Annotated in this window: 95 protein-coding genes and 1 pseudogene (2 of these 96 cut by a window edge); 59 read left to right on the top strand and 37 right to left on the bottom strand. The window is 68.8% G+C overall.

All coding sequences use genetic code 11. The features are described 5' to 3' along the window. The 6 genes and pseudogenes from BG90_RS20080 to BG90_RS20060 form a co-directional block, all read left to right on the top strand. Positions 1 to 1076, top strand: the 3' portion of a protein-coding gene (locus tag BG90_RS20080) for an ABC transporter ATP-binding protein (protein WP_045568371.1). 559 nt of this gene lie to the left of the window's left edge; only the last 1076 of its 1635 coding nucleotides appear in the window; its start codon lies beyond the left edge, outside the window; its stop codon occupies positions 1074 to 1076. Beyond that, positions 1069 to 2502 carry a TldD/PmbA family protein gene (locus tag BG90_RS20075; RefSeq protein ID WP_010121109.1) on the top strand — a complete coding sequence of 478 codons (1434 nt, stop codon included), beginning with the start codon at positions 1069 to 1071 and terminating at the stop codon, positions 2500 to 2502. The genes BG90_RS20080 and BG90_RS20075 overlap by 8 nt, the downstream gene beginning before the upstream one ends. Continuing rightward, positions 2502 to 3863: a metallopeptidase TldD-related protein gene (locus BG90_RS20070; RefSeq protein WP_010121107.1), complete on the top strand. Its 1362-nt coding sequence runs from the start codon at positions 2502 to 2504 to the stop codon at positions 3861 to 3863. Before BG90_RS20075 ends, BG90_RS20070 begins: the two co-directional genes overlap by 1 nt. 1 nt (position 3864) lies before the next feature. Then, a pseudogene (locus BG90_RS36815) lies at positions 3865 to 3942 on the top strand (GNAT family N-acetyltransferase); the annotation flags it as partial. A gap of 63 nt (positions 3943 to 4005) precedes the next feature. Continuing rightward, positions 4006 to 4266 (top strand): hypothetical protein, encoded by a 261-nt coding sequence (locus BG90_RS20065; RefSeq protein ID WP_025990432.1) that lies wholly within the window; start codon positions 4006 to 4008, stop codon positions 4264 to 4266. Positions 4267 to 4279: 13 nt separating this feature from the next. After that, positions 4280 to 7453 carry a multidrug efflux RND transporter permease subunit gene (locus BG90_RS20060; RefSeq protein WP_045568370.1) on the top strand — a complete coding sequence of 1058 codons (3174 nt, stop codon included), beginning with the start codon at positions 4280 to 4282 and terminating at the stop codon, positions 7451 to 7453. Positions 7454 to 7505: 52 nt separating this feature from the next. On the opposite strand, the gene BG90_RS36485 is transcribed toward BG90_RS20060, so the two are convergent. Both BG90_RS36485 and BG90_RS35395 read right to left on the bottom strand, forming a co-directional pair. Beyond that, entirely contained in the window at positions 7506 to 7829 is a 324-nt protein-coding gene (locus BG90_RS36485) for a hypothetical protein (protein WP_010121892.1), read from the bottom strand. Further along, entirely contained in the window at positions 7826 to 8071 is a 246-nt protein-coding gene (locus tag BG90_RS35395; protein ID WP_010121894.1) for a hypothetical protein, read from the bottom strand. The genes BG90_RS36485 and BG90_RS35395 overlap by 4 nt, the downstream gene beginning before the upstream one ends. A gap of 92 nt (positions 8072 to 8163) precedes the next feature. Here BG90_RS35395 and BG90_RS20050 point away from each other — a divergent pair, with 92 nt between their 5' ends. Further along, on the top strand, positions 8164 to 9750 hold the full coding sequence (locus tag BG90_RS20050) for an amidase (RefSeq protein WP_010121896.1): 1587 nt from the start codon (positions 8164 to 8166) through the stop codon (positions 9748 to 9750). Between the two features lie 323 nt (positions 9751 to 10073). Here the strand turns inward: BG90_RS20050 and BG90_RS20040 are convergent, their stop codons facing one another. From BG90_RS20040 to BG90_RS20010, 7 genes are all read right to left on the bottom strand, one after another. Further along, positions 10074 to 10370, bottom strand: a complete 297-nt coding sequence (locus BG90_RS20040; protein ID WP_010109145.1) for a hypothetical protein — start codon at positions 10368 to 10370, stop codon at positions 10074 to 10076. 35 nt (positions 10371 to 10405) lie between these two features. Beyond that, a complete protein-coding gene (locus BG90_RS20035) occupies positions 10406 to 10672 on the bottom strand; it encodes an IS3 family transposase (RefSeq protein WP_010109146.1) in 267 nt (88 codons plus the stop codon). Between the two features lie 235 nt (positions 10673 to 10907). Then, complete coding sequence (locus tag BG90_RS20030; RefSeq protein ID WP_010121901.1) at positions 10908 to 14120, bottom strand: non-ribosomal peptide synthetase; 3213 nt, start codon at positions 14118 to 14120, stop codon at positions 10908 to 10910. 106 nt (positions 14121 to 14226) lie between these two features. After that, positions 14227 to 14427, bottom strand: a complete 201-nt coding sequence (locus tag BG90_RS20025; RefSeq protein WP_010109149.1) for an MbtH family protein — start codon at positions 14425 to 14427, stop codon at positions 14227 to 14229. Further along, complete coding sequence (locus BG90_RS20020; protein ID WP_374189783.1) at positions 14420 to 15724, bottom strand: MFS transporter; 1305 nt, start codon at positions 15722 to 15724, stop codon at positions 14420 to 14422. Before BG90_RS20020 ends, BG90_RS20025 begins: the two co-directional genes overlap by 8 nt. Then, positions 15721 to 28332, bottom strand: coding sequence for a hybrid non-ribosomal peptide synthetase/type I polyketide synthase (locus tag BG90_RS20015; protein ID WP_045568368.1), 12612 nt, complete (start codon positions 28330 to 28332; stop codon positions 15721 to 15723). Before BG90_RS20015 ends, BG90_RS20020 begins: the two co-directional genes overlap by 4 nt. A gap of 13 nt (positions 28333 to 28345) precedes the next feature. Continuing rightward, positions 28346 to 29203: a 2OG-Fe dioxygenase family protein gene (locus BG90_RS20010; RefSeq protein ID WP_232239180.1), complete on the bottom strand. Its 858-nt coding sequence runs from the start codon at positions 29201 to 29203 to the stop codon at positions 28346 to 28348. A gap of 666 nt (positions 29204 to 29869) precedes the next feature. Between BG90_RS20010 and BG90_RS35390 the strand changes: the two genes are divergently transcribed. The 5 genes from BG90_RS35390 (at position 29870) to BG90_RS19990 (ending at position 37088) form a co-directional block, all read left to right on the top strand. Then, entirely contained in the window at positions 29870 to 30361 is a 492-nt protein-coding gene (locus BG90_RS35390; RefSeq protein ID WP_124072371.1) for a hypothetical protein, read from the top strand. Continuing rightward, positions 30358 to 31530 carry a porin gene (locus BG90_RS20005; RefSeq protein WP_010119006.1) on the top strand — a complete coding sequence of 391 codons (1173 nt, stop codon included), beginning with the start codon at positions 30358 to 30360 and terminating at the stop codon, positions 31528 to 31530. Before BG90_RS35390 ends, BG90_RS20005 begins: the two co-directional genes overlap by 4 nt. Positions 31531 to 32042: 512 nt before the next feature. Continuing rightward, positions 32043 to 33611 (top strand): thioredoxin family protein, encoded by a 1569-nt coding sequence (locus BG90_RS20000; RefSeq protein WP_010119009.1) that lies wholly within the window; start codon positions 32043 to 32045, stop codon positions 33609 to 33611. A gap of 315 nt (positions 33612 to 33926) precedes the next feature. Then, on the top strand, positions 33927 to 34343 hold the full coding sequence (locus BG90_RS19995) for a type III secretion system chaperone (protein ID WP_010119011.1): 417 nt from the start codon (positions 33927 to 33929) through the stop codon (positions 34341 to 34343). Between the two features lie 228 nt (positions 34344 to 34571). Further along, entirely contained in the window at positions 34572 to 37088 is a 2517-nt protein-coding gene (locus BG90_RS19990) for a penicillin-binding protein 1A (protein WP_010119013.1), read from the top strand. 49 nt (positions 37089 to 37137) lie between these two features. Here BG90_RS19990 and BG90_RS19985 read toward each other — a convergent pair whose 3' ends face one another. After that, positions 37138 to 38481, bottom strand: coding sequence for a putative glycoside hydrolase (locus BG90_RS19985; protein ID WP_045568367.1), 1344 nt, complete (start codon positions 38479 to 38481; stop codon positions 37138 to 37140). A 109-nt stretch (positions 38482 to 38590) separates the two neighbouring features. Beyond that, positions 38591 to 39745, bottom strand: a complete 1155-nt coding sequence (locus BG90_RS19980) for a polysaccharide deacetylase family protein (protein ID WP_010120980.1) — start codon at positions 39743 to 39745, stop codon at positions 38591 to 38593. A 14-nt stretch (positions 39746 to 39759) separates the two neighbouring features. Here BG90_RS19980 and BG90_RS19975 point away from each other — a divergent pair, with 14 nt between their 5' ends. Further along, positions 39760 to 40041 carry a hypothetical protein gene (locus BG90_RS19975; RefSeq protein WP_010120978.1) on the top strand — a complete coding sequence of 94 codons (282 nt, stop codon included), beginning with the start codon at positions 39760 to 39762 and terminating at the stop codon, positions 40039 to 40041. On the opposite strand, the gene BG90_RS36210 is transcribed toward BG90_RS19975, so the two are convergent. Genes BG90_RS36210 through BG90_RS19960 form a run of 4 tightly spaced genes read right to left on the bottom strand, consistent with a single transcriptional unit; the run spans position 40017 to position 44929 of the window. Then, positions 40017 to 40250 carry a hypothetical protein gene (locus BG90_RS36210; protein WP_041281820.1) on the bottom strand — a complete coding sequence of 78 codons (234 nt, stop codon included), beginning with the start codon at positions 40248 to 40250 and terminating at the stop codon, positions 40017 to 40019. The genes BG90_RS19975 and BG90_RS36210 overlap by 25 nt on opposite strands. After that, positions 40247 to 41197, bottom strand: coding sequence for a dimethyl sulfoxide reductase anchor subunit family protein (locus BG90_RS19970; RefSeq protein ID WP_010120974.1), 951 nt, complete (start codon positions 41195 to 41197; stop codon positions 40247 to 40249). Before BG90_RS19970 ends, BG90_RS36210 begins: the two co-directional genes overlap by 4 nt. 47 nt (positions 41198 to 41244) lie before the next feature. Continuing rightward, positions 41245 to 41991, bottom strand: coding sequence for a 4Fe-4S dicluster domain-containing protein (locus tag BG90_RS19965; protein ID WP_010120972.1), 747 nt, complete (start codon positions 41989 to 41991; stop codon positions 41245 to 41247). A 16-nt stretch (positions 41992 to 42007) separates the two neighbouring features. Further along, the gene (locus BG90_RS19960) at positions 42008 to 44929 is read right to left on the bottom strand and encodes a molybdopterin oxidoreductase family protein (RefSeq protein WP_010120970.1); all 2922 of its coding nucleotides are present in this window, start codon (positions 44927 to 44929) and stop codon (positions 42008 to 42010) included. Positions 44930 to 45607: 678 nt separating this feature from the next. Between BG90_RS19960 and BG90_RS19955 the strand changes: the two genes are divergently transcribed. Beyond that, positions 45608 to 46042 carry an Hsp20/alpha crystallin family protein gene (locus BG90_RS19955; protein WP_010110812.1) on the top strand — a complete coding sequence of 145 codons (435 nt, stop codon included), beginning with the start codon at positions 45608 to 45610 and terminating at the stop codon, positions 46040 to 46042. 233 nt (positions 46043 to 46275) lie between these two features. Here BG90_RS19955 and BG90_RS19950 read toward each other — a convergent pair whose 3' ends face one another. After that, positions 46276 to 46944 (bottom strand): nitroreductase family protein, encoded by a 669-nt coding sequence (locus BG90_RS19950; RefSeq protein WP_010120967.1) that lies wholly within the window; start codon positions 46942 to 46944, stop codon positions 46276 to 46278. A 289-nt stretch (positions 46945 to 47233) separates the two neighbouring features. Here BG90_RS19950 and BG90_RS19945 point away from each other — a divergent pair, with 289 nt between their 5' ends. After that, entirely contained in the window at positions 47234 to 47683 is a 450-nt protein-coding gene (locus tag BG90_RS19945) for a CBS domain-containing protein (protein ID WP_010110810.1), read from the top strand. 360 nt (positions 47684 to 48043) lie between these two features. On the opposite strand, the gene BG90_RS19935 is transcribed toward BG90_RS19945, so the two are convergent. Together BG90_RS19935 and BG90_RS19930 are read right to left on the bottom strand one after the other, a co-directional pair. After that, positions 48044 to 49837, bottom strand: a complete 1794-nt coding sequence (locus tag BG90_RS19935; protein ID WP_045568366.1) for a SulP family inorganic anion transporter — start codon at positions 49835 to 49837, stop codon at positions 48044 to 48046. Then, the gene (locus BG90_RS19930; RefSeq protein WP_010120957.1) at positions 49834 to 50865 is read right to left on the bottom strand and encodes an Acg family FMN-binding oxidoreductase; all 1032 of its coding nucleotides are present in this window, start codon (positions 50863 to 50865) and stop codon (positions 49834 to 49836) included. Before BG90_RS19930 ends, BG90_RS19935 begins: the two co-directional genes overlap by 4 nt. A gap of 529 nt (positions 50866 to 51394) precedes the next feature. Here BG90_RS19930 and BG90_RS33355 point away from each other — a divergent pair. Both BG90_RS33355 and BG90_RS37040 read left to right on the top strand, forming a co-directional pair. Next, the gene (locus tag BG90_RS33355; RefSeq protein ID WP_081469993.1) at positions 51395 to 52573 is read left to right on the top strand and encodes a lipid II-degrading bacteriocin; all 1179 of its coding nucleotides are present in this window, start codon (positions 51395 to 51397) and stop codon (positions 52571 to 52573) included. Between the two features lie 191 nt (positions 52574 to 52764). Further along, a complete protein-coding gene (locus tag BG90_RS37040; RefSeq protein ID WP_010110805.1) occupies positions 52765 to 53070 on the top strand; it encodes a hypothetical protein in 306 nt (101 codons plus the stop codon). Between the two features lie 197 nt (positions 53071 to 53267). Here the strand turns inward: BG90_RS37040 and BG90_RS19920 are convergent, their stop codons facing one another. From BG90_RS19920 to phaZ, 3 genes are all read right to left on the bottom strand, one after another. After that, the gene (locus BG90_RS19920; protein WP_010120954.1) at positions 53268 to 54977 is read right to left on the bottom strand and encodes a bifunctional aminoglycoside phosphotransferase/ATP-binding protein; all 1710 of its coding nucleotides are present in this window, start codon (positions 54975 to 54977) and stop codon (positions 53268 to 53270) included. Between the two features lie 173 nt (positions 54978 to 55150). Further along, positions 55151 to 56983 carry a ribonucleotide reductase N-terminal alpha domain-containing protein gene (locus tag BG90_RS19915; RefSeq protein ID WP_010120952.1) on the bottom strand — a complete coding sequence of 611 codons (1833 nt, stop codon included), beginning with the start codon at positions 56981 to 56983 and terminating at the stop codon, positions 55151 to 55153. A 30-nt stretch (positions 56984 to 57013) separates the two neighbouring features. After that, positions 57014 to 58249 (bottom strand): polyhydroxyalkanoate depolymerase, encoded by a 1236-nt coding sequence (gene phaZ / locus BG90_RS19910; RefSeq protein WP_041281825.1) that lies wholly within the window; start codon positions 58247 to 58249, stop codon positions 57014 to 57016. An 857-nt stretch (positions 58250 to 59106) separates the two neighbouring features. Here phaZ and BG90_RS19900 point away from each other — a divergent pair. Together BG90_RS19900 and BG90_RS19895 are read left to right on the top strand one after the other, a co-directional pair. Continuing rightward, positions 59107 to 59502, top strand: a complete 396-nt coding sequence (locus BG90_RS19900; RefSeq protein WP_010110796.1) for a TraR/DksA family transcriptional regulator — start codon at positions 59107 to 59109, stop codon at positions 59500 to 59502. 60 nt (positions 59503 to 59562) lie between these two features. Continuing rightward, positions 59563 to 61836, top strand: a complete 2274-nt coding sequence (locus BG90_RS19895; protein WP_010110795.1) for an FAD-dependent oxidoreductase — start codon at positions 59563 to 59565, stop codon at positions 61834 to 61836. Between the two features lie 106 nt (positions 61837 to 61942). On the opposite strand, the gene BG90_RS19890 is transcribed toward BG90_RS19895, so the two are convergent. Further along, positions 61943 to 63598, bottom strand: a complete 1656-nt coding sequence (locus tag BG90_RS19890) for a GMC oxidoreductase (protein WP_010120944.1) — start codon at positions 63596 to 63598, stop codon at positions 61943 to 61945. Positions 63599 to 64006: 408 nt separating this feature from the next. Here BG90_RS19890 and BG90_RS19885 point away from each other — a divergent pair, with 408 nt between their 5' ends. Continuing rightward, on the top strand, positions 64007 to 64435 hold the full coding sequence (locus tag BG90_RS19885) for a DUF2834 domain-containing protein (RefSeq protein WP_010120942.1): 429 nt from the start codon (positions 64007 to 64009) through the stop codon (positions 64433 to 64435). Positions 64436 to 64455: 20 nt separating this feature from the next. On the opposite strand, the gene bsrA is transcribed toward BG90_RS19885, so the two are convergent. Next, a complete protein-coding gene (gene bsrA / locus BG90_RS19880; protein WP_010120940.1) occupies positions 64456 to 65391 on the bottom strand; it encodes a LysR family transcriptional regulator BsrA in 936 nt (311 codons plus the stop codon). A 276-nt stretch (positions 65392 to 65667) separates the two neighbouring features. Between bsrA and BG90_RS19875 the strand changes: the two genes are divergently transcribed. Next, positions 65668 to 66789, top strand: a complete 1122-nt coding sequence (locus BG90_RS19875) for an SRPBCC family protein (protein ID WP_010120935.1) — start codon at positions 65668 to 65670, stop codon at positions 66787 to 66789. A gap of 116 nt (positions 66790 to 66905) precedes the next feature. Here BG90_RS19875 and BG90_RS19870 read toward each other — a convergent pair whose 3' ends face one another. The 3 genes from BG90_RS19870 to BG90_RS19860 all read right to left on the bottom strand — a co-directional run bounded on the left by BG90_RS19870 (position 66906) and on the right by BG90_RS19860 (position 69459). Further along, complete coding sequence (locus BG90_RS19870) at positions 66906 to 67346, bottom strand: SRPBCC family protein (RefSeq protein WP_010110786.1); 441 nt, start codon at positions 67344 to 67346, stop codon at positions 66906 to 66908. A 315-nt stretch (positions 67347 to 67661) separates the two neighbouring features. After that, a complete protein-coding gene (locus tag BG90_RS19865) occupies positions 67662 to 68270 on the bottom strand; it encodes a DUF2878 family protein (protein ID WP_010120933.1) in 609 nt (202 codons plus the stop codon). A 124-nt stretch (positions 68271 to 68394) separates the two neighbouring features. Then, the gene (locus BG90_RS19860; protein WP_010120931.1) at positions 68395 to 69459 is read right to left on the bottom strand and encodes a DUF6670 family protein; all 1065 of its coding nucleotides are present in this window, start codon (positions 69457 to 69459) and stop codon (positions 68395 to 68397) included. A gap of 417 nt (positions 69460 to 69876) precedes the next feature. Here BG90_RS19860 and BG90_RS36205 point away from each other — a divergent pair, with 417 nt between their 5' ends. From BG90_RS36205 to BG90_RS19790, 13 genes are all read left to right on the top strand, one after another. Continuing rightward, the gene (locus tag BG90_RS36205) at positions 69877 to 70173 is read left to right on the top strand and encodes a hypothetical protein (RefSeq protein WP_157135673.1); all 297 of its coding nucleotides are present in this window, start codon (positions 69877 to 69879) and stop codon (positions 70171 to 70173) included. After that, a complete protein-coding gene (locus BG90_RS19850; RefSeq protein WP_010120927.1) occupies positions 70174 to 71406 on the top strand; it encodes a 3-methyl-2-oxobutanoate dehydrogenase (2-methylpropanoyl-transferring) subunit alpha in 1233 nt (410 codons plus the stop codon). A 4-nt stretch (positions 71407 to 71410) separates the two neighbouring features. Continuing rightward, the gene (locus tag BG90_RS19845; protein WP_010120925.1) at positions 71411 to 72454 is read left to right on the top strand and encodes an alpha-ketoacid dehydrogenase subunit beta; all 1044 of its coding nucleotides are present in this window, start codon (positions 71411 to 71413) and stop codon (positions 72452 to 72454) included. 1 nt (position 72455) lies between these two features. Continuing rightward, the gene (locus BG90_RS19840) at positions 72456 to 73919 is read left to right on the top strand and encodes a dihydrolipoamide acetyltransferase family protein (RefSeq protein WP_045568365.1); all 1464 of its coding nucleotides are present in this window, start codon (positions 72456 to 72458) and stop codon (positions 73917 to 73919) included. Between the two features lie 4 nt (positions 73920 to 73923). Continuing rightward, positions 73924 to 75324, top strand: coding sequence for a dihydrolipoyl dehydrogenase (gene lpdA / locus BG90_RS19835; protein WP_010110774.1), 1401 nt, complete (start codon positions 73924 to 73926; stop codon positions 75322 to 75324). A gap of 650 nt (positions 75325 to 75974) precedes the next feature. Continuing rightward, positions 75975 to 77096 (top strand): helix-turn-helix transcriptional regulator, encoded by a 1122-nt coding sequence (locus BG90_RS19830; RefSeq protein ID WP_010120922.1) that lies wholly within the window; start codon positions 75975 to 75977, stop codon positions 77094 to 77096. 190 nt (positions 77097 to 77286) lie between these two features. Beyond that, positions 77287 to 77775 (top strand): hypothetical protein, encoded by a 489-nt coding sequence (locus BG90_RS37420; RefSeq protein ID WP_235363854.1) that lies wholly within the window; start codon positions 77287 to 77289, stop codon positions 77773 to 77775. Then, on the top strand, positions 77775 to 78446 hold the full coding sequence (locus BG90_RS19820; protein ID WP_010110770.1) for a flavin reductase family protein: 672 nt from the start codon (positions 77775 to 77777) through the stop codon (positions 78444 to 78446). Before BG90_RS37420 ends, BG90_RS19820 begins: the two co-directional genes overlap by 1 nt. A 354-nt stretch (positions 78447 to 78800) precedes the next feature. Then, positions 78801 to 80054 (top strand): MFS transporter, encoded by a 1254-nt coding sequence (locus tag BG90_RS19815; protein WP_025990412.1) that lies wholly within the window; start codon positions 78801 to 78803, stop codon positions 80052 to 80054. Between the two features lie 151 nt (positions 80055 to 80205). Continuing rightward, positions 80206 to 81021, top strand: coding sequence for a 4'-phosphopantetheinyl transferase family protein (locus tag BG90_RS19810; RefSeq protein WP_010120921.1), 816 nt, complete (start codon positions 80206 to 80208; stop codon positions 81019 to 81021). Between the two features lie 265 nt (positions 81022 to 81286). Beyond that, positions 81287 to 82636: an LLM class flavin-dependent oxidoreductase gene (locus BG90_RS19805; RefSeq protein ID WP_010120920.1), complete on the top strand. Its 1350-nt coding sequence runs from the start codon at positions 81287 to 81289 to the stop codon at positions 82634 to 82636. Between the two features lie 5 nt (positions 82637 to 82641). After that, positions 82642 to 83655, top strand: a complete 1014-nt coding sequence (locus BG90_RS19800) for an NAD(P)-dependent oxidoreductase (protein ID WP_232288974.1) — start codon at positions 82642 to 82644, stop codon at positions 83653 to 83655. Positions 83656 to 83963: 308 nt separating this feature from the next. Continuing rightward, the gene (locus tag BG90_RS19790) at positions 83964 to 84449 is read left to right on the top strand and encodes a GNAT family N-acetyltransferase (RefSeq protein WP_010120917.1); all 486 of its coding nucleotides are present in this window, start codon (positions 83964 to 83966) and stop codon (positions 84447 to 84449) included. Here BG90_RS19790 and BG90_RS35385 read toward each other — a convergent pair. Both BG90_RS35385 and BG90_RS19785 read right to left on the bottom strand, forming a co-directional pair. Continuing rightward, positions 84428 to 84613 carry a hypothetical protein gene (locus tag BG90_RS35385; protein ID WP_144411699.1) on the bottom strand — a complete coding sequence of 62 codons (186 nt, stop codon included), beginning with the start codon at positions 84611 to 84613 and terminating at the stop codon, positions 84428 to 84430. The genes BG90_RS19790 and BG90_RS35385 overlap by 22 nt on opposite strands. A gap of 18 nt (positions 84614 to 84631) precedes the next feature. After that, a complete protein-coding gene (locus BG90_RS19785; RefSeq protein WP_010110762.1) occupies positions 84632 to 85600 on the bottom strand; it encodes a sigma-54 interaction domain-containing protein in 969 nt (322 codons plus the stop codon). Positions 85601 to 85963: 363 nt separating this feature from the next. Here BG90_RS19785 and BG90_RS19780 point away from each other — a divergent pair, with 363 nt between their 5' ends. Next, positions 85964 to 87331 (top strand): sigma-54-dependent transcriptional regulator, encoded by a 1368-nt coding sequence (locus BG90_RS19780; protein ID WP_010120915.1) that lies wholly within the window; start codon positions 85964 to 85966, stop codon positions 87329 to 87331. A gap of 61 nt (positions 87332 to 87392) precedes the next feature. On the opposite strand, the gene BG90_RS36200 is transcribed toward BG90_RS19780, so the two are convergent. Beyond that, positions 87393 to 87953 (bottom strand): hypothetical protein, encoded by a 561-nt coding sequence (locus tag BG90_RS36200; RefSeq protein WP_162486580.1) that lies wholly within the window; start codon positions 87951 to 87953, stop codon positions 87393 to 87395. On the opposite strand from BG90_RS36200, the gene BG90_RS19770 reads away from it, so the two are divergent. From BG90_RS19770 to BG90_RS19745, 6 genes are all read left to right on the top strand, one after another. Further along, entirely contained in the window at positions 87861 to 90155 is a 2295-nt protein-coding gene (locus BG90_RS19770) for a hybrid sensor histidine kinase/response regulator (RefSeq protein WP_010120913.1), read from the top strand. The genes BG90_RS36200 and BG90_RS19770 overlap by 93 nt on opposite strands. A gap of 259 nt (positions 90156 to 90414) precedes the next feature. Further along, a complete protein-coding gene (locus BG90_RS19765) occupies positions 90415 to 90885 on the top strand; it encodes a BON domain-containing protein (RefSeq protein ID WP_025990410.1) in 471 nt (156 codons plus the stop codon). Between the two features lie 27 nt (positions 90886 to 90912). Next, the gene (locus BG90_RS19760) at positions 90913 to 91944 is read left to right on the top strand and encodes an SDR family oxidoreductase (RefSeq protein WP_010120911.1); all 1032 of its coding nucleotides are present in this window, start codon (positions 90913 to 90915) and stop codon (positions 91942 to 91944) included. Between the two features lie 144 nt (positions 91945 to 92088). Beyond that, positions 92089 to 92394 carry a DUF2795 domain-containing protein gene (locus tag BG90_RS19755; protein WP_010120910.1) on the top strand — a complete coding sequence of 102 codons (306 nt, stop codon included), beginning with the start codon at positions 92089 to 92091 and terminating at the stop codon, positions 92392 to 92394. Between the two features lie 177 nt (positions 92395 to 92571). Further along, positions 92572 to 93138 (top strand): hypothetical protein, encoded by a 567-nt coding sequence (locus BG90_RS19750; protein ID WP_025990409.1) that lies wholly within the window; start codon positions 92572 to 92574, stop codon positions 93136 to 93138. Positions 93139 to 93342: 204 nt separating this feature from the next. Beyond that, positions 93343 to 93948 (top strand): DUF4142 domain-containing protein, encoded by a 606-nt coding sequence (locus BG90_RS19745; RefSeq protein WP_010120908.1) that lies wholly within the window; start codon positions 93343 to 93345, stop codon positions 93946 to 93948. 11 nt (positions 93949 to 93959) lie between these two features. Here BG90_RS19745 and BG90_RS35380 read toward each other — a convergent pair whose 3' ends face one another. After that, complete coding sequence (locus tag BG90_RS35380) at positions 93960 to 94241, bottom strand: hypothetical protein (protein WP_124072373.1); 282 nt, start codon at positions 94239 to 94241, stop codon at positions 93960 to 93962. A gap of 70 nt (positions 94242 to 94311) precedes the next feature. Here BG90_RS35380 and BG90_RS19735 point away from each other — a divergent pair, with 70 nt between their 5' ends. Beyond that, positions 94312 to 94761, top strand: a complete 450-nt coding sequence (locus BG90_RS19735) for a response regulator (RefSeq protein WP_010120906.1) — start codon at positions 94312 to 94314, stop codon at positions 94759 to 94761. A 206-nt stretch (positions 94762 to 94967) separates the two neighbouring features. Here the strand turns inward: BG90_RS19735 and BG90_RS19730 are convergent, their stop codons facing one another. Continuing rightward, positions 94968 to 95462, bottom strand: coding sequence for a PRC-barrel domain-containing protein (locus BG90_RS19730; RefSeq protein WP_010120905.1), 495 nt, complete (start codon positions 95460 to 95462; stop codon positions 94968 to 94970). 143 nt (positions 95463 to 95605) lie between these two features. Next, entirely contained in the window at positions 95606 to 96037 is a 432-nt protein-coding gene (locus BG90_RS19725) for a CBS domain-containing protein (RefSeq protein ID WP_010110748.1), read from the bottom strand. Positions 96038 to 96524: 487 nt separating this feature from the next. Between BG90_RS19725 and BG90_RS19720 the strand changes: the two genes are divergently transcribed. Further along, complete coding sequence (locus BG90_RS19720) at positions 96525 to 97169, top strand: hypothetical protein (RefSeq protein WP_010120904.1); 645 nt, start codon at positions 96525 to 96527, stop codon at positions 97167 to 97169. A 398-nt stretch (positions 97170 to 97567) separates the two neighbouring features. Here BG90_RS19720 and BG90_RS37740 read toward each other — a convergent pair whose 3' ends face one another. Together BG90_RS37740 and BG90_RS19715 are read right to left on the bottom strand one after the other, a co-directional pair. Then, the gene (locus BG90_RS37740; protein WP_107951000.1) at positions 97568 to 97696 is read right to left on the bottom strand and encodes a hypothetical protein; all 129 of its coding nucleotides are present in this window, start codon (positions 97694 to 97696) and stop codon (positions 97568 to 97570) included. 176 nt (positions 97697 to 97872) lie between these two features. After that, positions 97873 to 98121 carry a hypothetical protein gene (locus BG90_RS19715; RefSeq protein WP_010120903.1) on the bottom strand — a complete coding sequence of 83 codons (249 nt, stop codon included), beginning with the start codon at positions 98119 to 98121 and terminating at the stop codon, positions 97873 to 97875. Between the two features lie 300 nt (positions 98122 to 98421). Here BG90_RS19715 and BG90_RS19710 point away from each other — a divergent pair, with 300 nt between their 5' ends. The 7 genes from BG90_RS19710 to BG90_RS19680 all read left to right on the top strand — a co-directional run bounded on the left by BG90_RS19710 (position 98422) and on the right by BG90_RS19680 (position 103375). After that, a complete protein-coding gene (locus BG90_RS19710) occupies positions 98422 to 98721 on the top strand; it encodes a hypothetical protein (RefSeq protein WP_010120902.1) in 300 nt (99 codons plus the stop codon). A 712-nt stretch (positions 98722 to 99433) separates the two neighbouring features. After that, a complete protein-coding gene (locus BG90_RS19700; RefSeq protein ID WP_010120900.1) occupies positions 99434 to 99613 on the top strand; it encodes a hypothetical protein in 180 nt (59 codons plus the stop codon). Positions 99614 to 99953: 340 nt separating this feature from the next. After that, positions 99954 to 100265 carry a hypothetical protein gene (locus BG90_RS38065; RefSeq protein WP_010120899.1) on the top strand — a complete coding sequence of 104 codons (312 nt, stop codon included), beginning with the start codon at positions 99954 to 99956 and terminating at the stop codon, positions 100263 to 100265. Positions 100266 to 100315: 50 nt separating this feature from the next. Continuing rightward, complete coding sequence (locus tag BG90_RS36195; protein WP_038802120.1) at positions 100316 to 100588, top strand: hypothetical protein; 273 nt, start codon at positions 100316 to 100318, stop codon at positions 100586 to 100588. Positions 100589 to 101011: 423 nt separating this feature from the next. Beyond that, positions 101012 to 101929 carry a MipA/OmpV family protein gene (locus tag BG90_RS19690; protein WP_010120897.1) on the top strand — a complete coding sequence of 306 codons (918 nt, stop codon included), beginning with the start codon at positions 101012 to 101014 and terminating at the stop codon, positions 101927 to 101929. Between the two features lie 155 nt (positions 101930 to 102084). Then, positions 102085 to 102642, top strand: coding sequence for a DUF3005 domain-containing protein (locus tag BG90_RS19685; RefSeq protein ID WP_010110736.1), 558 nt, complete (start codon positions 102085 to 102087; stop codon positions 102640 to 102642). 223 nt (positions 102643 to 102865) lie between these two features. Continuing rightward, positions 102866 to 103375, top strand: coding sequence for a ferritin-like domain-containing protein (locus BG90_RS19680; protein ID WP_025990408.1), 510 nt, complete (start codon positions 102866 to 102868; stop codon positions 103373 to 103375). Positions 103376 to 103580: 205 nt separating this feature from the next. Here the strand turns inward: BG90_RS19680 and BG90_RS19675 are convergent, their stop codons facing one another. Then, entirely contained in the window at positions 103581 to 104339 is a 759-nt protein-coding gene (locus BG90_RS19675; RefSeq protein WP_010110734.1) for a DUF4397 domain-containing protein, read from the bottom strand. Between the two features lie 576 nt (positions 104340 to 104915). Here BG90_RS19675 and BG90_RS19670 point away from each other — a divergent pair. The 6 genes from BG90_RS19670 (at position 104916) to BG90_RS19645 (ending at position 110115) form a co-directional block, all read left to right on the top strand. Beyond that, positions 104916 to 106409, top strand: coding sequence for an RNA polymerase factor sigma-54 (locus BG90_RS19670; RefSeq protein ID WP_010120896.1), 1494 nt, complete (start codon positions 104916 to 104918; stop codon positions 106407 to 106409). A 71-nt stretch (positions 106410 to 106480) separates the two neighbouring features. Next, a complete protein-coding gene (locus BG90_RS19665; protein ID WP_010110732.1) occupies positions 106481 to 106669 on the top strand; it encodes a DUF3008 family protein in 189 nt (62 codons plus the stop codon). Positions 106670 to 106713: 44 nt separating this feature from the next. After that, positions 106714 to 106875 carry a DUF1328 family protein gene (locus tag BG90_RS33320; RefSeq protein WP_010120894.1) on the top strand — a complete coding sequence of 54 codons (162 nt, stop codon included), beginning with the start codon at positions 106714 to 106716 and terminating at the stop codon, positions 106873 to 106875. Positions 106876 to 106954: 79 nt separating this feature from the next. Beyond that, positions 106955 to 107341, top strand: coding sequence for a DUF3022 domain-containing protein (locus BG90_RS19655; RefSeq protein WP_025990406.1), 387 nt, complete (start codon positions 106955 to 106957; stop codon positions 107339 to 107341). Between the two features lie 133 nt (positions 107342 to 107474). Beyond that, the gene (katE, locus tag BG90_RS19650) at positions 107475 to 109598 is read left to right on the top strand and encodes a catalase HPII (protein ID WP_025990405.1); all 2124 of its coding nucleotides are present in this window, start codon (positions 107475 to 107477) and stop codon (positions 109596 to 109598) included. Between the two features lie 22 nt (positions 109599 to 109620). Continuing rightward, entirely contained in the window at positions 109621 to 110115 is a 495-nt protein-coding gene (locus tag BG90_RS19645; RefSeq protein ID WP_010110727.1) for a DUF421 domain-containing protein, read from the top strand. A gap of 132 nt (positions 110116 to 110247) precedes the next feature. Here BG90_RS19645 and BG90_RS19640 read toward each other — a convergent pair whose 3' ends face one another. Then, a complete protein-coding gene (locus tag BG90_RS19640; protein WP_010110726.1) occupies positions 110248 to 110625 on the bottom strand; it encodes a DUF3175 domain-containing protein in 378 nt (125 codons plus the stop codon). A gap of 701 nt (positions 110626 to 111326) precedes the next feature. Between BG90_RS19640 and BG90_RS35370 the strand changes: the two genes are divergently transcribed. Then, complete coding sequence (locus BG90_RS35370) at positions 111327 to 111758, top strand: hypothetical protein (RefSeq protein WP_124072374.1); 432 nt, start codon at positions 111327 to 111329, stop codon at positions 111756 to 111758. Here the strand turns inward: BG90_RS35370 and BG90_RS19630 are convergent. Beyond that, positions 111677 to 112591: a LysR family transcriptional regulator gene (locus BG90_RS19630; RefSeq protein WP_010110720.1), complete on the bottom strand. Its 915-nt coding sequence runs from the start codon at positions 112589 to 112591 to the stop codon at positions 111677 to 111679. The two genes, BG90_RS35370 and BG90_RS19630, sit on opposite strands and share 82 nt — an antisense overlap. 126 nt (positions 112592 to 112717) lie before the next feature. On the opposite strand from BG90_RS19630, the gene BG90_RS19625 reads away from it, so the two are divergent. Then, positions 112718 to 114025 (top strand): MFS transporter, encoded by a 1308-nt coding sequence (locus tag BG90_RS19625; RefSeq protein ID WP_010110719.1) that lies wholly within the window; start codon positions 112718 to 112720, stop codon positions 114023 to 114025. After that, positions 114022 to 115343 carry the 5' portion of a M81 family metallopeptidase gene (locus tag BG90_RS19620; RefSeq protein ID WP_025990404.1) on the top strand. The gene runs 211 nt beyond the window's last position, so the window shows 1322 of its 1533 coding nt (coding positions 1–1322); its start codon is at positions 114022 to 114024; its stop codon lies beyond the right edge, outside the window. The genes BG90_RS19625 and BG90_RS19620 overlap by 4 nt, the downstream gene beginning before the upstream one ends.

Raw genomic sequence — 115343 nt, 5'->3', positions numbered from 1 at the left:
AGATCGTCGATCTGCTGATCGAGCTGCAGGAGCAGGAAGCGGCCGAGCGCGGGATGGCGGTGCTGCTGATCACGCACGACCTGAATCTCGTGCGGCGCTTCGCGCAGCGCGTCGCGGTGATGGAGCACGGCGTGCTCGTCGAGACGGGCGGCACCGACGCGCTGTTCGCGAATCCGCAGCATCCGTACACGCAGCGCCTGCTCGACAGCGAGCCGCAGCGCGCGATCGAGGCGGTCGCGCCGTCTGCGCGGACGATCCTCGATGTCAAGTCGCTCTCGGTCGATTACCGGATCGCGCCGAAAGGCTGGCGAGCGCTGTTCGGCAAGACGGCGTTTCGCGCGGTGCACGACGCGCAGTTCACGCTGCGCCGCGGCGAGACGATCGGCGTCGTCGGCGAATCGGGGTCGGGAAAGTCGACGCTCGCATCCGCCGTGCTCGGGCTGCAGCGGCCGGCGGCGGGCGGGATCGAGATCGACGGGCTGCCGCTCGATTCGTCGCGGTCGTCGCGCGGCCGTCGCGACCTGTACCGGCGGATGCAGGTCGTGTTCCAGGATCCGTTCGGCTCGCTGTCGCCGCGAATGACGGTCGAGCAGATCGTCGGCGAGGGGCTCGTCGTGCATCGGCCGGAGATCGTCGGCGACGCGAAGCGCGCCCGCGTCGCCGGGCTCCTGCAGGAAGTCGGCCTGCCGGCCGAGGCGATGCTGCGCTATCCGCACGAGTTTTCCGGCGGCCAGCGGCAGCGGATCGCGATCGCGCGCGCGCTCGCGGTCGAGCCCGAGCTGCTCGTGCTCGACGAGCCGACGAGCGCGCTCGACGTGTCGATCCAGAAGCAGGTGCTGAAGCTGCTGACGAATCTGCAAAAAAAGTACAAACTCAGCTACTTGTTCATCACGCACGACCTGGCGGTGATGCGGGCGATGGCCCATCGGGTGATCGTGATGAAGGAAGGGCGCGTGGTCGAGGCGGGCGACACGCTGGACGTGCTGGACGCGCCGTCGCACCCGTATACGCAATCGCTGCTGGCGTCGTCGATGCTGACGCCGCGGCGCAGTCTGCGAGAGAGGGCAGATGATTGACGAACGCTGGGCGCAGGCCGCCCGACAATTGCGCAGCGACGCCGGGTTCTGGTCGCTGCGCGTCGTCGACGAACGGATCGACGAACACGAGGTGCGCAACGACGTCGCGCAGCCGCTCTCGAGCGTGCGCGATCGCGGCGCGATGCTGATCGCGTGGTCCGGCGCGGGCGCGGGCTACGCGGCAACGGCCGATCTGTCGGTCGCCGGCCTGCAGGCGGCGCTCGATGCGGCCGCCGCGCGCGCGAAGGCGAGCGCCGCGCTGTCGCTGATCGACCATCGCGCGGTCGCGCGGCCGGACGCGAGCGGCGGCTACGTGTCGCCGCACGCGGACGACGCGCTGCCGGCCCGCGCCGAATGGATCGAGCGCCTCGCGCACGAATGCGCGGCGGCGGCCGTCGATGCGCGTATCGTCGAGCGCACCGCGGGCGTGATGCTCGTGCACACCGATCAGCTCTACGTGACGAGCGACGGCGTGCGGATCGACCAGCGCTTTCGCCACGTGATGCCGCAGTTGAGCGTCGTCGCGCATGCGGACGGCGACACGCAGGTGCGCACGCTCGGCAACGCCGGCACGCTCGCGCAGGGCGGCCTCGACGTGCTCGCGCGCTACGGCTTCGACGGCGCGGGCGCGCGGGTCGCGGACGAGGCGCTGCAATTGCTCGCCGCGCCAAACTGCCCGTCCGGCCGCCGCGACCTGCTGCTGATGCCGGACCAGATGATGCTGCAGATCCACGAATCGATCGGCCATCCGCTCGAACTCGACCGGATTCTCGGCGACGAGCGCAACTTCGCCGGCTGGAGCTTCGTGAAGCCGGAGATGTTCGGCTCGTATCAGTACGGCTCGCCGCTCTTGAACGTGACGTTCGATCCCGCGCTGCACGGCGAGGCGGCGTCGTACGCGTTCGACGACGACGGCAGCGCCGCGTGCAAGGCGTACCTGATCCGCGACGGCGTGCTCGAGCGGCCGCTCGGCGGCGCGCTGTCGCAGGCGCGCGCGGGCTTGCCGGGCGTCGCGAACGCGCGCGCGTCGAGCTGGAACCGGCCGCCGATCGACCGGATGGCGAACCTGAACGTCGAGCCCGGCTCGCAATCGTTCGGCGAGCTCGTCGCCGGCATCGAGCGCGGCATCCTGATGCGCACGAACACGTCGTGGTCGATCGACGATCATCGCAACAAATTCCAGTTCGGCTGCGAGTTCGGGCAACTGATCGAGAACGGCAAGCTGACACAGGTCGTCAAGCGGCCGAACTATCGCGGCATCTCCGCGAGCTTCTGGCGCAGCCTGCGCGCGGTCGGCGACGCGAGCACGTTCGGCGTGTACGGCACGCCTTACTGCGGCAAGGGCGAGCCCGCGCAGATCATCCGCGTCGGCCACGCGTCGCCCGCATGCGTGTTCGCCGACGTCGACGTGTTCGGAGGCGCGTGATGGCCGATTTCACGAAGCCGGGGCACGCCGCCCCGATCGATTGGCACGCGCATTTCGCGCGGCTCGCGGACGAAGCCGAGCGGCTGAAGCGGCCGGGCGAGACGGTGCTGCTGTGGTTCGCCGGCGAGACGTCCGATTTCATCCGTTTCAACGCGGGCAGGATCCGCCAGACGGGGCGCGTGCTGCAGGGCAAGCTCGGCGTGCGGCTCGTCGGCGGCGCGCGGCAGGCGTCCGTCACGCACACCGTGTGCGGCGATCCGGCCGCGGATCTGCCCGAGCTCGCGGAAGCGCTCGCGACGCTGCGCGACAGCCTGCGCGACGCGCCGGACGATCCGCATCTGTTGTTCGACACATCGTCGTGGCAGCAGTCGAGCCGCCGCACCGGCCGCCTGCCGGATCCGGACGCGCTCGCGCGAATCGTCGCGGACGCCGCGCGCGGGCTCGATTTCGTCGGCTTCCACGCGGGCGGCGCGCTCGTGCGCGGCTTCGCGTCGTCGACGGGCAGCCGCGGCTGGCACGAGGTCGAGAACTTCGACTTCAGCTGGTCGCTGTACGACCCGAGCGGCCGCGCGATCAAGACCGTCTATGCGGGCGACGCCTGGAGCGACGCGGTGCTCGCGCACAAGATCGAAGAGGCCGCCGCGCGGCTGCCGGTGCTCGGCCGCGCGCCGAAGGCGCTCGCGCCCGGGCGCTATCGCGCGTATCTCGCGCCCGCCGCGGTGCAGGAGATCGTGAGCCTGCTCGGCTGGGACGGCTTTTCCGCGCGCGCGAACGCGAGCGCGCGCAGCAGCCTGCATCGGCTGCACGCGGGCGAAGCGGCGCTCGATCCGCGCGTGACGATCGCCGAGGACTTCTCGCTCGGCGTCGCTCCGGCGTTCAACGCGGACGGCTATCGGCGCGACAGCGTGCCGCTCGTCGTCGCGGGGCGCAGCGCCGGGCAGCTCGTCAGCGCGCGCACCGCGCGCGAGCACGGCCTGAATCCGAACGGCGCGACCGCATATGAAGTGCCGGAGACGCTGTCGATCGCGGGCGGCACGCTCGCCGACGCCGACGTGCTCGCGGCGCTCGACACCGGTCTGTACGTCGGCAATCTCTGGTATCTGAATTTCTCGGACAAGATGAATTGCCGGATGACCGGCATGACGCGCTTCGCGACGTTCTGGGTCGAAGGCGGCAGGATCGTCGCGCCCGTCGACGCGATGCGCTTCGACGACAGCCTGTACCGGCTGCTCGGCGACGAGCTCGAGCAGCTCGGCGCCGCGCCGGAACTGCTGCTGAACGATCAGTCGTGGGGCGAGCGCGCGACGGGCGGCGCGAAGTTGCCGGGGCTGCTCGCGCGGTCGTTCGAGCTGACGCTGTAGCGCGATCCATGACGGCGAGCGGGCCGGCGTGCTGCACATGGCGCGGCTCGCCGGCGCGCCGCCGTTCGCGTCGCGCTGAAGGCGCGAGCGGATGCCGACGCGGCGAAATTCGAACGACGATTGCACGAACCCGGAGACATCGATGAAGCACGCCGACGCAGCGGCGCTCGACAAGCTCGAAAATCTGCCGAGCGAGCTCCGCAATCTGCCCGCTCGGAACGAACGGTCGCGCGGCGTCCTTGACCGGCGTGCGGAGTCGTTCCCGAATTTTGACGACGATCCGCAACGGCGCTTCGCGGATCTGCATCGCGGCGCCGGCTTCGAGCGCCTCGACGCGAGCCCGGCCGCCGATCGCCGCGCGTTCGTCGAGATCGTGCGCGCCGAACTGAACGCGTCAAGCTGACGAGGCGAAGCGGATGCCCTCGTTCTTCATCGATCGCCCCGTGTTCGCGTGGATCGTCGCGCTCGCGATCGTCGTCGCCGGCATGCTCGCGATCCCGCAGCTGCCGGTCGCGCAGTATCCGCGTCTCGCGCCGCCGCGGATCGTGATCAGCGCGACCTATCCGGGCGCGTCGACGGAGACGGTCGACGGCGACGTCGGCAGCATCATCGAAGAAAGCCTCGACGGCGCGGACGGCCTGCTCTATTACGAAACCAGCAGCGACGGCCACGGCAACCTCGAAATCGACGTCACGTTCGCGACCGGCGCCGACCCGGACCTCGCGCTCGTCGACGTGCAGAACCGGCTGAAGCAGATCGAGCCGCGCCTGCCGCAGCAGGTCGTCCAGCAGGGGATCGGCGTGTTCAAGGCGACGAATACGTTCCTGATGCTCGTCGCGCTCACGTCGACCGACGGCACGCGCGATTCCGCGCAATTGAGCGATTACCTGAGCCGCTACGTGCTGCGCGAGCTGAAGCGCGCGCCGGGCGTCGGCTCCGCGCAGCTGTGGGACGCCGACGAGGCGCTGCGGATCTGGCTCGATCCGATGAAGCTGCGCGAGTACGGGCTCGGCGCCGACGACGTGATCGCGGCCGTCGCCGCGCAGAACGCGGCGGTGACGGCGGGCGCGATCGGCGATGCGCCGTTCGCCGCCGGCCAGCAGCTGAGCGCGTCGGTGATCGTGAAGGGCCAGCTCGCGTCGCCCGCCGAGTTCGGCCAGATCGTGCTGAAGTCGAAGCCGGACGGCTCCGTCGTGCGGCTCGCGGACGTCGCGCGCGTCGAGCTCGGCCGCGACGACTATTCGTTCTCGTCGCGGCTGAACGGCCAGGCGGCCGCGACGGTCGGCATCCAGCTCGGCCCGCGCGGCAACGCGCTCGAGACGTCGAACGCGATCCGCGCGCGCCTGGCCGAGCTGTCGAAGCGGCTGCCGCCCGGCGTCGCGGTCGACATCCCGTTCGACGGCGCGCATTTCGTCCGGATCGCGATCGACGAGGTCGTGCTGACGCTCGTCGAGGCGATCGTCCTCGTGTTCGGCGTGATGTGGCTGTTCCTGCGCGATCTGCGCTGCACGCTCGTGCCGACGATCGTGATTCCCGTCACGCTGATGGGTGCGTTCGTCGCGATGTGGGCGTTCGGGCTGTCGATCAACGTGTTCACGATGTTCGGCCTCGTGCTTGCGATCGGCATCCTGGTCGACGATGCGATCGTCGTCGTCGAGAGCGTGCATCGCGTGATGGAGGAGGAGCGCGTGTCGCCGCGCGAGGCGACGCGGCGCGCGATGAAGCGGATCGTCGGCGCGATCGTCGGCGTGACGGCGGTGCTGACCGCCGTGTTCGTGCCGATGGCGTTCTTTCCGGGCGGCGTCGGCGGCATCTACCGGCAGTTCGCGGTCGCGATGATCGCGTCGATGCTCGTGTCGTCGTTCATGGCGCTGTCGCTGACGCCCGCGCTGTGCGCGAATCTGCTGAAGCCCCTGCCGCCCGGCGGCGCGCCGGCGCGGATCGGGCGGCGCGGCGTGCGCGGGCTCGGCGCGTGGGCGGCGGACCGCTTCGCGGCGGGCTTCGCGCGCGCGTCGACGGGCTATCGCTCGCTCACCGCGCGCACCGCCGCGCGGATCGGCCCGATGCTCGCGATCTACGCGGTGCTGCTCGCCTTCGGCGCGCTGATGTACTGGGCGATGCCGGACGGCTTCCTGCCGACCGAGGATCAGGGCCAATTGCAGGTGATGATCCAGCTTCCGGCGGGCGCGACGCAGGCGCGCACGATGGCGGTCGTCGAGCGGGTCGAGGCGATCCTGCACGGGCAGCCGGCCGTCGCGAACGTCACGAGCGTGATCGGCTGGAGCTTCGCCGGCAGCGGGCAGAACGTCGCGATGGCGTTCGTCGAGCTGAAGGACTGGGCGAAGCGCGGCGTCGACGCGGCCGCGCTGCGCGACCGCCTGAACGGCGCGTTCGCGCGCATCCGCGACGGCGACGTCGATGCGTCGCTGCCGCCGGCGGTGCCGGGCATCGGCCATTCGGACGGCTTCACGTTCCGGCTCGAGGATCGCGGCGGCGTCGGCATCGCGGCGCTGAAGGCGGCGCGTGAGCGCCTGGCCGACGCGGCGAAGGCCGATCCGGCGCTCGCCTCCGTGCGCACGGAGGATCTGCCCGACGCGCCGCGCATCGAGCTCGACATCGATCGTGCGAAGGCGTATGCGTTCGGCGTGCCGTTCGAGCGGATCGCGGGCCTGCTCGGCGGGCTGTTCGGCTCGAACTACGTCGACGATTTTCCGGCGGCGGGGCGGATGCGCCGGGTGATCGTCGAAGCCGACGCCGGCGCGCGCAGCACCGATGATCAACTGATGACGCTGACCGTGCCGAACAAGACGGGGGACATGGTGCCGCTGTCGGCGATCGCGTCGCGGCGCTGGAGCGTCGGCCCCGTCGCGCTGAACCGCTACGACGGCTATCCGTCGCTCGACGTCAACGGGCGTCCGGCGGGCGGGCACAGCCTCGGCGCGGCGATGGCCGAAATGGAGCGGCTCGCCGCGAGCCTGCCGACGGGCATCGGCTATGACTGGGTCGACGCGGCGCGCGAGGAAACCGTCGCTGCGAAGCAGACGCCGCTTCTGATCGGGCTGTCGGTGCTCGCGGTGTTCATGGCGCTCGCCGCGCTGTACGAGAGCTGGACGATTCCGCTGTCGGTGCTGACGGTCGTGCCGCTCGGCGTGATCGGCGCGGTCGCGGCCGTGCAGTTGCGCGGGATGCCGAACGACGTGTATTTCAAGGTCGGGATGATTACGGTGATCGGGCTGTCGGCGAAGAACGCGATCCTGATCGTGCAGTTCGCGCGCGATCTGCACGCACGCGGCGCTGCGCTGCGCCAGGCGGTGATCGACGCGGCGTCGGCGCGCTTCCGGCCGATCGTGATGACGTCGATGGCGTTCGTGCTCGGCGTCGTGCCGCTCGTGACCGCGACGGGCGCGGGCGCCGAGAGCCGCCGCTCGATCGGCACGGGCGCGTTCGGCGGCGTGCTGGCCGCGACGCTGTTCGGGCTCGTGTTCGCGCCGATCGCGTTCCAGGTGGTCGCATCGCTCGGGCGGCGCGGACGACGGGCTGTCGAGCGCGGCCGCGAGCCGAGCGAGCACGGCGTCGCGGCGAACGAATGAGATGGCCGGCGCGGGCGTGCGCGCGCGGATGCTGCGCGCGCACGCGGCGTGGTCAGAGCACGAACTTCAGGCCGAGACGCCGGTTCACGATGTACGTGCGATGCGCGAGCTCGCGCTGGATCGCCTCGCAGCGCTGCTGCTCGGTCAGATGATCGTTTTCGGGCAGCTTCGCGTTGCGCTCGACCGCGCTGAGCCATTCGCTGCTGCCCGGATCGGGGCCGTGCCCTCCGTCGTCGGTGATGTTGAATTGCTTGTCGATCGCGTCGAACCAGGCATCGGTGCACGGTTGCGCGGTCGGGGCGAGCAGGATGGTCGTCGTCGCGGCGAGCCAGCCGACGACGGCGAGAAAAGCGATGACAGCGAGAATCTTCTTCATGGAGTCCTTCTAAAAACAATGGCTTCGATGGTCAGGCGCGGGCCGCGGGCGGACGCGGCCGGCATCGTCGCCGAAGCCGGCCGGCCGCGCGCGGCCCACGCGCATGCGCCGTCGCGCGGCGACGGCGTGAGATACAGGGATCGCGATTCGTCGCGGAAGTTCACTGCGAGCGGCGGGGCGAGACGGCGGCGTCGCTTCGCTCGGCGGTCGATCGTTGCGTGCGCGTCGATCGCCGTTCGCATACACTCCACCGGCGCAGGCGCTCGACGGCTTGCGCCGATCGCGCCGATCGCTTCCGCCGCGCGACCGCATAACGACGACAGGACGTGCTCGAATGAAACGACGTCAATTCCTTCATACGCTCGGCGCGCTCGGTTCGGCGCAATCCGTTCTTGCGGATACGCATGCATCGGCCGCGCAGGCTTCCGGCGATCGCGGCGGCGAATCGGCGCCGATGTTCTTGCACGAGGCGCCGAGCGCGTCGCAGGCGGTGCGCGAGACGTTCGATCGCATCGCGCGCATCGATCGCGACGGCCCGCGCCTGAACGCGATCATCGAATTGAATCCGGACGCCGAAGCGATCGCGCGCGCGCTCGACGCCGAACGGGGCGCGGGCGCCGTGCGCGGTCCGCTGCACGGCGTGACCGTCGCGCTGAAGGACAACATCGCGACGGGCGACCGGATGGCGACGACGGCCGGCTCGCTCGCGCTCGACGGCGTGCACGCGACGCGCGATGCGCATCTCGTCGCGCGGCTGCGGCGCGCGGGCGCGGTGGTCGTCGCGAAGACCAATCTCAGCGAGTGGGCGAACTTCCGCTCGACGCGCTCGACGAGCGGCTGGAGCGCGCGCGGCGGGCTGTCGCGCAATCCGTACGCGCTCGACCGGACGACGAGCGGCTCGAGCTCCGGCTCGGCGGTGGCGGTTGCGGCAGGGCTCGTCGCGATGGCGGTGGGCACCGAGACCGACGGCTCGATCGTGTCGCCCGCCGCGATCAACGGCTGCGTCGGGCTGAAGCCGACGGTCGGGCGCGTGAGCCGCGACGGGATCGTGCCGCTGTCGCAGACGCAGGATACGGCGGGGCCGATCACGCGCACGGTCCGCGACGCGGCGCGGCTGCTCGCCGCGCTCGCGGGCGGCGACGCGAACGATTCCGCGACGGCGGACGCGCCTGCGCCCGCCGACTACGTCGGCGCGCTCGACGCGAACGCGCTGCGCGGCGCGCGGATCGGCATCGCGCGCGCGTACTTCACCGGGCATGACGAAGTCGATGCACAGATCGAGCGTGCGATTGCGGAGATGAAGCGGCTCGGCGCGGTCGTGATCGATCCGGTCGATCTGCCGAAGCCCGACTACGAGGACGACGAGAAGACCGTGCTGCTGCACGAGTTCAAGCACGGCTTGCCGCTGTGGCTGCGCACGTTCGCGCCGCACGCGCGCGTGCGCACGCTCGCCGACGTGATCGCGTTCAACGAAGCGCAGCATGCGCGGGAGATGCCGTATTTCGGCCAGGAACTGTTGTTGCGCGCGCAGGAGGCGGGCGGGCTCGATGCAGCGGCCTATCGCGACGCGCTCGACCGCTGCGGCCGCCGTGCGCGCGACGAGGGGCTGGCGCGCGTGCTGCGCGAGCAGCGGCTCGATGCGCTCGTTGCGCCGACGGAAGGCACTGCGTGGCTGATCGATCTGATCAACGGCGACAGCGGCAGCGACGGCTTTTCGACGCCCGCGGCGGTCGCGGGCTTCCCGCATCTGACGGTGCCGGCCGGGCTCGTGCGCGGCTTGCCGGTCGGCGTGTCGTTCGTCGGCGCGCCGTGGAGCGAGGCGCGGCTGCTCGCGCTCGGCTACGCGTTCGAGCAGGCGGCGCGGTGGCGGCACGAGCCGCGGTATGTCGAGCGGTCGAACGTTCCGGTGGTCGGCGCGTGATGCACGACGTTCGACGTGCTGTACATGACGCACGCGAAGTACGCGACGCGTCGCACCGGCACGACGACGGCAATCCGGCAGCGCGACGACCTTGCGGCCGCGCCGGCAGGCACGGAATTGATGCGGACCGTTGACGTCGATGCCCGGACGGATCGATGCCGCCGCACGCCGGACACGACATGCAATCGCCCGGATCGGCCTCGCTGCGATCGTCACGAGGCCGGAGCACGCCGCATCCGGACACGACGAAAAAGACCATGTATGCCGGCGCGCGGGCCGACGCGAACGGTGCCCGGACCGGGCCGCAACAGCGACGAACGCGTTCAAGAGTCCTTCGGATCCCCGGATTGCTCGGTCTCGTCGGATCGCGGCTTCCTGTCCGCCTGCGATGAGCCCTGCTCGCAATGGAGGCGGTGGATGCGCGTGTGATTGTCGCGCCCGCCTTCCCGGCGCGGCATGTGCACACGGCGATAGCCGTGGCGTCTGCTTGTCTGTGCGATTTCGCCGAGGCGTGCCGCCGGCTTGCTCGAATCGGGGGCGGCCGGCCGATAGCTGAAGACCGAACGCGAAAGGTTGAGCGCCGCGCACACCTGGCGCTGGCTCGCGTCGAAGCGTTGCATCAAGTCGACGGCGAGCTCGCGCAGCCGGGAAGGCTTCAGGCTTTTTTTGACAGGACCTCCTGCAAAATCGCCTTGTCGAGCGAGAGATTCGCGACGAGCCGCTTGAGCTTCGCGTTCTCCTTCTCCAACTGCTTGACGTGATTCACCTTCGTCGGCGTCAGGCCGCTGAACTTGGTGCGCCAGTTGTAGAAAGTCGCTCCGCTGATGCCCATTTCGCGGCACACGTCGGCTACCGGTGTGCCTTGCCGTACGCGTTTCAGCGCATCGGCGATCTGCTCGTCTGTGTACTTGCTCTTCCTCACGACATACGCTCCTCGTCTGCGTGGCGCGCCGCGCATGCCGGACAGGCCCGGCACGCCGCGCGCCGTCTAGAATGGCCTCCGATCCCGCCGATTGCCGGAACGTCGTGCGCCGCGCGCTTTGCAGCGGAGCCGCCTGGTTGCGCCCACAACTACATAGGCGAGCTGCGGCTGACGTCTTTTCAACCGACGGGAGTGGGCCTCGCTGGAAAACCGGACGGCCCGGTGCGGGGCTGCCCTATGCGTCCTGTGCCGCATGTGCTTCGGCGCGCACGGGCGTCGATCGTTTCGCTTCGAGCTTTGCGGCGATCAGTGCGACGCTCGGGGCGGCGAACAGGTCGCGGATCGACAGCTTGACGCTGAATTCCGCGCGCACGCGATTGATGACGCGCATCGCGGTCAGCGAATCGCCGCCCAGCTCGAAGAAATTGTCGTCCGGGCCGATGTCGTCGACGCCGAGAATTTCCGCGAGCACCGTGCATAGCGCGCGCTCCCGCTCGTCGGCGGGCGAGCGCTTGCTGTGGCTCGCGAATACGGGCGCAGGCAGCGCGCGGCGATCGAGCTTGCCGTTCGGCGTCAACGGCAGCGCATCGAGCACGACAACGGCCGACGGCACCATGTGCTCCGGCAGATGCCGCGCGAGATCCGCGCGAAGCGCTTGCGGCGTCGCGGCGAGGCCGGTCGCCGCGACGACGTAGGCGACGAGGCGTTTCTCGCCGGGCGTGTCCTCGCGGACGACGACTTCGGCCTGCGCGACCGTTGCGTGCTGCACGAGCGCGTGCGCGATCTCCCCGAGCTCGACGCGGAACCCGCGAATCTTGATCTGATCGTCCGCCCGGCCGATGAAGTCGAGCGTGCCGTCGGCGCGCCAGCGCGCGAGGTCGCCGGAGCGATACATGCGCGTGCCGGGCGCGCCGAACGGGTCTGCAACGAAGCGCTGCGCGGTCAGGCCCGGCCGTCCGAGATAGCCGAGCGCGAGCCCCGCGCCCGCGACGTAGATTTCGCCCGCGACGCCGGGCGGCACGGGATTGAGCGCGCCGTCGAGGACGTAGAGACGCAGGTCGGGGATCTTGCAGCCGATCGGGCTGTACGCGGGCTCGGCGGCCGTGCGCCGCGTCAGCTCGAGATAGCTGACGTGCACGGTCGTCTCCGTGATGCCGTACATGTTGATCAATTGCGGCGCGGTCTCGGCGTGGCGCGCATACCAGTCGTCGAGCTTGCGCACGTCGAGCGCCTCGCCGCCGAAGATCGCGTAGCGCAACCGCAACTGCCGGCCGAGCGCGGCGTCGTCGCGATCCGCCTGCATCAATTGCTGAAAGGCCGACGGCGTCTGGTTCAGCACGGTCACGCGCTCGCGTGCGAGAAGGCTCAGGAACTCGACGGGCGAGCGACTCACCGGATAAGGCACGATCACGAGCCTGCCGCCCGTCAGCAGCGCTCCCCAGCACTCCCATACCGAGAAATCGAATGCGCACGAGTGGAATAGCGTCCAGACGTCGTTCGGGCCGAAGCGGAACCAGGGCTCGGTGCTCGTCAGCAGACGGATCACGTTGGCATGCGGGACGACGACCCCTTTCGGCCTGCCCGTCGAGCCGGACGTGTAAATGACGTACGCCGGATCCGACGGGCGCAGCGGCCGGAGCCGGTCGTCATCGGTCGGATCGGGCGCGGCCGCGGGCGATGCATCGTTTTCGCCGGGATCGTCGACATGCAGCACGACGCCGCCGCCTTCGACGCGCGATGCGAGGTCCGCGGTGGTCAGCGTCGCGGCTGGCCTGGCGTCGGTCAGCATGAAGGCGAGACGCTCCGGCGGATAGTCCGGGTCGAGCGGCAGGTAGGCTGCGCCCGACTTCAGGATCGCGAGCAGCGCGACGACGAGATCGAGCGAGCGGTTCACGCACACGGCCGCGATCGCGCCGGGGCCGACGCCGAGCGCGATCAGCCGATGCGCGATGCGGTTGGCGTGCGCGTTGAGCGCCGCATAGGACAGATGCGCGGGGCCGAAGGTGAGCGCGATCGCGTCGGGCGTGGCGGCCGCCTGCCGCTCGAACGTATCCGGCACGGTGCCCGTCGTCGCTGCCGCGACCGCATTCCAGTCGTGCAGGATACGGTGCTGCTCCGCGGCGCTCGCCAGCCCGATCGTCGCGATCGCCCGTGAGGGCGAAGTCGCCGCTGCTTCGGCGAGCCGCACGAAGCGCTCGCGGTGGCGGCCTAGCTCGTCGTCGCCGTATTGGGCGGCGTTCGCGTCGAAGGCGATGCGGAGTCCCTCGTCGTCGCCCTGGTCATAGACGGTCCACGAGAAATCGTCGACCGGCCCGGCCGACAGGTGGCGGAATCGCGCGCGATGGCCGGCGAAGTGGGCATCCGAGTCGAACGACATCACGTTGACGACCTGGGCGAACAGGCGCGCGTTCTCGCCGGTCTGCTGCGCGTCGCGGAAGAGTTCGACGCTTCGATAGCGCGCGTGACGCAGCGCCTGCCGCACTTCTCGCGCGGCCTGTCGCGCGACGGTCTGCAGGGATGCCGCCGCATCGAACGCGAAGCGCAGCGGCAGCACGTTGGCGAGCATGCCCGGCGTCTTGCGCATGTCGGGGCCGGTGCGCGCGGTCGCAGACATGCCGACGACGATCTCGTCCTGATTGAGCGCGCGTTGCAGATAGGCGGCCGATAGCCCGATCATCAGTTGCGGGATGCCGGTGCCTTCGGCTTGCGCGAGCGCGCGCAACGCGCGGCTCGCATCGGGCGACAGGCGTTCCCATTCGCGGCGAAAGCCGCCGAGCGGCGAGAACCCGCCGGGCTTCGCGTCGCTCGACAGGGTCGCGGGCGACGGCCGGCCGGCGAGACGCGCAGTCCAATAGTCGCGATCGAGCGTGAACGACGGCGATGCGCGATACGCGGCGTCGGTCCGCACTAGATCGCCGAGCGTGCCGAAGCGCGTCGGTGCCGGCGCGCCGCCCTCCGCGAGCGCCGTATAGATTTCGGCGCATCGCTGGGTCAGCAGCGTGACCCCGAAACCGTCGATCACGATGTGATGAAAGAACACGTACCAGTAGAACCGGTCGGGCGCGATGCGAAGCAGCGCGAAGCGAAACAGCCGGTCGCGCGCGAGATCCGTCGGACGGACGCGATCGGCCGCCATCCAGGCTTCGGCGGCCGCGTGCGGATCGGCTTCGGAGCAGAAGTCGAGATGGGCGACATTCCAGTCGCCGTCGGCGCTCGGGATCTGTATCGGAATCGAATCGCATTCCGTGAAGGCGACGCGAATGCATTCGGTCTCGGCGACAAGCCGGCGGGCCGCCGCGTCGAACGTTCCGGCGTCGACCGGGCCTTCGATGTCGAGATACGCGGCGGTGTTGTACGCGCTGGTTCCCGGCGCGAGTTGTTCCGCGAACCAGATTTCCTGCTGGGCAGGCAGCAAGGGATAAGCGCTGCGAGCGAACTCGTTCGTCATGTCGGCGTGTCCTCGTTGGGCGTCGCGTGATGGGGCGGGTGGCCGCTGCGATGGCGGCGCGCGGTGCCCGTTCCGCGGCGGAACGTCGGCATCCGCGGGTATGACGTCAGGCCGCGCGCGGGCGGCGCGGGGCCAGGTCGGTCCAGTGCGTGTCGATGTAGTCGATGCACGGTTGCCGCGCGTCCTGCCCAAAGACGACGGTCCAGCCGGCGGGCAGCGCGATCGACGCCGGCCAGAGCGAGTGTTGTCCTTCGGCGTTCGACAGCACGAAGAACGAGCCTTCGGGATCGTCGAGCAGATTAGTCATGGCTATCCTCTCTAGCGTAGGGGGGAAACGGCACGGTCTGCGCCTGGGTGCGTGTGCCGGCATCGCTGCGCAGGACGGCGGCGAGCGACAGCACGTACAGTGCAGCGGCGACCAGGAAGGGCGCGCCCGGAAGGCGCAGCGGAGACGACGGATCGGCGAAGAAATGAAACAGGTTCGCGCCGGCGATCGGCGCGCACGATGCGGCCAATCCCATCAGGCAGACGAGCGCTCCCTGGTATTCGCCCTGCCGGCCCGCGCTCGCGAGGAGCGAGATCATCGTGCGGACGGCGGGATCGCTGACGAGCGCGAGCGCATGCAGCACGATTGCGATGATCACGGCGGCGGGCGAATCGGCGACGCTGTAGCACACGTAGGCCGGCACGAAAAGCGCATAGCCGGCAATGGCCGTCTTGCGTTCGCCGAGCCGCGACACGAGGCGCGGCAGGACGAAGCTCTGCGTCAGCGTGATGCCGAGGCCCAGCATCGCGAGCGCCATGCCGTTCTCTTTCGGTCCCCAGCCGATCCGCTGCTCGTTCGAGATGACGAAGCAGGTGAGGTAGATGCCGTAGGCCATCATGCCGCAGCACACGGCGAACGACAGGCGGCGAAAGCGGCGATCCTGCCGCACCAGCGCGAGGCTGCCGAACGGATTCGCGCGTCGCCACGCGACCGGGTTGCGCTGCGTCGCAGGTAGGCTTTCGGGCAGCGCGAGCACGGCGCTCACGCAGTTGCAGACCGCGAGCGCGCCCGCCGCGTAGAACGGCACCCGCGGTCCCAGTGTGCCCAGCAGTCCGCCGAACGCGGGACCTGCAACGAGACCGAGGCCGACGACGCCGCTCGCGAGGCCGAACCGCGCGGCGCGCAGGCTCGGCGGCGTGACGTCGGCGAGATAGGCGGTCGCGACGCCCGTGCTGGCCGCCGTCGCGCCGACGAGCAAATGGCCGGCGAGCAGCCACGTGAAGTCGCGCGCGGAAGCGAGCAGCAGGAACGCGACGGCGTTGCCGAGCAGTGCCGCAAGCAGCACCGGCCGCCGTCCCAGCGCGTCGCTCAGCGTGCCGAGCAGCGGCCCGAAGACGAACTGCATGAGCGCCGCGCACGTCATCAGCACGCCGAGCAGCAGCGGCACGTTGGCGGGGCCGTACTCGATCGCCCGCAGCAGATCCGGCAGCACCGGTGCCGCGACGCCCATGCCGATCGCGTCCACCGCGAGCGTCAGCAGTACCACGACGATCTGCCGGGGCAAGCGGGACACACGATCGGTGCTCGCCGCGCGTCGTTGCGTCGGAGGCGTGCTCATGCGACGGCCGGATTCGCGGGGCGTGTCGCGTCGGCCGAAGCGAGCGCCGCGCGCACACAGCCGGACACGTGCCCGACGTATTCGGGCATCAGGCACGAGTAGTGATTGCCCGGCACCTCGCGGCATTCGACCGGCAGGCTCGTGAACTGCTCCCATCCCCACGCGGCGGTGTCGCGGATCTCGGGCAGGTTGAAGCCTTCGGGCATCGGGTCCGTCGCCTTGACGAGCAGCATCGGGATCGGCCGTTGCACGCGCGGCGGATCGTACGTCGGCGACAGGTCGGCGGCCGCGCGATAAACGTTGAACAGCCCGCGGATCGAGTTGCTGTCGCTTTGCGCCTGCACGACGCCGGATCGCGCGAGGCGCTCGCCGATGAAGTCGAGCAGTTCGGTGCGCGACAGCGGACGGAGCGCCTCGTCGACGCCGTCGACGAGCTCCGGCTTGCCCGCGTAGTACGCGAAGACGCCGAGAATGAGGCGGGCCATCTCGGCGTCGTCCTGATACGGCACCGGCGCGTAAGGCGGCGCGGCGGAATCGAACAGCACGACGAGACCGACCCGTTCCCCGGCGTCGATCAACTGCCGCGCGATTTCGTAGGCGATTTTGCCGCCGAGCGAATGCCCGCCGAAGTGATACGGCCCCTGCGGCTGGACCGAGCGCATGCACGCGATGTAATGTGCGGCGATCTGCTCGATCGACGTGTGAGGGGCGGCCGTGCCGTCGAGCCCGAGATACTGCAGCCCGACGACCGGCCGGTCCGCGTGCAGCGTCGTCGCGAGCGGCAGCAGTTGCGTGATGTTGCCGCCCATCCCGGGAATGCAGAAGAACGGCGCGCGGCGGCCCGCATCGACCATCGGCACGACGCAATAGCGGATTGCCGCGTCGTTCGATGGCTGCGCGCGGCCGGTCGCGTCGATCGAGCGCAGGATTCGCGAGATCGTCGGCGCGTCGAGAAATTCGCCGAGCGTCAGGCAGCGGCCGTACAGATCGCGCACTTGCGAGATCAACTGCGTCGCCAGCAGCGAGTGGCCGCCGAGATCGAAGAAATCGTCGTCGATGCCGACGTCGTCGACGCCGAGCAGGTCGCGCCACAGACCGACGAGCGTGCGCTCGACGTCGTTCGACGGCGGCGCGGCGGCCGTCTTGCGTTTCGCGTCCGCGGGCCGGTGGTCGAAGCCGAACTTGCTGACCGCCAGTTGCGCGACGCCGGCCGCAGGCATGCCGATCGCGAGATCGAAGATCGCGCGGCCTTCGCGGTTGGTCAGCCCGCGCACCGCATCGGCGCCGCGATGCATCATGCGCTCGGTGTAATCGACGGCCATGCCAGTTTCCGCCCACGCGTCCCAGTTCAGCGAAACGACCGGGATGCGCGCTCGGCGCCAATGGCGCGCGATCGCGTCGAGGTAGCCATTGGCGGCCGCATAATCGGCCTGACCGAGACCGCCGACGAGCGACGCGAGCGACGAGCAGAGCACGACGAAGTCGGGGCGGTCGGTCGCGATCACGTCGTGGAGGTTGTGCGTGCCCGCGACCTTCGCCGCGAGCACGCGCCGCCACGCGTCGGGCGTGCCCGTCTCGATGAGGCCGCTCGCCTCGACGCCGGCCGAGTGAATGACGCCGTTGACCGGGCCAAAGCGCGTGTGCAGCTCGGCGATCGCCGCCTGCATCTGCCGCGCATCGGCGACGTCGGCGCGCAGCACGGCGACGTCGGCGCCCGCGGCTTCCAGTTCGCGCAGCCTTGCCGCTTGCTTGTCGGAGAGACCGTCGCGCTGGCGGCCGATCAGGCCGAGCTTCGCGCCCGCCGTCGTTTCCGCGATGTGCCGGGCGAGCTCGCCTCCGATGCCGCCGAGCCCGCCCGTGATCAGATAGACGCCGCCGTCGCGCAACGGGCCGTTCGATGCCGGCACCGGTGGATCGACGAAGCGCAGCGTCTCGCGGCGGCCGGCGGCGAGGCAGACGGTCGGCGCTTTGTCGACGTGGCCCATGCCGCCCTCGTCGGCGTCCGGCACGATCGCCAGCTCCGCGAGCAGCGCCTGTTGCGTCGACGGCTCGTCGTCGTCGACATCGACATGCCGGCAGACGATGTCGGGAAACTCCCACTGCACCGCCTTCAGCGACCCGGCGATCGCGGCGGCCGCACAGGCGGCGGGCGTGTCGGCGCGGCGCCATCGTCGCGTGACGAGCGTCACACGAGGCGCGGCTGCGTGTTCCGCGAGCGTCTGGATCAGCGTGACCAGATGCGCGAACCCGTCGTGCGCGGCGTCATGCGCCGGGCGCGCTTCGCCGGCGCCCCATGCATAGACGATCTGCGACGGGAGCCGCCCGTCGGATGCGAGCGCGTCGAGCAGTCGCGCATAATCGTCCCGGGAGCCCGCGCGCAGCGCGAATCGCGCATCGTCGAGCCGCCGGAACGCGTCGCCCTTGACGACCTGCGCGCTGTGTGACGGCGCATGCGCGGCAAGCGGCGCGTCCGGCGCATCCACGAACGTCAGCCATGGTCCTGCCTCGCGCCGATGCGCGGGCAGCGGCGCCTGCACCCAGGCGGGCGTGCGGCACCAGTCGGCCGGCGTCGCTTCGGCGGCGCGGCGCGACGCCGCCCCGCCTGCGCGGTCCGTCTCGCGCAGGCCGAATCCGCGGATTTCGACAAGCGTCGTCGCTCGCCGCGCCTGCGCATCCCACGAGAACAGCGTGACGTCGAACGTCCGGGGCGCGCGCTCGATCGCGAGGCTGTAGCACTCGGCGGTCAGCGGCGCGTGGACCGTCAGCGTCTCGTACCGGAACGGCAGCGATGCGTCGGCCGGGCGCAGACACGCATGCAGAAACGCGACGCCGAGATCGAGCAGCGCGGGATGAAGCGCAAACGCCGGCAGGTCGCGCTCGAACGAGGAAGGCAGGCGCAAGCGGGCAAGCCCGCGGCGCTCGCCGAGCCATACCGCGTCGATGCAACGCCAGCGCGGGCCGTATTCGGCGAACGCGCGCCCGAATTGCGCAGGCACATCGGCGAGCGGCTGCAGCGCCAGGCGGGCGCACAATGCGTCGACCGAGTCATCGGGAAACGGCGAGGCGTCGTCGAGACGCGCGGCCGAGATGCTGCCGCTCGCGTGCGGCAACGTCTCGGCGGCGGATACGCCGTCGCCGCGGCTCTCGAGCACGAAATCGAGCGCGTCGTCGCGCTGCGTGAACACGACGCGCATGCTGCGGCGCGCGCCGGCCTCGAACACGAGCGGCGAAGGGAAATAGACGTCGCGCAGCACGGGTTGCGACGCGCCGTGCGAGATGACGAACGCGCGCCGCACGAGTTCGAGGCAGCCGGTGCCCGGCAGCACGCCGTTGCGCTCGAAGATGCGATGCTCGTCGACGAACCAGTGACGCTCGCTCAACGTGAAGCGGACTTCGATCCGCTTCGCGTCGATTTCCTCGCGTGCGAAGCGCAGCGTGCCGTCGTCGGGCGGCGGCGGCGCGTGATCGGGCGAGGCGTCGGCCGCCGGCCGATCCAGCCAGTGACGTTTGCGCCTGAACGGATAGGTGGGCAGCGCGACACGCCGTGCGGCGGCGCCGTCTCGCAGGCGTTCCCATTCGACGTGCGCGCCGTGCGCCCATAGCGTTCCGATGCCGGTCAACAGCGCCGCTTCGTCGGTGCGCTGTTCGCGCGCATGGCGCATCGTCGTCGCGACGCGTGACCGGTCGAATCCGCCGAGACCGGCCGCGAGCGACGCGAGCGTGCGTCCCGGCCCGACTTCGAGCAGGAGCGGGCGGTCGAACGCGGCGAGCACGGTCGACAATCCTTCGGAGAACCGGACCGTACGGCGCACGTGGTCGCCCCAGTAGCCGGGGTCTCGCCGATCGCTTTCGTCGAACCACCGGCCGCTGCGATTCGAGATCATCGGGACGAGGCCGTCGTCGATCCGCAGCGATGCGCCAATGCGGTTGATTTCGCCTACCGCGTTTTCCATCAGCGCGCTATGGAACGCATGCGACGTCGCGATGCGCTGGCACGGCAGGCCGGCGAGCACGCATGCGTCCTCCAGCTTGGCGACGTCGCCGGGCGAGCCGGACAGCACGAACTGGTCGTCGCCGTTGATGGCGGCGAGCTCGCAGCCGGTCGCGTACAGCGCGTCGAGATCCCGCGGCGTTGCGGTGACGGCGAGCATCGCGCCGGCCGGCTGACGCTGCATCGCAGCCGCACGGGCCGCGACGAGCGCGAGCGCGTCGTCGAGCGCGAGCCGCCGCGAGATGCATGCGGCGACCAGTTCGCCCAGGCTGTGACCGATCAGCGCGTCGGGCGCGATGCCCCAGTCGTCGAGCAGGCGCGCGAGCGCGTATTCGACCGTGAACAGCGCAGGCTGCGCGTAGCGCGTTTCGCGGAGTTGCTCCGAATCGGCGGTGCGGCCGCCGTCGCCGTGGATCAGCGCACGGATGTCGATGTGCAGATGCGGAGCCAGCAGGTCCGCGCAGTGGTCGACCGCGTCGCGGAATACGCGATACCGGCGATACAGCGCGTGCCCCATGCCCGCATACTGGCTGCCCTGACCGGGGAACATGAAGACGATGGGCACGGACTTGCGCGCATCGATGATCGGCAGCGCGGCGGCGCGACCCAGCTGCGCGGCGACGGATTCGACACCCTCGCCCACGACGAACGCGCGATGCGCGAACGCGGTGCGCCCGACCTGCAATGTATGGGCGACGTCGCGCAGCGTCGCGCCTTCGACGCCGCTCGCGAGGCGTGCCGACAAGCTGCGCGCGAGGTCGCTGACCGCCTCGCGCGATTTGGCCGACACCGGGAGCAGCTGCGCGCCTTCGCCCGTGTCCGCGGCGGGCCGTTCGGCGCGCGCGGCCGGCGCTTCCTCGACGATCACGTGCGCGTTGGTGCCGCCGACGCCGAATGCGCTCACGCCCGCGCGCCGCGGCGCGGCGCCGCGCGCCCACGGACGCGCGGTGCGCACGACCTCGAACGGCGTCTCGTCGAAACGGATCTGCGGATTCGGCTCGCCGCAGTTGATGCTCGGCGGAATCACTTCGTGGCGCAGCGCGAGAATCGTCTTGATGAGACCGGCGATGCCGGCGGCGGCGTCGAGGTGCCCGATGTTGCCCTTGAGCGAGCCGATTCCGCACTTGCCGGCGGGCGGCGCGACGGTGCTCGCGTCTGCGCTCGCCGATGCGGCGAACGCCTGCGTCAGCGCACGCACTTCGATCGGATCGCCGAGCGGCGTGCCGGTGCCGTGGGCTTCGACGTAGCCGATCGTGTCCGCGGTGACGCGCGCGGCGCGCAGCGCGTCTACGATCACGGCTGCCTGGCCGCTCACGCTCGGCGCCGTGTAGCTGACCTTGCTGCCGCCGTCGTTGTTGATCGCGGAGCCTTTGATGACCGCGTGGATCGTGTCGCCGTCGCGGATCGCGGCGGACTGCTTCTTGAGCAGCACGAGGCCCGCGCCGCTGCCGCCCGCCGTGCCGTTCGCGGCGGCGTCGAACGGCCGGCAGCGGCCGTCGGGCGACATGATGCCGCCTTCCGAATAGACGTAGCCGCCCTGTTCCGGATCGAGGCCGACGGCGCCCGCGATCGCAAGCTCGCACTCGCCCGTGCGCAGGCTCGCGCACGCCATGTGGACGGCCGTCAGCGACGACGAGCAGGCGGTCGCGACGCTGACGGCGGGGCCGCGCAGGTCGAGCTTGTACGCCGTGCGGGTCGCGACGAAGTCCTTGTCGTTGCCGAGCATCCATTGTCCGGCGTCGAGGCGGTGCTTGCGGATGTTCGGGATCACGTTCTCGACGAGGTAGTAGCTGAACGCGACGCTGCCGAACACGCCGACCGGCCGCTGTGCGTCGCGGTCGCCGTAGCCTGCCTGCTCGAGCAGCTCCCACGCGAGTTCGAGGAAGATGCGCTGCTGCGGGTCCATCACCTGAGCCTCGCGCGGCGAGTAGCCGAAGAACTCGGCGTCGAAGTCCGCGACGCGTTCGAGCACTTTCGCGCGGCGCACGAAATCCGGATGCGCGATGACCTCGGGCGGCACGCCGCGGGCGTGCAGCTCGTCGTCCGACAATTCGGTTCCCGCTTCGTACCCCGACAGCAGGCGCTCCCAGAACGTCTGCAGGTCAGGCGCCTGCGGGAAGCGTCCGACGAGGCCGACGACCGCGATCGAATGCTCGTCGATCTCGACTGCCGTCGCTTCCGTCGCGGGCGATGCGGGGTCGGCGGCGGCCTGTTCGTGCCGACGTCGCAAGACGTCGATCTGCGCGGATAGCGCGTGGATCGTCGGATATTCGAATACGTCGGTCAGCGTGATCCAGTCGCCGAATGCGTCGCTCAGACGCTGGTGCAGCGCGACCGCGCGCAGCGAGTGGCCGCCCGCGTCGAAGAAGTTTTCGTCGCCGCCGATGTCGGCGCGTCCGAGCAGCTCGCGCCAGATGGCCGCAACCCGTGCGATCGTCGCCGCCGGCGTCGCGCGCGCGGACGCCGGCTTGTCGGACGCCGTCCGCGCGATCGCGCGCGTGGCGCCGTCCGTCGGCTTGATCGCTTTCAGCGCCTGCAGGTCCACCTTGCCGGTGCGTCCCGTCGGCAAGCGATCGAGGAAGACGTATGCGGACGGAATCATCACGTCGGGTATCTTGCCGCGCAGCGCGTCGACGAGCGCGTCCCGGTCGCCCGAGCCGACGACGTAGCCGACGAGTTCCAGCTGTCCGCGCGCATCGGCATGCACGAGCGCTTCGGCTGCGCGCACGCCCGGCGCTTCCATCAGCGCGGCGCGGACGGCGTCGAGCTCGATCCGGAAGCCGCGGATCTTGACCTGGCGGTCGGCGCGGCCGATGAACTGGACGCTGCCGTCGTCGAGCCGTCTGACGACGTCGCCGGTGCGATACATCCGCGCTCCCGGATGCGCGGCGAACGGATCGGCGACGAACGCCGATGCCGTGCGCGCCGGCTTGCCGAGATAGCCGTGCGACACGCAGACGCCGCCGACGAACAACTCGCCGGCCGCGCCGTCGCGCGCTTCCTCGAGCGAATCGTCGAGCACGTAAAAGCGCGCGCCGCCGAGCGGGCGCAGCACGAGGCGTTCGCCTTCGGCCCAGTATTCGGCCATCGAGACGGCGATTGCGCACTCCGTCGGACCATAGCCGTTGAAGAGGCGTCGTCCGGCCGCCCAGCGCCGCGCGACCTCGCGCGGACACGCCTCGCCGGCGACGACGATCGCCTCGAGCGCGGGCAACGGCGCGTGCGGCACGAGCGCGAGCGCGGACGGCACGATCCACAGATGCGTGATTTGCCGCTGCGCGAGCCAATCGACGAGGTCGTTGCCGGGCAGCAGCCGCCTGCGTTCGCCGAAGATGACTGCAGCACCCGCCGCGAGCGCCGGAAAAATCTCGCCGAGCACGGCGTCGAAGATCGGCGACGAATACTGCGCGATGCGCGAGCGATGCGTGACGCCCAATGTGTCCCGCATCGCAAGCACGTTGTGGCACACGCTTCGATGCGGGACGGCGACGCCTTTCGGCATGCCCGTCGAGCCGGACGTATAGATGACGTAGGCGGCGCCGTCGGTTGCGACGGCGGCGTCGAGCGTCGCCGCGTCGGCGGGCGGATCGACGTCGACGATATCGATGTCGACGAGCGGCAGGCTCAGGTGCGCCACCTTGTCGACGAGCTCGCCGCGGCTGATGATCGCGCGCAGCGCGGCGTCGTCCGCGATGTACTGGTTCCACTGCGGCTTGTGCTCCGGATCGAGCGGCACGAACGCGGCGCCGACGCGAGCGATCGCGAGCATCGCGGCGACGGCGTACGGATGGCGGCCCATGCAGATGCCGACACGGTCGCCGCTGCGCACGCCGACGCGGCGCAGCGAGGCGGCGGTCGCGGCCGACAGCGCATCGAGTTCCCGATACGTCAGGACGAGATCGCCCGATTCGATCGCGACGCGCTCGCTGCTGTCCGCGACACGCGCGGCGAACAGCGCATGGAGGTCGGCGCGGTCGCCGTCGGCGGTCGCGGGCGTTGCATGGCCGTTCGCGACTGTCCCGGCGCGGACGTCGACGTCGGCCGACGCGCGGGCCGCGAGCGCGAGAAAGCGCTCGCGCATGCGTTCGAGCGACGAGTCGTCGAACGAACCGGGCCGCGACATCAGATGGCAGAACACGGCGTCGCCCTGCCGTGCGACGGCGCACTCGAGATCGAGCTTCGCGACGTAGGTTTCAAGCGGATGGAGCGTCGCGCGCACGCCTTCGAAGTCGAGCGAGCCGACTTCGTCCAGATCGTAGGAGAACAGCACCTGGAAAATCGGATTGCGCTTCGCCGGACGCGGCGGATTGAGCGCCTGGACCAGACGCTCGAACGGAACCTCGCGGTGCTCGAACACGTCGAGGCAGGTGTGCTTCACGTGGTCGAGCAGATCACGGAACGTTCCGGCGTCGTCGAAGCGCACGCGCAGCGGCAGCGTGTTCGTGAAGAAGCCGATCACCGAGTCGAACGCGTCGGTCGGACGCAGCGAAGTCGGGATGCCGATGGCGAGGTCGTCGTCGCCCGTTTCGTCGCGCAGCGCCTGCGCGAACAGGCTCAGATAGAACATCAGCGGCGTGCAACTGAGCTGCCGCGACGTCCGCTCGATTCGCGCCGCGAGCGGCGCGGGAATCTCGAAGCTCGACGGGCCTGGCTGCGTTTGCGCCACCGCGCCGGCCGGAATTCGGAGCGCCGGCGGCAGATCGCGCAGGCGCTCGCGCCAGTGCGACAGTTGCCGGTCGAGCGCGGGATGATTGGCCTGCGCGCGCTGCCGCGCGACGAAGTCCGCATACGTCGCGCCGGGCGGCGCCGGTACGAAGGCTTCGCCGCGTGCGCGGGCGTTGTAGGCGGCCTGCAGGTCGCGCCAGAAGATGCCGAGCGACGGTCCGTCGAACACGATGTGATGGACGGTCACGCAAAGCAGGTGGCGGCGATCGTCGCGCACGAAGAGGGCGGCGCGCACGAGCGGGCCCGTCGTCAGGTCGAACGGTGCGGTTTCTTCGTCGCGCAGCAGGCGGGACAACGTTTCGTCGTCGGCGACGTTCACGATGCGAAGCGCCGCCTGCACGCCATCGGCGACGGTTTGCACCGGCTCGAGCGAGACGTCGCCGGATTCGGCGCCCAACGGCAGCAGGTTCGCCGAGAACGTCGTGCGCAGCGCGGGATGGCGGCGCACGATGTCGTCGAGCGCGCACGCGAGCGCGTCGCGATCCGGCGCGCCGTCGAGGCGCCAGACCATCGGTATGTTGTACGTGAAATCCTGCGGCTGCCGCTTCGCCGCGAACCACAGACTGTTCTGCGCGAACGAAAGCCGCCGAGGATCGGAGTCCCGCACGGAGACTGATTCGGACGCCGGCGCATCGGCGCCGCCGGGGGGCGCATCCGGTGCGCGGCCTGCGTCAGCCAGTGCGCGCCGCTCGTCGTCGACGCGCTCCGCGATTTCCGCGACGGTCGGATGCTTGAACAACGCCGCGACGCCGAAACGCACGCCGAACGCGTCGTTGATGCGCGAGATCAGGCGCGCGGCGATCAGCGAATGCCCGCCGCAGAAGAAGAAGTTTTCATCGATGCCCGTCACGGGCGCGGGCAGCGCGGCTCGCCAAAGCTCGAGCACGCGGCGCTCGGTGTCGGTGCGCGGCTCGGCCTGGCTGCCGCCGAGCGGCGACACTTCCAGTGCCTGCAGTCGCTTGCGGTCGATCTTGCCGCTTGCCGTCAGCGGCAATTCCGGCAGCCGCTCGATCGCGGTCGGCAGCATATGGGCCGGCAGGCGTTCGCGGAGAAAACGATAGAGCGCGGCGGTCGGCGCGTCGGTGACGACGTACGCGACGAGCATGGCGTCGTCGACATGCTCGTTCTTCGTCGTGAGCGCGCATTGGCGTACGTCCGGATGCGCCGCCAGCGTGCTTTCGATCTCGCCGAGCTCGACACGGAACCCGCGAATCTTGACTTGATGATCGCGCCGCCCGAGAAATTCGATCGTGCCGTCCTCCAGCATCCGGCACACGTCGCCCGTGCGATAGAAGCGCGTCTCGCCGGGCGTCTGCACGAGACAGCCGCGTGCGTCAAATGCGCCGGATATGAACTTCTCGCGCGTGAGCTCGGGGTTGTTCAGATAGCGCTGCGACACGGTGGGGCCGGCGATCAGCAATTCGCCCGGCACGCCGATCGGCGTGAGCTGCAGCCGCGAATCGGCGACGTAGAGCTCGCAGCTCGCCAGCGGCCGGCCGATCGGCACGACGCTGCCGGGCGCCAGATCGTGCTCGGCCGGATCGAACACGGAGCTGTCGATCGTCGCTTCGGTCACGCCGTACGAGCCCAGCACGCGCGCATGCGGCGCGCATAGCGCCTGCGCCGCCTGCAACTCGTGTCCGAACCACACGTCCGCGCCGCAGACGAGCGCAGCGAAACCGTCGAGACGCACGTCGCGATCGTGACAGTAGCGGATCAGCTCGCGCAGCACGACAGGCGGAAAATCGCCGAACGTGACGCGCTCGCGCTCGATCAGCGCATGCACTTTCGATGCGTCGAGCAGCCAGTCGCGCGGGCACATGATGAGCTTGCCGCCCGAGCCGAGCGTTCGGCTCAGGTCGCCGATGCATAGATCGAACGTCGGGCCCGCGAGCTGCAGCGCCACCGGATGGCCGGGCTGGTCGAAGCGGTAGGCTTGACGCCACGCGTGATACGACAGGTTCAGGTTTCCGTGCGAGACTTCGACGCCCTTCGGTTTTCCGGTGGAACCCGACGTATAGATTACATAGGCGGGATCGTCTTCCAGCAAGGCCGGAATCTCGAACGGCGGCGCGGCCGGCGCCTCGCCGGCATCGTCGTCGACGGCGAGCGCGAGAGCGCCGAGGTCGTCGTCGAGCCGCGCGCGATCGTGCTCCGTGGTGACGATCGCGCGTGGCTGCGCGTCGTCGATCTTGTCGCGAAAGCGCGGATCGTTCGGTCCGATCGGAAGATAGACGCCCCCGGCTTTCAGGACCGCGACGAACGCGACCGGGATGTGGTGCGAGTACGAAATGAAGCATGCGACGCGGCTGCCCGGCGTCACGCCGCGCGCGCGCAGCCGCGCCGCGATGCGATCGGATAGCCGGTCGAGCTCGGCGTACGTGAGCCGCGTATCGCGATAGACGACGGCCTCGGCGTCCGGCGTGCGCCGCGCGGCCTCGCGAATGCGCCGAGGAATCGGCGAGAAGCCGTCGGACACGAGCGGTTCGCCGGGCTTGGCGAGCCGCAGGACGTCGGCGAGCTCGTCGGCGCTCAGCAGCGAGCCGTTCGTCACCGGCTCGTTCGGCGCATCGAGCACGGAGCGCAGCAATTGGTCGAGGTGGCCGGCGAGTCGCGCGATCGTCGACGCGTTGTACAGGTCCGTGTCGTATTCGAGGAAGCCGATCCACTCATCGTCGATTTCCTCGAGCGAAAGCGTCAGATCGTATTTCGTCGTGCCGTTGTGGATCAGCGCGCCGTCGACGTCGGTCCCCGCAAGCGACAGCGCATGCGACGAGCCTTTCAGATAGTCGAACATGACCTGAAAGACCGGCGCGTGGCTCAGCGAACGCGGCGGCTGCACGACGTCGACGATCTCGTCGAACGACAAGCCGATGTGCTCGAACGCATCGAGCGTCGTGGTTTGCGTTTGCGCCAGCAGCTCGAGGAAGCTCGGCGCGCCGCTGAAGTCGAAGCGCAGCGGCACCAGGTTGATGAAGAAGCCGATCTGCCGCTGCTGTTCCTCGGTCGCTCGATTCGCAAACGGACTGCCGATGACGATGTCGGTTTCGCTCGAATACCGGTGGAGCAGCGCGGCGAATGCCGCGATGCCGACCGTGTACGGCGTGACGCCGGCCGTGCGGCAGAGGCGGGCGATGCCTGCGGCGATCGCGGGATCGAACGCATGCCTCGAGACGGCGCCCGCGCCGCGTTGCTGCGGCGGGCGCGGCCGGTCGGTCGGCAGCTTGTGCAGGTTCGGAATGCCTTCCAGCTGACGCTGCCAGTATTTGCGTCCGTCGTCCCTGGATTCCGCGTCGACGGGGGATTCGGCTGCGTCGGCGGCGGTCGGATATCGCACCGCGGCGAGCGCCGGCTCGCGGCCGTCGCGCAATGCGCGATACGCATCGCCGAGTTCACGGTAGAAGAGATCCAGCGACCACGCATCGCTCGCCATGTGATGGATGTTGACGATCAGGACGTGGCGATCGTCGCCGGTGCGCAGCAGCGTCGCGCGCAGCGGCGCTTCGCGCTCGAGGTCGAAGATGTGCGCGGCCAGCTCGCGCTCGTGCCGCCGGACGGCGGCCGATTGCGCATCGGGAGCGAGTTCGCTCAGATCGGCCGATTGAAGCAGGGCGCTCGCGGGACGCGCTTCGATGACGAGTTCGCCGTCCACTGTGCGGAAACGGGAAGCGAGAATCGGATGCCGGTTTGCGATGAAGACGAACGCGCTGCCGAGCGCGTCTTCGTCCAGAGGGCCTCGGATTCGAAACGATGCCGCGATGTTGTATGTCGCCGAGCGAACGTCGCCGTTCGTCACGAACCACAGACGCCGCTGCGCCGCCGTGGGGGCGAGCGTGAAGGCGCCGTGTTCGGAAATTGCGGCGGTGCGCTCGACGTTTTCGAGGGATTGCAATCGGGTTGAGCGATTAGTCACGAACGGGCTCCAGATTGGGCATCGGATGGGCGGTGTCCGACGACGCGCGGACGACGGCGCTGAGCGGCGTGAAGTCGATGAGAATGACGGTGCGGATTCCGCATGGCGCGCCGGGCGCGCACGAGATCGACGTCACGTGATGGCTGACGGCTTCGTCGTCGATGATGTAGCTCTCGAGCGGCGCGTGTAGCGAAAACGCATGGACCTGATCGTCCGGCACGTCGTCCACCTGGCGGCCCGCGTATTGCGGCGGTGCGATGTAGTTGACGCCGCCGATCGCAGCCGTGCGGTCGATCAGGTGTACGGCGGTGAATGGCTGGCCGTCCTGATGCAGGCAGTCCGGCGTGATTCTCGACGTGATGCCCGGCAGGGCCCGCATCCGGAGCACGTGCAGGCCGCACAGGAGCGGTTCGTCGATCTCGCTCAACGGCGTGAGCGCGAGGTCGAATCGGATGAGCCGGCGGATCAGCGGCAGCGCGAGAATGCTGTCGCTCGTTCGAAGGAAGCGGCGGTGTACGCCGCCGTACTCGGGCTGGAAGCCGGCTTCCTGGCGATATTCGAGCTCGATCGCACCGTCGGCTCCGACGAAGCCCGGCTTCCAGTCGAGGCGACCGGTGCCCGGCATGAGAATGCCCTCGGCGTAACTGCGGTGCCGTCCCGCTCCGCCGTAGCGATCGACGGGCAGTTGATCGGCGTATCGACTGAGCCGCGCCACGCAGCGCGATTCCGCTTCGATATAGTCGAGATCGGCGGCGTCGAATCTCGCCCAGCCTCGCTTTTGCAACTTCCCTCGAATGCTGCCATGTGTAGAATCAGCTGTTTCCGGTGGATTTCGTTCGTCGATTAGCATTGCTAAGTACCCATCGAAGTCCCAATCAAATGAGCGGACATTGCAAATCCGCCTGCCGCAGGATGCTTTCCCGCATCACATCTGACACCTTGGAATTTATTGTTATTTTCGAAGGAATGTTGGAGGCATTTTTGCTGGAATTTATTGTTATATGGGTTATTCGCTTGAATGGCGTGATCCGGATAAATTCAATCGGACAGGTCAGCACCCTGCGAGTCGGTTGAATTTAACCATAGGATTCTTGGGACTGTCTAACGAATTTTTAAGGGAGATGTAATAAAAGTGTGATTTTGTTGTGTCAAAGAAAAAAGTAGAGCCAATATTAATTAGAGAATAAAGTAATTAACGCTTCGTCGTGTGCCTTGATGAACAAGGCTGAGCGGGGTGCGGTGGCGAAGATTTAAGCGGCTTCATCTAGGATGCCTGAGTCAGACTTTTTATGATAATCCGTCATGAAAACGGCTTCGCCGCATGGCTTTCTGATTGATGCGCTATGCAGGCATTAATTGACTTCTTCGGCTGCGCGTCAAATCCGGGGCCGATTCCTCCGTTCTCCGCATTTCAAGGCCACGTTGCCGCAGCTCCGATCGGTGTGGAGGGCTTGTGTAAAAGCGATTTCGGCGTCGTCATCGGACGGCGAGCCGCAAGAACACGATCGTCGCGTGAATGGCGACGTCTTGGCTGCCGGTCGGTCTTCTCGGCATCCGTCAGGCACGTCGATTGCGTTTCGCATTCGGCCGGCGCGCTGCAGCGCGTACGTCGTCGCAAGCGCTCGCGACGTGTGCGGCGCGAAGGCGCTCGACGTATCGTATCGGCCGTATTTGCATGAACGCGTTGCGGCCGAGCGTCGAGCCGATTGGCTTCACCGGGATCGACGACGTTGGCGTGTCCGATCCGGCCGCACGACCGATCGGTCGACGCTCTGATCGAGCGGGCCGCGCTTCGCCGAGCGCGCGATCGTTCCGGCGCCCGGCGCATCACGCGAGGCGAATCGGGCGGGCGCGTCGGCAATGGACATTGTCGCGTATGCGTTCGTTCATGCGCGATCCGGCGCACATCATAAACATCGCAGAATTAATTGGTTTTCGATTCGTCGTCCTGTCCGTATCGTTCAGCGATTCCAACAACAAGTCGACCACGAGGAACACCACCACATGAAGCAAGCGAAGCATCTTGCGGCACTCGCCGTGCCGGCCGGCCTCCTGCTGTCCGCCGGCGCTCACGCGCAAAGCAGCGTCACGCTGTACGGGATCGTCGATGCGGGCATCGCATACGTGCACAACGTTCAGGGAACCGACGGCCGCAATCAGTCGTCCCTCGTGAAATTCAGCAGCGGCAATCTGTCGGGCAGCCGCTGGGGCCTGAAGGGCGCCGAGGACCTGGGCGGCGGCCTCACGGCGCTGTTCCAGCTCGAAAACGGCTTCAATCTCGGCACCGGCGTGCAGAACGGCAATCGCGAGTTCGGCCGGAAGGCGGTCGTCGGACTCGCGAGCAACACGTGGGGCACCGTGACGCTCGGCCGCCAATACGATCCGGTCGTCGATCTCGTGCAGGGGCTCACCGAGGACAATTACTTCGGCGGCGTGTTCGCGACGCCGGGCGATCTCGACAACTACGACAACAGCCTGCGCGTCAGCAACTCGGTGAAGTACACGAGCCCGGTGCTGTCGGGCTTCCAGTTCGAAGCGCTGTACGGTTTCGGCGGCGTCGCGGGCGCGACGGGCAGCGGCCGCACGTACAGCTTCGCGGCGAGCTACGCGAACGGGCCGCTGTCGCTCGGCGCGGGCTATCTGTATGCGGACGGCGGCGCGACCGCGGCGAACGGCGTGCGCACGTGGACGAGCAGCTCGGATACGCTGTTCAACACGGTGATCAACCAGGGCTTCGCGAGCGCGAAGTCGATTCAGATCGTGCGCGTGGGCGGCCAGTACGTGCTCGGCTCGGCGACGTTCGGTCTCGCATACTCGAACACGCAATACGGCCGCGATTCGCTGTCGACGTTCAACGAGACCGCGAAGTTCAACAGCGGCTCCGCGTTCTTCAACTACCAATTCTCGCCGGCGCTGCGCGCGGGCCTGGGCTACAACTACACGTCGCTGACGGGGCCGGCTTCCGCGCACTATCACCAGGTGAATCTCGGCGCCGGCTACGCGCTGTCGAAGCGCACCGACCTGTACGCGCTGTTCGGCTACCAGAAGGCGAGCGGCCGCACGCTCGGCGCGAACGGCTCGGTGATCGACGCGCAGGCGTCGGTCGGCTCGTATGGCGCGAACTCGGGCACCGATTCGCAGGAGCTCGCGATCGTCGGGATTCGGCACAAGTTCTGATCCGAGCGGGCGATTCGCGATGCGCGACGGACGGCGCGGCGTGTCGCGCGCGTCCGCCGCCGCCTTGTGCCGTCGACGGAACCGGCCGGGTCGGCGAGGTCGAAGCGGTCAAAGAAGTCGATGAGCGCGACGGAAACGAACGGATGACGAGGTCGACGCAACCGCCTTGCCGACGGCGATTCCCGCGGCCGCCGAGAACGGCATGCGCCGTGACGATGCCGGTTGTGGTCGACGCCGCTGCGGTTGCGGCTGCCCGGGCTGTCGCGATCGCGGCCCGGGCGTCGCCGATCTCCGCGCAAGCGACATGCCGGCCGCCGCGCCGCGCGAGGCGCATCATGCTTTCCCCGCGCGCATGAAGGTCTCCCGCAGCGCTCGCGATAGTTTCTATACTTCATACGATTGCGCCGTAAAAGAACGGAGCGCGCGGCCGACGCGCTCGAACGTCAACCCGATGCGGACCGCGACGAAGATGCCGAACCAGCGCGGCGCCGCCCCCAACCGGACTCTCATCGATGAAAACTGCGATTCGAAAGCTGACGGCGTCGCTGCTCGTCGCCGCCGCGACCGTTTGCCTCGCCGCCGACGCGCCGCACGCGCCCGAGCATCTGCCGCCCGGCATCGCGTGGCGGCAAGGCGACGTCGACGCCGCATTCGCCGAGGCGAAGCGCACGAACAAGCCGCTGTTCCTATACTGGGGCGCCGTCTGGTGTCCGTCGTGCAATCAGGTGAAGTCGACGATCTTCAGCCAGCAGGCGTTCCAGTCGCGCTCGTCGTTCTTCGTGCCGGTCTATCTCGACGGCGACACCGGGAACGCGCAGAAGACCGGCGACCGCTTCAAGGTGCGCGGCTATCCGACGATGATCCTGTTCCGGCCGGACGGCACCGAAATCACGCGGCTGCCGGGCGAGATCGATCTCGACCGTTACATGCAGGCGCTGTCGATCGGCCTGAACGCCGCGCACCCGTTCAAGCAGACGCTCGCGGCCGTGCTGAAGGACGGCGCGCGCGTCACGCGCGACGACTGGCGCGTGCTCGCCGACTACTCGTGGGACACCGACGGCGATCTGCCGGTGCCGAACGAGCGCGTCGCGACGACGCTGCAGATGCTCGCGAGCCACGCGCGCGCGGACCATGCGAACGCCGAAGCGCTGCGGCTCGAATTGAAGGCGGTCGTGTCGGCGGCGGTCGGCGATCCGCCGCAGCAAGGCGATATCGACAAGACAGCGGGCGCCGCCGCCGTGCGCGACGCGCTGCGCGATCCGAAGCGCGCGCGCGCCGATTACGACGTGCTCGTCGCGGCGCCGGCCGACGTCGTCAAGTATCTGGCGGGTGGCGACGCGGCCGCGCGTGCGCCGCTCGCGAAGCAGTTCGACGCGGCGCTCGCGCGGCTGTCGACCGATACGTCGCTCGCCGCGATCGACCGGACGATGGCGCTGCACGGCCGCGTGCTCGTCGCGCGGCTCGACGCGAAGCCGGGCGCGCCGCTGCCGGCGCCGCTCGCGGAGGCGGTGCGTCGGCGGAGCGCGTCGGCGGTCGCTGAATCGACGAATGTCTATGCGCGGCAGGCGGTCGTCAGCGAAGCGGCCGCCACGCTGACCGATGCGGGCGAGTTCGACGCGGCCGACGCGCTGCTGAAGGCGGAGCTCGCGCGCTCGCCGACGCCGTACTACTTCATGTCGGGGCTCGCGGCGAACGCGAAGGCGCGCGGCGATCGCGCGGCCGCGCTCGACTGGTACCGGAAGGCGTACGAGGCGGCGAGCGGTCCGGCGACGCGGCTGCGCTGGGGCGCGGCGTACTTCGCGAATGCGGTCGACCTCGCGCCGGACGACGCCGCGCGAATCCGGCGGATCGCAAACGACGTGCTGACGCAGGCGGGCCAGACGCGCAATGCGTTCTACGGCGCGAACCGGCGCGCGCTGACGCGGGTCGTCACGCAGCTCGTGCATTGGCGGCAGGGCGGCGCGCACGATGCGACGGTGCAGGCGGTCGTCAAGCAGTTCGAAGGCGTGTGCGGGAAGCTGCCGGCGGGCGATCCGCAGGTCGGCGCTTGCGAGAGCGTGATCAAGCCGGCGAAGGCGTGACGGCGCCGGGCGACGGTTGCGCGCATTCGCGCGCGGGCAGCGCCGTGACGCCCGCCCGCGGCCCCGCTCGTCGCGCGGGCGCGCGTCGTCGCCTGACCGGCGCGCTTTTGTCGCGCGGCAAGCGAAGCGGCAACTGCGGTGGCGGCGCGCAGCAGCAGCCGACGTCGAAGCGAAACGTGTCCGGCCAATCCGAAGCCGCTCGCGTGACAAACCTTCGGAGTCGAAAACGAAACAAACGTCCGGTTTTTGAAAGAGGGCCGCGACGAACTGCCTAAGATTGGCGACGTACGACAAACCCAGAGCCAATCGATGGAAATGACGAACACGTTGCTGAGCGCATTCGGCGCGCAGATCGGACTGTCCGATCTGAAATTCGATGCGACCGGCGTGTGCCAGGTGAGGATAGACGGCCTGAAGCTGGCGCTCTACGACAACCGCGCACTGGGCTGCCTGACGCTGCTCGGCGAATTGCCGATGCCGGCGGCCGACACGCTGCGGCACGACGCCTGGGTCCGCTTCGTGCTCGCCGGCCAATTCGACGCGCTGCACGAGCAGGCGCCGATCGTCGGCCTGAATCCGCAAACGGATGCACTGGTGGCGATGCGGCATCTGCCGCCCGAGAACCTGTCGCTCGTGCGCCTGACGGACGTGTTCGCCGGGTTCGTCGAATGGCTCGCGGCCTGGAGCCGCGAATCTTCCGCAATCGAGCAGTCGGCATTCGCCGCGCTCTGATGCCGACGCAGCGGCGCGGATGACGGCCGCCGCCGCTGCCGCGTCGCGCCTGTCGCCCGGAACGACAGGCGCGAGCCGCGGTGTCGCGGGCGGGGGCCGCAGGCGCGACGCGTCGGCGTTTTCAGCGGCACGGCGGCAGCTTCGCCGTGCCGCTCCGGCCCCGCCTTTCTCCAGGCGCCTTCCCGCGTTTGGTACGATTCACGCTTTCCCACCCGTTCGCATCACCGCGTGAATCGCCGAATCGTGTCGTCCTTCCTCGACCGTTGCGCGGCCTGGCTCGCCGCCACGAAGCCGCACGCCGCCGCCGTCCTCCATCGCCTGCGCCATCCGACGCGACGCGGCGTCGCGCTCGCCATCGCCGCCGTGCCGGCGCTGTTCCTGCTCTACGTGCTCGCGCTGATCCCGTTCACGCCGAGCATCGGCGACATCCGCAAGGCGCGCGTCGACGCCCCCGCGCAGATCCTGTCCGCCGACGGCAAGCTGCTCGCCGAGTTCAAGCCGTCGAACCGCGAATGGGTGCCGCTCGCCGGCATCTCGCCGAAGATGGTCGACGCGCTGATTTCGACCGAGGACCATCGCTTCTACGAGCACCACGGCCTCGACTGGCGCCGCACCGCGGGCGCCGCGCTGCACACGTTCTCGGGCGATCGCCAGGGCGGCTCGACGATCACGCAGCAGCTCGCGCGCAATCTGTATCCGGACGAGATCGGCCGCGCGCCGACGCTCACGCGCAAGCTGAAGGAAGCGATCACCGCGCTGAAGATCGAGGCGGTCTACAGCAAGGCGGAGATTCTCGAGACGTATCTGAACACGGTGCCGTTCCTGTACAACGCATATGGCGTCGAGATGGCGGCGCGCACGTACTTCGACAAATCGGCCGATCAGCTCGACGCGCTCGACGCCGCGACGCTCGTCGGCATGCTCAAGGGCAACAGCTATTACAACCCGGTGCTGAACCCCGAGCGCGCGCTCGCGCGGCGCAACACCGTGCTCGCGCAGATGGTGAAGTACGGGAAGCTGTCGCCGGCCGTGTATGCGTCGCTGCAGAAGAAGCCGCTGCGCATCGACTTCGAGCGGCAGAAGGAGCCGCCCGGCCCCGCGCCGCATTTCGCGCAGCAGCTGCGCAAGTGGCTGATCGCGTGGGCCGACCGCAACGACTACAACGTCTACTCGGACGGCCTCATCGTGCGCACGACGATCGATTCGCGGCTGCAGACGTATGCGACGCAGGCGCTCGCGCGTCAGACGAATCAGCTGCAAGGGATCGCGAACGGGAGGTGGAACGCCGGCAGCGGCTGCGCACCGGGCACTCCGCTGTTCCGCGCTTTCGTGCGCGAGACGCCGGAGTTTCGCGCGGCGCTCGACGGCGGCGCGACCGAAGACGCGGCGCTCAAGCATCTGCTCGCCGATCGCGGGTTCACGCGGGCGCTGTGCAAGGCGAAGGCCGACGTGCAGGCGGGCTTTCTCGCGATCGATCCGCGCAACGGACAGATCAAGGCGTGGGTCGGCAGCCGCGACTTCACGACCGAGCCGTTCGACCACGTGCAACAGGCGCGCCGGCAGCCGGGCTCGACGTTCAAGCCGTTCGTCTACGGCGCGGCGTTCGCGGCCGGCGCGACGCCCGACGACACGTTCGTCGATCAGCCCGTCGAGATTCCGCTGAAAGGCGGCGAGATCTGGCGGCCCGACGACGACGCGCCGCCGACCGGCAAGCCGATGACGCTGCGCGACGCGATCGCGTATTCGCGCAACCGGATCACCGCGCAGCTGATGATGAAGGTCGGCCCGCAGAAGGTCGCGCGGCTCGCGCGCGCGATGGGCTTGCGCGACAGCGAGCTCGATGCGGTGCCGTCGCTCGCGCTCGGCACGAGCCCCGTGACGCTGAAGGAGATGGTGTCCGCGTACGCGACGATCGCGAACGTCGGCGAATACGTCGAGCCGCGGATGGTCACGCGCATCGAGGACCGCAACGGCGAAGTGCTCGCCGAGTTCGCGAGCGCGTCGCCCGAGCGCGCGCTCGATGCGGCGTCCGCGCGCACGCTGATCGACGTGATGCGCGGCGTCGTCGAGCGCGGCACCGGCGCGGCGATCCGCTCGCGCTATGGAATTCGCGCGGACGTCGCCGGCAAGACCGGCACGACGCAGGGCGACACCGACGGCTGGTTCATCCTGATGCAGCCGCAGCTCGTCGCGGGCGCGTGGGTCGGCTTCGACGACGGCCGCGTGACGCTCGGCAGCGACTGGGGGCAGGGCGCGCGGAGCGCGCTGCCGATCGTCGGCGATTTCTATCAGCGGGCAATCCGCGCGCGGATCGTCGACGCGCGCGAGCGCTTCGCGACCGAGGCGCCGCCGAGCGCGTTCGACACGTTCCGCGACAAGCTCGGCGACTGGTATCGCTATCTGTTCGAGAAGCCCGAGCCGCAGAAGGCCGCGCCGCCGAAGGCGCAGCGCGCGCCGGTCGAGGAGGTGATGCCGGCTTCCGAGGTCGAGGCGGCGTCGGAGGCGGCCGCGTCGGCGCTCGCCGCGTCCGAAGCGGCGGCATCGGCATCAGCATCGGCTGCGAGCGGCGTGCCGTTCGCCGCGCCGGGCGGCGCTTCCGCGCTCACGCCGGAGATGCCGCCGTTGCTGCCGTCGACGCCGCCCGCCGCGCAGCCGGACAACGGCTTGCCGAACGACAACGCGCCGATGTCGCCGACGCCGACGCCCGATGCGCCGGCCGCGAGCGGAGCGGGCGGCAGCAATTAGCGGCGGGGTGCGGCGACGTGTCGTGAAGCCGTGTCATGAAGCCGCGCGGCTATTTCGGCAACTGCTTCGGATCGTAGCGATTGCGCGCGTTCCACAGCATCCATCCGTCGGTTTCGACGGCGTCGGCGGCGTCGACCTGCGCGCGGATCTCCGCCGCCTCGAAATCGCGGCGGTCGAACGCGTAGTCGCGGAACGCCTGCAGCCACGGCCGGAACCGCACGCCGGGCAGCCCGGTCCGCGAGCGCGCCTCGGCAAGCGAGCGGCGCACGATCTGCCCCGGATCGGCGGTCGGCTGCGTGCAGCCCGGCAATCCCCACGTGAAGCCGGACGGATAGAGCATCGGCGAGATGTAGTCGAGCGGCCCGCCGAGCATTTCGATCTGCTGACCGATCGCGGTGTCGTCCTCGTTCCAGCAGACGTAGCCGAAGATGTCGGCGGCGACGAACACGTTGTACGGCGCGAGCCGGTCGTGCGCCGCCTGCAGGAAGCCCGTGATCGCCGCGGTGCGGTTCGCGCGCGTGTTCGGCACGCTGAAGCGCAGCCCGCGCGCGTCCGGGAAGCGCACGTAGTCGAACTGGATTTCGTCGAAGCCGAGCTTCGCCGCTTCCTCGGCGACGTCGAGGTTGTGCGCCCACGCTTCGCGCGACGACGGATCGATCCAGCGCAGCTTTTCGCGGTCGTGCCAGATATCGCCGCCCGCATCGCGCACCGTCCATTCCGGATGCGCGGCCGCGAGCGGATCGTCCTTGAACACGACGATTCGCGCGATCAGGTAGAGCCCCCGCCGGTGCAGATCGGCGACGAGCGCCGCGAAGTCACGCACGACGGGCGCGTTCGGCGTCTGCGCCGCCGCGCCCGATGTGCGCCGCGCCGCGCTCGGATACGGCGTGATGCCGCGATCGCCCTTCATGTCGATGACGAGCGCGTTGATCGCGGTGGCGCCCTTGAGATTCACGGCGGCCTCGCGCAGCGTCTTGCTCGTGATCCCGAATACGGACAGATAGACGGCCTTCGGCCGGAACGGCGCGAGCGCGACGGTGACGGGCTTGCCGGCCGCGACGGCGGTGCGCGTCGCCAGATAGCCGGGCGCGCGGACGGCGATCTCGGTCGCCGCGACGTCGGTCGAGAACACGCCTTGTTCGTCTGCGTGCATCGGGCGGCCGCCGATCGTCACGATCGCGGCCGCGATCGGCTTGCCGGTCTGCGCGTCGACGACGGTGCCGTGAACGGCCGAGGCCGGGGTGCGGGCCACCGGGGTGTTGGCCGCCGGAGTGCCGGCCACCGCGCTGGCGGCAAGCGCATCGCCGGGCGGCGCGACAGCGGCTACAGCAAGCACGCACGCGCAGGCGCTCGTTCGGAACCACGTTCGGAACCATTGTGCGAGCTTGCTCATGTCCGGTTCTCCACACGCGTATCGGCAATCGTATCGCTGGGCGGCGCGGCGACGGCCACGGCGAGCGCGCACGCACAGGCGCTCGCACGCGACCATTGGGCGATCTTGTTCATGGCCGGCTCTCCGCGTGCGCATCGGCATGCGCATCGCCGCGCTCGCCGAGCATCCGTGCGAGCACGGCCGGCGTGCAGTCGTCGACGATCAAAAAGCGCGGCAGCGCGAGCGGCGCGTCGCCGCGCCGGACCTTGCGCGCGTCGAGCGTGAAGCCGGCGACGTAGCCCGACTGCGCGGCGAGCGACGTCAGCTCGCCGTCGTAGAGACCGAACGGCCAAGCGAGCAGATCGACCGGACCGCCGACTTCGCGTTCGATCAGCGCGCGCGAATGCGCGAACTGCGTCGCGGCGAAGCGGCGGAACGCGTCCGGCGCGAGGCGCCGGCGCTCGGTGCGAAAGTTCGGATGCCACCACGTGTGCGATTCGATGTCGAAGCGGCCGGTGTCGCGCAACGCACGCAGCTCGTCCCACGTCATTGCGTACGACGCGTTCGAGATCGCGGACGGATAGATGAACAGCGTGACGGGCAGCCTCTCGCGCAGCACGATCGGACGCAACAGTTCGTACACCGAGCGATGGCCGTCGTCGACGGTGATCGCGACCGCCTTGTCCGGCAGCTGCGCGGACGGCGATGCCGCCCATCCGACGACGTCGCGCAGCGGCACGATTTCGTAGCCGTGCGCGCGCAGGAATGCGAGCTGCGCTTCGAACGTGCTGATGCGGACCGTCATCGAATCGGGCGGCGTCGATGTCGAGAAGCGGTGATAGACGAGGATCGCGGGGCGTGAAGCGTCGGCGGCGGTGGGCGTGGCGTCGTCGGTTGCGGCGAGCGCGGACGGCGCGGCGCACGCCGACGCGAGACACCAGGCCGCCGCTGCGAGCCGGAGTCGGGTGAACCAGGAGCCTGAGTGTCGCAAGGGCATTCCTTTCGTTATTCGAAACTTGTTCGGGCGGACCGATGCCGATGCGGTCGGCGGTTGCTCGTCGGCGTGTGCGTCGTGCCGAATGCCTGTCGTGTTCGCCACGACCGCGGTGTTTGCCGCGGCGACCGTGCTCACCACGTTCTCCGCGTTCGCCACGTCCACCGTGTCGACTGCGCTCGCCATGTTCTCGGCACTCGCCGCATTCACGGCATCGATCGCGCTCGCCGCGTTCATTGCGGTTACCGTATCCACGGCGCTCGTCGCGTCTGCGACATCGGCGACGCTCATCGGGTTCGCGCATCATGCGCGAAGTCGCAAACGGCAAACGGCAAACGGCAAACGACTCACCACGCGCCGCGGCCGGCCATTGGCGCGTCGATGACGATTCGCGCCCGCATGCGCCCATGCGCGATCGGCAGTTCCGGCATCACGCGGGGCTGCTCCCGAAAAACCTCACCTTTGCGATGCCGAACACCGCCGCGATGGCCGGCTCGTCGGCCGCATTGCGGTGTCGCCGTGCGGTGCGCGTCGAATCGGTCCTGATACGGCAACCATGCTGCTACGGTTTGAGCGGCGGCGGTTGATCGTAGTCAAGAACGCCGGCCTTGGCGGGACGAAGCCGTCCGGTGCGAACGGCGCTGCCGGCGGCGAAGAGGGAGGCGCGTGAAAGGCGCTGACGATGCGCGGCGCCGTCGCCGTTGCGGATCGACGCGCGGCGGACACGACGATCGGCGCACGCGTGCGGGCCGAGCGCGACGCCCGCCCGGCGCGGCACGCATGCGCCGCCGATCACGCGGCGCTCTGGTAATAGACGTTCTGCGGGTGCCGCGCCTCGGCAAAGAAGAACCAGCGCTCCGCGACGAGCCCCGCGTACTGGATCGCGAATGCGCCGCACGCGAGCCCGAACGACGCGACGGCCGGCGCGGCAGCGCCGCCGATCGCCAGCAGCGCAACCGGCACCGCGAACGCGCAGATCAGAAACATCCACTTCACGCGCCGCAACGTCAGCGGCGTCTTCCCGTGGAAGAACTCGCGCAGGTTGAACGCGCCGGCCGTGAAGCCGCGCGATCGCTGCACGACCTGCCGCGCGTGGATGCCGGTCGCGCTTTGCACCGTCGATCGCGGCCGCAGCCGCGCGTTGCGCACCAATGCCGCGGTGCGCGTCGCGCAACCCGCGAGCGTCAGCGCGCACGCGCACACGGCGAGCGCCGGCGCGAGCGGCGGCGCGAACCACGCGGCACCGGCGGTCGCGAGCGTGAAGCCGGACGCGCAGCCGAGCAGCACGAAGTTGGTCATTGTCAGCGGCGTCGCCCATTCCTGCAGGAAGCGCAGACAGATGTAGATCATGCCGGTGCAGACGAACAGCACGCCGCTCGCGAGCGTCGCGAGCATGCCGAGCGCGAGCGAATACGGCAATGCGAGCGCATGCGCGCCGCCGTAAGCCGTCGCGCACGCGAGATACACCGGCAGCGCGATGCATTCGCGCGCCAGCCACGACGTGCGCCACATCGCGACCGCGCGCCATGCGCGCTCCGGATGCCCGAGATGGAAGAACGATGCGAACAGGCCGAGCGAGCCGAGCAGCACGGCGAGCGCCGCGCCCGCGACGAAGAACGCCTGCGGCGGCGACGCGGTCAGCCCGAGCCGCGCCGCGAGCTCGACGCCGAACAGCGCGATCACGAACCCCTGGCTCGCGCCGCTCAGCGTCGTCAGGAATATGACCGAAAAAGCGGGTTTCATTCGTATTGCTCCAGATTCGGTGTCGATAGCGCCGGCGCGCGGCGTGTTCAGACGCGCTTCGCGAGCGCGGCGAGATGCACTTGCTCGTGCGCGAGTTCGCTGCCGGCCGAAGCGAGCGCCGGTTCCTCGCCGGCCGATCGGCACGAGCACGCGTCGCCGCCGCCGCCGCCGCATGCGGTCGTCGTGCGTCGGGGCAGATAGTGATTCGCGGGACGCGTTCCCCATTCCGGCATCAGCTGATAGCCGCCGCGCTCGCGAATCGCTTGCGACACGACCGATTCCGGATCGTGAATGTCGCCGAAGAGGCGCGCCGAAGTCGGGCACGCGAGCACGCACGCGGGCTTGCGATCGCGCTCGGGCAGCGCGTCGTTATGGATACGGTCCGCGCAGAGCGTGCACTTCGTCATCTCCTTGCGCGCCTCGTCGAGCTCGCGCGCGCCGTACGGGCACGCCCACGCGCAGTACTTGCAGCCGATGCACTTGTCGTAGTCGACGAGCACGAGCCCGTCTTCCTTGCGCTTGTAGCTCGCGCCCGTCGGGCATACGGGCACGCACGGCGGGTCCTCGCAATGCAGGCACGACTTCGGGAAATGGATCGTGTCGGCGAGCGGGAATTCGCCCGCCTCGAACGTCTGCACGCGGTTGAAGAACGTGCCGGACGGATCGGCGTCGTACGGGCGCGCATCCGACAGCGCGCCCGCTTCGCCCGACGTATTCCATTCCTTGCAGCTCGTCACGCACGCGTGGCATCCCACGCACACGTTCAGATCGATTACGAGCGCCATATGCGTCATCGCATGCTCCTCCTCGTCAACGGCGTTTCGCCGGATTGCGCAGCCGGGCGGCGAATTCGCCCCGGCCTGCGAAATAGCCCTGCACGATGCGGCGAACCGCGCCCGTCACGCCGGGCAGCGCCGGCATCGGCGCGAACTGCGGCAGCGTATGGTCGGCATCCGCTTCGGCCGGATAGATGCGCACGCGCACGTCGTACCACGCGGCCTGACCGGTGATCGGATCGGAGTTCGAGATGCGCGGCGCACGCGCGGTGTCGCCGGGCAGCTCGTCGGTGATCACGTGATTCAGCAGGAAGCCGTGCTGCGATTCGTTCGCGTCCGGCCCGAGATTCCACGCGCCCGCCGCCTTGCCGATCGCGTTCCAGGTCCACACGGTGCCCGGCTCGACGACCTCGCTGTAGCGCGCGCGGCAGCGCACCTTGCCCCATTGCGACTCGACGTAGATCCAGCCGCCGTCCGCGATCCCAGCGTCGCGCGCGATCCTCGGGTTCACGAACAGATGGTTCTCCCCATGAATCTGCCGCAGCCACGCGTTCTGCGAATCCCACGAGTGGTACATCGCCATCGGCCGCTGCGTGACGGCGGCGAGCGGGTAGCGCCGCAGATCGGTTGCGCCGAGCTCGAGCGGCTCGTACCAGAACGGCAGCGGATCGAAATGGCGCGCAATGCGCGCGCGCAGGCGATCGGGCGGCTGCCGGCCGCTTGTCTTGCCCTGCGCGGCGAGACGGAATTTCTGCATCACGTCCGAATACAGGTGGATCACGATCGGCTCGTCGAACTTCCGGAAGCCTTTCTCGACCGCCCATTTCAGATACGGGCCGTTGCAGCCGCGCATGTATTGCAGCGTCTCCGGCAGCGTGTAGTGAAAGACACAGCCGTGCTTCGCGTATTCGTTCCATTGGCGCGGATTCGGCTTGCCGACGAGCGCGCCGCCGCCGTCCTCGCCGCGCCAGCCCATCAGGAAGCCGACGCCCGAATCGGGCGCAGTCTGATAGTTGACGATGAAGTCCGGATAGTCGCGGAATTTGCGCGTGCCGTCGGCGTTCGTGAACGCGGGCAGCTTCAGCCGGCTCGCGAGCTCGATCAGCACTTCCTGGAACGGCTTGCATTCGCCGGTCGGCGGCACGACCGGTATGCGCACCGAGTCCGCCGGTCCGTCGAATTCGGAGATCGGCCGGTCGAGCATCGACATCGCGTCGTGCCGTTCGAGATACGTCGTGTCGGGCAGGATCAGATCGGCGAACGCGGTCATTTCGGACTGGAACGCGTCGCACACGACGATGAACGGAATCTTGTATTCGCCGTTCTCGTGCTTGTCCGCGAGCATCTTGCGGACCTCGACCGTGTTCATCGACGAATTCCACGCCATGTTGGCCATGAAGATCATCAGCGTGTCGATCGGGTAGGGATCGCCGCGCCACGCGTTCGTGATCACGCTGTGCATCAGCCCGTGCACCGCGAGCGGGTATTCCCACGAAAACGCCTTGTCGATCCGCACCGGGCCGCCTTGCTCGTCGACGAACAGATCCTCGGGCGCGGCGGGCCAGCCGAGCGGGCCCGCCGCGAGCGGCGTGTCCGGGCGCACCGCGTCGGGGCCGTTCGGCGGTTTCGCCGAAGGCGGCACCGCGCGCGGATACGGCGATTTGTGGCGGAATCCGCCCGGCCGGTCGATCGTCCCGAGCAGCGACATCAGCACCGCGAGCGCGCGGATCGACTGGAAGCCGTTCGAGTGAGCGGCGAGTCCGCGCATCGCATGGAACGCGACCGGATTGCCTGTGACGGCGTCGTGCGTCTCGCCCCACGCGTCGGTCCAGCGGATCGGCAGCGTGATCTTGTGATCGCGCGCGACGTCCGCCATTTCGCGCGCGAGCCGCCGGATCGTGTCGGCCGATATGCCCGTGATTCGTTCGGCCCATTCCGGCGTGCATTCGGCGACGCGCTCGCGCAGCAGCGCGAACGACGGCGCGACGGGCGTGCCGTCGTCGAGCGCGTAGCGGCCGTCGAGCGCGGGCGTCGCGCCGCGCGTGTGATGCGGCACGGGCCGGCCGCTGCCGAGATCCCACCACAGATGATCCTGCGGAAACAGCGGATTGCGCTCGGGCGTGGCCGGGTCGCGCACGAAGAGCCCAAACGTGTCGGCGTCGGCGCGCATGTCGAGCAGCTCGGCCGCGTTCGTGTAGCGCGTGACGAAATCGCGGTCGTAGCGCTCCGTCTCGATCAGCTCGCGAATCATCGCCATGAACAGCGCGCCGTCGGTGCCGGGACGAATCGGCACCCATTCGTCGGCGATCGCCGCGTAGCCGGTGCGGATCGGATTGATCGCGACGAACCGGCCGCCCGCGCGCTTGAACTTCGAAATCGCGATTTTCAGCGGATTCGAATGATGGTCCTCGGCGGTGCCGATCATGAAAAACAGCTTCGCGCGATCGAGATCGGGGCCGCCGAATTCCCAGAACGAGCCGCCGATCGTGTAGATCATGCCGGCCGCCATGTTCGCCGAGCAGAAGCCGCCGTGCGCCGCGTAATTGGGCGTGCCGAATTGTTTCGCGAAGAGGCCCGTCAGCGCCTGCATCTGGTCGCGGCCGGTGAAGAGCGCGAATTGCTTCGGATCGGTCGCGCGCAGATGCGCGAGCCGCTTTTCGAGCACGGCGAACGCGACGTCCCACGACACCGGCTCGAACTGCGCGCCGCCGCGCTCGGCGCCCGCCTTGCGCATCAGCGGCTGCGTGAGCCGCGCGGGCGAGTACTGCTTCATGATTCCCGACGCGCCTTTCGCGCAGATCACGCCTTGGTTGAGCGGGTGATCGGGGTTGCCGTCGATATAGCGGACTTCACCGTTTCGCAGATGCACGCGGATTCCGCAGCGGCACGCGCACATGTAGCAGGTTGTCGTCTTGACTTCGAGTTGCTCGTTTCCGGCTCGCACACGATCGTCCATGTTCGCTCTTTGTCGAAGGTTCCGTCGAAGCGAGCGCGACGGATGTCGACTCGCGCTTTGCATGCTATGTGCGGCGCTCCGGTATGACAAATCGCGATTTCAAACTGAAGTCATCGGCGAGGCTGATAGATCGTCGATTCGCGACGGACGCGCGAACGCGCGAACGATGCGGCCGGCCTCCGTCGATCTCGGTACGGCCCGTTTTGCGCAATACATGCTGATGAACAGACTTCGGCCATGTCGTCTCGAAGCCCCGCGCTCGCTCGTGCGTGGCGACGGCGCTTGCGGAGCCGGGGGCGCGATGCCGAGCCTCGCGGCGCGACGGTAGCGCGCAGATAGCGATCCCGTGACCGGCCTGCCGGTCACGGCTGCGGCGAGCGACGACGCATGCGTGCCGAGGATTTTCGCGCGGCGCATCGTCGAATCGAACCGGGAACGAAATCGATAGGGGCGAAACGTCGACACGCGCGCCGATCGGCGCCGGATGCGTTCGGCGCATGGCAAGCGTGACCACCGATTGACGCACGTCAATGCCGGACGGACCCGTGTCGCTACGCTGAAAACCAGCGGTATCGATCCGATCGGCATCAGGTCATTGAGGGGCGTTCGGCATGTGCCGGATGTCGTCCGCGGTGTCGGCCGCGCATCGTGCGCGGCTGCGAATTCCAGGAGAGAGCAATGAGCAATTTGACGCGTTACGACCCGTTTTCGCTGGAACCGATGTCCGATCTGTTCCAGGGCTTGTTCCGTCCGCTGCGCGGCATGATGGACGTCGAGGAAGAGAAGCTCGCATCGGTGAAGATCGACGTGACCGAAAACGACCAGTCCTATATTGTCAAAGCCGAGCTGCCGGGCGTCGACAAGAACGACATCACCGTGCAGATCGAAGGCAACGCTGTGTCGATCAACGCGAAGGTCGAGCGGAACAAGGAACTGAAGGAAGGCGAGCGCGTGATCCGGCGCGAACGCTATTCGGGCGAGTTCAGCCGATCCTTCTCGCTCGCGAGCGAAATCGACCGTGACGCCGCGACCGCGCAGTATCAGGACGGCGTGCTGGCGCTGACGCTGCCGAAGAAGGCGACTGCGGAAAAGAAGAGGCTGGCGATAAGCTGAGCGCGCGTGCGCGCCGCGGTTCACGCGGCGCGTTGCTTTGCGATGCGGGCCGGCGCGCCTTTGGCGGTGCGTCGGCGGTTCCTTGTCTTCCTGATGTGACGCGGCGCGCGTTGCGCACAACGCAGCGCACGCGGCGCAGCGCGTGCGCTGCGAGAAACCTCAGCCGTGACGAGCTACGCCTCGCCCGCGCGCAGCGATCCCGCCCGCATCGGCGCAGCGGGATCGCGCGAAGTTCAGGCGTGCGCGCCGCCCGCGTGCGCAACCGGCATGCCGACCGTCTGCGCGAGGATCGGCAATTCGTCTTCGTTCAGGCTGAGCGCGTCGGCGAGCAGCCGATGGTTGATCCAGCCACGCACCACGCAGCCGAGTCCCGCCGACGCGCAATACAGCGCGACGTTTTGCGCGATCGCGCCCGCCGCCACCGCGGAGAACGTCTCGCGCAGCGGTTTCGGCATCGATTGCAGACGCGACGATCGCACGACGTAGACGAGGTCGAGCGGCGCGGCGCCGACGAAGTCCTGATAGCCGGTCAGATTGCGCGCGTCGATCGAGCGCTTCAGCAGCAGCCGGTGCAGCACCGGATCGTAGCGGTAGACGCCGTCGGGCAGCGCGACGTAGATGTCGATCTCGTTGAATGCGTGCGCGGACGGCGCGGTGCGGCCGCCCGTCACCGGACGGTTGACGCCGCCGGCCGCCCACAGCAGTTCGCCGAGCGTCGTCGGCGCGAGCGTCGCGGACGAGAATTCGCGCGTGCTCGCCCGCAGCGACAGCGCGGCCATCAGCGGCAGGCCCGCGCCGAGATCGGGTTGCGGCAGATCGACGATCGCGGGCGCCGCCTCTTCCGCGGGCGCGGGCAATGCTACGGCGATCGGTTGATAGGTCAGCAGTTCGGGGTCGCTCATGTCCGTCTCCAAGACAGTGGAAAACCGCGCCGCACCCGCTCGCGAGCGCGCTCGCTTCTCAACGATAGCGAGTGTGTCGCACGCCGAACTGATCCCGATCAAGCGTCGCACGCCGCCGCGCGCGTGCCGGCGATGTTGACGTGCGTCAGAATGAAAGGCGGACGCGCGTGCGACGCTGTGTTGCATATTTCTGCGGACGCTGCGCCCCGTCGCGCTCTGCGTTGCCGGAAGGCCGGCGGGCGCGAGCTGCGGCGCGTGCGTTCGCCATGCATATGAACGGAGGCCGATCGTGAACGCTGCCGAAATCTGCACCCGCGACGTCGCCGTGTGTCGCCGCATCGACACCGTGCTCGACGCCGCGCACCTGATGCGCGACCGCCACGTCGGCGACCTGATCGTCGTCGACGACACGGATCGCGCGCAAGAGCCGGTCGGCATGCTGACCGACCGCGACATCGTGCTGTCGCTGATCGCGAAGGAGGTCGATCCCGCCGCGCTGTTCGTCGGCGAGATCATGTCCGCGCCGTTGGCCGTGGTCCACGAGCAGGACAGCTTGTGGACGATCGCGCACCGGATGCGGCTGACGGGCGCGCGCCGGATGCCGGTCGTGAATGCCGAGGGCGCGCTCGTCGGGATGGTGTCCCTGGACGACGTGCTGGCGTGCGCGGCGTCGCTGTTCGACGAGATCGCGTCGGTTTCGCGGCGGCAGATTCACTTCGAGGAGAAGGCGCGGAGCTGACGGGCGCGCGGGTGTGGAAAGCGCGGAAGGCGTGGAAGGCGCGCCGCGTGCCGTGCGCGCCGTCGTTATCGGGCTTTCGCGCATCGAATTCATCACGCCGATTTCGCCAAGGCGGTCTCGAATCGCCGGTTTAGCGGCGTCGTTTTCGATGCGTTGATTGCGTGCGTGATTGCATGCGCGCCGTGTTGCGTCGTATTGCGGCGTGTTGTTGTGCTGCGCTGCGCGAGTGCGCGCGCTGCGTTCGCGCAACCGGTTTCATGTCTGCGGAGTGCACATCGCCGATCATCCCGGCTTGCCTCTCGCGATCGCTGTCGTGCGCTCCCGTCGTGCGCCGCACGCCGGCAGCCTCGCGTCGAGGCGCTAACGCCGCGCCCGCCGCGCCCGCCGCGCGGTCGCCGTTTCCTTGCGCGCCTGCGCGAAGTGCAAGACCGCATCCGTCACCGTCGGAAAGAAGTGATCGGCGCCGATCTTGTCGAAGAGTCCGTAGGTGCGCAGCCGGTCCTTGACCGGCCCCTTCATCTCCGCGAAATACAGCGTGATCCGCTGCGCGGCGAGTTCGTCGCGCAGCGTCGCGAGCATGTCGGCGGCGGTGACGTCGACGTCGGTGATCGGCTCGGCCGCGATCACGACGCAGCGCACCGGCGCGTCGGCGTCGGCGATCGCGTCTTGCACGTGGTCGCGAAAAATCGTCGCGTTCGCATGAAACAGCGGTGCGTCCCAGCGGAACGCGACGAGGCCGGGCATCTGCCGTGCGTCCGGATGTCGCGACACGTCGTGATAGCCGTGCATGCCTTCCACGCGGCCGAGCACCGTATCGTACGGATGCCACGCGCGCCAGACGAACGACAGCAGCGACAGCCCGACCGCGAGCAGAATGCCCGGCACGACGCCGAGCAGCACGACGCCCGCGAAGCACAGGACCGACACCACGCATTCGCCGCGGCGCACATTGAAGAGGCGAACGACCGCCCGCACGTCGACGAGGCCGCTCGCCGAATAGATGACGACCGCCGCGAGCGCCGCGAGCGGCACGCGGGCGAGCAATGTCGGCGCGACGAGCAGCAGCGCGATGCAGCCTGCCGCGACGACGCTCGTCAACTGCGTGCGCGCGCCGGCCGCGAGCGCGACGGGCGTGCGCGACGAACTGCTGCTGACCGCGCAGCCGCGCAGCGTGCCGGCGAGCAGGTTCGCCGCGCCGAGCGCGATCAGTTCCTGATTGCGGTCGGTTTCGCGGCCGTCGTTCTGCGCGAACACGCGCGACAACACGCTGATGTCGGCCACCGACACCATGGCGATCGCAAGCGCGCCGGCGATGAGCCGGCCCGCGTCGGCGAGCGATATGGCCGGGAGGCCGGGCAGCGCCATGCTGCCGGCGAGCGGGCCGACGAGTGCGACATGCGCGTCCGCGACGTGCGCATCCGGCGCCGTGCCGAGCCACGCGGCGGCGATCGACGCGGCGGCGACCGCGATCAGGATGCCGGGCCACGCGGGCGCGACGCGTCGCAGCAGCACGATGCCGGCGAGACAGCCGGCGCCGAGCACGAGCGATGCGGCGTCGATCCGGCCTCGCGCGACGGTCCCGGCGATGCTCGTCACTTCGTCGACGAACGTGCCGCCGCACGGCGCGGCGCCGAACAGGCTCGGCAGCTGGCTCGCGATCAGCGTCAGCGCGAGGCCGTTCAGATAGCCGTACTGAATCGGTTTGGACAACAGATCGGTGACGAAGCCGAGCTTCAGCAGGCCGGCGAGCACGCAGAAGCCGCCCGACATCAGCGCGAGCGCGGCCGACAGCGCGACCGCGCGCGCGGGGTCGCCATGCGCGAGCGGCGCGATCGCGCCGGCGATCAGCGCGGCGAGCGCGGAATCGGGGCCGAGCACGAGGATCCGGCTTGGTCCGAAGATCGCGTAGCCGACGAGCGCGGCGATCGTCGCGTTCAGTCCGGCGACGACGGGCAGGCCGGCCGCCTGCGCGTAGCTCATGCCGACCGGCACGAGGACGGCGGTCAGCGCGACGCCCGCGAACAGGTCGCGCGCGAGCCACGCGCGCTGGTACGTGCGCAGCGTCGCGACGCCCGGCAGCCACCGGCGCCATGCCGCGCCGCCGCCGCGCCGCGCGACGTTTCGGTCGCGCGCGGCGCGATCCCGCTCGATCAAGACACGACGTCCATCAGCGGACGCCGCGGCGCGTGCGGGACGACCGGGCCGCGCCCGATGCGCAGCAGCAGTTGCGGATGGGCATCGACGTGCAGCAGCGGGCGCAGTCTTTCGCGCAATACGTCGATTTCGATCGGCTGATTCAGATAGGACGCGGTCAGCCCCGCGGCCGTCGCGACGAGCAGCACGCGCTCGAGCGCCTGGCCGGTCGCGACCCACGCGTCGCGATCGTCGCTCGCGGTCGAGATGCCGACGACGAGCGGCGAGCCGTCGACGAGCTTGTGATGCATCGCCGCCATCCCGCCGCCGAGATCGAACGTGCGGATCACCGAAGCGACGACGGGCGTCGCGAAGTCGAGCAGCGCGGGCACGCCGGCCGCGAACGCCGGCATTCCGTCGTCGCGGCGGCGCGGATGCACCCAGTTCGCGAGCTCGCGCCGAAAGCGCAGATCGGCGAACTGGCGGCGGTCGGCGTCGGCGATCAGCTCGGCGATCTCCTCGCGCGCCGCGGGCGCGTCGACGCAGGCAATCTCGGCGCCTTCGGCCGCGCCGGCATCGACGAGCGCGCGCTGGATCTCGCACGATACCGCTTCGCTCGCGAACGGCGCGCGGGTCGTCACGCGCTCGACGATCGCGTCGAACAGCGGCACGAGGCTTTCGTCGTGATAACCGTGGGGATCGAGCCGCACGAGCGCGATCACGTCGGGGTCCGAGCTCGACGGGAACATGTCGATCGAATATGCGAGTCCGAAGTGGCTCAGCGCGACGCGCAGATTGAAGAGCGCCGCGCCGCAACTGACGAGCAGCTCGCGGTCGTACGGGTCGACGACGGGCAGCGCGCGCAGCCGGTCCGCGCACAGCATCACGGACGCGTCGCCGAGGATGAAGCGCCACGGCTGCGTGTTGTGGCTCGACGGCGCGAGGATCGCGTAGCGGATCGCGAGGCGAAGCTGGTCCTCGACGCTCGCCGACGGATCGAACGGGGGGATCGCTTCGGGCGGCGTCGTCTTGAGCGGGGATGTTTCCATGTTGCGGGTCTCCTGTCGGGAGGCGCGGCTCGCGTGCGGGCGGGGACGACGCGCCGGAACTCGGGGCGATGCGGGCTCGGACTGCGCGGCATCGATTTCAGTCTATGGAGCGGCCGCCGGGGGGGCTTGACCCAGATCAACGGGGGCCGGGCGATGAGTCGAGCGGGTATTCGGTCGCAGGCTGGTGGACGCATGTCTTTCTGTCCGAATGGATGCCCGTTGCAATGGGAAGATCAGAGCGCTCACTTTTCATCTAGACCTATTTATCTTAATCGAAATGCTAAATATAGAAAGCTCGCCTGTAATGCTTCGTACGTGGACGAGGGATTCAATCGAAACTTGATAGGGGGGCAGGTATTTCGGTTGACGTGGTTTGATATTTCAATTAGCTTACAATGATCGTATTTCATTTGAGACCATGGAAGTACGGGGGACGAGAGCGAAGCTTGGCAGGCTTATCATTTTATTTGATTAATTCTATAGAATTAAAATATGGGAAAGTAATCGAAATAAGTTTTCGGGGTGTCCAATGGAAGAAGAAAAATTCAGGCATTCAATATCGAATCGAGATCGCGTGATGCATGTTTCTAAAAAAAGAAGATCGCTAATACGTACTTCAATTGCATTCCCGGCGGCCATGCTGCTGCCTTCGGTTCGGATCTGGGCGCAGACGAAAGGGCATGGGCCAGCCGACGAGCTCCCTATGATTTCCGTTACCGCGCCTCGTGAAACCAATCTGCCGGTTCCTTCGGTTGGAGGACCAGTGGGCGGATACAGTTGGACGGCCGGATTCGACAATATACGAGGCGGGATATATCAAATTGGTAAATTCAATCTGGTTAACGGCAGGAAAATTCTATCTGCGGCCGAAGCTGGAAGACCGCTCGACGTTCTTTCTGAATTTGCGTATGGAATGGAATTGGCGAGTAATAATCTCGTCAAGGCACAAATTGCAACCTACGGACTTTTCACTCAATGGTTGGCGAACAATGGGTGGCAGAGTATCGTTGGCGCCGATCAGTACGGGCTGTCAAATACGCAGCCGAGTGGCTTGACAACAGCGTTCGGCTTGTTCAGCGATTATTATTTCAGTCATCTCCCTACGCCGCCGATTTCGGAATTCCAATTTTATGCAACACCGTTCTTTACTCTCGCCGCCTATGATTATTGGATTCGCGGAAACGGATCTCCCCGGGCGGTCGATCTCAAATCTTTGCGCCTGGGTATCGGGGCCAATGAGATTGGCCCCATTCGATCCATTATCGTCAATGATGGCATGGGACCTGGTGCCTACCCCATTGATGCCGAGTTCAGTACGAATCTGCTGAGCGATAAGGAGTATATCGTCGGTTCCGCACTTGGTCGAGTGAGTGGTCATGTCGTTGGTCAGCTCGTTTTGACGGCTGATGGAGGTTTTTCATTTTCCGGGGAGTGTACGCTGAATCCGGATAAATTCGATTTCGATGCTTCAAATTCGAGGCCTTATATTCAGGAGATGTTGACTACCTTGGTCAGAAAGATGGGCGAGATAACTGGTCATACGGATTTTATGATTTATTTTAAGGGGTCTCAACCTTTGAATATTTCAGGATCTCGTCGAAACATTAAGGCCATGGATGAGCGTGGGATTGTCCATAGGCCGTCCATGGGAGGGTTGCCCCATCTGGGTATGCGGGACATAATAAATGGAAATGTTTCTGGTCTATAGGGAATAAGTGTTGATATATTTGATCGAGAGTGTTTGTTCCGTAAATTTGATGATGATCTCGATTAAACTTATCGTTGATTGAGTGTAGGTTGATGGTTTGATGGCGAGATATTTAAACTGTGCGATAGTGGATGAATTGCTTTGATGGATGGTAAATTGAATTGAATTTAAATCGATCTTGGAAGGTAAAAGTGGTGATCTCCGTCGTTACTCTTGTTCTGGTGATTGTCGGGCTGGTGATTGCCATGATGTACGTGCGAGTCTATGACGGTGGCGATGGAATTTGCCCCGATATGACGCGACAGGAGATTAAATCCAATATCGTGAAGTATGCATATCGAAATAACAAGAATCCAAAAGTTGACTTCGATGAAGATTTTTTATATCTGAACGATGTCGCGCAGTGGAAGGTTCCATACAAGGTCAACGGCCACCGGTACGTTGCCAAGATGACCTGCAAAGGTTGGGTCGTGGACAACGTCGGCCCGTATGACTGAGCTGTTGGGCGAGCGTTCGCGTCGCACTGGATTGAGTCGGCGGGATGCGCTGTATCGCTGCGGTGCTTCGTCAGATTGCACGATTCGGGACAACGCATCGCCGGTATGAAATAGGCTGCCGCAGCAGTGCAATTGATCAGACCCACGCGGGCGATCCCATAGCAGCGCGCGTCTTTGGTGCGGGGTCTTTTTCGACATCAACTCGTTGTCGCGACAACCATTGAGGTCGCGCCGAGCACGTCGAGCACCGGCCGCCAATACCCGGTCGACCGGAGCGTCGCGAGCGGCACGTCGGTATCGAAGCCGATCGTGCGCATGCGTTCGTCGGCGTCGAGCGGATCGGCCGTCGCGAGCTGCGTCGCGAGCACGGCCGCGCCCGCGTCCGACCGATCGCTTCGTTTGGCGGCGCGCGCATCGACGCGCCGTTCGAGACACGCGCGGCTCGCGCGGAAATCGAGAATGAACACGGGCACGCCCGTCTCACGCGCGAGCGCGACGAAGCTCGCGCGGCGCGCGCGGGCGAGGAACGTCGCGTCGACGAGCGCCGTGTAGCCGGCGCGCAGCACGTCGCGGGCGAGCCCGCGCAGCCGTTCGTACTGCGCGTCGATCCGCTGCGGCGTGTATGCGCTCGCGGGCAGCGGCCGCGCGTCGACCGCCGTGAATGGCCGCGCGCGCTTGCGCTCGCTGTCGCTCGACAGCCGGATCGCGCCCGAGACGTCGGCGAGCGCGCGGCTCGCGACCGACTTGCCCGAGCCCGAATAGCCGTGGCACAGCAGCAGGCACGGACGGCGCGCGCGGGCCGCATGCGCGGCGACGTCGATGTACGTGCGCGCCCGCTCGAAGTGCGCGTTGCGCGCCGCATCGTCGCCGCCCGCGCGCATCGTCGCGACGAGCGCGCGCACGAGCGCGCGGTACGCGACGTACAGCGGCAGCGCGGCAAGGCCCGCGAAGTCGCCCGTCTCGTCGAGCCAGCGGTTCAGCAGCCGGTGCGCGAGATCGGCGCGCCGGTGTGCGTGCAGATCCATCAGCAGAAACGACAGATCGTTGATCACGTCGATCCAGCGCAGCGCGTCGTCGAAATCGATGCAGTCGAACATCAGCGCATCGCGGCCATGCTTCACGACGTTGTCGAGATGCAGGTCGCCGTGACACGCGCGGACGTAGCCGCCGGCGCGGCGCGCGTCGAGATGCGCGGCGAGCGCGTCGCAGCGGCGCAGACACCACGCGCGCAGCGACGCCGGCAGCGCCGGGCCAAGCGCGCGCTCGAGCGGCGCGAACACGTCTTCGATCTGCTTGCGCAGCTCGTGCGCGCTGCCGAACGCGCGCTGCGGGACGTCGCGCGGCGCGTGCAGGTGGTAGGTGGCGATGCGCGTCGCGGCGGCGTCGATGTCCGGCGCGCCGAGCTCGCCGCGCGCGAGCCGTTGCGAGAACAGCATCCGCTCGTCGAAGCGGCGCATCTTGACAAGATGATCGACGGCGACGCCCGCACCGCCGACGCGAAGGCCGCGCGCGCGCCGCACGATCGGCCGGACCGCGACATAGATCGGCTCGGCGAGCGGGCGGTTCAGCGCGAGTTCGGCTTCGCATGCGCGGCGGCGCGCGGCGAGGTCGCTGAAATTCGCGAAGCCGAAATCGAACGGCTTCAGGCGCTTGTATGCGAAACGCCCGACGAGGTAGACGACGGAGATGTGCGTCTCGATGCGCACGATGCGGCCGGCCGGATGCGGATACGTCGACGCGCGGCGCAGTGTCGCGTCGATTTCGCGCGACAGGCGGCGGGCCGCGCGCTCGCGCACCGTGCGCCGTTGCGGGCCGTTGCCGCGTATGGCGGCGGCGCGCACCAGGCGGCGCGTGCCGCGCGACTCGTCGGCGGATTTCGCGAGCTTCGGCGGGCGCGAACGGCGCATCTGTCACCTCCGGGGATCGTGGCCACGCGGGATGCGGGCGCCATCGGCCGTGCGGCTGCCGACAGCCGTCGAGGCCGCCGCGCCGTGGATGCGCCCGCTGTCATTCGACCCGATTGCGGCGGGCGTCGGCTTGACGTGGGTCAAGCAAGCAGGCGTGCGCTTGCCGCCAGCCCTTACGCGCCGTCTTCGTCGCTCGCCGCCCCCGCGTCGCGCGCCACATCCGCCCGCCGGATCGCGACGCTCTTCAGCTTCGCGCGCCACGCGCCGAACAGCAGCGCGTTGATCTCCTCGAGCGAGTGATGGCCCGCGAGCGTCAGCGTGTTCGCGACCCCTGCGTCGACATACGGCTGCAGCGCCGCGCGCATCGCGAGACGATCGCCCGGCGCGACGTCCGCGTCGGTCGCGAAATAGTCGGGCAGCGCGACGCGCTCGCCGCGCAGCGCCCGGAACAGCCGGTGCGCGTGGTTTTCCGCGCGCATCACCGGCGCGCCGGTCGTGCCGGTGCGCACCGTCCGGTGTTCGATCCACGCGCGCGCCGGCTCGATGCCGGGCGAGCAATTGTCGCCGAACGCGAGGCTCACGCCGACGACGGGCGCGAACGACGTCAGATGGCTGTTGCGCAGCCCGTCGCGCTCGATCGCGTGGCAGACCGCGTGCGGCAGCGGCGGACCCGCATGCAGCGCGTCGAGATGCGCATACCGGTCGCACAGCGGAAACGCGCCGCGCTCGGCGGCGAGTTCGGCCGACGCCGCATACGCGTGATTGCGCAGATCGGACGCGATGTAGCGCGTCATCTCGCGCGCGGCCGGCGAGTCGTAGCGCAGCCGCATCATCGCGAGCATATCGGCGAGCCCCGTCACGCCGACGCCGATCCGCCGCTTCTGATACGACTCGCGCGCGTGCGCGGCGAGCGGCCAGCGCGTGACGTCGAGCGCGTTGTCGAGGAGGCGCACCTCGACGCGCACGGCCGCGTCGAACGCCGCGAAATCGAAACGCGGCTCGCCGCCGGCGCCGAACGGATTGCGCACGAACCGCGACAGGTCGACCGCGCCGAGCATGCAGCTGCCGTACGGCGGCAGCGGCTGCGCGCCGCACGGGCTCGTCGCGTCGATCCGCTCGCGGCCGCGCAGCGGGTTGGCCGCGTCGATCGCGTCGACGAACACGAGGCCGGGCCCTTCGCCGTCGCGCGTCGCGGCGACGATCTCGCGCCACAGATGGCGCGCGGGCACCGTCGCATACGTCCACGCGCCATCGGCCGCGGGTAGCGCGCCGCTCGCGGCATCGTGCGGCGGCGCCGGATGCCGCAGCGTCCACGGCCGATCCTGCTCGATCGCCTGCATGAATGCATCGGTGACGGCCACCGCGAGCTCGAGCGTCTCCCAGCGCGCGTGCCCGCGCTTTGCGGCGACGAACGCGAGCAGATCCGGATGGTCGCAGCGCAGCACCGCGAGTTGCGCGCGGCGGCGTCCGTCGCGCTCGCCGGCCTGCGCGCCGATGCGATCGAACCGGTCGAGCGCCGCGCACACGCCGGGCGATGTCGACTGCTCGGCTTCGGGCCGCGCACTCGCGGGCGGGATCGCCGAGAAGTCGTAGCCGACGTCGCCGCCCATCGCGAGCGTCAGGCGCGCTTCGTCGATCGCGCGGTCGAGGTCGGGATGAAAGCGCGTAAGCGCGGCGGGCGCGCGGATCGGATGGACGAAGCAGCTCGCCATCGTCTGATCCTGCGCGGCGCCCGCGCGCGCCATGATGCGGCCCGCGCCGAGCGCGCCGTTCAGCAGGTTCCGGTAGAAGCGCCGCGCGGCGCCCGAGCGCGTCGCGACGGGCTCCGCGAGCGCGAGCGCGCGCGCGACCCGCGCGCATGCCTGAGCGCGCGATGTCTCGTCCGGCCGCGCGTAGCGGTCGGCGAATACGGCGTCGCAGATCGGTTGGTCGTCCATGTTGCCGATCATGAGGACGAACGAATCGGCGTGGCGAACGGCGCGCGTCCGTTTTTTGATCGTCCGCAAGCGGCGTGCGCGCGAGCCGCGCGCGGCGGCTCAATGCGCGGCGCGGCGCGGGTGTCTCGCGTGCTGCGCTTCGACGCGCGTCCAGAACGCCTCGAGCGCCGGGTAGATCGATTGCCGCCAGCGCGGGCCGAGGAAGAGGTCGTAGTGATCGCAGTCCGGCTCGGTGATCCGTTCGCGCGCGGCGTCGGGCAACGCAGCGCACAATTGCTGCGCGGCATGCGTCTGGCCTGCGCCGGAAATGTCGTCGCGGCCGCCTTCGACCGTGCAGAGCGCGGTGCGCGTGAGCCGCCGCGGCGCGACGCGGCGGCGGCCGACCGACCAGCGGCCGTCCGCGAGCAGGCGCTCGTGGAAGATCACACGGATCGTGTCGAGGAAATAGTGCTCGGTCATGTCGAGCACCGCGCCGTATTCGTTCATCTCGCGCAGGCAGCGCGCGGCGCCGGCGAAGTCGCCCGTCATCCATGCGGCCCAGTAGCGGCTTTCGAGCGCGACGCGCCGCTGCGGATGCGCGACGACGATCGCCGCGTGCTGGACGAAGCCGGGATAGACGCGCCGTCCGGCGCCCGCGTACGGCGGCGGCACGACGTCGATCGCCGCGCGGCGGAACCAGTCGAGGTCGTGTTCGAGCGCGAAGCGGTCGACGAGCGTCGGGTGCGCGCGCGTGTCGATCGGGCCGCCGAGCAGCGCGACGCTCGCGACGTGGACGCCGTGCGCGGCAAGCAGCGCGGCGGCCGCGAGCGCGGGCACCGTCGCCTGGCAGACCGCCATCACGTGCAGCCCGTTCGCATTCGCGCCGGCGATGAAGCGCTCGAGCGTGCGCACGTAGTCGTCGAGGCCGAATGCGCCGGCTTCGGGCGGGACGTCGCGCGCGTTGCGCCAATCGGTCACGTAGACGTCGCGCGTCGCGAGCAGCGTCTCGACGGTCTCGCGCAGCATCACCGCGTGGTGCCCGGCGAGCGGCGTGCACAGAAAGACCGCGGGGCGCGCGGCCGCGTCGCCGTCGAGCCGGCGCGCAAATTTGCGCAACGAGCAGAACGGCGTGTCGTCGACGATGCGCTCGTCGATCGCGACCGCCGCGCCGTCGACCGCGACCGCCGAGATCGCGAACGGCGGCGGCACGGGGACCGCGTCGGCCGCGCGCGTCATCGGGCCCCATGTCGGCCAGCCGGCCGTGCGCGCGCTCGCGTCCGCGCGCTGCGCGGCGCCCGTCCACGGCTGGCACGCCCGGACCAATTCACGTTGCGCTTCAAGCCACGCGTAAAGCATCGAATCTCCTTGCTGGCGTCGCGGAAGCGGGCCGCGCGGCGGCGCGCGCAGGTCGCGAGAGGCGGAGTGCGCGGCGGCCGGCGCACGCGGTCGGCGGTCGGCGGCGGCCGGCGGGCGATCGGCGGGCGCTCCAGGCGCTGAAGCGGGCGCCGCTGCGAAGCCTGCTGTCGACGGAGGCCGTGCGCGATCCGTTTGCCGCGGCGCAACGAATCCGTTATCCATCGTGTATCGGATTGGGACAGAATAGGCCGGCGGACGCCTCATCGCCAGATTAAAAGCCGCGCTCGCGGAGCTTTTGACGATCGTCAAGCAGGCGGCGGATGGCGGCGGTCGATCGTGCGGCGACGGGGGCGGCGTCATGGCGATGGGGGCGCATCCGTCCCGACCGATCGCGGCCGCCGTCGCGGCGCGGCGATGCGGGAGGCTCCGCGGCAACGCCGCGGTTTGGCGGCGTTGCCGCGCCGCAATCGCTCGACGGCGAAGCGCGTCATCCCGCAATCATCCGACGCAAGACGTTGCGGTGGCCCGAGCATGGTGGCATCGTGGCGTGAACGCGCGTTCCGGCGCGACGCCGCGCCTTCGCCGCGGCGCACGCCGATTGACTCAGGTCAACGGCGGCCGACCGGCGCGGCATACGCTACGCGACATTCGGCCGGCGGCCGAGTGGCGTCGTGGCGGATCGCGTGAAAACGGAAACGGATCGCTGTTGTCCGGACTCAGGCGCGATCGCTTGCCGGGCGCGGCGCACGTAGTGCACACGGCGCACACGGCGCAAGCGCCAAGCGAAGCACCACGCATCGCCCCAACGCCACGGCGGCGCGGATCCGAGGCGGCAAACGCAGAAAACGGAGGATGGGATGGCAGCGTTCGACGAGCATCAACTCCAGGTTCTGAGCGGTCTGTTGAACGCGTGCAAGCAGGCGCTGCAGGCGGACGTGCGCACATGCGAGCGGCATCGCGCCGACGAGCCGTACGCGAATCTCGCGGGCCAGGCGCCTGACGAAGGCGACGAGGCGAACGCGGACCTGTTCGTCGACGTCGACCACGCGCTGATCGGCATGAAGCTCGCCGAGCTGCGCGACGTCGACGCCGCGCTGCAGCGGATCGCGCGGCGCAGCTACGGCTTCTGCGCGGACTGCAAGCAGCCGATCGAATACGAGCGACTGCTCGCGCGCCCGACCGCGTCGCGCTGCGCGTCGTGCCAGCACGCGCACGAGCGGCAATTCGCGACGCAGCCGAGGTCGTCGCTGTGAGCGGCGCGGCCCGACCGCGCGCCGCGTTCGCCGTGCGCTTCTCCACGACGGGAGGCGCCGATGCGTGATGCCGACTATCTGCTCGTCGGCGGCGGAATCGCAAGCGTCACCGCCGCGCGGTCGCTGCGCGGCGAGGACGCGTCGGCGAGCATCGCGATCCTGTGCGGCGAACCCGTCCTGCCCTATCAGCGCCCGCCGCTCAGTCAGGAATTCCTGATCGGCACCGAGCAGGCCGCGACCATCACGCTGCACGACGCGGCGTTCTACGCGTCGCAGCGCATCGATGTCGTGCTCGGCGCGCGCGCCGAGCGTCTCGATCCCGCGAAGCGGATCGTGCGCGCGTCGAACGGCGCGGCGTTCCGCTATCGCAAGCTGCTGATCGCGACGGGTGCGACCGCGAAGATGCCCGCGCTGCCCGGCGTCGAGCTCGACGGCGTGCACGTGCTGCACACGATCGCGCAGGCGCAGACGCTGAAGGACGCGGCCGCGCACGCGCGCCGCGCGACGGTGCTGGGCGGCGGCTTTCTCGGCGTCGAGATCGCCGCGACGCTGCAGGCGCTCGGCTTGCAGGTGACGCTCGTCGAGCACGAGCCGCATCTGATGCCGACGCTGCGCGCGCCGGCGCTCGCGAGCCATTTCGACGCGCTGTGCAAGGCGCGCGGCATCGACGTGCTGACGAGCCGTGAAGTGCGCCGCGTGCTCGGCGCGCAGCGCGTCGAGGCGGTCGAGACGAGCGACGGCGAGACGCGGCCGTGCGATCTGTTCGTCGCGGCGGTCGGCGTGACGCCGAACTGCGGCTGGCTCGAAGGCAGCGGCCTCGCGCTCGGCGACGGAATCGAAGTCGACGCTTTCCTGCAAACCGCCGATCCGAACGTGTTCGCGGCCGGCGACGTCGCGCATTTCGACGATCCGATCTTCGGCGTGCGGCGGCGGATCGAGCACTGGGACAACGCGGTGCGGCAGGGCAAGATCGCCGCGCGCAACATGCTCGGCCACCGGCTGCCGTATCGCGACGTATCGATTTTCTACGGCAGCGTGTTCGGGCTGTCGTACAACCTGCTCGGCTATCAGGCCGGCGTGACCGAGACGATCGAGCGCGGCTCGTTCGACGATCGTTCGTACGCGCTCCTCTATCTCGCCGACGACGTGCTGCGCGCCGCGTTCACGATCGACCGGCCGGCCGTCGAGATCGCCGCGCTGAACGACGCGATCAAGCTGCGCGTGAACGTCGCCGCGCAGAAGGCGAAATTGAGCGATCCGAACTTTCCGCTCGACAAGCTGCCGGTGCAGACGATGCTGATCCTGCAAGGCGGCGGCGCGCTCGGCGCGTTCGAATGCGGCGCGGTCAAGGCGCTCGAGCAGCATGGCGTGCGGCCCGACGTGATCTCGGCGGTGTCGATCGGCGCGTTCAACGGCGCGATCGTCGCGAGCCATCCGAAGGGCGCGGCCAAGGCGCTCGAGGCGTTCTGGCGCGACCTGTCGATCGCGCTGCCGTCGCTGTACGGCTCGCCGTGGCACCAGGCGTGGCTGTCCGCGTACGTGCTGTCGTTCGGGGTGCCGAGTTTCCTGAAGCCGCAATGGTCGCGGCTCGGCTTCGGCATCGATCAGCTGCGCGCGAAATGGACGAGCTTCTTCGACGCGACGTCGATCGAGAAGCTCGTCACGCGCTACGTCGATTTCGATTCGCTCGGCACGAGCCCGACGCGCTTGCTGATCAGCGCGGTCGACGTCGAGACGGGCGAGCCGCGCATCTTCGACAGCTACGTCGATCGCCTGAGCCCCGCGCATCTGCTCGCGAGCGGCAGCCTGCCGCCCGGGATGCCGTGGACCGTCGTCGACGGCCGGCCGTACTGGGACGGCGGCGTCATCAGCAATTCGCCGCTCGATCTCGTGATCGAGCGCTGCGGACAGATCGGCGGACGCGTGTTCATCATCGATCTGTTCTCGGGCACGAAGACGCTGCCGACGAATCTTGTCGAAGTGATGCTGCGACGCGAGGAAATCACGTACATGGACCGCGTGCGCAACGATCTGCGCTTCGAGGAATACGCGAGCGACTTCGGCGATCTCGTCGACGGCATCCTCGCGCACGTCGACGAGCAGACCGCGAACGAGATCCGCCAGCAGCCGCTGTACATCCGGCTGATGGGCAACCGCGCGGCGCTCGACATCGCACGGATCACGCTGAATCGCGACGGGCAGCTGTCGTTCATCGAGGACTACGATTTTTCGTCGGACGCGATCGCGCAGCTGCAGAAGCAGGGCTACGACGCGGCGCTCGTCGCGCTCGCGAACGGCCGCGCGAATCGCCGGCGCAAGCATCGCGGCGCGTGACGCGGGCCGCGCGCCGCGCGCCGCGCCGGATCGTGTCATGTTGCGTGACGCCGGTGCGTCGCGTCCGACGTGACGCCGCGCGCCGAGCTTGCCGCGCGCGCCGCACTCACGCGGCGAGCGCTTCCCCGATGCTGTCCCAGCGCTGCGCGCTCGCGGCGGGCACGTGGCTCATCGCGTGCTCGGCGAGCGCGGCGATCGTGAGACTCGGGTTGACGCCGAGATTCGCGCCGAGCATCGAGCCGTCGCAGATGTACATGTTGCGATAGCCGAACACGCGGCTGCGGCCGTCGCACACGCCGTCGCGCCGGCTGCGCGCCATCGCCGCGCCGCCCATGCAGTGCGCGGTCATCGGCACGTTCAGCAGGATTTCCGTCAGCGACGTCATCGGCACGCCGCCGAACGCGCGCGCCGCCTTCTGCGCGAAGTCGTTCGCGGCCGGGATGTACGCGGGGATCTTGTCGCCGGCCGTCGCGAGCTGCTTCGAGAACGGCCAGAACCAGCGGCGCTTCAGACGCATCGTCAGGTGTCCTTCGATCGTCTGCATGCAGAGGAAGATCATCGTTTCGCGCGCGAAGCCGCGCGGATCGATCATCCGCATCGCGGTCAGCGGCCGCGTCACCAGCAGCTTCGCGAGTGCGCCGAGCCACATGAGCGGACGCAGCCCCGCGGGCGCGCCGCGCGTGAGCACGGTCGTCAGCAGTCCCATCGTGTCGGAGCCCGAAGGATAGCGCGTCGCTTCGATGTGCGTGTGCTCGTCGATGTAGATGCCCGAGCCGATCGCGACGCCTTTCGACAGATCGACGGTCGATTTCGGGAAGCGGACGCCGATCAGCGATTCGGCGTTCGTGCGCACGCGCTCGCCTAGCGCGCCCGACAGATGCGGCAGCGAGCGCTTCTCCTTCAGGCGCATCAGCAGATCCTGCGTGCCGAGCGACGAGGCGGCGAACACGACGCCGCGGCACGTGACGCGGCTTTTCGCGCGGCGCGCGCCGGCCGCGAGCGATACCGCCTCGACCGCGTAGCCTGCCGCGCCGTCGGCGCGCGCGTCGAGCGGGCGCACGTCGACGACCTTCGTCTCCGCGCGCACCTGCGCGCCGCGGCGCTCGGCAAGATACAGATAATTGCGGTCGAGCGTGTTCTTCGCGCCGTGGCGGCAGCCGACCATGCAGCCGCCGCAGCCGATGCACGACGTGCGCTCCGGGCCTTCGCCGCCGAAGTACGGATCGGCGTAGCGCGTGCCGGGTGCGTCGGCGTCGTCGCCGAAGAACACGCCGACGTCCGTCGGATAAAAGCTCTTCTCGACGCCGATCAGCTTCGCCATTTCCTTCAGCCGGAAATCGGCCGCGTCCATTCGCCGGTTCGTGACGACGCCGAGCATCCGCTTCGCGGTCGCGTAGTGCTCGGGCATCACGCGTTCCCAATCCGCGAGGCCCGCCCAGCTCCCTTCGCGCCACACCTTGTCGGGCGGCACGAGCAGCGTGTTCGCGTAGGTGATCGACCCGCCGCCGACCGCATTGCCGTGCAGCACGACGACGTGCTTGAAGAAGCGCATGCCGAAGAAGCCGCGCAACCCGAGCGCGGGACGCCATTGCCAGCGCGACAGGTTCCACGTGGTCTTGGGCAGGCTGTCGGGCGTCCAGCGCCGGCCCTGCTCGATCACGAGCACGCGATAGCCTTTCTCGGACAGACGCAGCGCCGACACGCTGCCGCCGAAGCCGGAGCCGACCACGACGTAGTCGTAATCGTAGGACTGCTGTTTCATTCGGTTTACCTTGTTTGATTGTTCGAACCGGCTGACGCGCGCGGCTGCGCGCGAGCGGTTCGTCTCCCTGTTTTCGCAGTCGCGCGATTCGGCGACAATGCGCGGCCGTATCGCGTGTGCACGTGCATGGTATGCATGCGAAGCGCGCGCATCGTCGTCCGGCGATGTCCGTCAGCCGCGCGAACTGTCTAGTGTCGAGCGCTTGCCGTCGAGCATCAATTCGAAACACGACGCGTGCGTTATCGCGTTGAATTCGAATTCGTTTACGCGGAGATTCAAACAAGCAGAATCGAAGCGGTCCGCTCGCGCACTTGCAAGCCGGGTTGCATGGATCTGACTTTCGTGTACGACGCAGAATCCGCCACCACCAGACAAACGACGACGAACGCCATGCCCATATCAAGGAAAATGCTTTGCGCTGCTTACGGCCTGATCGCGCTCGTCGCGCTGATCGGCACCTGGGGCAACAATCTTCAATATTTGCCGCTCGGCGCGGCGAACGCCGGCCCGCGCTTCCTGCTCGACACGCTCGCGAATCCCGCGAGCCGATCGATCACGGTCGACCTCGTGCTGCTCGGCGCGGCGCTGTTCCTGTGGCTCGTGCTCGAAGCGCGGCGCCTCGCGATGCGCGGCGCATGGATCTACATCGTGCTGAGCATCGCGGTTGCGATCAGCGTCGTGTTTCCGCTGTTCCTGATCCATCGGGAACGCGCGCTCGCAGCCGCGAACCGGCCCGTGCAGGAGACGCGCAGTCTGCGCGCGGGCGACGTCGCGGGCTTCGTGTCGATCGCGCTGTTCGCGATCGGCTACGGCGTCGTCGCGTTGCGGCGCGTGTAGCGCAAACGTCGGCGCGCGCCTTACGCAGGCACGTCTGCGGCCGCCGCCATGATCGCAAGATGAGTGTGCGCGATCTGCTCGCGCAGCCAGCGAAGGCCGGGCTGTGCATCCTGTTGCCGATGCCAGATGAGGCTCACCTGTATCGGCGGAATGTCGATCGGCAGCGGTGCGATCTGCAGCGCATAGACGTCGGCGAATCTGTCCGCGAGCCGCCGCGGGATCGTGCCGAGCAAGTCCGATTTCGCGACGAGCGCGGGAATCGTCAGATAGTGCGGCACCTGCAGATGCACGACGCGGCGCACGCGCGCGGAGCCGAGCACGATCTCGAGCGGCGAGCCGCGCCGGTCGCGCGGCTGGATCGACACGTGGCCGCTCTCTTCATAGCCGCGCAGCGCGAGCCCATTCGCGAACGCCGGATGGCCGGCGCGCCCGATGACGACGAGCTGCTCCTCGTGCAGCGGCTCGTAGCAGAGCTCGGGATTGTCGAAATGCAGATAGTCGATCGCGAGATCGAGCGTGCCCGTCGTCAGTTGCGCGGGGATCGATCCCGCGTCGTCGCTCTGCACCGACAGCATCACGTTCGGCGCGCGCGCCTTGATGTGCGCGATCAGATCGGGCAGCAGCACGGTCTGGCCGTAGTCGTTCATCGACAGCCGGAACAGATGATGCGTGTCGGGCTCGAAATCGGCCTGCGGTCCGAGCCCGATCTGCAGCAGGTACAGCGCTTGACGCACCGGCTCGTACAGCGCGCGTGCCTGCGCGGTCGGCGTCATCCCGCGCGCGGTGCGCGTGAACAGCGACTCGCCGAGCTGCTGGCGCAGCCGCGTCAGCGCATTGCTGACGGCCGGCTGGCTCATGTGCAGCCGCACCGCGGCGCGCGACAGGTTCTGCTCCTGCATCAGCGCGTCGAAGACGAGCAGCAGGTTCAAGTCCAGCTGTCGCAGGTTCTGGATCATTCGGCGACGCTCCGGAGTGTGCGCGCGCCGGGGACGGGACGCTCGCCGGACGTGCGGCGGCGCGGGCACATCGTGCGCCGCCGCATCAGCGCGTGCGGCTTTCGTTCGCAATCGAATGCATCGTTCGACATATCGGCGCGGCGCATGATCGAAATCAGATCGATGAATAAATCAAATCACGATTCTCCATTGGAGAAATCGTCGAGGCTATTCTAATCTGCCGTCGAGCCGGCGCGCTTCGGACGCGCCGCGCATGCCGGACGACAGGAGGCCGCGATGACCCAGGACGTGAATGCGTTCCGCGCGCATTACCGCGCGAACGTTCACCCGCGCTACAACGCATGGCTGCACGGCGGTTTCGTGCTCGCATACGGGATGGCGGCGATCGCGTTCTTTCTGAAGAACGTCGCACACGTGAGCGCGTTTCAATGGGCGGCGGTGCCGTTCACGTTCCTGCTGTTCAACTGGCTCGAATTCTCGGTTCATCGACACGTCGGTCATTTCAAGCGCCGCTTCGGCGCGATGTTCTATCGGCGTCACACGGGCGATCACCACAGCTTCTTTGCGAGCGAGCGGATGACGTATCGCGACGCGCGCGACTGGCGCGTGATCCTGTTTCCGGCCTGGCTGATCGTCGTGTTCAGCGTCGGCCTGTTCGCCGCGCATGCGGCGTTGAGCCGCTTCGATGCGAACGTCGCGGGTCTGTTCGCGAGCACGATGCTCGGCGGCTACCTGCTCTACGAGTTGCTTCACGCGTGCGAGCACCTGCCCGATACGCATCCGCTCGCGAACTGGCCGTGGATCAGGCAGATGCGCACGCTGCACCGGATTCACCATTGCAACGAGCTGATGCGGACATGCAACTTCGATGTCATCCTGCCGCTGATGGACTGGCTGCACGGCACGCTGCGCTGGAGCGCGGAACCCGGCGCCGAATTCTCGACGCGCATGCGGCACGAGATCGACATCGCACGCCGCCCCGCCGACGTGCTCGCCTATGCGAGCACCGCGGCGTGCTGGCCGGAATGGCATCCGTCGTCGCTGCGCATCGACGGCCCGGCGGGCCCGCTCGCGGCCGGCGGCCGCTTCGAAGAGGACGTGCGCGCGGCGGGGCGCGTCGACCATCTGCGCTGGGACGTCGTGCGCGGCGAGGCCGGTGCGATCTGGCAGGCGCGCGCCGTCAACGCGAAAGGCAATCTTCGCATTCTGCTGACCTATGAATGCCGCGACGGCGCGCAGCGCGCGCGCTTCATTCGCACGCTGCAATATCACTCGCCGAATCCGCTGCTGCGGCTTGCGAACGCGCTCGTGATGCGCAAGCGCGTCGAACGCGAGTCCGCGCACTCGCTGACGCTCCTGAAGCGGCGGCTCGAAGACGTGTGCGACGCACGACGTTGAGCGCGCCGCATCCGTTCGTCCTCGGATTTTCATCGGCACGCCGCGCCTAGGCACGCACGCTGCCGTGCGCGTCGTGCGAGCCGAATGCGCCCCGCACGCTGACGCCCGCCGCGCGATCACGCCCAGGACCGCCGCCTCAGCACCTTCCCGATCCCTCGGCGAATGCCGCCCTCGAGCACATGCCGGACGATCGGCGCGACGAACGGCACCTTGCCTTCGAACGTGATCACGTAATGAAAATATGTGCGGCGCTCGTCGATCGGATGAAAGCGCATCACGCCGAGATGGTCGCGCAGCGGGCTGCCGCGCGTGATCCGGTATTCGATCAGTTCGTTTTCCTGATAGGCGGTCACCGTCTCGACGAACGACGGCGCGCCGGGCACGCGCATCTCGCGCGCGGAGCCGACGCCGTTGCGCGCCGGCTCGCCGTCGCTGATCCGGCGGATCTTGGCGGGCGAGAAGATCGACGCGAGATTCTCGTGCTCGCTGAAGAAGCGGAAGATCTGTTGAACCGGGGCGTCGAACTCTGCGGCGATTTCTATGCGTTGCTGTTTCATGTGGATGTCGCGTGTCGAGGGTTGAGGGGCGGCCGGCAGGCGGTCGTGCTGCGCAACGTTCTGACGGGCGTCGGTCGATGTTGCGGCGCACCACGGCTGCCGGTCTCGTCGCGCACGTGATGACGATGACATTGATCAATGGCAACGTCAATCGGGGCGATTGCGTGTGTCGGCGCGGGGTTGTATCGCGGGTGCGGTGCGCGTGCGTCCGCGCGGCCTTGGAAGCCCGCGCATGCGAATGTCCCGGCGTGAGAAATCGAAGCCGGAGCCGCATGCGCGCGGCGAATCGCATCGGCTGCGGTGCCGACGCGGCGTTCAGGCAGCGCCGCCGAGTCGTCCGGCCCGGACCCACCGGCCGAACGCGAACGCGAGCGGGCCGGCGTGCAGATACGCGGCGAACAGCCAGTACGGCACGCGTGCGACTTGCTGCAGCTTGTAGTCGAACAGGCCGAGCCACGACACGAGTCCTTCGGTCAGCGGCCCGGCCGCGGCGACGACGACGGACAGCACGGCGATCCGCGTGCGATAGTCGGTCGTGGCGGCGATTCGCGCGATCCACAGCGCGACGAGCGCGATCGACAGCATGAACGGATGCGTATTGCCGAACAGCCCGGTCGCCCCGTAAACGAGGTGCGTGACGGCGACCAGCGACACGAGCCTCGACAGCGGCGGCGGCGTCGTGCCGCTCGTGAACGGATGCGCCGCGGCGAGGATCGCGGCGCTGCCGGCGACGAAGATCGGCCACACGATCAGCGATTGACCGTCGAGCCGCGGCGCCCAGTTGTACCAGAGGATGCCGTTGCGCACGTGATAGAAGTGATCGCCGACGCTGAAGATCCCGAGGCCCGCGATCAACGCGCCGATGACGATGCGCTGCGCGACCGATGATTGCGCGGCCGGTTGCCGAATGACTGAAGTGTCCATGCTTTTTTCTCCCTGTTGATGAAGCTGTAACGCCGCCGTCGATGCCGCCCGGCGTGCGATCCGGTTCGAATGCGCACGCGCGAGCGCGAGCGCAAGCGCGGCGCGGCCGATGCGAGATGGCGCATCAGCCGCACGGCGCCTCGCAGTCGACGTATTCGATGTACCCGCGCCCGCTGTGCACGCGGCCTTTGACGACGCCTTCGAAGCGATAGCTGGCGACGTAGCCGCGCCCGTGGCCGAAGCGCCACGGGCTGTCGATCGTGCCGCGCAGATCGAGCCACGGCCGGCCGGCGTCGTCGCGCGCGGTCCACGACAGACGATGCGGCAGCCGCATGCGCCTGCCGTCCGGCGACGTTGCGAGTTCCCGCCGATGCTCGTCGACGACGAACGCGACGCCGCGCTCGTGAATCTCGGCCGTGCCGTCGAGCGCGCGCAGGTGGATGCCCTTGAACGCCTTTTCGCCGAGCACGCGGACTTCGGTCAATAGCAGCTGGACGCCGTCGTCGAGATTGACGATCTGGTACGTGAAGAAATCGAGCGGCAGCTTCCAGCGCTCGCTCAGCGGTTGCGCGAACCACGCTTGCGGCGTCGTCATCCGCGCGTATTCGAACGTGCACAGCGTGTCGATCGGCGTCGTGCGGCCGCCGTGGCGGATCGCGCCCGAGCACGTCGCGAGCAGGCTCAGATGGTCGTACGCGACGTTGCGGACGAACCACGAGACGATGTCGGTGCAGTCGATCGCGACGTCGACGCCGAAGTGCGCATAGTCGGCTTTCACCGTGTAGCGCGGGTATGCGCCCGCGATCGCGAGGTCGTCGCCGAACGCGACGACCGTGTCCGCGCGCCGCACGACGCATTCGCGGTCGATCGAATACGCGCGATAGTGATGCGCGTCGTCTGCCGCCGTCGACGACAGGACCGTCGCGACATCGCGCGGATCGCCGTCGGCCAGGTAGTCGTTGTCGAACGCGACGCTGCCCGTCGCGCCGAGCAGCGTCATCACGTTGCAGTACCGGTGCGGCTCCGGCAGGTTCGGAAAGAAGACGCCGTAATGCGTGAGCCCGTAGCGCTTCTCGCGCACGTGCGGCACGAGCATGTCCGGCGCGCCGAACGGCCGCGTCGACGCGTCGGCCGCGCGATCGATTCTCGGCAGCAGCGCGGAGACGACGATGCGCGCGAGCGCCGACATGAGCCGGCTGGTGCGTGCGGAGGAGGACGGAGCGTTTCCTGGGGCGATGACTGAGTTCATGGCGAGAGCGAGGTCGAGATCGGGGGGGCGGGAGCGGTGAAGCCGCAGTGATTCGGGATGCGAACGATATCGCGCGCTTGAGCGGGTCTCCGTGTCGTTGATGAATTGGAATCGCGTTGCCGCGCCGCGCGCTCGATCGATGCGCGACGTGCGAAGCGGCGCGTGCACGATCGATATTTACATCGATTGATGTAACGTTCTGGGGGAGTCTAGGACGAAACGCGAAACTGCGGAAATTGATAATGGTGATAAGCCATATTCGAGTCGCGATGCGTCATCGCCGGTCGGGCGCGCGCGAATAACTCGTGACGCGAGTGGGGAGATCGCGAGTGCGAACCGTCGATTGCCGATGCGCGAATGCGCGGCGGCGTCGAACGCGTTTTCGAGCCGGCCGTGCTTGCGCGTCGCACAAAAGAAAACCGTGCGAGCGCGCCGGCGGCATGTGCGGCGCGACACAGCGCGATATCGCATTCGCAGCATGCGATTGCCGCGATCGACGCCATGCGAACGAGCGTGCCGAAAGGTGTCATAACATTCCGCCGTCCGTTTGAAAATCGGGGCGACTCCGAGTCCGAAGAGGCTTTCACCACGCGCGATAACTTTGTTACGCTCTGCGGCGAAGCGTGCGACAAAATCAAACGTGGAGACGATTGAATGAGCCAGTACGGGCCATTGCGATTGCATGTGCCGGAGCCTACCGGGCGTCCGGGATGCAAGACCGATTTTTCCTATTTGCACCTGTCGCCACCCGGCAAGGTGCGCAAACCCCCTATCGACGTCGCCCCCGCCGACACGAGCGACTTGGCCTATGGCCTCGTCCGCGTGCTCGACGACGACGGACGAGCCGTCGGGCCATGGGCGCCCGATCTCGATCCCGACATCCTGCGCAAAGGCATCCGCGCGATGCTGAAGACGCGCATCTTCGACGCGCGCATGCAGATCGCGCAGCGCCAGAAGAAGATCTCGTTCTACATGCAATGCCTCGGCGAGGAAGCGATCGCGGTCGCGCACACGCTCGCGCTCGAGCGCGGCGACATGTGCTTTCCGACCTACCGTCAGCAAGGCATCCTGATGGTGCGCGACTATCCGCTCGTCGACATGATGTGCCAGCTGATGTCGAACGAGCGCGATCCGCTGAAGGGCCGCCAGCTGCCGGTGATGTACTCGACGCGCGAAGCCGGCTTCTTCTCGATCTCGGGCAATCTCGCGACGCAGTTCATCCAGGCAGTCGGCTGGGCGATGGCGTCGGCGATCAAGGGCGACACGCGGATCGCGTCCGCGTGGATCGGCGACGGCGCGACGGCCGAAGCCGACTTCCACACCGCGCTCACGTTCGCGCACGTGTACCGCGCGCCCGTGATCCTCAACGTCGTCAACAACCAGTGGGCGATCTCGACGTTCCAGGCGATCGCGGGCGGCGAAGGCGCGACGTTCGCGGGACGCGGCGTCGGCTGCGGGATCGCTTCGCTGCGCGTCGACGGCAACGACTTCCTCGCGGTGTACGCCGCGTCCCGCTGGGCGGCCGAGCGCGCGCGCCGCAACCTCGGGCCGACGCTGATCGAGTGGGTCACGTATCGCGGGGGCCCGCACTCGACGTCCGACGATCCTTCCAAATACCGCCCCGGCGACGACTGGACGTACTTCCCGCTCGGCGATCCGCTCGATCGCCTGAAGCGCCACATGATCGGCATCGGCGTGTGGTCCGAGCAGGCGCACGAAGACACGAAGGCCGCGTTCGAAGCGGACGTGCTCGCCGCGCAGAAGGAAGCGGAGCGCTACGGCACGCTCGCCGACGAGCACGTGCCGAACGTCGCGAGCATTTTCGAGGACGTCTACAAGGAGATGCCGGAGCACTTGCGCCGGCAGCGCCAACAGCTCGGGGTTTGAAGCGATGACGACAGCAAGCAAAGAAGGTCCGGCGGCTTCGCCGATGACCATGATCCAGGCTTTGCGCTCGGCGATGGACGTGATGCTAGAGCGCGACGGCAACGTGGTGGTGTTCGGACAGGACGTCGGCTATTTCGGCGGCGTGTTCCGCTGCACCGAGGGCCTGCAGACGAAGTACGGCACGTCGCGCGTGTTCGACGCGCCGATCAACGAAGGCGGGATCGTCGGCGCGGCGGTCGGGATGGGCGCGTACGGGCTGCGGCCCGTCTGCGAGATCCAGTTCGCCGACTATTTCTACCCGGCGTCCGACCAGATCGTGTCGGAGGCCGCGCGGCTGCGCTACCGGTCGGCGGCCGAGTTCATCGCGCCGCTGACGATCCGCATGCCGTGCGGCGGCGGGATCTACGGCGGCCAGACGCACAGCCAGAGCCCCGAGGCGATGTTCACGCAGGTGTGCGGGCTGCGCACCGTGATGCCGTCGAATCCGTACGACGCGAAGGGCCTCTTGATCGCGGCGATCGAGAACGACGATCCGGTGATCTTCCTCGAGCCGAAGCGGCTCTACAACGGCCCGTTCGACGGCCATCACGAACGTCCGGTGACGCCGTGGAGCAAGCATCCGGCGAGCCTCGTGCCCGACGGCTATTACACGGTGCCGCTCGAATCGGCGGCGATCGTGCGTTCGGGCAGCGACGTGACGGTGCTGACCTACGGGACGACCGTGCACGTGTCGATCGCGGCCGCAGACGAGACCGGCATCGACGCCGAAGTGATCGACCTGCGCAGCCTGTGGCCGCTCGATCTCGACGCGATCGTCGAATCGGTGCGCAAGACGGGGCGCTGCGTCGTCGTGCACGAAGCGACGCGCACCTGCGGCTTCGGCGCGGAGCTGATCTCGCTCGTGCAGGAGCATTGCTTCCATTGGCTCGAAGCGCCCGTCGAGCGCGTGACGGGCTGGGACACGCCTTATCCGCATGCGCAGGAATGGGCGTATTTCCCGGGCCCGAACCGGGTCGGCGACGCGCTGCGGCGCGTGATGGAGAATTGACATGGGCATCCACGTCATCAAGATGCCGGATATCGGCGAAGGCATCGCGGAAGTCGAGCTCGGGCTGTGGCACGTGAAGATCGGCGATCGCGTGAAGGAAGACCAGGCGATCGCCGACGTGATGACCGACAAGGCGTCGGTCGAGATTCCGTCGCCCGTCACGGGCGTCGTCGTCGCGCTCGGCGGCAAGGAAGGCGACGTGCTCGCGGTCGGCAGCGAGCTCGTGCGGCTCGAGATCGAAGGCGAGGGCAATCACAAGGGCGATGCGGCGAACGGCGTCGCGCGCGGCGAAACGGCCGCCGCGCAGGCGGTGCGCGCCGCCGAAGCCGCACACGTGCATGCGAATGTCGGTGCGCAGGCGTCGCGCGGCGAGCGCGACGTCGACGACGTGCGCGCGGCGTCGCGCGACACGTCGCATGCGAGCGACGATCGCGCGGCGCGCGTCGGATACGACGCGTCGAGCGGCGCGTCGCGCGGCGCGTCGCGCGACACGTCGAGCAGCGCATCGTCGGCGACGACCGACGCCGACGCGCGATCCGCCGCCCGCGAGCCAGCAGCGCCGCCGCCCGTGCGCCGGCCGGGCGAGCGTCCGCTCGCGTCGCCCGCGGTGCGCAAGCGCGCGTGGGATCTCGGCATCGAGCTGCGCTACGTGCACGGCACGGGCGAAGCGGGCCGCATCCTGCACGAGGATCTCGATGCGTATCTGCAAGGCCGCGGCGTCGCCGCGCCGGGCGCGCGCGGCGGCCACGCGGCGTACGTCGAGCGGCACGACGAGGAAGCGGTGCCCGTGATCGGTCTGCGCCGCAAGATCGCGCAGCGGATGCAGGACGCGAAGCGCCGCATTCCGCATTTCAGCTACGTCGAGGAGATCGACGTCACCGAGCTCGAAGCGCTGCGCGCCGAGCTGAACCGCAAGTACGGCGAAGCGCGCGGCCGTCTGACGATGCTGCCGTTCCTCGCGCGCGCGATGGTGATCGCGCTGCGCGATTTCCCGCAGATCAACGCGCGCTACGACGACGAAGCCGGCGTCGTCACGCGTCACGGCGCGGTGCATCTCGGCATCGCGACGCAGAGCAAGGCGGGCTTGATGGTGCCCGTCGTGCGTCACGCGGAGGCGCGCGATCCGTGGGCGATCGCGGCCGAGATCGCGCGGCTCGCGGACGCGGTGCGCAACGGCCGCGCGGAGCGCGACGAGCTGTCGGGCTCGACGATCACGATCACGAGCCTGGGCGCGCTGGGCGGGATCGCCTCGACGCCCGTCATCAATTCGCCCGAAGTCGGCATCGTCGGCGTGAACCGGATCGTCGAGCGGCCGATGTTCCGCAACGGCGCGGTCGTCGCGCGCAAGCTGATGAACCTGTCGTCGTCGTTCGACCATCGCGTGATCGACGGCATGGACGCGGCCGAATTCATCCAGGCCGTGCGCGCGCTGCTCGAGCAACCCGCCCTTCTTTTCGTGGAATGAGCCGATGAGCGACAACAAGACAACGACCCTGCTCGTGATCGGCGGCGGGCCGGGCGGCTACGTCGCCGCGATTCGCGCGGGGCAGCTCGGCGTGCGCACGATTCTCGTCGAGCGCGACAAGCCGGGCGGCACGTGCCTGAACATCGGCTGCATCCCGTCGAAGGCGCTGATCCACGCGGCGGGCGAATTCGACAAGGTGCGCGGCTTCGCCGGCGATTCGCCGCTCGGCATTCGCACGGAGGCGCCCGCGATCGACATCGCGCGCACCGTCGCGTGGAAGGACGGCATCGTCAGAAAGCTGACGGGCGGCGTCGGCGCGCTGTTGAAGAAGAACGGCGTCGAGGTCGTGCACGGCGATGCGCGGATCGTCGACGGCAAGACCGTCGACGTCGACACGGGCGACGGCGCGCGCGTGCGGATCCAGTGCGAGCACCTGCTGCTCGCGGCGGGCTCCGAGCCCGTCGAGCTGCCGGCGATGCCGTTCGGCGGCAGCGTGATCTCGTCGACCGGCGCACTGTCGCCGCGCACGCTGCCGAAGCGGCTCGTCGTCGTCGGGGCCGGCTACATCGGCCTCGAGCTCGGGATCGCGTACCGGAAGCTCGGCGTCGACGTGACCGTCGTCGAGGCGCGCGAGCGCATCCTGCCGATCTACGACGCCGAGCTGACGAAGCCCGTCGCGGCGTCGCTGAAGCGCCTCGGCGTGCGCGTGCATCCCGGCCACAAGGTGCTCGGGCTGAACGCGCGCGGCGACGCGGTGCGCGTGCAGGACGACGCGCACAAGGAAACCGAGCTCGCCGCCGACCAGGTGCTCGTGACGGTCGGCCGCCGTCCGCGCACGCAAGGCTGGGGGCTCGAGACGCTGCAGCTCGACCGCGCGGGCGCCGCGCTGAAGATCGACGACATGTGCCGCACGTCGATGCGCAACGTGTGGGCGATCGGCGACCTGACGGGCGAGCCGATGCTCGCGCATCGCGCGATGGCGCAAGGCGAGGTGGTCGCGGAGCTGGTCGCCGGCAAGCGGCGCCGTTTCACGCCGGCCGCGATCCCGGCGATCTGCTTCACCGATCCCGAGGTCGTGTCGGTCGGGCTCGCGCCCGACGAGGCCGAACGCGAGCTCGGCGACTGCCTGAGCGCATCGTTCCCGTTCGCCGCGAACGGCCGCGCGCTGACGCTCGAGGGCGCGGACGGCTTCGTGCGCGTCGTCGCGCGCCGCGACGATCACCTGATCGTCGGCTGGCAGGCGGTCGGCGTCGGCGTGTCCGAGCTCGCCGCCGCGTTCTCGCAATCGATCGAAATGGGCGCGCGCCTCGAGGACGTCGGTGGTACGATTCACGCGCACCCGACACTCGGAGAAGCGGTGATGGAAGCCGCGCTGCGCGCGCTCGGCCAAGCGCTGCACATCTGAAGCACGCATTCGCGATCGCGCGCGACGTGCGATCGCATTCGACATCAACGACGCCGGGACGCGTCGCGATCCCGGCCATCAGGCACAGAGGCGAGCGAGGGCGAATGGCGATCTTCAACATCCACTACGACGAAAACTAAGCGGTACGGCGACGTGCCGGACGCGTTCGCGCGTCGCGGGCTGCGCCGGCCGACGCGTTTCGTTCGCCATTCCGGCGCGCGCCGCCGGTGCGCGGCGTCGTGCCTCGCACCGGCGGCTTGCCGCTTGAGCGAACGCAGCCTCTGCCGCGCGCTTCGCGCGCGTTTTCGCCTTCGGTGCGCCGTGCCGGCGTACCGGTTCCAGCCCAGTTAACGAGGCCCGCCGGGCACGCCGGCGTTCGACTCGCCCGCGCATCGCGCGGGCGCGCCCCTCCTTTTTCCTTGCTCGACTCCGCTTGACGACGGCAGCGCCGCTGCCGCGCGACTGATCACCACCGATGGCCGCCGGTGGCCGTGATGCAGGAGCAACTCTTTTTCCCCGACTCCGCACGGCGCGTTCACGTCACCGTTCGCAATTTGACCTGTCGCCGTGAGCTGCCCGGTCGTCGTGCGCTTTTCGGTCGTCGGGCCAAACCGCCATCGCCTTCCCACCCCAACCACTGGATCGGCGTCATGGCTCGACAATCCACCTCCGTTTCTTTCGATCTTTCTTCACCCGACCTCGCGCGGACCCGGCACGGCATGGTCGACGGCAAGCGCATCTCGCTCGGCGTGCAAGGCGACGCGCAGCGCGGCTACGTGCTCGAGCGGCGCTGCAGGAGTCCCGGCGAGCCGGTGTCGACGCAGCGCGTCGGCCTGCGCGATCCGGCGGCCGTCGCGGCGTTCGTCGAGCACGACCCGTATGCGGTGCAGCTCGGGCTCGACTATCGGGCGCTGCTCGACGTGTACGGCGCGCCGGATGCGGCGGGCTGGCAGGATGCGCGACCTGTGCAGGGTGCACGGCATGCGCACGATGCGGACGGCGCGGCCGATGCATCCCGCCCATCCGGGCCCGTTTCCGCCGCGCCGGTCGCGCAGCCGGAGTTCGCGGCCGAATGCGAGCACGACGGCGCGCTGCTCGCGCTGATGCGCCGCGTTTGCGCGTCGTGCGGCGCGACGCAGTGCTTCTATCACTGGTTCGTCGTCGACGAAGAGACGGGCGAGTTCGCGGCTCACGATCTGCTGATCGGCGGCGCGCCCGCATGGGCGCAGCGCTACGTTCACCAGCACTGGTATCTGAACGATCCGGCGGTCGCGCACGCGCGCGACAACACGCAGCCGCTGCGCGGCTCGTCGCTCGCCGCATTGCCGGCCGATCACTGGCTGAACCATTACGCGCAGACGCAAGGGCTCGGCAGCAACGTGTTTTTTCCCGCGCATCGGCGCGACGTCGCGACGTTCGGACTGCTGCACGTCGGCGCGCCGCTGTCCGCGCCGCAGGGCGAGGACGCGCTTTGGCGCAACCGGCGCGTGCTGCGCGGGCTCGCGAACGAGCTGCTCGAATGGCGCGTCGTGCGGCGGCGGCGCGAGCTCGCGCAGGAGCTGTCGCTCGCCGCGCAGGACGTGCTCGCGCTGCGGCTCGTCGCGCGCGGCGGCGGCGCGCGCCACGTGGCCGAGGAGCTGCGGCTCGACGAGCGCGCGGTCTATCAGCTGTTTACCGCGATCAATCGCAAGATGGACAGCAAGCACATCAAGAGCAGCGCGACGAAGGCGAAACAGTTGGGACTGCTCGCCGAGGGCTATATCTCGAAATGAGCGGAATGGCGCCCGTCATATGCCGTAAACAATCTAAGGCATTACGCAGGCGTTTTCCGTTAGCCTGTATCGCACGCATCGGATGCAACACGCGATGCGTCGCCGGACGAACGCCGCGCACGCGCGCGGCGCGCCGTCAGGTTTGCAGCTGTATCCATCGATTCGAGATTCAAGTTGAACGAGTGACGAAGTGCGTTCGACGCGGGCCGAGACCGCGCCGGACGCCGAGAAACAGAAACGAGCAGGTTCGAACGAGAGGCAATCGGACAACGAGGGGCCGGTAGTCGTCGACGAACGATCGCGCGCATCGACGCACGCATGCGCGGCGCATCGTTCGCCCATCTGCCGGCGCGCAATGCCGCCTGAATCACGAAGGGAAGGCGCCCGCGAAGACGCTTCGCAGCGAGGATTCGGTCAGATGGCGACATACATCGAATTGGCACGGCGGTTGCGGCGGATCGTGCGCGGCGCGGGACGGCGCGCGCCGTCGATCGCGATGGCGGGGTCGGATGATGCCGGGCACGCGGTCGACGCCCGCATCGCATCCTCCGGTCCGCTGTATATCGGCAGCGGCTGGTTCCTCATCGGCAGCAGCGCTTCGCGTCCCGGCGCATCCGAATTCGCATTGTTCGACGGCCGCTCGGCATCGACAGCCCGATATCCGAAGGAGGAGACGTAATGGCGAGCCCATGGACCGACCGCGCGTCGCGCGCCGCAATCGACGCGCACGCCGCATTCGAGCCGCCGACGCTCGAGCACGAACGGCGCGCCGCGCGCGCCGAGCCCGTCGCATCGACGCCGGGCGCCCGCGCATCGTCATCGAACGGCGGCGCATCGCCCGCGCCCGATGCGCTCACGCAGCACTTCAAGTCAGCGATGCGCAGGCTGACGTCGACGGTGTCGATCGTCGCGACGCGCGAAGCCACCGCCCGCTTCGGGATGGCGGCGACCGCGGTGAGCGCGGTCAGCACCGAGCCGCCCGCGATCCTCGTGTGCATCAACCGCACGGCGACGCTCCATGTGCCGCTGATGCGCGCGCGCCGCTTCTCGGTGAATCTGCTGCACGAGCGCCAGCTCGAATTGATCGCGCCGTTCAGCGGCAAGCTCGATCACGATGCGCGCTTCGCGCACGGCGAATGGCGCGACGCGTGCGGCGTGCCGGTGCTCGCCGGCGCGCAGGCGACGCTGCTGTGCGACATCGACGGCGATTTCAGCTACGGCAGTCACACGATCGTGATCGGCAGGGTCGATTCGGTGCTGGTCGCGGGGCCCGTCGCGCCGCTGCTGTGGCAGGACGGCGGGCCGTGCGCGGCGCGCGCGCTGACCGCGTGCGTGCACGATGCGCAATGACGCGGCGCCGGCGAGGGAATTCCTGCACAAATGCGAAACGCTCATATAGACTGCAAAGCGAATCATCTGATGGTTCCGTGGCTGCGGCACGGCGCGTCGACACGTGCCGGATCGCTGCGCCGCAAAGTCTTCGATCGCTCCGAGGCTCGCGTGCGGTGCGAGCGCAAGCGAAATCGTCGCGTGCATCCGAGGGCCGGCGACATACCGCTTGCCGCACGGCGCGCTATCGCGTTCGCGAATGCGCGTGCTTGCCCGCGCCGCGTGACCGAGGGTGCGACGCCGTATCGACATAAAACGAATCGCGCCGTCCGCGACGTGCCCGCGCCGCGGGCGGGCGCCATAACAGGAGCGGACATGTTTGCACCCGAAACGCATCGACGCGACGGATCCCCACGTCCATTCAATCCGGCGATGATCGCCGTGCTTGCCGGCGCGCTCATCATGAGCGCCGCGATGGGCGTGCGGCAGACCTTCGGCCTCTTCATCGGGCCGTTCTCGTTCGACCACGGCTTGCCCGTGACGACGATCGCATTCGCGATCGCGCTGCACAATCTCGTCTGGGGCGTCGCGCAGCCGTTCGCCGGCGCGGCGGCCGACCGCTATGGCTCCGGGCCGCTCGTCGCGATCGGCGCGGTCGTGTTCGCGCTCGGCCTCGCGCTCGCGGCCGTCGTGCCGTCCGGCGCGATGCTCGTGCTCGGGATGGGCGTGCTCGTCGGCATCGGGATCAGCTGCACGAGCTTCGGCGTCGTGCTGACCGCGGTCGGCCGCGGCGCGCCGCCCGAGAAGCGCAGCATGGCGATGGGCATCGCGAGCGCGGGCGGCTCGCTCGGCCAGGTGGCGCTCGTGCCGGTCGCGCAGTGGTTCACGTCGCATTCGGGGACGATGGCGTCGCTGCTCGTGCTCGCCGGCTGCATGATCGCGATCGCGCCGCTCGGCGTGCTTCTCGATCGCCATGCGGGCGCGGGCCACGCGAGCGCGCACGAGACGGCGGCCGTCTCGTTGAAGGACGCGCTGTCGCACGCGGCGCGGCATCGCGGCTACTGCCTGCTGACGATCGGTTTCTTCACGTGCGGGTTCCAGCTCGCGTTCATCGCGACCCATCTGCCGAACTACCTTCTGCTCTGCCACATGCCGGTCGGGCTCGGCGCGACGGCGCTCGCGCTGATCGGCCTCTTCAACATGGCGGGAAGCTGGGCGTGCGGCTGGCTCGGCGGCCGCTATCGGCAGCATCACGTGCTCGGCTGGCTGTACCTGATTCGCGGCGCGACGATCGCGGTGTTCTTCCTCGCGCCGAAGACGGATGCGTCGGTCGTCGTTTTCGCGGCGATCATGGGGCTCACGTGGCTCGGCACCGTGCCGCTGACGAGCGGGCTCGTCGCGAAGGTGTTCGGCACGCGGCATCTCGGCACGCTGTTCGGCGTCTGCTTTCTCAGTCATCAGATCGGCTCGTTCCTCGGCTCGTGGCTCGGCGGCTACGTGTTCGACGTGACGGGGTCGTACTCGCTGATCTGGGGCGCGACGGCGCTCGCGGGGCTGTTCGCCGCGCTGCTGCATTTTCCGATCGACGACGCGCCCGCGCATGGCGGCGTGGCCGCGGCGCGGGCGTAGCGCGGTCGGCGGCGTGGAGGCGCGTTCGAGCGCGCGGTGGAGCTTGCGTGGCGCGAGACGGCGGGCCGTCGCGCGATCGATGTGATGAAGCCGCACGCGCCGGTGCGCGGCATGGCGAGTGCGAATGGAGCGAAAGACTCGGCAACCCGACATGACGAACGTTTTGACGACCTTCTCGACGATGAATGCAACGACCGCGCTGCCGCTTGGCGAACGCGATGCGCACGTCTGGTACGCGCGCACGGCCGCGTGCGACACGCCCGCGCTGCGCGAGCGCTATCGCGCGCTGCTGAGCGCAGACGAGCGCGAGCGCCTCGAACGCTTCGCATTCGACCATCTGAAGATCGAGTACCTGGTGACGCGCGCGCTGTGCCGCACGGTGCTGTCCGCGTACGTCGACGACGTCTCGCCCGCGCAATGGCGGTTCCGCGCGAACGCGTACGGCCGGCCGGAGATCGACGCGGGCGATGCGCGGCCGCCGTTGCGCTTCAATCTGTCGAACGCGCGCAGCGTCGTCGCGTGCATCGTCACGCGAACGGCCGATGCGGGGATCGATGTCGAGGAGATCGCGCGCAGCAACGATCTCGACGGCATCGCCGCGTCGCATTTCTCGGCGAGCGAGCGCGCGGCGTTCTTCGCGCTGCCGGCCGAGCAGCGGCGCGAGCGCTTCTTCGAGCTGTGGACGCTGAAGGAGGCGTACATCAAGGCGCGCGGCGTCGGGCTGTCGATCGATCTCGGACAGTTCTCGTTTGCGCTGCCCGCGCGGCCGATCGGCATCGCATTCGATCGGCACGTCGGCGACGACGCGAGCCATTGGCAGTTCACATTGCTCGACGTCGGCGCGCAGCACCGGATGGCGGTCGGGATTCGCGACGCCCGCGCGGCGACGCATCCGTTCGACATCCGCGTGCGCGAGATCGTGCCGGACCCGGCGGCGAGCCTGCGCCGCGCGGACACGATCGACTGAGCGCGCCGGCGCGCTGACCGACAATGAAGGCGACCGCTTCGTGCACAGGGCGGTTTCGTGAATTTGATTAGCATCGCGAACCGTCGGGCGATGTTCGCCCGGCGTTCGAGACTGGCGTCGTCGCTCGACGAAGACCGGGTTCGACGGACGGCGGCGCCGCGAGGTCGCACGACATGACATGCGACCTTACCGGGCGCGCGGCGAGGGCGGCGTCGGTGCCGCGGCGGTCGCGCGCGCTGTTTGAACGTTTCGATAGAGCCTTCCCATGACCAGAAAACACATCCATTTCGGCGTCCTGATCCAGGGGGCGGGTGCGAACATGAACGCGTGGAAGCATCCGAGCGTGCCCCCGGACGCGAGCATCAACTTCGACTTCTACGTCAATCGCGCGCGCCGCGCCGAAGCGGCCGGCATCGCGTTCGCATTCATCGCGGATTCGGCGTACGTGACGCCGAAGTCGGCGCCGCACTTCCTCAACCGCATCGAGCCGATCTCGCTGCTGTCCGCGCTGGCGGCCGTGACGTCGAAGATCGGCCTCGTCGGCACGGTGTCGTCGTCATACAGCGAGCCGTACACGGTCGCGCGGCAGTTCGCTTCGCTCGACCTGATCAGCGGCGGGCGCGCGGGCTGGAACGTCGTGACGTCGTCGATCGAGGGCACGGGGAAGAATTACGGCCGCCCGCATCCGGATCACGCGCAGCGCTACGCGATCGCCGAAGAGCATCTCGACGTGGTTCAGGGCCTGTGGGACAGCTGGGACGACGACGCGCTCGTCCGCGATCGCGCGACCGGCCGCTTCTTCGATCCGGACAAGCTGCATCGCCTCGATCACCACGGCCGTTTCTTCTCGGTCGAGGGGCCGCTCAACATCCGACGCTCGCCGCAAGGGCAGCCGGTGATCTTCCAGGCGGGATCGTCGGAAGACGGGATCGGCTTCGCGGGCCGCTACGCGGATGCGGTGTTCTCGAACGGCGGCACGTTCGACGACGCGCGCACGTTCTATCGCCGCGTGAAGGCGGCGGCCGCCGCCGCGGGCCGGAATCCGGACCACGTGAAGGTGTTTCCGGGCATCGGCCCGATCGTCGGCGCGACGCAGGACGAAGCCGACGACAAGTACCGGCAGGTGCGCGACCTGCTGTCTCCGCGCGAGGCGCTCGCGTATCTCGGCCACTTCTTCCAGCAGCACGACTTCAGCATCTATCCGCTGGACGGCCCGTTTCCCGACATCGGCAACCTCGGCAGCGACGGCTTCCAGTCGACCACCGACAACATCAAGCGGCTCGCGCGCGAGCGCAACCTGACGCTGCGCGAGGTCGCATACGAAGTTGCGACGCGGCGCTCGAACATCGGCACGTCGGAGGCGTTCATCGGCACGCCGGACAAGGTCGCGGACGAGATGATCCGCTGGGTCGAAGAGGGGGCGGCGGACGGCTTCATGCTCGGCCTGCCGGTGACGGGCTTCGGGCTCGACGACTTCGTCGACCACGTGCTGCCTGAGCTGACCGCGCGCGGCTACTTCGATCCGGCGCTGCGCGGCGCGACGCTGCGCGACCATCTCGGGCTGCCTTACAGGGAGAGTCGCTACGCTCATGACGCACAGGTTGCGGCAATTTAGCTAAACTGGCCGGCGGCGCGGCTTGCAACCCGACGCCAGCCAGGGCGCTCGGCCGAGTACGGCGCGCTGTTCGCCCGAAATCTGTCCGATACGCCGCCGCCACAAGCGGCGGCGAACTCATGGAGACACGCATGAAAGTAGGATTCATCGGCATCGGCGTGATGGGGCGGCCGATGGCGCTCAATCTCGCGCGCGCCGGCATCGAACTCGTCGTGTGGAATCGCACGCCCGAACGTTGCGAACCGTTGCGCGCGGCCGGCGCGCAAGTCGCCGATACGGCGGCCGACGTCTATCGTCAGGCGCGCATCGTGATCCTGATGATGGCGACCGACGCCGCGCTCGACGCGGTGCTCGGCCGAGGCACGTCCGCGTTCGCGGAAAACGTCGCGCGGCATACGATCGTCCATATGGGGACGGTGTCGGCCGAGTATTCGCGCGGCCTCGAGGCCGATATCCGCGCGGCGGGCGGCCGCTATGTCGAGGCGCCCGTATCGGGCTCGCGCAAGCCGGCCGAGGCCGGGCAGCTCGTCGCGATGCTGGCGGGCGAGCCGGCGGCCGTCGACGAGGTGCGGCCGCTGCTGAAGCCGATGTGTCATGAGATCGTCGTGACCGGGCCGGTGCCGACCGGCCTGCTGATGAAGCTCGCGGTCAACACGTTCCTGATCTCGATGGTGACGGGGCTCGCCGAGGCCGCGCACGCGGCGCGCGGCTTCGGGCTCGACATGAAGCAGTTCCAGGCGGTGCTCGATGCGGGGCCGATGGCGAGCAGCGTGTCGCGCGTGAAGATCGACAAGCTCGTCAACGAAGACTTCGACGTGCAGGCGTCGATCACCGACGTGCTGAAGAACAGCCGGCTCGCGACCGAAGCCGCGCACGGCGCGCATCTCGCGTCGCCGCTGCTCGAAGTCTGCTGCGATCTGTATCGCGAAACGCTGGAGCTCGGGCACGGACAGGCGGACATGGCGGCCGTCGTGCGCGCGATCGAGGCGCGCAGCGCGGCGCAGAACGCGGGCGATTGACGAACGGACGCGCGCATCCGTTCGGATGCGATGCGCGTCGCGGGTCTTCGCTGACGGGCCGTTCTCGAAGCGGGGACCGTGCGCATGGACGGCCCGTCGTCGCGGCCGCTTGCGATCGCCGCGACGCGCGCCGACAGCGCCCGCGTTCGCGACGCTCGCCCGCGAGTGCAGGCTCGCACCCGCGCGCGAACGACATGCGACGCGCGCGGAATCGGCCGATCGACGACGATGCGTCGATCCGTTCTTCCACATGAGATCGACGCGACGCAAGCGCGTCGCGCCGCGTCGATCTGCGATGGACATCATGCATGACGAACAAGCATTCGAACGATGCGCCGGTCACATTGACGATCGCTTCGGCAGCGGACCGGCCGCTCGTCCGATCGATGTTGCGCCGCTATCTGTCGGAGCTCGGTCAGTATGACGAAGTGAGTTCCGACTATCCGTATTTCGACCTGTACTGGCAGCCGGGCGAGGCGCGCTGGCCTTATCTGCTCGACGCGGGACCGGCGCGCATCGGCTTCGCGTTCGTGCGCGCGCCCGACGAGCCGGACATCGACTACGCGATCGCCGAATTCTTCATCTTGCCGCACGCGCGCGGCCGCGGTCGCGGCATCGCCGCGGCCCGCGCGCTGTGGCGCGCGCATCCGGGGCGCTGGGAAGTGAGTGTGATGCGCCGGAACGCGCCGGCTCATCGCTTCTGGCCGCGTGCGATCGCCGCCGCCGGAGCGGCCAATGTCACATGCCTGGAAAGATACGGCGATGCCGTCTTTCATTTCGACATGGCCGGCTGATCGCGATTTCGTTTGTTCGACGAAGTGTCGATGCGGGCGACCCGCGCGTCGATCGCTTCGATGCGTCGCGCATGGTCGGAATCGAGCGCTGCGTGCGCGACCGGGGCAACGCATCGCGCGCCGTCCGTCGCGACATGAGCGCCGCCGCGCGTGGAGCGGGGCATGGCGCGCGTCGCGCGCATTCAATGTTGCGCGGCCTCTCCCTCGCGCTCGCGCATCAGCGCGAGCCGGTTGTACAGCGTCTTCAGGCTGATGCCGAGCGCCTTCGCGGTGCGCGGCTTGTCGCCGTCGAAATACTTGAGCGATGCGGCGATGAAGCGCTGCTGAGAATGCGCGAGCGTCGTGCCGAGCGGCAGCGTCATCGCGTTCTTGCGCACGTCGCCGCGCGGCGGCAGCCGCTTGACCGGCAACAGGTCGATCTGCTCGCCGGAGAGGATGTATGCGCGCTCGATCGCGTTGCGCAGCTCGCGCACGTTGCCGGGCCAAGAATAGGTGCGCAGCGTTTTCAGCGCCTGTCCCGACAGCCGCTTGTGCGTGCTGTGCCGCGCGTTCAGCGCGTCGACGAGCTCTTGCGCGATGCCTTCGATGTCGTCCTCGCGATGCCGGAGCGCCGGCACGCGCAGTGCGAATACCGCGAGCCGGTAGAACAGGTCTTCGCGGAAGCGGCCTTCGCGGACGGCTTCGGCCGGATCGTGATGGGTGGCGGCGACGATGCGCACGTCGAGCGCGATCGGCTCGCTGCCGCCGACGCGCACGATGCTGTTCGACTCGAGCGCGCGCAGCAGCTTCACTTGCAGCTCGCGCGGCATCTCCGCGATTTCGTCGAGAAAGATCGTGCCGCCGCGCGCGGCCTCGAAGAAGCCGATGTGCTGCGCGGCCGCGCCGGTGAAGCTGCCTTTTTCGTGCCCGAACAATTGCGATTCGGCGATGTCGTGCGGAATCGCGCCGCAATTGACGGGAACGAACGGACCGCGATGGCGCGGACTCATGTCATGGATGAGCCTGGCGACGATATCTTTGCCGACCCCGCTTTCGCCGACGATCAGCACGCTCGCGCGGGTCGCCGCTACTTTCTGAACCTTCTGCAACAGCGCCTGGATCAGACACGAATTGCCTTGCAGCCGCCTGCCGTCACTGCTGGGTTGCGACATGGATGTCTCGCCAAGTGGGATTGCCGGCGCCGCGCGGACCTGCTCCGACGAAAGCGGCGTCGAATGCATTCGGCGCGTGCATTTTTTACACAGGACAAGCCTAACGACTATTTTTCAATTGATGAATTGAAATTTCCAATGCCGCGGGCACGCCCGGATAGAAATATCCGATAGCGGGTATCGTGACGGACGGGTTTTCTATACTGTAACGAGCAACGCGTTTCGCCGCAGCGATCGAGCGGTCCGATTGGTCCGATCGATCGCGCATCATCATCGGCCGGCATCGTTCGGCTGCCTAATCTATGCGCCGGCATGCGGGCTCGTTCGTTGCTTGTGTCGGCGCCGCGAATGGAAGGAGCGCGAATGCCCTACATTCTGATCGTCGAGGACGACGAGGACACGAGAAACATGTTGTCCGCGCTCGCCCACACTCAGCAACTCTCTTGCGATACGGCCGCCACCCTCGAGGAAGCGCGCGCGCTGATTGCGACGAATACGCCGGATCTCGTGCTGTGCGATCTCGTCTTGCCGGACGGAAACGGCATGGATCTTTTCGACGAGCTGCCGAAAGGCGCGCACGTCGAAATGGTGCTGACGACGGGACACGCGAGCCTCGAGACCGCGATCGATGCGTTGCGGCGCGGCGCGACCGACTATCTGGTGAAGCCGCTGAACATGCAGCGGCTCAACAGCATCTTCGCGCGCGTGCCGCGCACCGGTGTGCTTCATGAAGAGATCGCCGCGCTGCGCTCCGAGCTGCAGCGGCTCGGCCGCTTCGGCAGGATGCTCGGCAGCGCGCCCGTGATGCAGACGATGTACGACGCGATCAGCCGTGTCGCGGGCACCGAGGCGTCCGTGCTGCTGACGGGCGAATCGGGCACCGGCAAGGAACTCGCCGCGCAGACGATTCACGATCTGAGCCTGCGCCGCAAGGGGCCGTTTCTCGCGGTCAATTGCGGGGCGATCGCGGCGAACCTCGTCGAGAGCGAGATGTTCGGCCACGACCGCGGCAGCTTCACCGGCGCGGATCGTCAGCACAAGGGTTTCTTCGAGCGCGCCGACGGCGGCACGCTGTTTCTCGACGAGATCACCGAGATGCCGGTCGAGTCGCAGGTGAAGCTGCTGCGCGTGCTCGAGACGGGACGCTTGACGCGGCTCGGCTCCGCGCACGAGATCGACGTCGACGTGCGGATCGTCGCCGCGACGAATCTCGATCCGGAGGCCGCGATGGCGGACGGCAAGCTGCGTGCGGACCTGTATCACCGGATCAACGTGTTTCCGATCATGCTGCCGCCGCTGCGCGCGCGCGGCGGCGACATTCCGATGCTCGCCGAAGCATTCCTGCGGCAGCTCGGCGAAGAGAGCGGGCGGAAGATGCGCTTCTCGCCGTCCGCGCTCGCCGCGCTGTCCGAGTATGACTGGCCGGGCAACGTGCGGGAGCTGCGCAACTTCGTGCAGCGCGCGTGCATTTTCAACGACGGCGACGTGATCGACACGCTGCCGCCGCCGATCATGGAGGAAGTGGCGAGCGAGCCGGGCGACGGCGGCGATTCGGTCACGGTGCCGTTCGGTACGACGCTCGAGGAAGTCGACCGACGGATCATCCTCGGCACGCTCGCGCAGTGCGGCGGCGTGAAGACGCACGCGGCCGAGGTGCTCGACATCAGCCTGAAGACGATTTACAACCGGCTTGCGCAACAGGAAGAGGGCGACGACAAGTCGAAGCGATGATGGGGCGGACGATGTCGATGCGGCTCTCGTTGCCGTCGTCGAGCTTGCCGGCGCGCGGACGTTAGCCGGCCGCCGCCGCGGATACGCTGCGCCGCCGCGCGATTGCGCCGGCGAGGAGGCCGAGGTTCGTCGAGCCCGGCTGCGAGGGCGGATGCGCGAGCGGGCTTGCGCGCGTTGGCGCGCCGGCCGGCTCTTTGCGACGCGCGATGCCGGCGAGCACGCGCGCGCCGATGCGCGCCGATGCGCGGATTGCGGACGAGGTGATCGGACCAATGTGCGAAGCGCGAGAGCGACCGGGTTTTCGCCGCGTCGCCGGGCACGCGATTTGCGGCGTGCGCACGCGGTGCCGGGGTCGGACGGCTCGCGTGGTCTCGCATTCGATGCGATGGGCGGCGCCGGAAGACTTCGGAAGCACGGCGGTCGACGAGCATACGAGCGCCGAAGAGGGCAATCCGGTTCGCTTGCGCGCATACCGCTCCGGCTTCGGCCGGCGGGCGTGCGCGCGCACGCGCCGACAGGAGTCGATGTGATGGTGCAATTTGCACGAAGACGCGCGAAAAATTATGCGGTGATCGCCGGATTCGTTGTGATCGCGACGCTGCTGCAGGCGGCGCTCGTGCATTTCGGCAGCGCCGACATGCCGCTCACGCCGTACTTCCCGTTCATCGCGGCGGCCGCGTGGGCGACGTCGCTCGGGGGCGGGATCGGCGCGACGCTCGCGAGCGCCGTGTTGATCTGGGTGATGTTCCTGTCCGATACGGTCGCGTATCCGGGGCCGTTGTCGGCGAGGATCGTGCAGCTCGCGACGTTCGTCATCGTAAACGGCGCGATCTGCGCGATCGTCGCGGCGCTCAAGCGCTCGCGACGCATGAACGAGGTGCTGCGCCGCCGCGAAGCGCTCGCGCGCCGCTATTACGAGGCGCTGCTGCAGTCGCTCACGCAGGGCGTGATCGTCAGCGACCGGCGCGGCATGCTCACGTACATGAACCCCGCCGCCGCCGCGCTGATCGGCTGCGATGCGACGGCCGTTCGCGGCCTGCCGTTTCGCGACGTGTTCAACGCGTATGACAGCCGCGGCGAGCGCGCACGGTCGACCGCGCTCGAGCAGGTGCTGCGAAGCGGCGCGAGCGCGACCGTCGAGCGTCATTGGCTCGCGTCGCGCGATGGGCCGCGCGTGCCGATCGCCGAAGTCGCGTCGCCGCTCGTCGACTCGGCGGGCGACATGAACGGCGCGGTCCTGATCGTGCGCGACATCAGCGGCGAGCGCGAGCGTGCGGCCGCGAACCGGATGCTGCGGCGGCTCGTCGAGGCTTCGCCCGATGCGATCGTCGGCGTCGGCGCGGATCGCCGGATCACGAGCTGGAATCCCGCCGCGCGCAGGATGTTCGGCTATGACGAGCAGGCGGCGCGCGGCCGCGACGTCGCGATGCTGATCGCGCCGCGCTGGCGTCGTCGCCACCCGCTGCCCGCGTCGCTGTCCGACGTGTACGAGCCGATCGAGAACGTCGACGTGCTGTGCGCGCGGCAGGACGGCTCGCGCTTGCGCGCGACGCTGTCGGCGTCGCCCGTGTTCGACGATCGCGATGCGTGCGTCGCGCTGTCGCTGACGCTGCGCGACACCGGCGAGCAGCGCCGCCGCGAGCGCCGCACGCATCACTCGCTGCGCGGCGCGCGCGACGCGCGCCGGCAGGCCGACACGTCGAACCGGCTCAAGGACGAGCTGCTCGCGACCGTGTCGCACGAGCTGCGGACGCCGCTCAACGTGATCTACGGCTGGATCGAGGTGCTGCGCAATCCGGCCGGCGGCGCGCTGCAGCAGCAGGCGATCGATGCGATCGACCGCAGCGCGCGATCGCTGTCGCGGATGGTCGGCGACATCCTCGACGCGTCGTCGCTCGCGACAGGCAAGCTGCGGCTCGATGCGATGCCGGTCGATCTCGTGCGCATCGTCAACGACGTGACGGGCGCGCTCGGCACGGCCGCGCAGGCGGAAGGGCTCGATCTGACGGTCGACTGCGCGCTCGAGACCTGCATCGTGTCCGGCGACGGCGAGCGGTTGCGGCAGGTGCTGTCGAACCTGCTGTCGAACGCGTTCAAGTTCACGCCGCGCGGCGGCCGCGTGACGGTGTCGCTGATGCGAACCGACTCGCATGCGACGCTCGTCGTCGCCGATACGGGGCAGGGCATCTCGCCGGAATTCCTGCCGCACGTATTCGAGGCGTTCCGCCGCGCGGACGGCTCGCCCGCGTCGTCGCGGCGCGGTCTCGGTCTCGGGTTGTCGATCGTGCGGCACATCGCGGAGCTGCACGGCGGCAAGGTCGAGGTCGCGAGCGCCGGCAAGCGCCTCGGCACGACGTTCACGGTCACGCTGCCGGCCGGCTGGCAGCCGATCGGCGCGCTCGCGTGGGCCGCGCAACAGGCCGCGCGCGGCGCGCCGATGGCGCTGGGTGCGCAGCGGATCCTGCTCGTCGACGACGACGCGACGTCGCGCGCGAGCCTCGCCGCCGCGCTGAAGACGCTCGGCGCGGAGGTGGTCGTCGCGGCGTCGGGGCGCGAAGCGATCGCGAAGGCGGACGCGATGCGGCCGACCGTCGTGCTGTCCGATCTCGCGATGCCGGACGGCGACGGCTTCTGGCTGCTCGACACACTGCGTCACGCCGGCGCGCGCGCGGCGAACGACGCGCCGGTGCTCGCCGTCACCGCGCACGCGGGGCGCGAGGACGAGCGTCGCGTGCTCGCCGCGGGCTTCGACGGCTACCTGTGCAAGCCGGTCGATCTGCAGACGCTCGCGCGCGCGATCCTGCGTGCGACCGGGAGCGGCTGACGCTCGGGAGCGGCCGAGGCGCGGCGTGCGGCCGCGCTGCTGCCGGCGGTCGCCGCGAAGCGCGCGCGCCCGTTCGCATCGCGCGCGAGGTGCGTGCGCTCGACCGCAAAAGTTACAACGGCTTGCCGAAAAGCGCGGCGGCGGATCGCACCCCGCGATGCGCGAGCCCATGTCCGGCGCGGCCTTCGCGCGGTGGAACGCCGTTTGCAACATCGTGAGGCACCCGGCCGCCGAGCCGATTCGACGAAAGGAGCTGACGATGAAAGGAACGCAATCACGCGCATCGCTACACACGCACCTGCATTCGCCACGTCATCGCGCGAAGCGCTTCGGCGGCTTCGGCGTGGCCGTGCTGATCGCGATCGCGGCCGCGTGCCTCGCGTTGCCGCAAGCCGCGGCCGCCGCGGGCGGCGATGCGAATGGTCCGAACGACATGACGGGATCGAACGCCGCGAACCGCGCATACGACACGACCGGCGCGTCGTCGCCGCATTCGACGAGCGCGGGCACGAAGCTGCGCGACACCGCGGTCACGGCGAAGGTGAAGGCCACGCTGCTCGCGACGAACGACCTGTCGTCGGGCGGCATCCACGTGACGACGCGGCACGGCACGGTTCAGCTCGCGGGCACGGTGCCCGACGAGCGGCAGCGCACGCTCGCCGTCGACGTGACGAAGCAGGTGGAAGGCGTGAAGACCGTGCGCGACAAGCTGTCGGTGCGGCCGAAGTAACCGGTTCGTCCGGCAAGGAGTTCAATCATGAAATGCACGCTGAAGCCGATCGGCGAGCAGACGATCGTGATCACCGGCGCGACGAGCGGCATCGGTCTCGTCACCGCGCGCAAGGCCGCGAAGAAGGGCGCGAAGCTCGTGCTCGTCGCGCGCAACGATACCGCCCTCGAAGCGTTGTGCGAAGAGATCCGGCAGCACGGCGGCCTCGCCGTCGCGGTCGCGGCCGACGTCGGCAGCTACGAGGACGTGCAGCGCGCGGCGGCGAAGGCCGTCGAGACGTTCGGCGGCTTCGACACATGGGTCAACAACGCGGGCGTGACGATCTTCGGCTCCGCGCTGTCAGTGCCGCTCGACGACCAGCGCCGGCTGTTCGACACGAACTACTGGGGCGTCGTGCACGGCTCGCTCGTCGCGTCCGAGCACTTTCGCCGCAAGAGCGATTTTCGCGGCGGCGCGATCGTCAACATGGGCAGCGAGGCGTCCGACGCGCCGATTCCGCTGCAAAGCGCGTACGCGGCGTCGGAGCATGCGATCAAAGGGTTCAGCGATTCGCTGCGCATCGAGCTCGAAGCGGACAACGTGCCGGTGTCGGTCACGCTCGTCAAGCCCGCCGCGATCGACACGATGTTCGTGATGCACGCGAAGAACTACATGAACGTCGAGGCGAAGCTGCCGCCGCCGATCTACGACCCGGACATCGTCGCCGACGCGATCCTGTTCGCGGCCGAGCATCCGCGCCGCACGCTGTTCGTCGGCGGCGCGGCGAAGGTGACGTCGTCGGGCGCGTATCACGCGCTGCGGCTGTTCGACCGGCTCGCCGCGTCGCTGTTCTCGCGCGGGCAGCGCACGATGCGTCCCGCGCGGCCGCGCGACGACAACGCGCTGTACGAGCCGGCGCGGCCGTTGCACGAGCGTGAAGGCATGGACGGCGTCGTGCTGCGCTCGTGCGCCTACAACTCGGTGATGCAGCGGCCGCGGGTCGCGGGCGCGGTCGCGCTGACGGCCGCGGCGCTCGTCGTCACGGCGATCGCGCGCGGACGGCGCGGCGCCGTTTCGTAACGTCCAGGCGCGTGTCGTTTCGCGCGGGCCGGACGAGATGTCGTTCGACGCGCGGATTCGGCGATTCGCGGTCCGATCCGGCGTCAGGCGTCAGGCGGCGCGGCGCGATCCGCCGCGACGCTCCACTCGACAGGAGGTTGTCAAATGACATCCCAACGCCATCCGCATACCGGCCACGAGCTCAGCCGCTCGCGCGCGCACGAGGGCGAGCGCATGCAGCAGGATCACGACAAGGGCGGCCATCAGGGAGGGCACGGCAAGGCACCGAGTCCGGTCGATATTCAAAAGACGCTGAAAGGCATGGATTATCCGGCGAGCAAGGACGACGTCGTCCGCTGCGCGGAACGTTCGCACGCCGACGGCGACGTCATCGACATGCTTCGGCGAATTCCCGATCGGCAATACGACACGCCGGCGTCGGTGTCGAAGGAGGTCGGCAAGCTGATGTGAGGCGAGAAAGGGGCGCGGCCGCCGACGGCGGGTGATGGGCCGTTCCTTGTCGCCGAAACGCGCCGTCGGGCCGGCCGATCGAATGCGCGACCGGCGGCGCGCCGCGCACGGCGCATGGCGCGGCGATGGAACGGCGCCGGCCGCCGGCCGGCGCGCGACGTGCGGAGGCAAATCGTCATGGCGATGATCGTGGCAGGCCGCTTCACGACGTTCGAGCAAGCGGAGGCCGGCGCGCGACGTCTGTATGCGCGCGACTTCAGGCCCGACGACGTGTCGATCTTTTTTCTGAATCCGAGCGGACAACACGCGAAATATCCGATCGGCGGCGACGTGTACGCGGATTCGGCCGCGCGGCCGGGCGGCAAGGGCGCTGCGTATGGCGCGGCGCTCGGCGTGATCGCCGGGCTCGTCGCCGGCTTCGTCGCCTACCTGCTCGGCTGGCGGTACTGGGTCGTGTGGCCCGCGGCCGCGCTCGCCGGCGGCTACATCGGCGCGTTCGGCGGCGCGCTGCGGCGCATGAAGGGCCGGCAGATCGAGGGCACGGGCACGCTCACTCAGAGCGACGCCGGCGTCATGCTGGCCGCGCACGTGACCGGCGAGACGGCGAGCGCGGCCGAGGCGGCGCTGCGCGCCACGGGCGCGGCCGGCGTCGAGCGCGTCGAAGGAGAATGGGCCGACGGCGAGTGGGCCGACTTCGATCCGGCGCGGCCGCCGCGCAGGCCGCCCGACGTGTCGGCGCGGTAGTTCGGCGCCGCGGTCATCGGCGGACGAGACGCGGTGACGGAGTGCGCCGCTCAGGCGGGCGGGCCGGCTGCTGCCACGCGCCGCTTGCGTCGGACGGACGGTGCGGACTGCCTCACGGGCCAAACGACGCCGCATCCGAAGAACGGCGTGACGATCGTCAACGGCCGATGGCCGCGGGCGATGCTATCTCACAGGAGGTCACCGATGAAAACGCGCAGATGGATCATCGCAGGCGCGGCGTGCGTGGCGCTCGGCGCGGCCGCGCTGCATGCGCAGACGCCGGGCGAGCCGCCCGCGTCGAGCTCCCGCGCCGACCGCGGCGTCGTCAATCCGCCCAACGACACGAGCGACACGCAGATCGCGAAGCGGCCGCAGGGCATCGACGCCGAGTTCGTCGACAAGGCCGCGCTCGCCGGCAAAAGCGAGGTGCAGGCGGGCCAGCTCGCCGGCGAACGCTCGGCGACGCCGGACGTGCGCGCGTTCGCGAAGCGGATGGTCGACGATCATGGCCGGCTCAACGAGGCGCTGCGCCGGCTCGCCGAGCGCAAGGGCTTGCCCGTGCAGGCCGCGCAGATCATCGATCCGGACGTCGAGGCGCTGCGCGGCAAGAGCGGCCGCGACTTCGACGTCGCGTACCTCGCCGCCGCGGGCCCGGCTGCGCATCGCAGGGCGATCCTGCTGTTCGAGAACGAGGCGCGCGCGGGCCGCGACCCCGATCTGCGCGCGTTTGCCGTGCAGACGCTGCCGATGCTGAGGCAGCACTTCGCCGACGCGCGCGCAGTGTCGCGCAAGGTCGGCGCGGCGCGCTGACGCCGCGTTCGTCACGTTCGACGTTCGGCCGGCGGGGCCCCGGTCCCGCCGATCCGGAGGGCGCCATGGCAAAGAAACAGCTCGGCGACGGCGTTCGCGAGTTGCTGTAGCAGGCGCTCGAAACGATGCTCGGCGGCGCGGAGGTGTATGAAGCGGCGCTGCCGGTCGCGACCGGCGAGACGCTGGCGAAGCGCGGCAGAGGCATCGCGACGGGCCGCCGCGGCATCGGCGGGTGCTGCGCCCGGCGCGAGGGCATCGACGATCTCCGCGTTCGCGACGCACAGTCGGCGCACGCCGCATGCCTGTATCGGGTTCGGGCGTTGCTGCCTCGCGCGGACGATGATCGGACGAGAGGAGATTTCGATGACGAACGAACGCTTCGACGCAGGTGAGGACGTCGTCCTGTGGCGTCCGCTCGCCGGCGCGCGCGCCGGCGAGCGGCGCGTGCTCGTGGTCGACGACTATCGCGACGCCGCCGAGGCGCTGCGCCTGCTGCTCGATGCGCGCGGTTTCGAATGCCGCGTCGTCGACGATCCGTTCGCGGTCTGCGACACGGCGCGCGACTGGCGGCCGTTCGCGATCGTCCTCGACATCGCGATGCCGGGCCTCGACGGGCTCGAGATCGCGCGGCGGCTGCGGCGCGAGCGGGCGACCGCGGACATGCTGCTCGTCGCGTGCAGTGCGTTCTCGGCGCGGCGCGACCTCGAACGCGCGCGCGACGCGGGATTCGACGCGCACTGCGCGAAGCCGCTGACGCTGCACCGCCTGCTGCGCTTTCTCGACGCGGCGGCCGCGGGCGAGCGCGATGGCTGAAATGTCCGGCGGGCGTTTTCGTTACGGTACGTTTGTAAAAAGGAACGACGCAAGCCGGAGCCGCGCAAAAAAAGAGCGCCGCGAGGCGCTCGAAGGACTGCTCTGCGGTCGAACCTCAGGTTCCCGGACGTGTTCACAGAGCAGCGCAGCGCACGGCGGCGCCGCGCGCGGCACGAACGCCTGCGCGGCGCGCGTGCGTGCCGGAGCTAGTGCCGGCCTTCGCCGCGCTCGGGCCGGTCGGGCGACGCCTCGCGGGGCGGCGCGTCGATGCCGAGCTCCTCGTCGACGTCGCTCCAGTAAGGCGCGCTCCCGTAATACTGATGCAGCGACGCGGCCCAGTTCGGATCGGCCATTGCCGGCCAGTGGCTCTTGTCGAATCCGGGCGCGTTCTTGATGCGCTCGGACGATACCGACACGAGGAAGCACTTGCGGTCGGTGTCGAGCGTGAGCGCGCTCCACGGAATCGCGAGCAGCTTGTCGCCGATGCCGAGCAGGCCGCCGCTCGACAGCACCGCATACGCGACCCGACCCGTGCGCACGTCGAGCATGATCTCCTTGATCTTGCCGACGTCGTCGCCGTCCGTCGTATAGACCTTGTCGCCATCGAGCGTGCCGGCCGCCATCACGTCGGGCCCCGGGCCCGCGGCGGTGGCGCGGCCTTTGCCGATGATCCGCGTGGTGCCTGGTTGAGGGGTGTTCATCGTCGACCTCCTTCAATTGAGCGACGGCCGGACGGCGTCCGGCGGCGTCGCGCGACCGGGCGATGCCGCTGCACCGGTCCGGACGGGGCGCGGCGCGGGCGCGCGGCCCGCCGCCGCAGTCGTTTGCGGGCGCCTCGCCGCCGTCACGAGCGGCGCGGCTGCGACACGCCTTCGAGCGTGTTCGCGACTTCGTCGCGCGACGCGCCGTCGGTGCGCGTCGCGAGATCGCCGATCGACAGCATGCCGACGAGGCGCTTGTCGTGATCGACGACGGGCATCCGCCGCAGTTGCGCATCCGCCATGAACTTCTGGACGTCGTCGATCTGATCGTCGTCGAAGCACCATTCGATCGTCCCGGACGCGACCTCGCGCACCTTCGTGTCGGGCGTCTTGCCGGCCGAGACCGCGCGCACGACGAGATCTCGATCGGTAACCATGCCGATGAGCCGGTTGTCCTCGCAGACGGGCAGCGCACCGATATCGAAGCGCGCCATCAGCTCCGCTGCGTGCCGGATCGAATCGGACGGGGCGACATGCACGACGTCGAGCGACATGATTTCGTTGATGCGATGCATGAGACCTCCTTTGCTTTGGGATGCACTGACGAATGCAGCAAGGGGCGTGCCGTCGGCGCATGCCGGCGACGCCCGCGCCGACGGCATGGGGGCGTGGAAAAAAGTCGTCCGCTGTGTAGCGAATGCCCGGCGGAGAGCGGGACGCGGCGGCGCGCCGAGCGTTGACGTCGACGGAACGCGGTGCGTCGGTATGCCGGAAGGCGGAATGCCCATGACCGAGCGCGCGTGTCGACGAGCCGGGAAAGCGGTTGCCGGACGAGCCGTCGCCGGCGCTCCGGCGGGATCGACCGGCAGCCGGTCTCGCCGACGGCGAGAAGGCTGGCGCGTGCGATGAAGCGCGCGCGCCGTGCGGGGTCGTTCTCCTGTTCGCGCGACGCGACAAAAACATACAAACCTTCTCCAAATTCGACACAGCAATATGTAACGAAAAGTAATAATTCCGCGGCTGTTACTCATCCCGACAATCGGTTCAACGCGCTCAGCCTCGATGCAATACGAACCTCATACGAGCCCCCCGATCCTGACCGTACCGATCCATGCGGCGCTGCGTTCCGTCATCGACGAAGTCGTTCACCGAAGCGTGTCGGAGGCGACGACCAAGGACGGCTACATGCGCTGCGCCGACTACGCGATCGTCGGCGCGCGCTTGCTCACGATGCTGACGGGCGCGCGGTATCGACCTGTCGCGGGCGGCGAGGTCATGGATTTCGGCGAAGACAATCTGTTCGTTCTTTGCTCGACGCGCGAACGGCGCCGCGCCGCGAAGCATCTGTCGCAGCTCGCGCGCTACCACTGCTGGATCGAGGCGCGCCACACCGATGCCGACGGGCGCGCGCGAACGGAAGTCATCGACTTCACGGTGCGCCACGATGCGATGGTCGCGCGCATGGTCGGCATGTCGTTCGCGCGTCCGCATCAGGCTTATTTCTGGGGTTGGGACGACGAGCACGCGGTGCCGGCCGAATTGCGGGATCATCCGGCGTTTGTGAAGCAGGGGCCGTATTGGCGTTGGGCGGAACGCGAGTGCACGACGCTGCTGCGCGCGTATGAGCGCGAGCGGCCGAGCTACTTCGGGCGTCAGGTCGCGCGCGCGTTGAATCTGCTGGCGGATCACATCGAACGCAACGTTTGAGCGGACGCGCCGGCATGCGCTCGGCGGCGGACGGCACGGCGCGCCGGAATCGGTCGAGCGATCGGCCCGCACGGCTTCGACGCGGCCCGGCGGTCTCGACGCTCGCACGATGCCTTCGCTGCCGAGGGCGGCCGATCCCGTGCGCAGGGTCCGATCGCGGTCGCGCGTTCGATTCAGGCGATGCCTCGCATCGCGGCGAATCGTGGCGAGATGCGCACGCGTCGCGCTACGCTACGCGATGCCGTGCGATCGTGACAGTGCGGCGCGCGATCGAGGCAACGGACACGCACGCAACACCTGCGGTCGACGTGACGCATGTGACGAACGCCATGAACGCAATGCGCGCGAGGCGTACGGCGAGCGTTGCCGTCCGAGCAGCGCTCGCCGGATTGCGCGGATCAGATGGCCGCGTGCGGGAAACCCAGCACGACCAGAATGACGATCAGCAGCGCGCATTCGACCGCTGCCAATGCGGTGACTTCGACTGCGCCTTCGACTTCCCTCCACATGCGCTTGGCCCTGCTCATTTGATGCTCCTTGAATGACGATCCGGCGGCGGCGCGTCCGCCGCCCGACGTTCCTCCATAAAAAAGATCGTTGCCGAAACGGCACGCTCGCGCGTGCCCGGCGTGGCCGCACGTCGCGGCCGCGGACCGACGGAAAACCCGCGCGGGCCGCCGCGTATGGGCGGCGGCCGGGTGCGTCAATGCTTCGCGCCGCCGCATCGATGCTTGTCGCGCTTCCGTTCGTGCGGCTTGTCGCCGCCGGCGGGCTTTGACGGATCGACGCGCGTGACGCCGCCCGTCGCGGGCGGATCGCTCGCGGGGAAGGTGTCTGCGAGCGCCTGGTCGATCAATGCCTCCGACCGGTGTGTGCGGATCTCGTCCTTGTCCTTCAGCGGCGGGGAATTCGGCGCGCGCGGCGCGTGCTGTCGCGGGGTGTGCTGAGTCATATCGTTTCTCCGGCAAGGTCTGCCTCTATCGCGAGCAAGGACCGTTCCCGGCGAACCGCGTCGTGGGTATGTGATTTGCCGCGTCGCGCGAAGCGCCGCGTTTCGCGGCAGCGCCGTTCGCCGACGCCCGACCGTCGGATGCGCGGCGGCATCGACGCCGGACAGGCGTCGTCGGCCGTTGCGTCGTCCGGGCAGCCGGCGCGACGCGCGCGATCGAATCTGCCTGGAACGTCGTGCCGGCGTCGACGACGATGACGCGTCGCGCATCGCACGGCGTCCGAGCGACCGGGAGGTGGTCAGATGGAAACGCCGAAGCCAGCAGTTCATTACGAAGCCAACGTATGCGGCGGCAGTTTCGAAGCGGTATTGAGCCGTTTCGGGGATTGGAAGCGCGAGCCGCTCGTCTATCGACCCGAGCGCCGCATGTTCGAAGGCAAGGACAGCGTACGCCGCCTGGGCGACGAGGCGTTCGACAGCCCGGACGAGGCGCGCCGCGCGCTGATCCGCTCGTGCGCGCCGCGCGACCGCTTCGCGCTCGCCGCGCCAATTCGCGACGACGGCCATCACATGTGGCTCGTGATGGCCGCGTTCGAGGCGTGATCGCGTCGCACGGCGGCTTGCAGGATTTACAAGCGAAGGGTGTAACCGATGCCGATCGGGGGGCGGCGTGTCGCGCATGCGTATGAACGTATGACGTACGGCGTGTGTCGTGCGACATGTGACGCGCGGCGTGCGGCGTGCGGCGTGAGACGCGTGAAGCCGCGAACGCAGCGGGCGATGGATGCGGCGTGTCGCGAGACGGGCGCCGCGCGCGGGCCGTTCACGTGATTGGGCGGGCGCATGAAGCGTGGTCGAGCGTTTGTGCGTTCGTGTCGTTGCGCCGTGGAACTCGCATCGCCGCTGGCCGATGCGGGCGATCGCCTCATTCGCGCCACCGACGGAGACGGCGTGCAAAGTTGCCGTCCGGCGCGCGAGAAAGCGTTGGACCGCGCTCGTCCACAGCGCGGAGCGACGCACGGATGCGGGCGATCGGATCTCGCGCGATCGCAAGGCGCGCACGACGTCGGCGATCGGGCCAAGCGTGGTCTGGTAGGCGTGAAGCGAGGTGCGTGGAGGCGGCGATCGCGATGTACGCGTTGCGACGTGCACGCTGCGACATGCGCGCTGCGGCATGCGTGTTGCGACGTACGCGCTGCGAGATATACGCGCTGCGACGTGTGCGAATGCGTCGATGGGCACGGTGCTTGCGGCGAGTTGGACGGGCGATATCGCCGATCCGATCCCGTAACGCAAACCGATTCATCGATCCGCTATGCAACCCGACATTCTGTTTCATCGGCCGAATCCGCCGATCTCCAACATCGACCCCGAATACGCGCCATCCGATCACGACGACGATGACAGCGAGCCGTCCGATCCGCCGGAACCTCACCGTCATCCGGCAGGCGATCCGCCGCCGCCCGATCCGCCGATTCATGTGTGGTTCGTGTGACGCGGCCGGGGTCATGTCGGCTGAACTTGCGCCGTCCCGGATTTCTGTCGACCGGACTCCCGGCGATCGAAATCACGGTGACTGGATGCCCGGCGCCCGCATTACAACGACCGTATGCGTGGCAACTGCACGCAGGGCGCCCACGCCCACGGCGCACGAATTCGGCGCGGCCGAACCGATGCCGGCGAATTCGCGACGACCGACCGTGCCGGCGGCGGCCTTGCTCGCGGCTGCCGGACCACGGCGGCCGCATCCACGGCGGCCACGTTCACATGTGACCACGTCGACAGTGGCCGTATCCGGCGGCGAATCCACGCCGGCCGCCACCACGGAGGAAGCGATGACGATCCGGGTCGAGCCCGGCGACAAGCGCGAGATCGCCGAGACGCTGGGCCGCTACTTCGAAGCCCGCTCGATGCCGTTCCATATCGAGGAGCATCCGGCCGACGTGCTGCACGTCGGCTTTCACGCGGACGGGCATCCGGCCGCCATGACAATCACGTTCGACGACGACGCGTTCGCCGCGTTCGTCCATTGGGACATCGAGCAGAAGCGCCTCGCGCTGCAGCGGCTCGCCGACGAGTTCGCCGAGATGATGGCGCAGCGCAGTCCGACCGCGTACGCGGGCGATTTTCACATCAACCGATTCTGAGCGGATCGCGCGCGCCGTGCGCACGCGCTGCACGCTCGAAGGAGCTTTCGATGACTATTCACGCGATTTCGACGAAACTGGCATGCGCCGCCGCCCTGGCCCTCGCGGCGACGGCCTGTTCGCAGAGCGGCTCGTACGGCAGCTCGCCGCGCAGCAGCGGCGCGATGACGGACGGCGTCGGCCAGCCGCCGCCGACAGCCGCCACGCCGTCCGACGGCGCGCGCTACGGCAGTCCGGGCAGTAACAGCGCATCGCCGATGGCGCCGGACGGCAGCGGCGGCGGCGCGGCTCCGGCGCCGAGCGCACCCGGCACCAGCTATTGACGCCGCGCACCGCGCTTCGCGCGGCGGGGCTCGCGGAATGCGCCGCTTGCGTGCACACTGGAGCGACTGCCGACTGCCGACTGCCGACTGCCGACTGCCGACTGCCGACGGGGGGCGGCCGGGGGCGATGTCGCGTCGCCGGCCGGGGCCAGCCGCACGCCGCGCGATACGGCGACGGCATTCCCATCCCGGGCGCGCCGTGCTGCAATGCCATGGCGGCCCCGCGCGCGCCGGGCCGGGCGCGAGAGGCGAGCGGAGCGGGCGTCAAGCGCGCGGCATCCGTCGCGCTCGCGTCAGGCTTCAGCCGATCGCCGCACGCGCAACGACGACGCGGCTCGCGGCCGCATGCGCCGGCTACGCCGGGCGCGCGATTCGCGCGCAGGCGCGCCGCACCGACAACAACACGAACAAAGAGGACAGCACATGGTCGACGCACGAGCCGTTTCAATTCGGGGAACCGCCGCGCCGCGCCATGCGGCGGCGCGCAAGCGCATCGTGCACATCGTGCACATCGTGCGCGGCATCGTCTGCGCGTCGTGCGCGGCGGCGGCTGTTTCGGCGCGCGCGCAGACCCCTTCGCCGCTCGCCGAGTGGCAGTACTCGGCCGGCGTGCCGCTCGACAAGCTGTTCAACCCGCAGCAACCGAACTGGCAGATCGCGGTCGGCGCGGCCGGAACGCTGCAGCCGCGCTACGAAGGCTCGAACCAGTACCGGCCGATGGCCGGTCCGACGTTCGACGTCCGCTATCGCGACCTGTGGTTCGCGTCGACGGGCGAGGGGATCGGCGTCAACGTGCTGCGCGGCCCGAACTGGCGCGCGACGATCTCGGCGGGCTACGACCTCGGACGCCGCGAGGCCGACGACCGCGGCCATCTGGCCGGCATCGGCAACATCAATCCGGCGGCGGTGATCAAGCTGTCGGCCGACCACGTGATCTCGCGCGACTTTCCGCTCGTGCTGCGCGCGGACGTCCGGCGCAGCATCGGCGGCGCGAACGGCTGGGTTGCCGATCTCTCCGCGTACATGCCGCTGCCGGGCAGCTCGGAAAAGTTCTACTGGTTCGCGGGCCCGTCGGTCACCTTCGCCGATTCGCGCTACATGAACGGCTGGTTCGGCGTGAACGACGCGCAGGCGGCGCGCTCCGGGCATCCGCGCTACGAGCCGAGCGCGGGCGTGAAGTCGGTCGGCGGCGGCGTGACGCTCGTGTGGTTCGTCACGAAGCACTGGTTCGTGACCGCCGACGGCGCGGTCGACCAGCTCGTCGGCAGCGCCGCGCGCAGCCCGCTCACGCAGCGCTCGACGAACGCGGTCGTCGATCTGTCGATCAATTACCAGTTCTAGCGGCGGCGCGGCGGCGGCGTTGCGCGCGCCGCCGCCGTCGAAGCGTTCCGGCCCGTGCGCCGCCGGGCAACCGACGGCGGGAGCCTTTCTTGCCATCGACGTGAACCCGGCCGCGCTCCGCGCGGCATTCGTGTTTCGTTTGCAAGGAGGTACGCATGCAGAACGCCGAATCGAATCCCACCCCGCAGCAACCGCGCGAGATCGCGGCGAAGCGCCCCGGGGAGACGCCCGCGGCCGGCCGCGCCATGCCGGACGCGTCGTCCCGGGAGAAGGCGCGCGGCGCGAACGCGCGCAAGCTCACCGCCGAGGCGATCGCGGGCAAGACGCCCACCGGCCTGCCGCCCATCGACGTCGACAGGTACGCGTGCGACAGCGGCGACCCCGTCCGGCGCGCGGCCAGCCGGATCGTCACGCTCGACAATGCGAACATGGCGTCGACCGACAACACGGTCGACGTCGACGGCAAAGGGCGCGAGGCGCAGACGGGCGCGTCCGAATGGCACGACAACGTGATCTATTCGAACGCGTCGCTCGACGAGGCCGTCGATACGCCGGACGACGGCCTCGCCGGCATCGAGAGCCGCCCGCACGGCTATCTGCCGGAGGTCGAGCCGCGCGAAGGCTGGCGCGTCGTCTACGGCGGCACCGTCGACATCGAGCGCACGACGGGCGCGCGCACGGAGCACGTGTTCAGCTTCGAGCGATCGAGCTGAGCGGCGGCGCGGATGGCGCTGCGACGTCCGATGCGGCGTGTGCCGTTCGCTGCGCGGTCGAGCGAATGCGCGATGCAAATTCGATCGAATCGAATGGCCGGGCGGCCGGAGCGAGCGTCCGACCCGCACCGCCGGCCCACGGGCACGCGCGTTGCGCGACTCACGCTGCGGCGCGCGGTGTGCCGCACGGCCCGCCGCACCGGCATGCGGCTGGAGGAATGCGATGACCACTCCGCGAGAACATTTGGAAGACTGGCTGCGCGACGCCTATGCGATGGAGCGTCACGCCGAGACGATGCTGAAGTCCCAGGCCGCGCGCCTCGACAACTATCCGGTGCTGCGCGACCGGATCCGGCAGCACGTCGAGACGACGCTCGAACAGCAGCGCCTGCTCGAAGGCTGCCTGCAGCGCCTGGAGATCGCGCCTTCCGCGATCAAGGACTTGGCGGCTCGCATTGCCGCCTATGGTCAGGCGGCGGGCGGCGTATTCGTGTCGGACGAAGTCGTGAAGGGGGCGATGGCGGGCTACGTGTTCGAGAACCTCGAGATTGCGTCGTACAAGACGCTGATCGCCGCCGCTCAGCTCGCGGGCGAAAAGGAAATCCGCGATTGCGGCGAGCGGATCCTGAAGCAGGAAATCGACATGGCGCAGTGGCTGTCGGAGCACCTGCCCGATATCGTCGTCGCGTTCCTCGAGCGCTCGGCATCCGAGCGCGGCGATGCGAAGCGCTGACGCGCCGCGTTCGCGCGGGCGGCGCGTTCGGATATAGGCCGCGGGCGCGCGGCGGCTGCCACGCGCCGCGCTTCACGCACGTCGAACGCCAAACCGAGCGCCAAACATCGCACATCAAGCGCCGCGTGCGACACGCCGACCACCGGACATCGCCGTCCGCCCGGCCTCGAACCGCGCCGCACGCGGCGCAGCCTTGCTTACTGAGTTACTGCGGCCCCAGCTCCTGCGCGGACGTATCCGCGTCGTTGCCCTGCGCGACGAGCACGTGAATGTCGTTCGGCGTGACGTCCGCGATGCCGCCCGCGGGAATCGTCAGCAGCAGCCAGTCCGCGTTGTTCGCGATGCTGACGGGCGGCGTCGTGAGGATCGGCGTTTTCGAGCCCGGCAGCGTGACGATCACCTGATACGTGCCGCCCGACAGATAGACCGAATCCTGCCCCGACGCCGGCACCGCGTTCTGATAGGCGGCGCCCGCGAGCGTCGGGCTCTGCGCGGCGATGTTCGTGCCCGGCGGCACGACGTAGATGTCGACGTTCTGCGCGTTCGGCGACGCGTTGAAGCTGCGCACGCGCGCCTGGTCGGACAGCAGACCCTTCGCGAACGGGTCGTCGATCACCGAGATCGGCGTCGACGTGCTCGGGATCGCGATCGTCGTGTAGTGGTGCCCGTTCGCCGCGTTGAACGTCTGCGACGCGATGGTCACGCTCGTGCCGGTCACGTTGTAGCTCGCGGTCTGTGAGCCGCTGCCGACCGAGCGGTAGCGTGTGACGCCCTTGTATGCGACGTTGGTCGCATTGGCCTGGGCATTCAGGAAATAGTCGAGGTTGGGGCCGGCGGGAACCGCGTTGATGAAGCGCGCCTGCGGATTCGAGATGCCGAGCTCGGTGCCCGTGTCGTCGCCGCCGCATGCGGCGACGAGCGCGACGGCCGAGATCAGCGCCGCAACGGTTCGAATCGGTTTCATGACTCCCTCTCTGTATCGGTCGGCCGACACGTCGCGGCGCGGTTCGCAGCGTCCGTGCGGGCGTGCTGGCGCGTCGCGTCGCCGCCGGTGGGTGAAATGTCGATGGGTTCGGCGAAGACTGGCTCGGTCGCCGTGCCCGCGCATAGCGCGACGGGGCGCTCGCAAACAGCAACAGGCATACCCGGCGATGTGGCGGTGCACGGCTCGAAACGCGCCGGCCCGCGCTCGCGACGGAGCGCGGCCGCTGCTGCCGTGCGGCGAACCACGGCAGCGCGGGCGTAACCGATTGCGCGATGCGACGCGCGCAGGTGAAATTTTTGCGGAGAAGGGCAATATCTGCGCGGATGCGTCGGCGCAAATGCATCGATCGAAAGAAGGCGGCGACGCCGATCGCGTCGAACGCCATCCGCGTGCGTCGCGGTCCAAAACTTGCGCGCGCCTTTGTAAAAAGCGCCGGCCGATGCGGCGGCGGCGCCGCACGGGTATGACGAAAGTCCGCTCGTACAAGGCGCCGTGCGATTGGTACGGAAGTTGCGTGTATCCGCGTACCGCCATTCACACGACAGGGAGTCCCGCATGTCCGCCACGCTCGCGTTGCAAATGCGTCAACACCTGGCGCTCACGCCGCGCTTGCAGCAGTCGCTGCGCCTGCTCCAGCTTTCTTCGCTCGAATTCCAACAGGAGCTGCGCCAGGCGCTCGATACCAATCCGTTTCTCGAAGACGCGCAATCGACCGACGACGACACGGCCGCGGCCCCGGCGACGCCGGGCGAGCCGCCCGCCGAAGCGGACGCGCGAACGGACGACGGCTATGCGGACAGCGGCTATGCCGACGGCGCTGACGGCGCCGTCCCCGGCGCACCCGACGCATCGCCGCCCGTCGGGCAGGACCTGCCGTTCACGGTCGAGCTGTCGGCGCGCGCTTCGAGCCGGCGATCCGACGACGCGTCGGATCTCGAGCCCGGCGACTGGATGACGGCCGAGCCGTCGCTGCACGAACACCTGCACGACGCGCTGCGTCTTTACCAGCTGACCCCGCGCGATCGCACGCTCGCGCGAATGATCATCGACGCGCTCGACGACGACGGCTATCTGCGCCAGGCGCTGCCCGAGCTCGCGGCGGCGGCCGACCCGCTGCTGCATCCGACCGATCAGGAGCTGCTCGTCGCGCTGCGGCTCGTGCAGTCGCTCGACATGCCGGGGATCGGCGCGCGCTCGCTGTCCGAATGCCTGCTGCTGGAACTCGACGCGATGCCCGCCGACACGCCTGGCCTCGAATGCGCAAAAGAGATCGCCGCGCATCATCTCGAGCGCCTCGCGCGCCGCGAGACGGCCGAGATGCAGCGCCGCATCGGCTGCGACGGGCGCACGCTGCGCATCGCGTGCGCGCTCGTGCGGCGGCTCGATCCGCGCCCCGGCAACCAGTACGGCAGCGCGGCCGGCAACTACGTCGTGCCCGACGTGATCGTGCGGCAGGTGCGTGGCGAGTGGATCGTCACGATCAATCCGGCCGTGATGCCGCGCGCGCGCATCCATCGCCGCTATGCGGAGCTGTTCGCGCAATCGAGCGGGTCGCATCAGTCGCCGCTCGGCCAGCAGTTGCAGGAGGCGCGCTGGCTGATCCGCAACGCGCAGAAGCGCTTCGACACGATCCGGCGCGTCGGCGAATGCATCGTCGCGCGTCAGCGCGATTTCTTCCGTTACGGCGAGATCGCGCTGAAGCCGCTCGTGCTGCGCGACATCGCCGACGAGCTCGGCCTGCACGAATCGACGATCTCGCGCGCGACCGGCAACAAGTACATGGCGACGCCGCACGGCACGTTCGAGTTCAAGCACTTTTTCCCGCGCAAGCTCGAGGCGGCGGGCAAGGGCGCGTGCTCGGCGGCCGTCGCGAAGGTGCTGATCCGCGACATGATCGCGGCCGAGCACGCGGTCGACCCGCTGTCCGACGTCGCGCTCGCGCAGCGTCTCGCGGGGCGCGGGATCGTGCTTGCGCGCCGCACGGTCACGAAGTACCGGCAGGCGATGAAGATCCCGCCCGCGGATCTGCGGCGGCGCGCACCCGTTTGAACCTTCGGCCGACGCGCGGCGTCGCGCGCTCGTCGGCCGGCGACTCGCGAAAGCGAAAGGAGCGACCCTGCATGCCAGCGAAATCGCAAGCCCAGCAACGCGCCGCCGGTGCGGCGCTGTCCGCGAAGCGCGGACGGACGAAGGCGAGCGAACTGAAGAGTCCGTCGAAGTCGATGTACGAATCGATGAGCGAGAAGGCGCTCGAGAAGCTCGCGGGAACGAAGACCAAAGGCAAGCCGAAACACAAGTCGAAGTCGTGACGGCCCGCGTGCCCACCGTCCCTCACGTTGACCAGGAGGTGTTCATGCTTCGATATGCGCTCATCTTTTTCATCATCGCGATCGTCGCGGCGGTGCTCGGCTTCGGCGGCATCGCGGCCGGCGCGGCCGAGATCGCGAAGATCCTGTTCTACGTCTTCGTCGTGGTCTTTCTCGTCACGCTCGTGCTGGGCGTCGCACGACGATGATGGCCGCACGCATGGATAGCGGCCGCGCGGCGCGATGCCGCGCGCGCGCCGGCCGCCCGGTTCAGGCCGCAGGCTCGCGATGACGCTGCCGACCGATCTGCCGCAGCGGCTCGTCGAGATCGAGCATCTGCTGTCGGACTGCTTTCCGTCGTCGTCGACGACGGTGCTGCACGTCGGCGATTCGTCCGGACGTCTGACGATCCAGGTGTCGTGGGTCGCGGCGCCAGCCGAGTCGAGCCTCCTCGAATCGCGCTGCGCGCTGAACCTCGTGTTGGAGCCGGGCGCGCTGCGCCGCTACGGCCGCCTGGACGCCGCCGCGCGCGCACGGATCCGAGCGCGCCTGGGCGTGCTCGCGCGGCAAACCGTCGATGCGGCGCGGCCGGTCGAACGGAAAGACGTCGTCGAGTGCAACGCGACGCTGCCCGTGACCGACGCGCTGCTCGACGACGCGTTGCGCGGCGGCTGAACGTCCGGCAAGGACAGGGCGTTCGCCGCCGCGACGCGTCGCGAACGGCACGCGCGCACGGCCGTGCGCGCGCCCACTCACGCTGCGGGCGGCCCGCGACGCCGCCTGCGTTACGAAAGGGGACACCTCACAGATGGCCGATCCAAACCGCAACGCTCCACACCACATGCCGCGCGACGCACAGCCGGACGGCGCGCGCGCGGACCGCAAATCGCGGGATCTCGACCGCTATCGCGTGAAGCCGGACGGCGAGGCGCTGCGCACGAACCAGGGCGTGCGCATCGCGGACGATCAGAACACGCTGCGCGCGGGCGCGCGCGGCCCGTCGCTGCTCGAAGACTTCATCATGCGCGAGAAGATCACTCACTTCGATCACGAGCGCATTCCGGAGCGGGTCGTGCACGCGCGCGGCTCGGCCGCGCACGGCGTGTTCCGCGTCTACGAATCGATGGCCGAGTACACGAAGGCCGCGTTCCTGCAGGATCCGGCGAAGGAAACGCCCGTCTACGTGCGCTTCTCGACGGTGCAGGGCCCGCGCGGCTCCGCGGACACCGTGCGCGACGTGCGCGGCTTCGCGGTGAAGTTCTACACCGACGAAGGCAACTACGATCTCGTCGGCAACAACATGCCGGTGTTTTTCATCCAGGACGCGATCAAGTTTCCGGACTTCGTCCACGCGGTGAAGCCCGAGGCGCCGAACGAGATGCCGACGGGCGCGTCCGCGCACGACACGTTCTGGGATTTCGTGTCGCTCGTGCCGGAGTCCGCGCACATGGTGCAATGGCTGATGTCGGACCGCGCGATTCCGCGCAGCTTCCGGACGATGGAAGGCTTCGGCGTCCATACGTTCCGGTTCGTCAATGCGCAGGGCGTCGCGCGCTTCGTGAAGCTGCACTGGCGACCGGTGCTCGGCTCGTACTCGCTGCTGTGGGACGAGGCGCAAAAGATCGCCGGCCGCGATCCGGATTTCCATCGGCGCGATCTGTGGGAAGCGATCGAGCGCGGCGATTATCCGGAGTACGAGCTTGGCGTGCAGATCGTCGAAGAGCGCGACCAGCGCGCATTCGGCTTCGACTTGCTCGATCCGACCAAGCTGATTCCGGAAGAAGCGGTGCCGGTGAAGCTGATTGGCAAGATGACGCTCAATCGCAATCCCGACAATTTCTTCGCGGAGACCGAGCAGGTCGCGTTTCACCCGGGGCACGTCGTGCCGGGCATCGACTTCACCGACGATCCGCTGCTGCAAGGACGGCTCTTCTCGTACACCGACACGCAGATCAGCCGGCTCGGCGGCCCGAACTTCCACGAGATCCCGATCAACCGGCCGGTCTGCCCGTTCGCGAATCTTCAACGCGACGCGATGCACCGGCAGGCGATCGACGTCGGGCAGGCGTCGTACGAGCCGAATTCGCTGAATGGCGGCTGGCCGAGGGAAACCGGGCCGGCCGCGACGGAGGGCGGCTTCGACAGCTATTCGGAGATGGTCGAAGGCGCGAAGACGCGCGTGCGCAGCGGTTCGTTTTCCGATCATTTCTCGCAGGCGGCGCTCTTCTATCGGAGCGTGACCGATGTTGAACGGCGGCACATCCGCGACGCATACGTGTTCGAGCTCGGCAAGGTGACGAAGCCGGCGATCCGCGCGCGCGTCGTCAACGAGATCCTCGCGCGCGTCGACACGGCGCTCGCGACGGAAGTCGCCGAGCGGCTCGGGTTGCCGCCGCCCGCCGGCGAGCCTGCGATCGTCGCGCTGCCGCCGTCGCCCGCGCTCAGCCTGCTCGCGCGCGGCAAGCTCAGCGTGCGGGCGCGGAAGGTCGCGCTCATCGCGACGCCGGGCGCCGACACGCGCCTCATCGAGCGCGTGCGGCGTGCGCTGACCGATGCGCGCGCGGTGCCCGTGCTCGTCGCGCCGACGCTCGCGCCCGTCGGCGGGCTCGAGCCCCACGCGACGCTTGTCGGGATGCCGTCGGTGATGTTCGACGCCGTATTTATCTGCGGCGGCGACGGCGACGGGCGCGATCTCGTTCATTCGAGCGACGCGAGGCACTTCGTGCAAGAGGCGTTCAAGCATCTGAAGGCGATCGCGGCGATCGGCTCGGGACGCCAGTTGCTCGGCGCCGCGCACCTGCCCGAGCATGCGGACGGCGTGTGCGTCGGGCATGCGGCCGATCTCGACCAGGTGCTCGCGAAATTCTTCGACACGTTGTCCGAGCATCGCGTCTGGTCGCGCGAGTCGCTCGCGGAGGGCGTGCCCGCGTAGCGCACGCGGCGCGCGACACACGATGGACGCGATCGTCGTCTTTCTGTTCGGCGGGGGCGAGCCGCTCGGCGCGCTGCGGATGGCGGCGCGCGCGGCCGTCGTGTTCTTCGTCGCGCTCGCGCTGATCCGGATCGCGGGCCGCCGCGCGTTCGGGCAGCGCTCGCCGTTCGACTATGTCGTCGGCATCCTGCTCGGCGCGACGCTGAGCCGCGCGATCGTCGGCGCGTCGCCGTTCTGGCCGACCGTCGCCGCTTCGCTCGCGATCGTGCTGCTGCATCGCGCGATCGCGTGGACGTGCGTGCGTTCGGCGCGGCTCGAACGTTTCTTCGTCGGCGCGCAGCGCGAGCTGTACCGCAACGGCCGCTTCGACGACGCGCAGATGAGCGCCGCGCTGATCACGACGACCGACGTCTACGAGAGCGTGCGCCAGAAGACGGGCGACTGCGACCTGTCCGGCGTCGCGGCGGCGATACTCGAACGGAACGGCCATGTCAGCATCATTCGTCGGAAGTCCTGAACGGGCGGCGGTACGGCGTCGCCGCGCGCGAGCGCGCAAGGAGGCGTCATGCCGCCGACGATCAGATACCACGGGATTTCATGCATGCGGAGGTCCGGGATGACGCGCCGCCGCGTGCGGGCGCGGCGCGCGTCAGGGCTTGCGGCCGAATGCTTCGCGCAGCTTTTTCTTCACGCGCTCGAGCGTGTCGCGGCGTGCTTTCGGAAGATTCCGGCCGGCGCGGTTCATGTAGAAGTTGAGCATCGACATCGCCGACTGGAGCGGTGTGCCCTTGCGCCGCGTGCTGTCGAGCGCCGAGCGCTTCAGCGATTGCGCGATCGCTTCGGGGTCGTCGGATTTGAAGATGTTCGGTTCGAGGTCGAGCGCGTTGCTGTGCTGCGTCACGTCGTTCGACCAGTACCGGCCAGACTTTTCTTGCGCCGTGCGGGCGCGCTTGCGGCCGGACGCGGGCGGACGGGACGCGGTCTTGCGCGGGGCGCTTTTGCGGGTCGGCGTCTTGCGGGTCGCCATCTCGCGCTCACAGCTTGATGCCGCCCGCTTCGGGCGCATTCGACGAACCGGGCTCGACGTCGCCGACGCTGAACCGCTCGGGCCGCCGGATCTCGACCGGCTGGCGCGCGCGCGACGCCTGCGGCGCATGGCGGTGCGCGGCACGCGGATGGCCGTCGGCGTGCGGGCGGCGCGGCGGGCAGGCGCGGCGCGACGTGCGCGCGCGGGCAGATCCATCGGGAAGCGGCCGCCGGCCGGCGGCGCGCGAGAACAGCAGGACGATGGCTTCGAGTATTCGCATCGCGTGCTCCTGACGGGCGGCTAGGACGCGCGAGACTCGGCTCGCGCCGCGTACGCGCCGCGGTGGCGTTCGGCCGACCCCGGCGGGCGGCCCCGAATCGAGAATGCAAGCAACGGTCGTACCGGCGTGTGCGCCGCGGCGGACGGCGGCGTCGTCCATCGTCGCATATAAATTCTTCAGCGCGTGGGCAAACGAGCAAAGTCCGGCGCCGCCGCGCGGCGACGGTCAAAAGAAGGAATATGCTCGCCCGGACTGTCGGCGTTTGCGAAATGGTTCGACATCGGAATGCGCGACATATGTCGCGAATCGTTTCGTATCGGGAAACGATTGGGCGAATGCTCTTTGAATGCCGAGAATGGGTGGCTAATGCGCACACATTGCGTGCATGGATGTAGCGGGGTGACGGCGGCCGCGCGTGCGGATGGATGCCGGCATCTTCCGTATCGACGTCGTCGAGCGCCGGCTGTCTATGCATGTCGTTGCCCGACGTTCGCCGAATGAATGCGCCGGTGCCCACCGGGAAGCGATGCGCCATCGATCGGCAAACCTGACCGTCAGCGCGGCGAGGGCGGAACGCTCCCCCGTCCGCTCGCGCAGCGGATTCGATTCACGAATTGGTTCGGATAACGGATCGAACGAGCAGTCTTCGGGCGCCGAGCCCGGCGCGCGTCATGCGCATCGTTCGCCTCACGCGTTGTCGTTCGCACGTGCGCACGAACCGAAAGCGACGCACATCGCCGGCGACGGCCCGCACGTCGCGCACATCGCGCATCAAGCCTTGAACGACGGTAAATCCCGCACGATCCGCGTGAGGATTTCATGCGCCGCGCGCGGCAGCGCGCGCTCATTATGAACGAGCACCTTGCCGCAAGGCGAATTGAACAGCGGATTGCGCATCCGCAGCGCGACGATCTCGCCGCGTTCGAGGTCTTCCTCGATCAGCAGACGCGTGAGGAACGCGACCCCGTTGCCCGAGCGCACGAAACGCCGCATCGCGGGCACCGAGTTCGTGACGAGCCGCGGCGCGAGCGGAATGTTCTCCGCATGCGCGACGGTGTGCACGATCTGTCCGACGCCGTAGTACGGCGCGGGCATCAGCGCGAGCGGATAGCGGACCGCGTCGCGCAGTTCGAGCGGCTCGTCGCGCCTCGCGAGCGGATGCGCGGGCGCGACCGCGAGAAACGTCGGATGCGCGACGCTCAGGCACTCGCGAATCTCGGGCGGCAGTGACGGATTGTACGTGAGGCCGATATGCGCACGTTTGCGTAATACGTCATCTACGACGCCGTCCGCGGTGCGCACGTTCAGTTCGACGGATACGTGCGGGTGACGATGCAGAAATTCGGTGACGACGGAATCCATCAGGTCTTCGACATAGCCGACCGTCAGCGCGATTTCGACGCGCCCGCGCAGTTCGCCGTGCAGCGATTCGTGGAATTGCTCTAATCCGATCCGGCACGCATGCGTGTATTCGACGAGCAGGGCGGCTGCTTCCGTCGCGATCATGCCGTGCTGCCGGCGCTCGAACAGCGGCGCGCCGATCTCGTTCTCGAGCAGTTGCAATTGCCGGCTGACAACGGACGGCGCGGTGTTCAGCCGTTCAGCCGCCGCGCGGATCGATCCGTGTTCGAGAATCGCGTGAAAGTAACGCAGACGGCTGAGATTGACTTGAAACGATTGATCCATACGCGTGTTGCCCTGCAAAGCAACGGCTGTACACCAAAGTTGCTGTCACTGGGATCATACAGTATGGAGATAATGGCCACGACAAACGAGCGCGGAGTACGCGCCGCAGATTCCAATACGGGCCCTATGAGAGAACAGAACGCTTCCGGAAACGCGCGCTCGCGAATCTATCGAAAGGTCGACATCCGCATCCTCGGGTTTCTCGCAGTCTGTTACATCACGGCCTATATCGATCGCATCAACATCAGTTTCGCGAAGCTCGCGATGCAATCGGACCTCGGATGGAACGAGGCCGTGTACGGCTTCGGCGCGGGAATCTTCTTTCTCGGCTACATGGCGTTCGAGGTGCCGAGCAATCTGTGGCTGACCCGTATCGGTGCGCGGCTCACGCTGAGCCGCATCATGGTGCTGTGGGGGCTGACGTCGGTCGCGATGATGTTCGCGACCGACATCACGACGTTCTATGTATTGCGCTTTTTTCTGGGCGTGTTCGAGGCGGGCTTCAGCCCCGGCATGCTGTTCTGTCTGACCCGCTGGTATCCGGAGGCGCGAATGGCGCGCGCGATGGCGATGCTGTTGTGCGCGGGGCCCGTCGGCGCGGTGATCGGCGGACCCGTGTCGACGCTCATCATGACGCAGCTCTCGGGCGCGTACGGGCTGACCGGCTGGCAGTGGCTGTTCCTGCTCGAAGGCTTGCCCGCGGTGCTGCTCGGCGTCGTGCTGTTCTTCACGCTGTGCGAGCGGCCCGCCGACGCGAAGTGGCTGAGCGCCGACGAGAAGGCGATCCTGCTGAGCGAGCTCGGTTCGGCGCCGCGCGCGGCGAGCCGGCACACCGCGTTTCGCGAGGTGCTGAAAGATCCACGAATCTATGCGATGGCGTTCTCCTACTTCGCGATCATTTGCGGCCTGTACGCGGTCAGCTTCTGGCTGCCGACGCTGCTGCGCGGCGCCGGCGTGAAGAACCTGCTGCACATCGGCGCGCTCACCGCGCTGCCGTATCTCGCGGCGATCGTTGCGATGCAGGTGATCGGCCGCCGGTCCGACAAGCGCAGCGAGCGGCGTCTGCACAGCGCGATCGCGCTGCTCTTGAGCGCGGCGGCGCTGACGGCGACGGTGGTCGCGGGCGACCGCTTCGTCGTCGCGATGGTCGCGCTCGTCGCGGCGACCGCGCTGATGTATTCGGCATACGCGGTGTTCTGGGCGATTCCCGCCGACTATCTGAAGGGCGACGTCGCCGCGGGCGGCATCGCGCTCATCAATTCGATCGGCCTGTTCGGCGGCTTCGTGAGCCCGACGATCATCGGCTGGATCAAGAACGAAACGGGCAGCCTGCAGGCCGGGCTGATGGTGATGGTCGCGCTGTTCGTCGCGGGCGCGATCGTGCTGCTTGCGAATCGCGTCGACGCGAAGAAATGGAGCGCCGCCGCATCATGAAGATCCTGGTCGCCGGATTCCGGCACGAGACGAACACATTCGCTCCGAGCAAGGCGAGCTACGCGAGCTTCGCGGCGGACGGCGGGCGCTATCCGCTGTCGCGCGGCGCCGAGATCGGCAGGCTGAAGGGCATGAACCTGCCGATCGCCGGCTGCCTCGCGGCGCTCGACGACGCCGGCCACGTCGCGCTGCCCGCGATCTGGGCCGACGCGATGCCGTCGGGCCGCGTCGAATCGGTCGCGTTCGAGCGGATCGCGGGCGAGATCGTCGATGCGGCGAAGCGGCGCGACGCCGACGGCATCTACGTCGACCTGCACGGCGCGATGGCGACCGAGCGCTACGACGACGGTGAAGGCGAGCTGCTGCGCCGGCTGCGCGAGGCGGTCGGCGCGCGCGTGCCGATCGTCGCGTCGCTCGACCTGCACGCGAACGTCACGCAGCAGATGCTCGACAGCGCGGACGGGCTCGTCACGTACCGCACGTATCCGCACGTCGACATGGCGGACACCGGGCGCCGCGCGGTCGCCCTGCTCGATGCGCTGCTCGGCAGGCGCAATCGCCAGGTCCGGATCGCGCGGCGCGTGCCGTTCCTGATTCCGGTCAACGCGATGTGCACGTCGCTCGAGCCGTCGAGGAGTCTGTTCCGGCTGCTCGGCCGGCTCGAGACGGGAAGCGTGCGGTCGCTGTCGTTCGCGCCGGGCTTTCCGGCGGCGGACTTCCCCGAATGCGGGCCGGCGATCTGGGGCTACGGCACGGATCCCGTCCAGCTGACCCGCGCGGTCGACGCGCTGTACGAGCACGTCATGTCGAGCGAGGCGGAGTGGTCGGTGCACTTCATGTCGGCGGACGACGCGGTGAAGGAGGCGATCCGGATCGCACGCCGCGCGGACAAGCCGGTCGTGATCGCCGACACGCAGGACAACCCGGGCGCGGGCGGCGGCTCGAACACGACGGGGCTGCTGCGCGCGCTCGTCAGGCATCGCGCGCCGGATGCGGCGCTCGGGCTGTTCTTCGATCCGGCGGCCGCGTGCGCCGCGCATGCGGCGGGGCTCGGCGCGTCGGTCGAGCTCACGCTCGGCGTGGAGAGCGGGCTGCCGTTCACCGGGACGTTTCGCGTCGAGTCGCTGTCGAACGGCCGCTGCCATTGCCACGGTCCGATGCTGAAGGGCGCGACGTTCGAGCTCGGTCCGACCGCGTGCCTGCGGATCGACAACGTGCGCGTCGTCGTCACGTCGGCGCGCGTGCAGATGACCGACCGGAGCTTCTACCGGATCGCGGGCGTCGCGCCCGAAACGATGAAGATTCTGGTCAACAAGAG

Origin of the sequence: Burkholderia oklahomensis C6786 (assembly GCF_000959365.1) — a bacterium.
Taxonomy (GTDB): domain Bacteria; phylum Pseudomonadota; class Gammaproteobacteria; order Burkholderiales; family Burkholderiaceae; genus Burkholderia; species Burkholderia oklahomensis.
The sequence above is the reverse complement of the archived record's forward strand: the minus strand, read 5'-3'. Positions and strand labels throughout refer to the sequence as shown.

Coding starts and splice junctions, on each gene's coding strand:
- BG90_RS20075 (WP_010121109.1), top strand. CDS start 1,069: ATGATTGACGAACGCTGGGCGCAGGCCGCCCGACAATTGCGCAGCGAC.
- BG90_RS20070 (WP_010121107.1), top strand. CDS start 2,502: ATGGCCGATTTCACGAAGCCGGGGCACGCCGCCCCGATCGATTGGCAC.
- BG90_RS20065 (WP_025990432.1), top strand. CDS start 4,006: ATGAAGCACGCCGACGCAGCGGCGCTCGACAAGCTCGAAAATCTGCCG.
- BG90_RS20060 (WP_045568370.1), top strand. CDS start 4,280: ATGCCCTCGTTCTTCATCGATCGCCCCGTGTTCGCGTGGATCGTCGCG.
- BG90_RS36485 (WP_010121892.1), bottom strand. CDS start 7,829: ATGAAGAAGATTCTCGCTGTCATCGCTTTTCTCGCCGTCGTCGGCTGG.
- BG90_RS35395 (WP_010121894.1), bottom strand. CDS start 8,071: ATGCGAACGGCGATCGACGCGCACGCAACGATCGACCGCCGAGCGAAG.
- BG90_RS20050 (WP_010121896.1), top strand. CDS start 8,164: ATGAAACGACGTCAATTCCTTCATACGCTCGGCGCGCTCGGTTCGGCG.
- BG90_RS20040 (WP_010109145.1), bottom strand. CDS start 10,370: ATGCAACGCTTCGACGCGAGCCAGCGCCAGGTGTGCGCGGCGCTCAAC.
- BG90_RS20030 (WP_010121901.1), bottom strand. CDS start 14,120: ATGACGAACGAGTTCGCTCGCAGCGCTTATCCCTTGCTGCCTGCCCAG.
- BG90_RS20025 (WP_010109149.1), bottom strand. CDS start 14,427: ATGACTAATCTGCTCGACGATCCCGAAGGCTCGTTCTTCGTGCTGTCG.
- BG90_RS20020 (WP_374189783.1), bottom strand. CDS start 15,724: ATGAGCACGCCTCCGACGCAACGACGCGCGGCGAGCACCGATCGTGTG.
- BG90_RS20010 (WP_232239180.1), bottom strand. CDS start 29,203: ATGCTAATCGACGAACGAAATCCACCGGAAACAGCTGATTCTACACAT.
- BG90_RS35390 (WP_124072371.1), top strand. CDS start 29,870: ATGGCGACGTCTTGGCTGCCGGTCGGTCTTCTCGGCATCCGTCAGGCA.
- BG90_RS20005 (WP_010119006.1), top strand. CDS start 30,358: ATGAAGCAAGCGAAGCATCTTGCGGCACTCGCCGTGCCGGCCGGCCTC.
- BG90_RS20000 (WP_010119009.1), top strand. CDS start 32,043: ATGAAAACTGCGATTCGAAAGCTGACGGCGTCGCTGCTCGTCGCCGCC.
- BG90_RS19995 (WP_010119011.1), top strand. CDS start 33,927: ATGACGAACACGTTGCTGAGCGCATTCGGCGCGCAGATCGGACTGTCC.
- BG90_RS19985 (WP_045568367.1), bottom strand. CDS start 38,481: ATGAGCAAGCTCGCACAATGGTTCCGAACGTGGTTCCGAACGAGCGCC.
- BG90_RS19980 (WP_010120980.1), bottom strand. CDS start 39,745: ATGAGCGTCGCCGATGTCGCAGACGCGACGAGCGCCGTGGATACGGTA.
- BG90_RS19975 (WP_010120978.1), top strand. CDS start 39,760: ATGCGCGAAGTCGCAAACGGCAAACGGCAAACGGCAAACGACTCACCA.
- BG90_RS19970 (WP_010120974.1), bottom strand. CDS start 41,197: ATGAAACCCGCTTTTTCGGTCATATTCCTGACGACGCTGAGCGGCGCG.
- BG90_RS19965 (WP_010120972.1), bottom strand. CDS start 41,991: ATGACGCATATGGCGCTCGTAATCGATCTGAACGTGTGCGTGGGATGC.
- BG90_RS19960 (WP_010120970.1), bottom strand. CDS start 44,929: ATGGACGATCGTGTGCGAGCCGGAAACGAGCAACTCGAAGTCAAGACG.
- BG90_RS19955 (WP_010110812.1), top strand. CDS start 45,608: ATGAGCAATTTGACGCGTTACGACCCGTTTTCGCTGGAACCGATGTCC.
- BG90_RS19950 (WP_010120967.1), bottom strand. CDS start 46,944: ATGAGCGACCCCGAACTGCTGACCTATCAACCGATCGCCGTAGCATTG.
- BG90_RS19930 (WP_010120957.1), bottom strand. CDS start 50,865: ATGGAAACATCCCCGCTCAAGACGACGCCGCCCGAAGCGATCCCCCCG.
- BG90_RS33355 (WP_081469993.1), top strand. CDS start 51,395: ATGGAAGAAGAAAAATTCAGGCATTCAATATCGAATCGAGATCGCGTG.
- BG90_RS19920 (WP_010120954.1), bottom strand. CDS start 54,977: ATGCGCCGTTCGCGCCCGCCGAAGCTCGCGAAATCCGCCGACGAGTCG.
- phaZ (WP_041281825.1), bottom strand. CDS start 58,249: ATGCTTTACGCGTGGCTTGAAGCGCAACGTGAATTGGTCCGGGCGTGC.
- BG90_RS19900 (WP_010110796.1), top strand. CDS start 59,107: ATGGCAGCGTTCGACGAGCATCAACTCCAGGTTCTGAGCGGTCTGTTG.
- BG90_RS19895 (WP_010110795.1), top strand. CDS start 59,563: ATGCGTGATGCCGACTATCTGCTCGTCGGCGGCGGAATCGCAAGCGTC.
- BG90_RS19890 (WP_010120944.1), bottom strand. CDS start 63,598: ATGAAACAGCAGTCCTACGATTACGACTACGTCGTGGTCGGCTCCGGC.
- BG90_RS19885 (WP_010120942.1), top strand. CDS start 64,007: ATGCTTTGCGCTGCTTACGGCCTGATCGCGCTCGTCGCGCTGATCGGC.
- bsrA (WP_010120940.1), bottom strand. CDS start 65,391: ATGATCCAGAACCTGCGACAGCTGGACTTGAACCTGCTGCTCGTCTTC.
- BG90_RS19875 (WP_010120935.1), top strand. CDS start 65,668: ATGACCCAGGACGTGAATGCGTTCCGCGCGCATTACCGCGCGAACGTT.
- BG90_RS19870 (WP_010110786.1), bottom strand. CDS start 67,346: ATGAAACAGCAACGCATAGAAATCGCCGCAGAGTTCGACGCCCCGGTT.
- BG90_RS19865 (WP_010120933.1), bottom strand. CDS start 68,270: ATGGACACTTCAGTCATTCGGCAACCGGCCGCGCAATCATCGGTCGCG.
- BG90_RS19860 (WP_010120931.1), bottom strand. CDS start 69,459: ATGTCGGCGCTCGCGCGCATCGTCGTCTCCGCGCTGCTGCCGAGAATC.
- BG90_RS36205 (WP_157135673.1), top strand. CDS start 69,877: ATGCGCGGCGGCGTCGAACGCGTTTTCGAGCCGGCCGTGCTTGCGCGT.
- BG90_RS19850 (WP_010120927.1), top strand. CDS start 70,174: ATGAGCCAGTACGGGCCATTGCGATTGCATGTGCCGGAGCCTACCGGG.
- BG90_RS19845 (WP_010120925.1), top strand. CDS start 71,411: ATGACGACAGCAAGCAAAGAAGGTCCGGCGGCTTCGCCGATGACCATG.
- BG90_RS19840 (WP_045568365.1), top strand. CDS start 72,456: ATGGGCATCCACGTCATCAAGATGCCGGATATCGGCGAAGGCATCGCG.
- lpdA (WP_010110774.1), top strand. CDS start 73,924: ATGAGCGACAACAAGACAACGACCCTGCTCGTGATCGGCGGCGGGCCG.
- BG90_RS19830 (WP_010120922.1), top strand. CDS start 75,975: ATGGCTCGACAATCCACCTCCGTTTCTTTCGATCTTTCTTCACCCGAC.
- BG90_RS19820 (WP_010110770.1), top strand. CDS start 77,775: ATGGCGAGCCCATGGACCGACCGCGCGTCGCGCGCCGCAATCGACGCG.
- BG90_RS19815 (WP_025990412.1), top strand. CDS start 78,801: ATGTTTGCACCCGAAACGCATCGACGCGACGGATCCCCACGTCCATTC.
- BG90_RS19810 (WP_010120921.1), top strand. CDS start 80,206: ATGACGAACGTTTTGACGACCTTCTCGACGATGAATGCAACGACCGCG.
- BG90_RS19805 (WP_010120920.1), top strand. CDS start 81,287: ATGACCAGAAAACACATCCATTTCGGCGTCCTGATCCAGGGGGCGGGT.
- BG90_RS19790 (WP_010120917.1), top strand. CDS start 83,964: ATGACGAACAAGCATTCGAACGATGCGCCGGTCACATTGACGATCGCT.
- BG90_RS35385 (WP_144411699.1), bottom strand. CDS start 84,613: ATGCCCCGCTCCACGCGCGGCGGCGCTCATGTCGCGACGGACGGCGCG.
- BG90_RS19785 (WP_010110762.1), bottom strand. CDS start 85,600: ATGTCGCAACCCAGCAGTGACGGCAGGCGGCTGCAAGGCAATTCGTGT.
- BG90_RS19780 (WP_010120915.1), top strand. CDS start 85,964: ATGCCCTACATTCTGATCGTCGAGGACGACGAGGACACGAGAAACATG.
- BG90_RS19770 (WP_010120913.1), top strand. CDS start 87,861: ATGGTGCAATTTGCACGAAGACGCGCGAAAAATTATGCGGTGATCGCC.
- BG90_RS36200 (WP_162486580.1), bottom strand. CDS start 87,953: ATGCACGAGCGCCGCCTGCAGCAGCGTCGCGATCACAACGAATCCGGC.
- BG90_RS19765 (WP_025990410.1), top strand. CDS start 90,415: ATGAAAGGAACGCAATCACGCGCATCGCTACACACGCACCTGCATTCG.
- BG90_RS19760 (WP_010120911.1), top strand. CDS start 90,913: ATGAAATGCACGCTGAAGCCGATCGGCGAGCAGACGATCGTGATCACC.
- BG90_RS19755 (WP_010120910.1), top strand. CDS start 92,089: ATGACATCCCAACGCCATCCGCATACCGGCCACGAGCTCAGCCGCTCG.
- BG90_RS19750 (WP_025990409.1), top strand. CDS start 92,572: ATGGCGATGATCGTGGCAGGCCGCTTCACGACGTTCGAGCAAGCGGAG.
- BG90_RS19745 (WP_010120908.1), top strand. CDS start 93,343: ATGAAAACGCGCAGATGGATCATCGCAGGCGCGGCGTGCGTGGCGCTC.
- BG90_RS19735 (WP_010120906.1), top strand. CDS start 94,312: ATGACGAACGAACGCTTCGACGCAGGTGAGGACGTCGTCCTGTGGCGT.
- BG90_RS19730 (WP_010120905.1), bottom strand. CDS start 95,462: ATGAACACCCCTCAACCAGGCACCACGCGGATCATCGGCAAAGGCCGC.
- BG90_RS19725 (WP_010110748.1), bottom strand. CDS start 96,037: ATGCATCGCATCAACGAAATCATGTCGCTCGACGTCGTGCATGTCGCC.
- BG90_RS19720 (WP_010120904.1), top strand. CDS start 96,525: ATGCAATACGAACCTCATACGAGCCCCCCGATCCTGACCGTACCGATC.
- BG90_RS37740 (WP_107951000.1), bottom strand. CDS start 97,696: ATGAGCAGGGCCAAGCGCATGTGGAGGGAAGTCGAAGGCGCAGTCGAA.
- BG90_RS19715 (WP_010120903.1), bottom strand. CDS start 98,121: ATGACTCAGCACACCCCGCGACAGCACGCGCCGCGCGCGCCGAATTCC.
- BG90_RS19710 (WP_010120902.1), top strand. CDS start 98,422: ATGGAAACGCCGAAGCCAGCAGTTCATTACGAAGCCAACGTATGCGGC.
- BG90_RS19700 (WP_010120900.1), top strand. CDS start 99,434: ATGCAACCCGACATTCTGTTTCATCGGCCGAATCCGCCGATCTCCAAC.
- BG90_RS38065 (WP_010120899.1), top strand. CDS start 99,954: ATGACGATCCGGGTCGAGCCCGGCGACAAGCGCGAGATCGCCGAGACG.
- BG90_RS36195 (WP_038802120.1), top strand. CDS start 100,316: ATGACTATTCACGCGATTTCGACGAAACTGGCATGCGCCGCCGCCCTG.
- BG90_RS19690 (WP_010120897.1), top strand. CDS start 101,012: ATGGTCGACGCACGAGCCGTTTCAATTCGGGGAACCGCCGCGCCGCGC.
- BG90_RS19685 (WP_010110736.1), top strand. CDS start 102,085: ATGCAGAACGCCGAATCGAATCCCACCCCGCAGCAACCGCGCGAGATC.
- BG90_RS19680 (WP_025990408.1), top strand. CDS start 102,866: ATGACCACTCCGCGAGAACATTTGGAAGACTGGCTGCGCGACGCCTAT.
- BG90_RS19675 (WP_010110734.1), bottom strand. CDS start 104,339: ATGAAACCGATTCGAACCGTTGCGGCGCTGATCTCGGCCGTCGCGCTC.
- BG90_RS19670 (WP_010120896.1), top strand. CDS start 104,916: ATGTCCGCCACGCTCGCGTTGCAAATGCGTCAACACCTGGCGCTCACG.
- BG90_RS19665 (WP_010110732.1), top strand. CDS start 106,481: ATGCCAGCGAAATCGCAAGCCCAGCAACGCGCCGCCGGTGCGGCGCTG.
- BG90_RS33320 (WP_010120894.1), top strand. CDS start 106,714: ATGCTTCGATATGCGCTCATCTTTTTCATCATCGCGATCGTCGCGGCG.
- BG90_RS19655 (WP_025990406.1), top strand. CDS start 106,955: ATGACGCTGCCGACCGATCTGCCGCAGCGGCTCGTCGAGATCGAGCAT.
- katE (WP_025990405.1), top strand. CDS start 107,475: ATGGCCGATCCAAACCGCAACGCTCCACACCACATGCCGCGCGACGCA.
- BG90_RS19645 (WP_010110727.1), top strand. CDS start 109,621: ATGGACGCGATCGTCGTCTTTCTGTTCGGCGGGGGCGAGCCGCTCGGC.
- BG90_RS19640 (WP_010110726.1), bottom strand. CDS start 110,625: ATGGCGACCCGCAAGACGCCGACCCGCAAAAGCGCCCCGCGCAAGACC.
- BG90_RS35370 (WP_124072374.1), top strand. CDS start 111,327: ATGGATGCCGGCATCTTCCGTATCGACGTCGTCGAGCGCCGGCTGTCT.
- BG90_RS19630 (WP_010110720.1), bottom strand. CDS start 112,591: ATGGATCAATCGTTTCAAGTCAATCTCAGCCGTCTGCGTTACTTTCAC.
- BG90_RS19625 (WP_010110719.1), top strand. CDS start 112,718: ATGAGAGAACAGAACGCTTCCGGAAACGCGCGCTCGCGAATCTATCGA.